Here is a 115343-nt window from a genome sequence, read left to right on the forward strand (position 1 = left end):
TCGTTGCCTTTTTTAGAAACCCTTCATAGTAATATGAAGGGTTTTTTTGTTTTCGATTTTCTCAGTTTTTTCTAATACAAAATAATGCCTGTCCCTTTTCCTATTGCATTTTAGTTGAATATTTTAGTCATAATCCTTGATCCCTGATCATGAGTAGAAGTTGTGTGTGAATAAAGATAGTTTTAGTTTTGAAGTCTTAAAATTATTGTATTGGAACTTACCATAGACCTATTAAAACTGTTTTTACCTGAATTCTTAATCGACAACTTCGATTTAGTGAAACATACTAAAACTAACGAAATTCTTCATTTGTATTTTCAAGAGAAAAAACCATTCCCAATGAGTTTGATAAGCAAATAGTCATTGCGCATGGTTTTTACAAAGAAATAACAGTACAAGATTTCCCCATTAGAGGAAACACAGTATACCTACATATAAAACGTAGAAGATGGCTCAATAAAAACAACCAACAAATTGTACAAAGAGACTGGAATCTAGTAGCTAAGGGAACTCGTATGACTAACGAATTCGCTGCTTTTTTAAAAGAAATTAGTAGATACTAAAGCTAATGATTGTCATACCATAGCGGAATTCTACAATCTTAATGGCAAAAAACTACAAAGGCAATATAGAGACTGTTTAAGTGAATTCAAACAATGGAAACAGAAGTCTCATGCTAAGTAATATCTCATCTATCCCCAAAACATAGGTAAATATCTTTCCATTGATGAAACAGCACTTTCCAAAGGAGAACTATACACCATTATAACCAACAAAAAAGCTAAAGGTAAAAAAGGCGCTATTGTAGCCATATGTGCAGGAACTAAAGTAGAACCTATTATTGAACAACTACTTAAAATCCCTTCTAAAACCAGAAATAAAGTCAAGGAAATAACACTAGATATGGCAAATTCTATGAAAACAATTGCCAGAGTTTGTTTTCCAAAAGCAACACAAGTAACCGATAGGTTCCATGTACAAAAACTGGCTCTTGAAGCTTTACAAGATATTAGAATTAAACATAGATGGGAAGCTATTGATCAAGAAAACAACTCGATAAAACTAGCTAAAGAAAAACAACATGAATTTTCTCCTGAAATATTTGATAATGGTGATACTAGAAAACAATTACTTGCCAGAAGTAGATACCTACTTTACAAAGCCCCTTCTGATTGGACTCAAAGTCAACACCTCAGAAACAAAATACTATTCCAACAATACCCTGATATTAAAAAAGCTTTTGAGCTAGTGCAAAACCTCAGAAATATATTCAACCAAGCTAAATCAATACAAATAGCCTACACAAAATTGGCGCAATGGTATTACCAAGTAGAAAATTCAGGTTTTAAAGCTTTCAATACTATAGCTAATACTATTACTCTTAATTATAAATCTATCCTGAACTACTTTATTAATAGAAGTACTAATGCTTCGGCTGAAGCTTTTAATGCTAAAATTAAAGCTTTCAGAAGTCAGTTTAGGGGTGTGAATAATCTAGAATTCTTTCTCTTTAGGTTAACTACAATTTTTGCATAAAACACAACTTTTGGTCATGATCCCTTTAATTGTTCCCAATGTTGTCCCCTTAGAAACAAAAAATCCCGTAAACATTGCTGTTTCGGGATTTTTTTGTGGTACCTCCAGGAATCGAACCAGGGACACAAGGATTTTCAGTCCTTTGCTCTACCAACTGAGCTAAGGTACCTCGCTAAAGCGGTTGCAAATATAAAATCATTTTTATTATTCGCCAAAATAAAAATAAAAAAAACATCATAATTTTAATTTTATTTTGGTATTCAATATTATAATTTAATTAAGAGTATAATCCTCAGTGTTTTGTAAATTTGCAACTTAATAAAAATTATGAATTTAATTATTGATGTAGGTAATTCTTTTGTTAAACTTGCTGTTTTTAAAAGAAATACTTTAAAACAAAAAATAGTTGTAACAAATCATGATTTAATTGAATCTGTTGTTTTAATATTAAAAAAATATAAATCAATTAAAAAAGGAATTATTTCATCGGTTGGTGAATTTGAGGTTGAACAATTTGATGAAATAAAAAAAATGTTAGACCTTTTTGTATTAGATTCTAAGACTAAGCTTCCATTTAAAAACAAATATAAAACCCCCAAAACATTAGGTGTAGATAGAATTGCACTAGTTAGTGCTTCTGTAAAACATTTCCCTAAAGAAGATGTTTTAATTATTGATGCAGGTACTTGTATTACTTACGATTTTATAAATAAAAAAAATGAATATTTAGGAGGAGCCATATCTCCAGGGTTGCGAGTAAGATATAAGTCTTTAAATAATTTAACGGCTAACTTACCGTTATTAGAAACAGAGAAACCAAAAAGTATTATTGGGCAGACTACTAAAGAATCTATACATTCTGGTGTTGTAAATGGTGTTTTAATTGAAATTGATGGAGTTATTAAGGCTTATAAACAAAAATATTCGGATTTAACAGTTATTTTAACAGGAGGTGATGCTAATTTCTTGTCTAAACAATTAAAAAGTAGCATATTTGCCCATTCTAATTTTCTTTTAGAAGGATTGAACTATATTTTACAAACTAATTTAAACGAATGATAAAAAAACTTGTAATAGTTTTTGTTGCTTTAATTGCATTTCAAATATATGGACAAGAGGGTACAGCATCTCCATATTCCTTTTACGGTTTAGGGAACCAAAAATTTAAAGGTACTGTTGAAAACCGAAGCATGGGAGGTATAAGTGTTTTTATTGACAGTATTCATGTTAATTTACGTAACCCAGCGTCTTATGCCACTAAAAACCTTCAAGCTTTTAATGGAGAAAGCAGACCAGTTAAATTTGCCATAGGAGGAAGTCATAATAGTATTAAGCTAAAAACCGATACTAGTACTGAAAGCACAAGTTCTACAACTTTTGATTATATAGCTTTAGCCATACCAATGGGGAGGTTTGGATTTGGATTTGGGTTATTACCTAATACATCGGTTGGGTATAAGCTTGAATCTTTAAACAATGATGGAGCTATACAAAACAGGTTTAGAGGAGAAGGAGGAGTAAACAAAGCTTTTTTAGGCTTAGGATATAGACTAGCAGATGGATTAAGCATTGGTGTAGATGCCCATTATAATTTTGGAAATATTCAAAATAGTATTGTAGAATACCAATATGATAACGGAGTGCCAACCATATACCAATCAAGAGAAAGTAATCGGTCTGACTTAAGTGGATTGAATTTTAATTTTGGTGTTTCGTATAATAGAAAGATAACTAATAAATTAGAGTTATCTGCTACTGCAACGTATTCACCAGAAAGTACTATAACTTCTAAAAACAATCGTTCTATAGAAACAATAAGTACTTCTACTACAGGACAAGAGTATGTGAATGATTCTGTTGAAATAGATTTAGAGTCTTTAGGTCAAGCTGAAACAGAATTAATTCTACCATCAATATTTACTGTTGGATTAGGTGTTGGAGCACCTAGAAAATGGTTTGTAGGGGCAGAATATTTATTTCAAAACACAAGTAATTTAAGAAGACCTATATCATCAAGTGCGCCTCCTAATAGGCCAACTCACAAAGATGCGTCTACCATTTCTGTTGGAGGATTTTTTATTCCAGATTACAGATCGTTAAATAATTATTTTAAAAGAACTGTATATAGGGCTGGTTTTAGGTATGAGGATACGGGGCTTAATATAAATTCAGAAGCAATTAAAGAGTTTGGCATATCTTTTGGAGTAGGATTACCATTAAGTGGAGGTATATCTAGTGCCAATGTAGGATTTGAAATAGGTAAACGCGGAACAACTAATAATAATTTAATACAAGAGAATTTTATTAATTTACAATTAAGTTTATCTTTGGGCGATAGATGGTTCCAGAAAAGAAAGTATAATTAAACACAGAACAATTTATATCATGAAGACGAGAATTACTTTATTATTAACATTATTCATGGCAGTAAGCTTTGGTTTTGCACAACAAGATGAAGAGTGCATGACTAAGCTATCAATTTTTCATGAGTATGTAAAAGCTAAAAACTACGATGCGGCATATGAGCCTTGGATGGCAGTAAGAAACAAATGCCCAAAATTTAATAATGCCATATACGTTGATGGCGAAAAGATTTTAGAGTATAAGATTGAAAACGCTACAGGAGCAGATAAAGTTGCCTTTATAAACGATTTAATTAAACTTTACGAACAAAGAGGTCAATATTTTGCAAGCAAAACACCTAAAGGAAAATATGGTGCTATGTCTTGCCAATTAATGTATGATAACAGAGAAGAGTTAGGAAAATCTGCTGAAGAATTATATAAATGTTTTGATGATGTTTATAATGCCGATAAAAAGAACTTTAAAAATGCTAAAAGTTTATACAGTTATTTTTCTTTAATGGTTGAATTATATGATGCTAAAGAAAAACCAGCAGAAGATTTATTCAACAAGTATGATGATGTAGTAGAAAAAGTTGAAGATGAAATTAAAATAGCTTCAGAAAACTTAAATAAGTTAGTAGCTAAAGAAGATGCGGGAACAGCATTAACAAAAAAAGAAGGACAATATAAAAGATATTATGGGCAAGTTTTAAATGCTTATGATAAAATTTTATCAGGTATTGATGGTAAATTAGGACCTCGTGCAAACTGTGAGAACTTAATTCCTTTATACCATAGAGATTTCGAAGAAAACAAAACAGATGGTGTTTGGTTAAAACGTGCAGTAAGTAGAATGTACTACAAAGATTGTACAGACGATCCATTATATGAAAAAATGGTAAAAGCCTATGATGAAGCTGCACCGTCAGCAGATACTAAATACTTTGTAGGAACCGTTTTATTTAAAAATGGAAAAGAAAACGAAGCAATTAGTTACTTTAAAGAATCTTATGATTTAGAAGAAGACACCTTTAAAAAAGCTAATTTGGCTAACAGAATTGGTTTAATTCTTAAAAAGAAAGGAAGATATGGTCAAGCAAGAACATATTTCAGAAACTCTTTAAAATTAAATCCATCAAATGGTCGTCCTCATTTATCAATTGCAGCCATGTATGCTGCAAGTGCAAATAGTTGTGGAGATACAACATTTAATAAAAGAGCTGTATATTGGTTAGCAGCTGAAGAAGCACAAAAAGCAGCAAGAGTAGATCCTACTCAAAAAAGTAATGCCGCTAAGTCTGTTGCCAATTATAGAGCTAAAGCACCTCAAAAAGCTGAAATTTTTAGTGCTGGTAACTCAGGACAAGTTATTAAAATTGGCTGTTGGATAAATGGACAAGTTACTGTACCAGCAATAAACTAATTATATTGCACGGTTTGAGTTAATTCTCAAAACAATAAATGAAACAAATAGTTAAATATTATATATTAAACATAGTCACAGTATTAACTGTGACTATGTTTTTTTCATGTAAAGACAACTATGCCGAAGTTCAGAAAATAGGAATATCTGAAAACGAACCTATTGGTGAGGCAGAAAACATTAATTTAAAATATACAGATTCTGGAAAGGTTACCAGACACTTAATTGGGAAAACAATGAAAGACTATTCTAACCGAGATTTTCCTTATTATGAATTTCCAGATGGCATCACACTTTACATTTATGATGATGCTAAAAAAAGTACTATTGTGTCAGACTATGCTATTATTTATGACGCAACAAGTATTATAGATTTACAAGGAAATGTGGTGATAACCACGCACGATAAAAGAATTTTAAAATCAGAACAACTTTATTTCGACAGAAAAAAAGAATGGTTGTTTACTAATGTACCTGTTACATTTGAGTCTGAACAGGATATTATTCATGGTAATGGGTTTGATTCTAATGGCAGTTTTACCAATGCAGAAGTACTAGAAGTTACAGGTATTATTGCTGTAGATGATTAAGCTTCTTATTCATTGCTTTCCTATTTTAACTATCTTTACACAAATTATATATAAATGAAATATCTAAGTATTTTTCAATACGTTTATTTGGTTTTTGCAGCATTGTTTTTATATGACGGTATCTCTAAATGGGGTAATGGAACTAACGGTGCCTACATATCGTTAGGATTTGCTGCTTTAGCAATTTTTATGTTTTTCTTCAGACGAAAGTTTAGTAAGAAGTTTCAAAACAGAAACAAGTAAAATTAAATGACACTGTATGTTGTAATAATTGTTGTGTCTTTAATGCTTTCGGCATTTTTTTCGGGTATGGAGATTGCCTATGTGTCTTCAAATAAAATACATATTGAAATAGAAAAAAAGCAAGAAGGCCTACTAGCAAAAGTTTTAAGTAAGCTTACTGTAAAACCATCAAAATTTATAACCACTATGCTTATTGGTAACAATATTGCATTGGTTATTTATGGTTTTTTTATGGGAGATTTATTGGTTAATTGGTTCCAAACGTTATTACCAAGCTCAAGTTCTTTTGTAAATTATTTATTAACAGATTTAAGTTTACTATCTCAAACAGTTATTTCAACGTTTATAATTTTAATTACTGCAGAATTTTTACCTAAAGTTTTCTTTCAAATTTATGCTAATACACTTGTTAAAGTATTGGCGGTACCTGCGTACATTTTTTATCTGTTATTTAGTTTAATATCCGGATTTATAATTTGGATTTCAGATTTTATACTCAAAACGTTTTTTAAAACCGAAGGCGATCAAATTCAATTAGCTTTCACAAAAGTAGAGCTTGGTAATTATATAAGTGAACAAATGGAATCTGTTGAAGAACATGATCAGGTAGATTCTGAAATTCAAATTTTTCAAAATGCATTAGAGTTTTCAGAAGTTAAAGCTCGTGAAGTAATGATTCCTAGAACCGAAATTATTGCTGTTGAAATCAATGAATCTATAAAAACACTAAGTACGCTTTTTACAGAAACAGGACGAACAAAAATTTTAGTATATAAAGATACTATTGATGATATTTTAGGCTATGTGCATTCTTTTGAGCTTTTTAAAAAACACAAGAACATAAAATCAATGATGTTGCCCGTAGAGTTTGTTCCAGAAACGGTTCTTATAAAAGATGTGCTAAATGTGCTTACAAAAAAACACCGCAGTATGGCTGTTGTAATAGATGAGTATGGTGGTACCTCGGGCATTATGACTGTTGAAGACATTGTAGAAGAATTATTTGGCGAAATTGAAGATGAACATGATACTATTGATTTAATAGAGGAAAGGATTGATGAAAATACATTTAAGTTTTCAGCTAGATTAGAAGTAGATTATATAAATGAAACTTACAAATTAAATTTGCCAGAAAGCGAAAACTACGAAACATTAGGAGGGCTAATAGTAAATCATACCGAAGAAATTCCAGAAAAGGATGATGTAGTATTAATTGAGGATTTCAAATTTATTATCAAAGAAGTATCAAACACAAAAATAGATTTAGTAACACTTAAGTTGTTAGAAGATAGTTAACTAGGGCGATAATTACTAAGATTTAAAGGCGTTTATTTAAATTTAATAGAAGTTACTCTCAACAATGGAGTAGTTTAATTCAATTATTGATAGTTTCGGCTTTTATTATTAAATAGAAAATGGTATTTTCGCGCACGATATTTTTGTCAATCAGTCTGTTTTGATTGATTTCTAATATTAAATAGAAAACGCCCTTAGGGTTTATAAAATCACACATAAAAAATGGCAATTTTAAATAAGATAAGACAAAAAACCATAGTATTAATAGTTGTAATAGCAATGGCTTTATTTGCATTTGTACTATCTGGTCTTTTTGATGGAAGCGCAAGCTTTTCTGGTAAATCTCAAAATGTAATTGGATCTATTAACGGTAAAGATATTTCTCGTGAAGAGTTTCAATTAAAAGTAGAAAATCTTCAAAGACAAATGGGTTCTAGCGCCACAACTACTCAAGTAATGAATAGAGTTTGGGATCAAGAAGTGAGACAAAACGTTTTAGAAACTCAATTTGAAGCTTTAGGAATTTCTGTAGAAAAAGATCAAATGAGAGATTTATTAAAAACAGCATTAGCTACTAATCCGCAGTTTTTAAATGAAGCCGGAATATTTGACGAAAATAAGTTAAATGAGTACATAGCAAACCTTAAAGATAATTCACCAACAGGTTATGCAAGTTGGATAGACTACGAACAATCTATTGCTACTAATGCCTTACAACAAAACTACTACAACCTAGTTAAAGCTGGTTTAACAGGTACTTTGGCAGAAGGAGAATTAGAACATAAACTAGAAGGAAATAAAGTAGATATAAAGTATGTGCAAGTACCATATTCATCTATACCAGATAGTATTGTAAAAGTATCAAAGTCTGATATTTCAAGTTATATTCAAGATAACGAAAAAGAATTTCAAGTAGAAGAATCTAGAGATATTAGATTTGTTGAGTTTGAAGAAGTGGCATCAGTTGCCGATGAAACAGCCATTATCAATGAACTTAAAACATTTTTAAACGGAAGATTGGTAGATGAAACCGGAAGAAAAGATACAATAGTAGCTTTTTCAAAAGTTAAAAATGATGCAGAATACATAAACCTAAACTCTGATATTAAGTTTAATGATCGTTTTGTTTTTAAATCTGGCTTAGCATCTCAAGTTGCAGATAGTTTAATGAAACTTAATGTAGGTGAAGTTTATGGCCCATATAAAGAGAATGGATATTTTAAGATTTCAAAATTAATTGCAGAAAAACAAATTCCAGACTCAGCCAAAGTAAGACACATTTTAATTCCTTTTATAGGAGCGCAAAGTGCTGGTACCGATGTTACCTTAACAGAAGATCAAGCCAAAGCACAAGCCGATAGTCTATTAACTGTAATTAAAAGAAACCGTTCTAAGTTCCCAGAATTGGTAAAAGAATTCTCATCAGACAAAGGAAGTGTTGATAACGGAGGACGTTATGATTGGCATCCATATAACTCTATGGTTCCTGAATTTAATGACTTTGAATTTGAAGGTAAAGTTGGAGATTTAGGAGTGGTTAAAACAGTTTTTGGTTTCCATATAATAGAAATAGAAGGACAAACAAGTAAAAAGAGAGCTGTAAAAGTAGGAAGTATTGCTAGAAAAATAGAACCATCAGAAGAAACAACATCTAAAATATTTAGAGAAGCTTCTAAATTTGAAATAGCTGCAGCTGATAAAGATTTTGAAACCTTAGCAGAAGAAAGTAGTTATACTGTAAGACCTGTAAATGGTATTAAAGCTTTAGATGAAAGTATTCCTGGTGTGGGTAACCAAAGACAAATAGTACGTTGGGCTTTTGAAGAAGAAGCAAATGTTGGAGATATTAAACGTTTTAATATTCCTGGAGGATACGTGGTTGCGCAATTGGTAGCTAAAAATAAAGCTGGTTTAATGTCTGTTGAAGATGCTACAGCTAAAGTATTACCAATAATTAGAAAGGAGAAAAAAGCAGAATTAATAAGAGAAAGAATATCTGCTACTACTTTAGAAGATTTAGCCGCTGCTGAAAATACTACGGTAAGAACAGCATCTGCTATAAACATGAAAAACCCAACCATTTCTGGTGCTGGTAGAGAGCCTCTAGTAGTGGGAACTGCTTTTGGTTTAAATGAAGGAGAAACTTCAGGATTAATTGATGGAGATAGGGGAGTATATATGGTACAAGTTACCAAAATAACACCAGCTGTAGAGTTAGATAATTATCAAGCTGCTGCTAATAGAGTAGAGCAACAAAAGTCAGTTACCGTAAATAGTAAATTATACAATGCTTTAAAAGCGGTAGCTGAAATTGAAGATAATAGAGCAGAATCTCAGATTCAGTAAAATAGTGTAATATAATGTTATAAGCCTCGTTTTTAACGGGGCTTTTTTTGTAGTCAATATTGCGTGGTCTTTAAAATAAGCTATAAAATAAGTTTCACTATAATTTATAAAACCATTTCTGAATACGGAATAATAGTATGGAATCCTTTATTTTTAAAATAATTTGTTGGGTTATTTTTTAAGCTTGCTAAAACAAAATCGCCTCCCCAAGCACCAAGGCTTTTTACACTTCCACTAAAATCATTAAAAAGAAGTTCTTTAACTGTTCTTTGCTTAGTAATGTTAGCAATTATAGACTCATGCTTAATAATTAAAGCGTCAAATTCCTCTAAAGAATTACATGTTATCATTTTAGAGGTTATGGAGTTAATATCAGAAATAACTTTTTGAATACTGTCTTTATTTTGTGCTTTATAATGTGCTATACCTTCTCTACTATTTTGTTTTTTGTTTAAATGAACAAAATATAGATAGTCTTTAAACGAAGGCTTAAAAGTAACCTGATTAACTAAAGGTGTTTTGTTTTCTAACTGGTAAGTAATTGGATGTTCACTCTGTGCGCAGGCAATATCATAACCACTACCGCCAAATGTAAGTTCTAGTAATTTAAAGGCATCAACATTTGCCCATTGTGCCATATTATTTATTAATGTTGAAGAAGTGCCTAATCCCCAATTTTTAGGGAAATCTAAAGATGTAGTAATTTTGTATCCGTTTTTAGAATTTAAAAATTTAGGATTTAATTGTTTACAAGTGTTAAGTATTTGTGTAATTCTTTCAGATACATCGTTACTTTGAAAGGGGTTTAGTAGCTTTTTATTATTAATTTCAAATTCACCTTTAAACCAAAGATTACCCTTTTCATCAAAACTTTCCCAAATAATCACAGGTTTTTCAATTAATTCTAAATTAAGAGATTGACCATATTTTGTGGGTATAGCTAAAGAAACAGCTCCATCAAGAACCACATACTCTCCGGTTAGTAAAAGTTTACCGTGGCTATAAAATTTTTGCATCTTAGTTTTTTGATCTTAGATTTTGAATGGCCTCAACAACCGCACTATGTGTTACAGTATTGTTTTTAAAATGTTCAGTTATAGTTTGCTTTTCAACATCTGTAGCTTTAAACTGATTTAAAATATTCATTAAGTGCATTTTCATATGTCCTTGCTGAATACCAGTTGTTGTAAGAGAACGTAAAGCTGCAAAATTTTGCGCTAAACCAGCCACCGCAATAATTTGCATGAGTTCTTTAGCCGATGGTTTGTGTAACAACTCTAAAGCTAGTTTAACCAAAGGGTGTAAGCTTGTAAGACCGCCAACAGTACCTATAGCCAGTGGAATTTCAATCCAAAATTTAAACGTATCATCTTCAATTTTAGCATGTGTTAAACTACTGTATTTGCCGTTTCTAGAGGCATAGGCATGAACACAAGCTTCAATAGCTCTAAAGTCGTTACCAGTAGCTAAAACAACGGCATCAATACCATTCATAATACCTTTGTTGTGGGTTACAGCTCTGTAGGGTTCTATTTCAGCAATATTGACTGCTTGAACAAATTTTTCAGCAAAGGCTTTACCAGTAATAGCTTTGTTCTCGGTTAAATCGTTTACATGGCAACTAACTTCGGCTCTAACTAAACAATCTGGAACATAGTTAGATAAAATGCTCATAACAATATCAATTTGCTTTTCTTCATCAGAAAATAGATTGAAGCTTTGAGCCTCATTTTTAAAAGTTTTAGCAAATTGCTCTAAGCAGGAGTTTATAAAATTGGCTCCCATAGCATCTAATGTTTCAAATGATGCATGCAGTTGATAATAGCCGTTTATGTCTTTAGTTTTATCTCGTAATTCAATATCTATAATGCCCCCACCACGTTTTTCCATATTACCCGTAATAGGTTTTGCATCATCAATAAGTTTAGGTTTAATAGAGTTGAAATACTGAGTTAATCTTTTAAAATCACCTTTATAAATAAAATGAACTTGCCCAATTTTTGTAGTAGAAATTACTGTGGTTTTAAAACCACCGCGCTCTAACCAAAATTTAGCAGCTTTACTTGCTGCAGCAACAACCGAACTTTCTTCAATAGCCATTGGAATGGTGTATAGTTTACCATTTATTAAAAAGTTAGGTGCAACACCAAGTGGTAAATAATAGTTAGTTATAGTGTTTTCTATAAACTCATCATGTAGTTGTTGTAGTTTTTCGTTGCTATTCCAATACTGTTTTAAAATACTTTTAGCACTTTGGGCATTGGTAAAGTAAGTTTCTACAATCCAATCAATTTTTTTAGACTTTGAAAGTTTAGAAAAACCAGCAATAGATTTACTCATAAAATGATAATTTGTTGAGCAAAGATACTACACTTGCTATGAATATTAGATATCTTAATTGTTAGGGCTTAATAAAGTGTTAATAATTGCTGTATTTTGAATAATTTTTATTAAAATTGACATCGTTTTACAAAAAAATCATTTCTTTTTAAGAAGCATCTGTTATTTTCAATTATAAATTGTAAGGATAGTTTTATAGGTGTTGTTCTTAAACTAATAGAAGTATATAATTACTAGATGAGATATCTTAATTTTTCCTTTTGCGTTTATTTTATTTTTACATCTCTTTTAAGCGCTCAAAATCAAGAAATTACTTTAGAAGAAATTTGGAGTGGAGCTTTCAGAACTGAAAGAATGGAAGTATTACACTCAATGTCTAATGGGCAGCAATATTCTGTTTTAAATTTTGATAGAAGTGTACCAGCAACTTCTATTGATATTTATGATTATAAAACGCTAAAAAAAGTAAAAACCTTAGTGTCTTCAACAGATATTGCTGAGCTATATTATTTTAGCGATTATTCTTTTAGCAAAGACGAACAAAAAGTTTTGTTAGCTACAGAGGTAGAACAACTTTACAGGCATTCTAGCAAAGGATTTTATTTTGTGTATGACATCAATGCTAAAAAAGTAATTAAGATTTATGATGAAAAAATTGAGCAACCTACCTTTTCTCCAGATGGAAATAAGGTAGCATTTGTTTATAAGAATAATTTATATGTTAAAAATTTACTGTCTGGAGAAATAATACAAATCACAACAGATGGTAAAAAGAACAGCATTATTAATGGTGTTACAGATTGGGTTTACGAAGAAGAATTTGCTTTTGTTAGAGCTTTTGATTGGAACACAGATAGTAATAAAATTGCGTTTATAAAATTTGATGAAACCAATGTTCCTGAATTTTCTATGGATGTTTATGGTACAGGTCTTTATCAAAAACAAGATGTTTTTAAATATCCTAAAGCTGGTGAAGAAAACTCTAAAGTTTCAATCTTTACCTATAATTTAAATACCAATAAAACCAAACAGGTAAAAGTTAATAACACCTTCAAAGATTTTTATATACCTAAACTTAAATGGACAAATAAGGCAGATGAGTTGTGTGCTATATACTTAAATAGGCATCAAAATGAAGCACATATTTGGTCTATTAATACTACTACAAATAATTCTAAAATAATTTTAGTAGAAAAAGATGAAGCTTATATTGAAGAAGGCTACCCAATTCATTTTTTAAAAGATAATAGTTTTATTTGGTTAAGTGAAAAAGATGGATACAATCATATTTATCACTATGATAAGGAAGGACAATTAATTAATCAAGTTACTATAGGGAATTGGGATGTAACCGAGTACTATGGCTACAGTGAAAAAACTAACCGAGTTTACTACCAATCTGTAGAAAATAGTTCTATTAATAGAGATGTGTATTCCATAAAATTAAATGGTAGAGGCAAGAGAAGGCTTACTAATAACAATGGTACAAATAATGCAGCTTTTAGTGCAGATTATTCATATTTTATAAATACCTTTTCTAACGCTACAACACCACCAAAATATACTTTAAATAGTGGAACTGGTAATTTAATTCAAAGTATTAAAAATAATGATGCTTTGGCTCAAAAACTTTCAAAATATAAAATGTCCAAAAAAGAATTTAGTACCATTAAAGTAAATGGAAACGATTTAAATATGTGGATGATTAAGCCTGCCAATTTTGATACTAATAAAAAATACCCTTTATTTATGTATCAGTATTCAGGACCAGGTTCTCAACAAGTAGCAAATAAATGGCATACTACTAACGATTATTGGTTTCAGTATTTAGCACAACAAGGTTATGTTATAGCTTGTGTTGATGGTAGAGGAACAGGTTTTAAAGGTGCTGCATTTAAAAAGGTGACTCAAAATCAATTAGGAAAATATGAAGTAGAAGACCAAATAGAAGCAGCAAAACAATTAGGTAATTTGCCTTATATTGATGCCTCTAGAATAGGAATTTGGGGTTGGAGTTATGGTGGTTTTACTAGTAGTAATGCCATTTTTAAAGGAAATGAAGTTTTTAAAATGGCTATAGCAGTAGCACCTGTAACAAGTTGGAGGTTTTACGATACTATTTATACAGAACGTTATATGGGAACACCTCAAGAAAACCCTAAAGGTTATGATGATAATTCTCCCTTAAACCATGTTGACAAATTAAAAGGTGATTTTCTATTAATTCACGGTTCTGCCGATGATAACGTACATTTGCAAAATACAATGCGTTTAACAGAGGCATTAATTCAAGCCAATAAACAGTTTGATTGGGCTATATACCCAGATAAAAATCACGGTATTTACGGCGGAAATACTAGATTGCATTTGTATAAAAAAATGACCAATTTTATTCATGAAAAATTAGGAGATAAACTAAAATCTGAAAATGATAAACTTTAAAAGTTAAGAATAATAACTAACTAACCAAAAAATATATGAGTAATACTTCTTTAAAACCACATCAAAAAGAACTTTTTGGGCAACCAATAGGTTTGTATATTTTATTTTTAACAGAAATGTGGGAGCGTTTTTCTTACTACGGGATGCGTGCATTATTAGTTCTTTACATGACGGCTTCAACCTTAGGAGATGATGCAAGAGGAGCTGGCTTAGGTTGGACAGATAAAGAAGCCTTAGCTCTTTATGGTTGGTACACAATGTTGGTCTACGTTATGTCAATTCCAGGAGGAATGATAGCAGACAAATTAATTGGGCAGAAAAAAGCAGTATTGCTAGGAGCCATAGTTTTATGTTTAGGTCATGGTGTTTTAGTGCTCACAGATATTTGGGCATTTTATACAGGTTTAGGCTTAGTTATTTTAGGTGTTGGATTGCTAAAACCTAATATATCAACAATGGTTGGAGGGCTTTACAAAGAAGGTGATATAAGAAGAGATAAAGGGTTTAGTATTTTCTACATAGGTATAAACTTAGGATCTTTATTGGCTACTCTAATTGTGGGGCTGGTTGTAGCAAAATGGGGATGGCACGCAGGTTTTGGTCTTGCTGGAGTTGTTATGTTATTAGGTTTGATTAACTACATTGCAGGACAAAAATATTTAAGTCAAGTAGGAAATTACAATCCTCCAAAAGAAAATGACGTAAATGAAATTTCATATGGCAAACTTTACGGAAAACTATTTTCTTCACCAAAACAATTAATTTTTACGAGCATTTTACTCCTAGCTTCTATTTACGGGTGGTATACTTTAGAGTGGGGTTATGGATTGCTATTTATTTTTCTAACAGCCATTGCAGCCCTTTTAATGATGATTTACAAAGAACTAGAAACACAAATATTTAAAGACAGGTTTCTAGTTTTATTATTATCATTTATTATGGTAATTGTTTTTTGGGGAGCCTTTGAGCAAGCAGGAGGATTGATGAATCTATACACCGATACAAAAACCGATAGAGTATTGTTTGGTTGGGAAATTCCAACAGTAATGTTTCAAAGTTTAAATGCAGGGTTCATTATACTACTTGCAACGTTAGTGGCGTCTATTTGGGCAAAGAGAAAACTAAAAGGAAAAGAAGGTTCATCATTATTTAAAATGGCAGTAGGTATTATTATCATGGGCTTCGGTTTTATATTTATGGTATTTGCAGCTATGGAGTTTGAAAAATCAGGAGCTTCTAGTATGGTTTGGTTGGTGTTAGCATATTTATTTCATACTATTGGAGAGTTATGTTTATCGCCAGTAGCACTATCTTTTATAACTAAACTTACACCAGTAAAATATGCATCATTAATGATGGGGGTTTATTTTGCAGCTACAGGCTTAGGAAGCAAAGTTGCAGGTATTGTGGGAGAAGCAGCAAGCGACTTTGGAGAGTACGCTATATTTTTAGGAATCTTCATTTTTACAATTATAATAGGCATGTTGTTTATATTGCTGTTGAAACCCTTAAAGCGATTAACCCATGGGGCAGAAGATAACGAACGCATAATGCATTATGATGAAACAGAAGGTTTTGAACTAGCCGATAATTAATATAACTAACTAACATAAAAATATGAGTACAGATATTGAAAGTCTATTTAAAGACAAAGTATTAGGGCATCCAGCAGGATTATTTGTGTTGTTCTTTACAGAAATGTGGGAGCGTTTTTCTTATTATGGCATGAGAGCTCTTTTAATTTTATTTTTTACAGCCTCTATTTTAGAAGAAGGTGGATGGGGATGGCCGGCAGAATGGGCTTATGCCATTTTTGGAACTTATACCTCTTTAGTATATTTATCAACTATGTTAGGTGGATATTTTGCCGATAATGTTATTGGTATTAGAAAAGCAGTCGTTGTTGGAGCTCTATTAATGACTTTAGGTCATGCTTGTATGGCTATAGAAACCTCGTTTTTTATCTACTTAGGTTTAACTCTTCTGGTGTTCGGTAGTGGCTTTTTTAAACCTAATATGACTTCCATAATATCTGAAATGTATAAAGAAAAACCAGAAAAGAAGGACGGCGCTTATACTATTTTTTATATGGGTGTTAATGCAGGAGCTTTTCTTGGTATTTTACTTTGTGGGTATTTAGGTGAAAAAGTTGGGTGGTCTTGGGGCTTTGGAATAGCTGGTGTTTTTATGCTTTTTGGGTTACTTCAATTTTGGTATGCTCAAGGTATTTTTGGTGATATAGCATTAAAACCCAAAAAGAAAAATGAAGATGTTATAGATATAGTAATGGATACTGTACCAGAAAACGATGAGTCTGAGGATAAAAGAAATCCATTTACAACCATTCAAAGAATAATGATAGTTGTTGCCGCTGTATTAGGTTTAGCTTGGATTTTGAATGACCCAATCTCAAAAATATCTGAGGGAGAAGTTAATTTGTTTAGGTTTGAATTATTTGGTTTATCAGGTCCAACGGTCGCTATTTTATTTGCACTATTCTTGTTTGTATTGTTACTCATAATAAGAATACCAAAATATGTTAAAACAACCCGTGAAAAAATGCTTGCAATTGTATTTTTTGCTTTTGTAACCATGTTCTTTTGGGCAATTTTTGAGCAATCTCCAAGTTCATTAACAGTTTTTGCTAGAGACTATACACAGCGTACTTTGGAAGGAGGAGCGGGATTAACTTTTAAAATAGTGAACTCGCTAATGACCATTGTTCCTTTAGGAGTAATAACATGGGTTTTAGTTATGTTGTTTAAAAAAACATTCGCAAAATATGCTTTATCAAACATTTTCCTGTCTTTAAGTTTTTTAATTGTTTGGGGAATAGCAATTTGGATGCTTAGTGCAGAATTTCAAAAAGATCAAGCAGAAGTTCCTGCATCATGGTTTTCAGTTTTAAACTCCTTATTTATTATAACTTTAGCACCATTATTTTCAAAATGGTGGGAGAGTAAATACAATCCAAATGCAAATATGAAATGGGCTATAGGTATGGGCTTATTAGGTTTAGGAATGGCGTGTATAGCCTTTGGAGCAGGAGGTATTGAACCAGGAGCTAAAACGGCATCTGTAAGTATGATTTGGTTAATTTTAGTTTATCTATTTCATACTATGGGAGAACTTTGTATTTCACCTGTAGGGTTATCATACGTTAGTAAATTAGTCCCCGCTAGAATGATTGCTACCATGTTCGGAATTTGGTATTTAGCCATAGCTATAGGAATGAAAATGGCTGGAATGTTTGCAGAATCATCAGAAGCCATAGCTCAGGAAAAAGGAATAAGTCAATTTTTCTGGATTTTAACAGGGGTGTCTTTTGCTTTAGCAGTATTATCCGCAATACTTTATCCTGTTATTAAAAAACTAATGCACGGTGTTCGTTAATCGAAAAAAAAGTTAAAAAATATTCAAAATGCTCCTTTTTAGGAGCATTTTTTGTAAGTTGGGCACAAGAATTGCAACAAATCGAACATGAAAAAACTACAATTTATATTATTATTAGTATTGCTTACTTCGGTTAGTGGTGTGGCACAAACCATTAATTGGGTAACGTTAGAAGAGGCTATTGAACTTCAAAAGAAAACTCCTAAAAAGATTATGATGGATGTTTACACCAACTGGTGTGGACCTTGTAAAATGTTGGATAGAAATACCTTTCACAACAAGGATGTAGTTGATTATGTAAATAAGCATTACTATGCTGTAAAGTTTAATGCAGAAGGAAACGAAGAGATAAATTATGAAGGAAAAACGTTTGCAAACCCTAACTATAATCCAGAATTAGCTAACAGACGTAATTCTCCTCATGAACTATCAAGATACTTCCAAATACAAGCATATCCAACAATTGTTTTTTTAGATGAAGAGGGTAAATTGATTTTCCCATTACGTGGTTATCAAACACCTCCACAGCTAGAATTATATTTAAAAATGTTTAAAGATGATAAACATAAGGAAATGGATACTCAAGAAAAGTTTAATGCTTACTATAAAGCTTTTAAACCAGAGTTTGAAGGCTAAAAGCAACTAATAATTAATAATAAAAGCTCCTTTTTTACTAGTTTGATGAAAAGGGAGTTTTCTTTTTTTACAGATAGCTTCCCAGTGTTCTATATAAGATTTGTAGTTGCTACCATCTGCAATAATATAATTTGGTTTAATAGAATCAATTAACCTGTTTAAATTTAATTTAGGAGATTGTCTTAATAAAACATAATTGGGTTGTACAGATTTTATGTTGTAAACCCCAAGACTATCAATTACTAAAATAGTTTTATTGTTTAGTAAATAAATGGATTGGATAGAGTCTGTTTCAATAGAATTAATATAATTTCCAACAGTATAATCTTTAATAATTTTGTTTTTTAATTGTGTGATACTATCAAAATCATGAGCTATGGTTATATTGTTTTTAGTTACATTTCCTATTAAACTATATCTACTTTTATGAAAAATAATAAATTGATTTTCTGGAGACTGAAATTTAATATATATAGCTGAAGCTTGGAAAATTAAAATAGTAATTAAAAAGAATCTAAGACTTTTATAATTCCTTTTAATGAATAATTTAATTAAGGCAATAATAATTAGATAAGAAGTAATAACGTATAAAATCCCAAAGGGAATATCTTTAAAAAGAAAAGCTTCTTGATTAGAAATCCAACCAACAACGCTATTCATGGCGCTAATAACATACCCAAAAATACTCGCTAAAAACTGAGGTAATATATTAACAGTTGCTAAAATAATTACTAGTATTCCAAAGCCTAAAATAATTCCTAAAAGCGGAATGATAGCAAGGTTAGAAATAAAAAACAACCCCGGGAACTGATGGAAATAATAAAGACTTACAGGAATAATTCCAAATTGAGCAGCAATAGTTATGGTAAGTGTATGCCAGTAAATATCTACTATTTTATATTTTGGTTTCCAAAGGTTATATAAAAGCGGATCTATAGAAACAATTGCAAAAACAGCTAAATAACTTAATTGAAAACCAACATCAAAAATAAATAAGGGTTTAAAGAGTAAAATAATAAGCATTGAGATTGCTAGTGTATTATAAACATTGGTAGGTCGTTTTAAATTCATAGCAATGGCTACAATACTAAACATGGTAACAGCCCTGGTTACCGATGCAGATAAACCAGCAATAACAGCAAAACTCCATAGTATAAAAACAATAATAAAGGTTTTAAAAAAATATCCATGTTTAAACCGTTCTATAGGTTTAAATACTAAATTTAAAATAAGTAAAATAATACCAACATGTAATCCAGAAACTGCTAAAATATGAATGGCTCCAGCATTGGTGTAGCTAGAATAAACCTCCCTACTAATATCTTGTCTTTGCCCTAAAAACAACGCGTTAATAATAGCTAATTCATCAGGTTTAAAATGGTAAGGTTTTAACTTGGTATTAATAAATTCTCTTAAATTATTGGCTATTCCAAATAAGGTATGTGTTTTAGAACTAACTTTTAAAAGCGATTGGTTTTTAATAAATAATTGATGATAGATATATTTCTTTTCTAAATAATTTTTATAGTCAAATTGATTAGGGTTTAAGGGATGAATTAAGTTTTTAAAATTGGTTTTGGTTATATATATATTATCAACTTTTAGGGCAGAATAAAGACTGTCTTTTTCAATGTTTAAAAGAGTTTTTCCATTTGTTTTTGTGTCTTCAACTTCTAAAACATCAACTATATATTTATTGTAGTAATTACCTGGTTTTAAAACTTCTCTTATTCTAAAAGAAATAGTTTGTGATGCGTCTTCATCTTTTAAGATATAATGAGAATAATGATTGGGAAAATTAATTTCATTATGGAGATTAGTGGTTAAAACACCAACAGAAATCATTGATAAAAAACTAATAATACCAAACCAAATGGTTTTAGTAAATTGGTTTTTAGCAATAATAAAAGAAACTACTAAAATTAAAAAAAGTGATAAGGTTAAGTATAAAGATATTTGTAAAGGTATGTACAAAAAATACCCAATAACAATACCTGTAATTAGGCAAACAGTTAACTTAATAATGGTGAAATTTAGTAGCTGCATACCGTTGTAAGATAAAAAATATCTTATAAAATACGACGTGCTTCAACAAAGGCTTTAAGCCAATAGTTTTCGTTAAGTCCAGAAACAATAACGCCTTTACTTGTAGTGGCGTGAATAAATTTAATGTCGTTGTTTTTTATTTCAACAATTAACCCAACGTGGTTAATGGCATTTCTCCTGTTTTTGGTTTTAAAAAAGAGTAAATCGCCTTTTTTAACATCTTTAAGATTTAGCTTTTTACCTTTTTTAGCCATATCTCTAGATATTCTAGGTAAGTAAATATCATGTGCTCTAAACGATTCAAAAACTAAACCAGAGCAATCCATTCCTGCTTTTGTGGTGCCACCCCATTTATACTTAACACCTTTAAATTGTTTAGCAAACTTTACAATACCATCAGCTTTAGAAACTGCAACTTTGTTATTTGAGTTTTCATGCTTAATACTGTTGTTAGTTTTGGTTGTTTTAGTAATGACTTTGGAAGTGGAAACCTTATTGTTTTTAGCCTTTTTTGAAGATTTACAACTACCAAAACTAAAAAGAACTAAAATAATTAAAACGAATTTTTTCATAGGTTAAGTTCTACTGTTTAATAGATTCATAAATCAATTTAGCAGTTTTTTTACTAGCACCTTTGCCTCCTAAAGCTTTTTCTAACTCATAATAATCCTCAAATATTTTTTTTCGTTTTTCACCTTCTAAAATCTTTTCAAGTTCTTGTTTTAGTTTTCTTTTGTTAAAATCGTGTTGAATAAGTTCTGTTACTACCTCTTTATCCATTACTAAATTAACTAAAGAAATAAATTTTAAAGTAATAATTCTTTTAGCAATGTGATATGAAATAACACTACCTTTATAACAAACTACTTGTGGTACTTTAAATAAAGCGGTTTCTAAAGTGGCGGTACCCGATGTAACCAATGCTGCAAAAGAAACACTTAACAAGTCATAAGTTTTGTTGGAGATAAATTTAACATTATCGGTTTTTATAAATTGTTGATAAAAGCTTAATTCTTGACTTGGTGCTCCTGCAATAACAAATTGATAGTCTTTAAAATCATCAACTAAACTTAACATTACCGAAAGCATTTTTGTTATTTCTTGTTTTCTGCTCCCAGGTAATAAAGCAATTATTGGTTTTTTATTCAGGTTATAAGTTTTTCTAAAATCAGATTCGCTAATGGGTTTTCTATCTGCAATAGCGTCAATTAGCGGATGTCCAACAAAATGGACTTTGTAGTTATACTTTTCGTAAAAAGGTTTTACAAAAGGAAGAATAACAAACATGTTATCAATATCGCGTTTAATTTTTTTTACTCTGCTAGCTCTAGATGCCCAAACTTGCGGTGAAATGTAATAATTAGTTCTAAATCCTTCGGCTTTAGCCCATTTCGCTATGCGTAAATTAAAACCAGAATTATCAATAAAAATAACAACATCTGGATTGAAATTTTTTATGTCCTCCTTACAAAATGAAATGAGTTTGAATATTTTAGAAAGATTCATAATAACTTCAGTAAACCCCATAAAAGCACGTTCTTTATAGTGTTTCACTAAAGTGCCTCCAGCGGCTTGCATAAGATCGCCTCCCCAAAACCTAATATTGGCATTGGTATCTTCTTTCTTTAATGCTTTAATTAGGTTAGAACCGTGTAAATCTCCCGATGCTTCTCCTGCAAGTAAATAGTACTTCATTTAGAAGAGTTTAAAAACAAACGTAAAAACAGCAATAAAAACGGTAATTAATAGTACGCCTCTTGCTCTGTAATCTTGTCTTTTCTTTATAAAAATAAAGAAAGCAATTAGGTTTAAAATAGCACCTAAACTAATAAGTTTTCCTAAAAAACCTTCTTGAGATGCTGCTTTAATAACAGTAGTAAAATCATCTCCTTTTCCAAGTAATGTTGCAGCAATAATTAATCCAATGCTATTGGCAATTAAACCAACAAATATACCTATAAATATTTCTTTTTTCATTCAGATTTATTTAAATTCCAAGAGTTTAATTCTTTAATAAATGGGTGTGCTGTTAAATCAAATTGAACAGGAACTACCGATATGTAACCATTCTCAAGCGCATGTTCATCAGTGTCTTCACCGCCATCTAAATTTACAAATTTACCAGAAAGCCAATAATAATTTTTACCAGAGGGGTTTTGTCGTTTGTCAAATTCTTCAACCCAATTACCTTTAGCTTGCCTACAAACTTTAACTCCCTTTATGTTGTTTTTTTGTAGGTTTGGAATGTTTACATTTAAAACAATACCATTAGGTAATTTGTTTTTTAAAACTTGTTCTGTTATATTTTTAACAAAGGTTTTAGCGGCTTTAAAATTAGCATTCCAAGAGTAATCTAATAATGAAAAACCAATAGCAGGAATCCCTTCAATACCAGCTTCTACAGCAGCACTCATAGTGCCAGAATAAATAACACTTATTGAAGAATTTGAGCCGTGGTTAATACCAGAAACACAAATATCGGGTGTTCTGTCTAATAATTCTCTAATGGCTAGTTTAACACAATCTGCGGGTGTGCCAGAACAACGGTATTCTGTTTGTGGGCCATCATCAATTTGTACTTTATCTACAAAAAGTGTGGTGTCTACTGTAATAGCATGCCCCATACCGCTTTGCGGACTGTCTGGTGCTACTACCACAACTTCTCCAATGGTGTTCATAATACTAATTAAGGTTCTAATTCCTGGGGCATTTATACCGTCATCATTGGTGACTAGAATAAGCGGTTTTTTTGTCATTCGTTTTGTAGTAAAATCATCGCTAAAATACATAATTTCATTTGTAAACACCCAATTTCTTTGGTTTAACAAAAAATTAGGGCTATTTACCATAGTTGGCATAGTTTTTTCTTTATTTTAGTGAAAAATTACTATTACTTTAATAGAACTATTAAACATTAACCGATGAGAAAAATTATGAAAAGGAATTATAAAGTTCTATCATTATTACTGTTGTTAGCGTTTGCATCTTGCAGTTTTACAACAAAATCATTTGATAACCCAGATAAGGATAAACTGTTAATTCAAATTATAACTTTTGTTTTAGAGCGTGGTCATTTTGATCCAATTGAATTAGATGACACTTTTTCAGAAGAATTATTTAATGATTATATAGAAACTCTAGATCCTTTTAAAAGATATTTTTATGAGTCTGATATCAAAGATTTTGAAAAATATAAGCTAGAGTTAGATGATCAACTTAAAGCCACTAATGTTACATTTTTTAATGTTACGCATGAACGTTTGTTAGAGCGCATAGCTGAAGCTAGAGAAATTTATAAAGAAGTATTATCGAAACCTTTTGATTATACCATTGACGAAACTTTTAATACAGACTATGATAAAGACAAGTTTGTTAAAAATAAAAAGGAATTGAAAGAACGTTGGAGAAAGCAACTAAAATTTTCAACACTTTCTAACTATGATGATCTTCATATTCAAGAAAAGCAATCAAAAGAAAATGACCCTTCTTATGTGATGAAAACAGAAGCTGAAATTGAAAGAGAAGCAAGAGAGGCAACCCTAAAATCTATTGAGATTTACTTTAATGATAATATTGATGATTTAGAGCGAGAAGATTGGTTTGGCATTTATATAAACACTATAGTTGAAGAGTTTGATCCGCACACTTATTATTTACCACCAAGAAGCAAAGAGGCTTTTGATATGGATATGTCTGGTAAATTAGAAGGTATAGGAGCAAGACTTCAAAAAAGAATGGATTACATTAAAATTGTAGAGCTTATTTCTGGTGGTCCTGCATGGAGAAGTGGAGAGCTAGATGTTGAAGATGTTATACTAAAAGTAAAACAAGAAAACGAAGAATATCCTATAGATATTGTAGGCATGCGCATAAATGATGCTATTAAATACATTAAGGGTCCAAAAGGAACCAAAGTAACATTAACAATAAAAAAGGTTGATGGTACAATTAAAGATGTAGAAATTGTTAGAGATGTTGTAGAGTTAGGTGAGACCTATGCAAAATCATCGGTGGTTGAGAAAGACGGAAGAACGTTTGGAGTTATTAATCTGCCTAAATTTTATGTTGATTTCAATGATTATAAAAACGTTAATGCAGCACAAGATGTTAAAAAAGAAATAGAACGTTTAAAAGCCGAAGGAATGGAAGGTCTAGTGTTAGATTTAAGAAACAATGGCGGTGGTTCTTTACCAACAGTTGTAGATATGGCAGGCTTGTTTATAGAAGAAGGACCTATTGTTCAGGTACGTACAACAGGGTCTCATAAAGAAGTGCTTAAAGATAGAGATAAATCTATAGCATGGGATGGCCCTTTGGTAATTTTGGTAAATGAATTATCAGCATCTGCCTCAGAAATTATGGCTGCTGCAATGCAAGATTATAAAAGAGCCATTATTATTGGAAGTAAGCAAACTTACGGCAAAGGTACTGTTCAAAATGTACAAAATTTAAATGATTTTGTTAGAAGTAGTACCAGTACCGATTTAGGAGCTTTAGCATTTACAACACAAAAATATTATAGAATAAACGGAGGTTCTGTACAGCTTGAAGGTGTACACAGTGATGTAACCGTACCGGGTCGTTTTAGTTTTATTGAGGTAGGAGAAAAAGAGAAGGAAAACCCTTTACCTTATGATGAAATTACTGCCGCAGATTATACACCATGGGAGTATTACTTTGATTATGATACTACAATACAAAAAAGTAATGAACGTATGAAAAATAATGAGCAGTTAAAGCTTATTGAAGAAAATGCTAAATGGGTTAAAAGTAAAATTGATGAAACGGTGGTATCATTAAACTATGAAGCTTATAAAGAAGACTATGAAAAAAATAACGAAGAGGCTAAAAAGTTTGATGCTATGTCTAATTATAAAACTAATTTAACATTTAGGTCTCACGCTTATGAAAAAGCACTTTTTACTCAAGATACAACAGACTTGAAAGAAAAACGAGAGCGTTGGCACGAAAGTTTAGCTAAAGATGTTTATATAGAAGAAGCATTAAATGTATTAGAAGATTTAAAAACATCATATCCATTAAAAAAAGTAGCTGCAGCAAAAACTAAAGCAGCAGCAACTGTAAAACAATAGAAATGAGTTTATGAGTCATAAGTCAAACTCATTAAAACAATTAGCGCTCCAAAAGTTTAAAAAGAACTTTTGGGGCGTTTTTAGTTTCTATTTTTTAGTATTTGTGGGGTGTATCTCTGTGTTTGCATATGTAATAGCACCAGATAATTCACAGCATGCAAATCAAATGCATTTATCTATTCATTCAAAAAAGCCAGGGTTTAAAGTAACTATACTTACAATACCTTCTCAATTTGAAACACAACAAAGTGTTTTGAGTAAATTGTTTTTTGGAAAGAAAAATACAGATACAGAAGTTCCTATTTCATATTATAATATTAAAGATGAAGTTTTAAGTTATAAAGAATATGCATCTGATGGTGTTGAAGGTGTAGAGAAAACAATTCCTTTAAAAACATTTCCAAATAAAGAGGTAAATAAGTTTATAAACGAAAAAACCTTCCTTTTTGGAACAGATAAATACGGAAGAGATTTATTGAGTAGAGTGTTAGTTGGGGCTAGAATTTCATTTTTTATTGGGTTTGTAGCTGTTTTTATTTCATTATTAATTGGACTTTTAATGGGGAGTTTAGCAGGTTATTTTGGTGGTAAAGTAGATGCTATAATTATGTGGCTTATTAATGTTACTTGGTCTATTCCAACCTTACTTTTAGTAATAGCTATTACGCTAGCTTTAGGGAAAGGTTTTTGGCAAGTTTTTATTGCAGTAGGGCTCACTATGTGGGTTGAAGTGGCAAGGGTAGTACGTGGGCAAATAATAAGCGCAAAAGAAATGCAATATGTTACGGCTGCAAGAGCTCTAGGCTTTGGTGATTTAAGAATTATTATTAAACACATTTTGCCAAATATTATGGCTCCGGTAATAGTAATATCTGCTGCTAATTTTGCTGCGGCTATTTTAATAGAAAGCGGACTGAGTTTTTTAGGCATTGGTGCCCAACCTCCTATGGCTAGTTGGGGAGCCATGATAAAAGATCATTACAATTACATAATTCTTGGTAAACCTTATTTAGCAATTATTCCAGGGCTTTGTATTATGAGTTTGGTAATGGCATTTATGCTTATAGGTAATGCTTTAAGAGATGCGTTAGATGTAAAGAGTTAGAGTCTTTTTTTAGTTAGTAATAGAACTATTTAAAGTATCAATGTATTCTAAAACATCATCTTTTCCAATGCCTTTTGATGAAGAAGTAATAAAGTAATTGGGCATTTCTTCCCAAGTTTCTAGAAGAATAGATTTGTAGTCTTCTATATGATTTTTAATAGCTTTAGGTTTTAGCTTATCTACTTTTGTAAAGATAATAGAGAACGGAATGCCATTTTCTCCCAACCATTGCATAAATTCTAAATCTATAGGTTGTGGTTTATGTCTAATGTCAACTAAAACAAATCCAGAAACTAATTGTTCTCGTAAACCAAAATATTGAGTAATAAACTTTTGAAATACTTTTTTTGAAGATTTTGAAACACGAGCATACCCATAGCCGGGTAAATCTACCAAGTGCCAGTTTTTATTAATTAAAAAATGATTAATAAGTTGTGTCTTTCCTGGTCTTCCAGAAGTTTTTGCTAAACTTTTTCTGCCAGTAAGCATGTTTATAAGAGAAGATTTTCCAACATTACTTCTGCCAATAAAGGCATACTCGGGCAGCATGCTCTTGGGGCATTTAGCAACATCAGAATTGCTCATTACAAATTCGGCAGATTTTATTATCATTATGTTATTTATTCCCTTAAAAGCGAAGGTTTTTTGTTTAGAACGATCGCTCATTTAACCATTTTTCCATAATGGCATTAAACTCATCAGGATGCTCCATCATGGCAGCGTGCCCACATTTATCAATCCAAAACAAGTCAGAATCGGGTAAAAGTGAGTGAAACTCTTCGGCTACTTCGGGTGGTGTAACATTGTCATTTTTACCCCATATAATACAAGTTGGAGTATGCATTTTAGGTAAATCTTTTGCCATATTATGTCTAATGGCACTTTTTGCAATGGCTAAAGTTTTAATAAGTTTATTTCTGTCGTTTACTGTGGCGTAAACATCATCAACAATCTCTTTAGTAGCAACTTCAGGGTTGTAAAAAACTTCTTGCGCTTTTTTCTTTATTACTTCGTAATCACTGCGTTTAGTGTAACCACCTCCCATAGCGCTTTCATAAAGCCCAGAGCTACCAGTAATTATTAGAGCTTTTACTTTTTCAGCATAAAGTTTGGTGTGGTATAAACCAATATGACCACCAAGAGAGTTTCCTAATAAAATTACTTGGTCAAAACCTTTAAACTCAATAAAATCATAAAGGTATTTTGCAAAACTTTTTACGTTGGTTTTAAGCAGAGACATACTGTAAATAGGGAGTTCTGGTATGATAACCTGATACCCTTTTTTACTAAAAAAATTTATAACAGAACTAAAGTTACTTAAACCTCCCATGAGTCCGTGCAAAACAATAATGGGGGTGCCTTCTCCTGCTTCTATATACTTGTAATTACCTTCTGTTTTTAAACTGTGCGTCATTAATCAGTTAATCATTTCGTTAAAAACAAATATAGTTATTTCATTCATATTTCATTCAATCATAAAATACAAATAAATAAAAAGTAGCTGTTAATAATATTTTAAGATGATGTCTAAAACTTTTAATCCTTTGATAGTCAGTATTAGGTGTTTTTTTATCGTTACTAAATACCTTTTTGGCGGTGTTTACTCTAAAATTTATTAACAATGTGGTAAATTGTGGTAAAAAGTGGTAAATTTTTCAATATATTTGAATTTGGAATGGTGTAACTAACAAACCGCGTTTGAGCTTTTTAACAGGAACATATGAATGTAAAGTAGATGCTAAGGGTAGGCTAATGATGCCAGCGCCCTTAAAAAAGCAAATGGCAGCTGTATTGGCAGAGGGTTTTGTGTTGCGTCGTTCTGTGTTTCAAAAATGTTTAGAGTTGTATCCAATTGCAGAGTGGCAAGCACTTATGCAAAAAATGAATAAGCTTAACAGGTTTAAAAAGAAGAATAACGATTTTATTAGAAGGTTTACGGCAGGTGTTAAAATGGTTGAGGTTGATGTAAATGGGCGTTTATTAATCCCTAAAGACTTAACGGTGTTCGCTAATATTTCAAAAAATATAGTGGTGGCTTCGGCTATCAATATTATTGAAATTTGGGATAAAGATTTATATGAACAAGCTATTGATGATGCGGCATTAGATTTTGCTGATTTAGCTGAAGAGGTAATGGGACAAGACGATGAGGATGGAATATCATAATCCGGTTTTATTAAAGGAAACCGTTGATGGTTTAAAAGTTGTGCCAAACGGTGTTTACGTAGATGTAACCTTTGGTGGAGGTGGTCACAGTAAAGAAATATTAAAAAGACTTGGTGAAAACGGAAAGTTATTTGCTTTTGATCAAGATGAAGATGCTCTTGAAAATGCTATTGATGATCCTAGATTTACGTTGATAAATGAAAATTTTAGGTATGTAAAACGCTTTTTAAGGCTGCATGGTGTAAGACAGGTTAATGGGGTTTTGGCAGATTTTGGAGTGTCGTCGCATCAGTTTGATGTTCCAGAACGTGGTTTTTCAACTCGTTTTGAAGCAAATTTAGATATGCGGATGAATCAGCAAAATAAATTATCTGCTTTTCATGTAGTTAATGAGTATGAGGAGGAGCAATTAAGACAAGTGTTTGCGCAATATGGAGAATTAAGGCCAGCGCCGGCTATGGCAAGATTAATTGTTGAATACCGAAAAAAAGAGCCTATTGTAACAAGTGAGCAATTAAAAATGGTGTTAAGAAAATTTTTGCCACCACGTCATGAAAATAAAGTGTTGGCTCAAATATATCAAGCTATAAGAATTGAGGTGAATCAAGAAATAGAAGTTCTAAAAGAGTTTTTATTGCAAACACCAGAAATTTTGGTAAAGGGAGGGCGATTAAGTTTTATTTCATATCACTCTCTAGAAGATAGGTTGGTAAAGCGTTTTATAAGAAATGGTTTGTTTGAGGGAGAGCCAGAACGTGATGTTTTTGGGAATTTTGAAGTGCCATTTAAAAAAGTTGGTAAGCTTATAGTGCCTTCGCAAGAAGAGATTAAAATGAATAATAGAGCTAGAAGTGCAAAACTGAGAATAGCAGAAAAAATATAAATGAAAAAGAACATTTATAACATATTAAAAGGAACGTTTTTAGTAAGCGATGATTCTTTTAAGAATTGGAAGTTTATTCTGTTCATTTCGTTTTTGTCAATAATAATGATTGCAAGTTCTCATAGTGCAGATAAAAAGGTTTATGAGATTGCAAGATTAAAAAATGAAGTGAAAGAAATTAGATCTACGTTTTTAGAAGGGCGCACCAAATTAATGCGTCTTAAAATGGAATCTAATGTTATCAAAATAATGAAAGATAAAGGAATTGCACCATCGGTAATTCCTCCAAAAAAAATAAAAGTAACATCTCAAAATAATTAGAAGCATTGGCAGTTAACGAAAAAAACATATTAAATAGACTCTACTTTGTATCTGGGTGTATGTTTGTCTTTGGGCTTGCTGTAGTGTTTAAGCTGCTTAGTATTCAGTTTATAGAAGGAGATAAATATAAAGCTTTAGCAGAAAAACGTGTTGTTAAAGATGTTGTTATTCCTGCTAATAGGGGTAATGTGTATTCGGCTAACGGAAATTTATTAGCTACATCTATTCCAAAATATGATATTAGAATTGATGCTGTTACGTCTTCTTCAAAAGATTTTAAAAAATATTTAAAACCGCTAGCAGATTCTTTAGCAAAGTTTACAGGTAAATCATCAGGTTATTATCAAAGAGAGTTAAGAAAGGCTAGGGCTAATAAAAATAGGTACTATTTGTTAGCAAGAAATATTGGGTATTCAGACTATATAAGAATACGGAATTTTCCTTTATTAAAACTTGGTGCTTTTAAAGGAGGTTTAATTGTAGAGCAAAGAACAAAACGAGAACATCCTATGGGGGGTATTGCTCAAAGAACTATTGGCTATGAACGTATTGATGAGCAAGGAAATATTACAAGACCAGGAATTGATGGTGCTTTTGGAATTAAATATTTAAGGGGGGTAGATGGTAAAAGAAAAAAACAGCGTATAGGTAAAGGACAATGGAAACCTTTAAGTGATGCTAATGAAATTGAACCTAAAGATGGGTATGATGTTTATACAACAATAGATGTAAATATTCAAGATATAGCGCATCATGCGCTTTTAGAACAATTAGAAAAATACAAGGCAGATCATGGGTGTGTTGTTGTAATGGAAACCAAAACCGGAGAGGTAAAAGCTATTTCTAATTTAGGAAGAAGTAGTAAAGGGTATTATTACGAAAAAAGAAATTATGCTGTTTGGGAATCTCATGAACCGGGTTCAACCTTTAAACTTATGGCTATTACAGCTGCTCTTGAAGATAAAGTAATTGATACTAGTGATGTAGTAGATACAGGAAAAGGTGTTTTAACATACTACGGAAAAAAGGTGCGGGATTCAAAATATGGTGGTTACGGAAAAATATCGGTTTCTAAGGCTTTTGAGGTGTCTTCAAATACAGGAATTGTAAAAGCAATACATAAAGCTTATGCTAAAAATCCTGAAAAGTTTGTAGATAGGTTGTATGCTATGAATTTAAATGATACGCTTCAAATACCAATAATAGGAGAGGGAAAACCTATTATTCCAGATCCAAGAATTAAAAATGGTCGTTGGAGTGGTATTGCATTGCAATGGATGGCTTATGGTTATGGGGTGTCTTTTACACCGTTGCAAACCTTAACATTTTACAATGCTATAGCTAATGGGGGCGAAATGGTAAAACCTCGATTTTTAAAGGAAGTTAGAGAATTTGATAAAGTTATTGTGCCTTTTGAAAAAGAAGTTATTAATGAACAAATTTGTTCTAAAGAAACCATTAAAAAGGTTCAACAGCTTTTGAAAAATGTGGTAGAGAAAGAGCATGGTACTGGTCATAGATTATATTCTGAAAATTTTTCTATGGCGGGTAAAACAGGAACTTGTCAAAAAGATTACAGAGATAAAGAAAAATTAAATTACATCTCGTCATTTGCGGGTTATTTTCCTGCCGAAAACCCCAAATATTCTTGTATTGTGGTAATACATGAGCCAGATAAAAGTGTAGGCTATTACGGAGCAGATGTTTCGGGGCCTGTATTCAAAAGAATTGCTCAAAAAATTTACACAGATACACCATTAGTTGATGAAGTTGAAACTTTGGAGGTTAAAAAGCCTTCGGTAGAAAAAGAATATGAAAGCTATTACAATTTAGCTCAAACATATAAAACCATTATGCCTAATGTAGTAGGGTTGCCTGTTATGGATGCGCTTTCGCTTTTAGAAAATATGGATGTAAAACTAAAAGTAAAATTGAAAGGTAATGGTGTGGTTAAAGAGCAATCTGTAAGTAAAAGTGTGAAATTAAAAAATAATCAAACTGTTGTTTTAAGCGCTTCATGAAAATTTTAAGAGACATATTGTATAGGGTTTCTATCAATGCGGTTGTGGGTGATACAGGTGTTTCTGTGCGCAACATTCATTTTGATTCTAGAAAAGTTAGTCAAGGCGATGTCTTTGTTGCAATTAAAGGGAGTTTAGTTGATGGACATGGCTATATAGAAAAAGCTATTGCCCAAAAAGCTATTGCTGTAGTATGTGAAAAATTACCACAGGTTTTAATTGATGGAATAACTTATGTAGAGGTTGATAATTCTAATAAAGCCCTAGCGGTTTTGGCTTCTAATTATTATGAGTCGCCATCAGAAAATTTAAAACTAGTTGGGGTTACTGGAACCAACGGAAAAACTACTGTTGCTAGTTTGTTGTATCAATTATTCAAAAAAGCAGGTTATAAAGTAGGCTTATTGTCAACTGTAAAAATTTTAGTTGATAATAAGGAGTATAAAGCAACTCATACAACACCAGATTCACTCACTATTAATAAGTATTTAAAAGAGATGAATGCTGAAGGTGTTGAATTTTGTTTTATGGAAGTAAGCTCCCACGGAATCCACCAAAGTAGAACAGAAGGTTTGCTTTTTGAAGGCGGTATTTTTACAAATTTATCACATGATCACTTAGATTATCATAACACTTTTGCAGAGTATAGAGATGTGAAGAAAGCATTTTTTGATAAGCTTCCAAGTAGTGCTTTTGCTTTAGTAAATGCAGATGATAAAAACGGCTCAGTTATGTTGCAAAATACCAGAGCCAAAAAGTTTACTTACGCTTTAAAAAGTTATGCAGATTATAAAGCACAAATTTTAGAAAATCAATTGGGAGGCCTGCTTTTAAAGGTTGATGATAATGAAGTTTGGACTAAACTCATAGGGAGTTTTAATGCTTATAATGTGTTGGCAATTTATGCTACAGCAGAATTGTTAGGACTTGAGAAGTTTGAAATTTTAAGATTGATTTCTGATTTAGAAAGCGTTAGTGGCCGATTTCAATATTTAATTTCAGATGAAAAAATAACAGCTGTGGTTGATTATGCTCATACACCAGATGCCCTTAAAAATGTGTTGGAAACAATTAACAGTATAAGAACAAAAAACGAAGAATTAATTACTGTTGTAGGGTGTGGCGGAGATAGAGATAAAACTAAGCGTCCTAAAATGGGGCACATAGCAACAGAGTTAAGTACAAAGGTCATTTTTACTAGTGATAATCCACGAAGTGAAAATCCTGAAGAAATATTAAAAGATATAGAAAAGGGGGTAGAGCCTTATAATTTCAAGAAATCATTAACCATTGCAGATAGGGCTCAAGCCATAAAAACAGCATGTCAGTTAGCGCAACCTAATGATATTATTTTAATAGCAGGTAAGGGGCATGAAACCTATCAAGAAATTAAAGGAGAGCGTTTTGAATTTGATGATTTTAAAACCGTTCAAAAATTTTTAAAACAATTACAAAAGTAATATGCTATACTATTTGTTTGAATATTTAGAAAAACAATTCCAATTTCCAGGAGCTACCCTTTTTGGTTTTATAACTTTTAGGGCAGCTTTAGCAATGATTCTCTCTTTGTTAATTTCTACAATATATGGTAAAAGAATCATTCGTTTTTTACAAAGAAAACAATTGGGCGAAACCATAAGAGATTTAGGATTAGAGGGTCAGTCTGAAAAGGCAGGAACACCAACTATGGGAGGTCTTATCATTATTTTGGCAACTTTAATTCCTGTGCTGTTATTATCAAAATTAGAGAATATATACATCATTCTATTAATAATTACTACACTTTGGATGGGGGTTATTGGTTTCATAGATGATTATATTAAAAAGTTTAAAAATAATAAGGAAGGTTTAAAAGGACGCTTTAAAGTTATAGGTCAGGTAGGTTTAGGATTAATAGTAGGATTAACCTTGTATTTTCATGAAGATGTGGTAATAAAAGAAAAATTACCAATAGCAGAACAACAACAAATTTTAAAAACTAATCCTGAAGCTACCGAATCTGCATTTTTTAAACCAGAAGAAAAATCAACAAAAACAACCATTCCGTTTGTTAAGAAAAATGAGTTTGACTATGCCGATTTAATAACATGGATTCATCCTGATTTACAAAAGTATTCGTGGGTAATATTCTTATTAATTACCATAATTATTATAACAGCAGTTTCAAATGGAGCAAATCTTACAGATGGAATTGATGGTTTAGCTGCAGGAACATCAGCAATAATAGTGCTAACATTAGGAATTTTCTCTTACGTTTCCAGTAATATTATCTTTTCGCAGTACCTAGATATTATGTATATCCCAAAGGTAGAAGAAATAACAATTTATATCACAGCTTTTGTTGGAGCTTTAATTGGGTTTTTATGGTATAATACATATCCAGCACAAGTGTTTATGGGAGATACAGGAAGTTTAACCATTGGGGGTATTATAGCAGTAATTGCTATTGCGGTGCGTAAAGAATGGCTTATCCCGGTCTTGTGTGGCATTTTTTTAGCAGAAAATTTATCGGTGATAATGCAGGTAAGTTGGTTTAAATATACTAAGAAAAAATATGGTGAAGGACGTAGAATTTTTAAAATGTCGCCTTTGCATCATCACTATCAAAAATTAGGATATCATGAAAGCAAAATTGTAACAAGATTTTGGATTGTTGGAATATTGCTAGCTATTTTATCAATTGTAACATTGAAAATTAGATAATGAAAAAGCTGGTTATTCTAGGAGGAGGAGAAAGTGGTGTGGGAACAGCACTTTTAGCACGTGAAAGAGGTTACCAAGTTTTTGTTTCAGATAAAGGAAAAATTAAAGATAATTATAAAAAAGTTCTTATACATAATGAGATTGAATGGGAAGAAGGAGCGCATTCTGAATTAAAAATTCTTGATGCTGATGTGGTAATGAAAAGCCCTGGTATTCCAGATAAAGTGCATTTGGTAAAAAAAATTAGAGAAAAAGGTATTCCTGTAATTTCAGAAATTGAATTTGCTGCAAAATTTACCAAAGCAAACATTGTAGGAATTACAGGTAGTAACGGTAAAACAACCACGGCAAGTTTAACACATCACATTTTAAAGCAAGAATTACAGGTGGGGTTAGCGGGTAATATTGGTGATAGTTTTGCTAAACAGGTTTTAGATGAAAATTATCCAAATTATGTTCTGGAAATTAGCAGTTTTCAGTTAGATGATATCATCAAATTTAAGCCACATATAGCAATAATTACCAACATTACGCCAGATCATTTAGATAGATATGACTATCAGTTTGAAAATTATATCAAATCTAAATTTAGAATAGCTGAAAATCAAACTAAAGAGGATTATTTAATATATGATGCCGATGATGAGGTTCTTGTAAATCACCTTAAAAATTCCCCAGTTCAATCAACATTATTACCATTTTCATTAGAAAAAAAAATTGAAAATGGTGCGTATTTAGATAACGATAATATAAAAATAATAATAGATAATAAACAGATTAATATGCCAACAAAAAATTTAACACTAGAAGGAAAACATAATATTAAAAATGCCATGGCTGCTTCAACAGTAGCGCATTTGTTAAATATTAGAAAGCAAACTATAAGAGAGAGTTTAGCAAATTTTCAAGGAGTAGAACATCGTTTAGAGCATGTTTTAAAAATTAATAAGGTTAACTATATAAACGATTCTAAAGCTACTAATGTAAATGCAACTTATTACGCATTAGAGAGTATGGATGCACCAACCGTATGGATTGTTGGAGGAGTAGATAAAGGGAATAATTATGAGGAGCTATTTCAGTTTGTGAACGAAAAAGTAAAAGCTATAATCTGCTTAGGTATAGATAACGAAAAACTTATGAAAACGTTTGAAGGAATGGTTGATGTTTTAGTTGAAACTCAATATATGAGTGAGGCTGTAAAAATAGCATATAAAGTTGCAGATATGGGAGATAACGTATTATTATCACCAGCCTGTGCAAGCTTTGATTTATTTGAAAACTATGAAGATAGAGGGCGTCAATTTAAAAATGCTGTACGTAATTTATAGGTAAATGCAGGCATTGTTTAAAAACATAAAAGGCGATAGATTAATTTGGGCAATAGTGGCTTTGTTGGCAATACTATCATTCTTGCCCGTTTACAGTGCTGCCAGTAATTTAGCTTACAAAGGTGGTGGCAGTAATACCTTTGCTTTTTTTGTAAAACATTTTGTGCATTTGTTTTTAGGCTTTGCTATTATGTATGGGGTTCACAAAATTCCGTATAGGTATTTTAAAGGACTTTCACTTATTATGATTCCGGTAGTGTTGGTTTTATTAGGAATCACATTGTTAAAAGGTACTGTTATAGAAGGAGCTAATGCTAGTAGATGGATTCAAATACCTATTGTAGGTGTGTCTTTTCAAACATCAACATTGGCATCGGTAGTTCTTATGGTTTATGTGGCACGATATATGTCTAAAATTAAAGATAAAATAGTAACTTTTAAAGAGTCTATTTTGCCCCTTTGGGTGCCAGTATTTTTAATAATAGCCTTGATTTTACCTTCTAACTTTTCAACCGCTGCCATTATTTTTTTTATGGTGTTTGTTTTGGTGTTTTTAGGAGGGTATCCTATTAGATATTTGGTGGTAATTTTGGGTTCCGGATTGGTTATGTTGGCAATGTTTATTTTAACAGCCAAAGCGTTTCCTGATGCAATGCCTAACAGGATTGATACATGGATGAGTAGGATAGAAAACTTTACTAACGGAGAAGATACAGAGGCCGATTATCAAATTGAAAAAGCTAAAATTGCTATTGCTTCAGGCGGTGTAAGTGGAGTGGGCCCAGGAAAAAGCAGACAGAAGAACTTTTTGCCACAGTCGTCATCAGATTTTATTTTCGCTATCATAATTGAAGAATATGGTTTGTTAGGAGGCTTAACAATCATGATTTTATATATGTGGTTACTGTTTAGAATTGTAATAGCGGCTCAAAAATCAGACACTATTTTTGGTAAGTTGTTGGTTTTAGGAGTGGGATTGCCTATAGTATTTCAGGCATTAATTAATATGGGAGTGGCAGTAGAATTGTTTCCTGTTACAGGGCAAACATTACCGTTAATTAGTAGTGGTGGTACATCAATTTGGATGACATGTTTGGCTATAGGAATTATACTTAGTGTAAGTGCTAAAAGAGAAGAGATTAAAGAAAAAGAGATTGAGGAAGAAAATCCATTAGAAATTTTATCTGAAACAATTTAATGAGTCATTATAAAATCATATTATCAGGCGGAGGTACAGGAGGTCATATCTATCCTGCAATAGCCATTGCTAATGAGTTGAAATCTCGTTATCCAGATGCTGAGTTCTTGTTTGTAGGAGCAAAAGATAGAATGGAAATGGAAAAAGTGCCACAAGCAGGTTATAAAATAATTGGGCTTTGGATTTCAGGAATCCAGCGTAGTTTAACCTTGAAAAACTTATCATTTCCGTTTAAAGTAATTAGCAGTCTTTGGAAGGCTAGAAAAATTATAAATTCTTTTAAGCCAAATGTAGTTATTGGTACGGGGGGGTACGCTAGTGGTCCGTTATTATATGTGGCTGCTTCTAAAAATATTCCTAGTTTAATACAGGAGCAGAATTCTTATCCAGGAATTACCAATAAATTATTGGCAAAAAAGGCTAAAAAAATATGTGTAGCTTATAATGATTTAGAGCGTTTCTTTCCTAAAGATAAAATTATAAAAACAGGAAATCCGGTTCGTAAAGGCTTGTTAAATATTGAAGAAAAAACAGCTGAGGCAAAAAAACAATTCAACTTAAAAGAGGGAAAACTTACCTTGTTAGTTTTAGGAGGAAGTTTAGGTGCAAGAAGGATTAATGAACTAATAGAAAAAGAGTTAGATTTTTTTGATACTCAAAACGTTCAAGTTATTTGGCAATGTGGTAGTTTGTATTATCAGCAATATAAAATCTATAATAACACAAAAAACGTACAAGTACATGAGTTTTTAAACAATATGGGTAGTGTTTATGCCGCAGCAGATATTGTTATTTCAAGAGCAGGGGCAAGTTCAGTGTCAGAATTGTGTATTGTAGGCAAGCCTGTAATTTTTGTGCCATCACCTAATGTGGCAGAAGACCATCAAACTAAAAATGCCATGGCTATAGTTAAAAATGATGCAGCCATGATAATAAAAGAAGAAGATTTAGATGTAGATTTTGAAAATAAATTTTCACAATTAATAGCGTCTCCAGAGAAACAAAAAGAATTAGGAAAGAATATTAAAAAACTAGCATTGGTTAATGCAACAAAACAAATAGTTGACGAAGTAGAAAAACTGCTAAACAAAGCATGAATTTAAAGAACATACATAACGTCTATTTTATAGGTATTGGTGGTATTGGTATGAGTGCCTTAGCAAGGTATTTTAATGCTAATAACAAACAAGTGGCAGGCTATGATAAAACACCAACAGAGATTACCGAAGCCTTAATAAATTTAGAGATTGATGTTCATTATGAAGATTCTGTAGCTAATATACCAACCTCATATTTAACACAAGAAAATACTTTGGTGGTATACACGCCTGCTATACCTAAAGATCATGAAGAATTAACTTATTTTAAAAACAACAAGTTTACAGTTTTAAAACGATCAGAAGTTTTGGGACTTATTACTGAAAATACATTTTGTTTGGCAGTTGCGGGCACACACGGAAAAACTACCACAACAAGTATATTAGGGCATCTATTACATGAATGTGATGTTGAAGTAACGGCATTTTTAGGAGGTGTAACAGAAAATTACAACTCTAATTTAATATTGAAAGGAGCCAAAGTTTCGGTTGTTGAAGCCGATGAGTTTGATAGATCATTTTTAACATTATCACCAAATATGGCTGGTATCACTTCTATGGATGCAGACCATTTAGATATTTATGGTGAAGCAGAGGCTTTAAGAGAATCGTTCGTTAAGTTCACAAAGCGTTTAAAGCCAGAAGGTAAACTATTTGTTAAAAACGGATTGCCCATACCGGGAATTACATATGGCATTGAGGATGATTCTGATTATTCCGTTCAAAATATAAAAATAGAAAACGGCTCTTATGTTTTTGATGTTAAAACGCCAAAAACAGTGCTTAAAAATATACAATTTAACCTACCAGGTAGACACAATTTGTCGAATGCATTAATAGCCTTGGCGATGGCTGTAGAGTATGGTTGCCCTCACCAGCAGCTCGTCAAGGCTTTGGCATCTTTTAAAGGAGTTAAAAGACGATTTACTTATCATATTAAAACTGATGAGTTGATTTTTATTGATGATTATGCACACCATCCAGAAGAAATAAATGCGGTGCATCAAGCAGTACGAGAAATGTATCCAAATAAAAGCATATTAGCTGTGTTTCAGCCTCATTTATTTAGCAGAACTCAAGACTTTGCTAATGAGTTTGCAGATAGTTTGTCTCAATTTGATGAGTTGATTTTATTAGATATTTATCCGGCTAGAGAATTACCAATTGAAGGTGTTACTTCTGCTTGGTTGCTAGATAAAATAGTTACAGAAAAAAAGCAGTTAACAAGTAAAGAAAATTTATTAGAAAAAATACAAGAAAGTAACGCCCAAATCATCCTAACTATTGGTGCGGGTGATATAGGTGAAGAAGTTAATAAAATAAAAAAAGGATTAAGTATTGCGAGTTAATTGGAACTACATAAAAATGTTTGTTTTATTTGGTGTGATAGTTTTTTTACACGCCTTTTCGTCGTATAAGAATAATACAAGAAAAGTATCTAAGCCAAATATTGAATTTATTGGTGAGAACAACCCATATATAACCAGTGAAAATGTTAGTAAATTGTTAATACAAAATTACAAAGGCTTTAAAAATGAGTCAAAAGAAACTTTAGATTTGAATGTATTAGAAAATGCCCTAAAATCTAATCCATTAATAAAATCTGCAGAGGTGTATATGTCTGTAAATGGGATGCTTAATGCCAAAATTGAACAAAAAACACCAATTGCCAGAGTAAGTACTAGCGAATCCTATTATATTGATGATGAAGGTTCATATATGCCATTGTCAAGTAATTATTCTGCAAGAGTACCATTAGTTACTGGTAGCGTAAAAAAAAGTAATCTAAAAAATGTCTATTTAGTTGCTAAAAAAATAAAAAATGATGAGTTTTTAAAAAAACACGTAATAGAAATTCATCAAAATAAAAATGAAGTAATTTTTTTAAAACTCAGACAATGTAAGTTTTTAGTTCAGTTAGGAGATGTAAAGTTATTAGATAAAAAAATAAATAATTTAAAAGCATTCTATCAAAAAAGTTTAAAAGAAAATACGCTCAATAATTATAAAAAAGTCAACTTACAATTTGACAACCAAGTTGTGTGTAGTAAATAAAAAACTATGGAACATAATTTAGCAGTAGGATTAGACATAGGAACCACCAAAATTGTGGCCATGATAGGTCGTAAGAATGAATATGGAAAACTTGAGATTTTAGGTATTGGTAAATCTAAAAGTTTAGGCGTTCACCGTGGTGTGGTAAATAATATTACCCAAACCATCCAGTCTATTCAACAAGCCGTACAAGAAGCCGAAGCAGCTGCTGAAATGAAGATTGCAGATGTAACAGTAGGTATTGCGGGGCAGCATATTCGTAGTTTACAACACAGTGATTACATTACCAGGCCCAACTCAGAAACTGTTATAGATGATGATGATATTGATAGGTTAATTAACCAAGTTCATAAATTGGTAATGCTACCCGGAGAAGAAATTATTCATGTGCTACCACAAGAATATAAAGTAGATGGGCAAGCCGAAATTAAAGAGCCTATAGGTATGTATGGTGGGCGTTTAGAAGCTAATTTTCACGTGGTTGTTGGGCAAGTATCATCTATCCGAAATATAGGCAGATGCGTTCAAAGTGCCGGATTAAATTTAGAAGGTATTACTCTAGAACCTTTAGCATCGGCAAATGCTGTTTTAAGTCAAGAAGAAAAAGAAGCAGGAGTAGCCTTAATTGATATAGGAGGCGGAACCACAGATTTAGCCATTTTTAGAGACGGCATTATTCGTCATACAGCAGTCATCCCTTTTGGAGGTAACGTTATTACTGAAGATATAAAAGAAGGATGCTCTATAATAGAAAAACAAGCAGAACTTCTAAAAATAAAATTTGGTTCTGCATGGCCTGGTGAAAATAAAGACAATGAAATTGTATCAATACCAGGGTTAAGAGGAAGAGAACCTAAAGAAATTACATTAAAAAATCTTTCTAAAATTATTCACGCACGTGTAGTTGAGATTGTAGAACAAGTTTATGCAGAAATTAAAAACTATGGGCATGAAGAACAAAAGAAAAAACTTATAGCAGGAATTGTTTTAACAGGTGGCGGTAGCCAATTAAAACACTTAAAGCAATTGGTAGAATATATTACAGGAATGGATACCAGAATAGGGTATCCTAACGAGCATTTAGCAGGAGATAGTGATGACGATGTTACAAGTCCGTTATTTGCTACTGCCGTTGGTTTGGTGTTAGATGGTTTAAAACGTCAAGAAAGAAAAAAGGTAGAAGAAGAAGTAGTAGCTCAAGAACAAGAAGAAGATGAAGAAACTAATGAAGAGGTAAAAGAAGAACCTAAAAAAGAACGCAAATCGTTCCTAGATAAATTAACAGAAAGAGTAAAAGATTTTCTAGACAACGCAGAATAGGAACTAGCAAGACAAGATGCTAGATAGCAAAAAATAATTCATTGAAAAAAAGATAAGTACAAAAACCCCAGAAAAAAAGAATTTATGAGCAGCGACAAAGAATTCGAAAGTATAGCATTTGATTTACCTAAGCACCAGTCAAATGTTATTAAAGTTATTGGTGTTGGTGGCGGTGGTAGTAATGCCATTAACCACATGTTTCAACAGGGCATTAAAGGCGTAGATTTTTACATCTGTAATACAGATGCACAAGCACTTCAAAACAGTGGTGTTCCTAATAAAATACAGTTAGGTGTTAATTTAACTGAAGGGTTAGGAGCAGGCGCAAACCCAGAAATAGGAGAGCAAGCCGCAGTAGAAAGTTTTGAGGAAATTTCTAGAATGTTAGATTCTAACACTAAAATGGTATTTATTACAGCCGGAATGGGAGGCGGTACAGGTACAGGAGCTGCACCAATAATTGCTAAAATGGCTAAAGATTTAGACATATTAACCGTTGGTATTGTTACCATGCCATTTCAGTTTGAAGGCAGAATGCGTATAGAACAATCTCAAAAAGGAATTGAAAAAATAAGAGATGTTGTAGACTCTTTAATTGTAATTAACAACAATAAACTAAGAGAAGTTTACGGGAACCTTGGCTTTAAAGCGGGATTCTCAAAAGCAGACGAAGTGCTATCAACCGCTGCTCGTGGTATAGCCGAAGTTATAACACATCACTATACACAAAATATAGATTTACGTGATGCTAAAACAGTATTAAGCAATAGTGGTACTGCTATAATGGGGTCTGCTACGGCAGCAGGTCAAAATCGTGCTCAAGACGCCATAAGAAAGGCTTTAGATTCTCCTCTATTAAATGATAATAAAATTACTGGTGCCAAAAACGTATTGTTGCTTATTGTTTCTGGTTCGCATGAAATCACTATTGATGAAATAGGTGAAATTAATGACCATATCCAGAATGAAGCCGGTCATGGAGCCAATATTATTATGGGGGTTGGTGAAGATGAAACCTTAGAAGAATCTATTGCTGTAACTATTATAGCTACGGGTTTTAATATAGAACAACAAGATGAGATTTCTAATACAGAAACCAAAAAAGTTATTCATTCATTAACATCTGAAGATCAAGATTTAGGCTCAGAAGAAAAAGAACCTGTAATTATTGCTCCAGCTATAGAATTAGAAAAGAAAGAAGAGCCTGCAATTGTGCGCCATACTTTAGATTTAGATAGTGAAGAAGAAGAGCAACCAAAAGCTAAAACTTCAATAAAAAAAGAACCTTCTAGTGCTCGTAGTTTAGACTTAATACCCACATCAGAAATTATTAAAAATATAGATGTGGTTTACAAAGAAGTAAAAGCAGTAGATGATGAAGACTTCATAATTAAGCCTGTTACAAAAATGTCGGCAGATGTAGAAGACACTAAAGATGTTGAAATAGCAGCTGATACAATTGAAGAAGAGCAACAAATAACTTTAACCTTTGATTTACCTCTTCCAAATAAAACAGAAGAGGAAAAAACCGAAGAAGATGTTGTTTCGTTTAATTTAAACGAAGACGTGAAAGATATTAAGGTTAATGATTATACAGAGCTTGTTACTGTAACAGAAACTAATGAAGATGGAGATATTCGTTATACTTTAGATGATTATATGGAGCTTGAGTCTTCAATGAATAAAAAGAAGACAACTGATGCTGTTGAAGAGGTTGATAACGACGTAGTTTTTGAAAAGAAAATTGTTCGTGAAAACGTTGTTGAAGAAGAAGTAGAAGAAGAAATAGACCCAATGAATACACCTATTTCAGAGCTACTAAAAGAAAGAGCAGCAGAAAGAAGGCGTAAAATGAAAGACTTTAACTATAAATTTAATAGCGCAAAAATTGATGATATAGAAAAAGTGCCAGCTTATAAACGTCAAGGAGTAGATTTAGATGAAACCAAACATTCATCAGAGACAAATATGTCTAGAACAAGCGTTGGTTTAGATGATAACGATGATATTAAATTAAGAAGTAATAATTCTTTTTTACATGATAATGTAGACTAGTTTTAACTAAATAACAATTATTTACAAAACCCGAAAAGATTCCTTTACCTTTTCGGGTTTTTAATTTCAAAAAGAAGTAGTTCTTTTTTATCTTCGCATACTAAATTTTTTAAGATGAGTTTACAACAAGAAGTTATGACGGCTTTAAAAGAAGCTATGAAAGCTAAAGATCAAACAGCATTAACTGCTTTAAGAGCTGTAAAATCTGCCATTTTACTAGCTAAAACTGAAAGCGGAGCAGGAGAAGAGTTAACAGAAGAACAAGAGCTTAAATTACTTCAAAAACAAGTTAAACAACGTAAAGATAGTGCTGCTGTTTATATAGAACAAGGACGCGAAGATTTAGCAGCGCCAGAATTAGCTGAAGCTGAGGTTATTAGTAAGTTTTTGCCAGAAGCGCTAACCGAAGAAGAAATAGAAAAAGTAGTAGTAGCTACCATAAATCAAGTAGGTGCAGAGGGGATGAAAGATATGGGGAAAGTTATGGGTATTGTTAGTAAAGAATTAGCAGGACAAGCCGATGGTAAAACAATATCTACCATAGTAAAAGCTAAATTGTCTTAATAAATAGTACTATTTTATAGATAGGAATACATGGCCCCGTGGCGCAACTGAATAGCGCATCAGATTTCGGCTCTGAGGGTTGGGGGTTTGAATCCCTCCGGGGTCACTATAACATTTTAAAGGCGGATTATATTAGCACAAAACCCTGTTAATAAAATTCGCCTTTTATTTTTAGTACTATTTATTTTATGCTTAGTTGTTGGTAATTACTTTCATGTTGTCTCATTCAATTGCTCCAAAAAAAAGTGATGGGCAACGTTAAAAAGAACCCTTCTACACTTAAATCTTGTTCGAATAGAGATAGTAGGTGTTTTTAATATTTAAATTAGATTGATAACAACTCTATATCTGCAGTCAACATTTATACCAAATCATACATTTTAACTCTAAGCACTCACTATAATACTTTTATTATTAACATTTAAACTGTTCTTAAAACTTATAATTTAACAAGAACCAATTTATCATTCAGCAAATTTTTTTTTATAAAAAATTAATGCCAAATAGTTTAAAATTACAATTAACATACCTATGGATACAATTATTCCTGAATGTATAACATTTAAAAATATAAAATTCTCACTTTGTCCTGTTAAAATTGAATACCATAGAAATGGACAAAATATGCCAATCAATGAAATTTTAGTTCCAGTTTTTATTCCGTTTCTAAACCTAAGAATTTTGTTGTTGCTTATTTGTCTTTTTACTTTAGTACCACTAATAGCGGAAAAACATTTTTTCCCTACCATTGAATAAGGACAAGCATTAATTAAGGACTTTATTACACCTGAAATTTTTTTCATAAATAATTCTTTAAAAGAAAAAATAAAAGATAAATCCACCTACAATAGCCATAGTTAATACAGAAATAATAAATGCCACAATAGCTTTAGGTTTTAGCATGGATGAAATGATTGCTATTTCTGGTAAACTAGCACCTGTTCCTCCTATAATTAAGGCCATTGCAGCTCCCATGCTCATACCCTTAACAATAAGTGCTTTTAATATAGGTATTGCCATTTCAATTCTTAGGTATAAAGGTATTCCAATGGTTGCTGCTATTGGTATAGCAATTGGACTATTGTTTCCTAAATATTTCTGAACCCATGCATCAGGAACAAAAATGGCAGAAACAGCACTAATTAAAGCACCAATTAAAACATAAGGAAAAATTCGTTTAAACAAAGCCCAACCAAAGTTGAAAGCTTCTTTAAGTTTAGAGTTAGAAGTATTGCTTTGGTTACAGCTGGTGCTAGAGGTTTCTGTACATTCAGGCACTTTTACCTGCTTTTCAGAGTCACAACTTGTTTGGTCAAAATTTGTTTCGGTACCACAGTTAGTAATGGGTTGAGGGCTACATTTTAAAGAAGACTTTCTTGAGTCTAGATTAATTCTTTTTACTTGATCTTTTAAAGATGTTTTACCAACAATGTTACCCATTAAAATAGCTCCAATAAAAACAATAAGAAAGTATACTAAAGCAACTTTCCAACCAAAAACACCAAAAATAAAGCCTACAACAACAAAATTTGCTAGAGGAGCAGAGAGTAAAAACGAAAAAACCATAGAAAATGGCGCTCCCATCTCAACCATACCCATAGAAACAGGAACCATAGAAGCGCTGCAGAATGGAGTAGGAATACCTAATATAGCACCCATTACACCACCATATTTATCTGTTTTTGATAATTTTTTTTGTAATTTTTTTTGCGGAATGTATGCTCGTATTAAACCTGTAAGTATTGATACTATTGCAATAATAATTACTAATACTACACCTACGTGTATAAATTCATTTAAAGCTAAATTTAATTTTTCGTTCATAATGTCATTTAAATTTTATTATATGCGTTATTTCGCATATGTTGTTTGAAAAAAATATTAATTACTGTTATTTAGATTATTGTATTTTACATTAATTGTTTTCTCTTATGTTAAGAAGTTTTCTACATTTAATCATTTCTGTAGTCATTTCTTTTTCAGGGATACAAGAGATTGCCTTTTGAATAAAATGATGAAATTCGTTTTTAATTGGGCAGAGATAATAAAAAACCCATTTTCCTTCCTTAGTCTCATCAATTAAACAAGCGTCTTTTAATATCTTTAAATGTCTAGATACATTATATTGATGTTCATCTAAAACTTCTACAATTTCCGAAACGCAAATTTTTTCATCAATGTTAGTAAGTAGCCAAATAATTTTTAGCCTTTTTATATCTGAAAGCGCTTTGAAAATTTTTTTATAATCATTCATCGTTTAGTATGTTTATATGTAAAAAAACGCATATGTTAATGAGGAGCAAAAATAATAATTTTTTAAAATCTAACAATAAATATTTTGAATTACTCTTGTTGAGTGTTTTTTATTAGTAAAATGGTTTACAGTTTTGTTGAAAAGGTATTATAAAAGCTAATGTAATTTTAAATGTTTTAATGGATATATTAAAACTTAGAGCTACTAGTGTTTTACATTTTATACTTCTTCCGTATTCGTGTTTTTAAAGCAACTTTCTCTTTAAATTCTTCCAACTTAGAAGCCTAATTTCATTATTAACCATATGATTTTAATCATTTTATATAAAGTAATGTTATTATAACTTTAAATGTTGAAATACGTATTATTTATGTTAAAATCAATTCAAATAAAATCGTTTTTTATAGAAATAGGAGAGCTCACATACTTTGCTAGACGTTTTTTTAAAGAACTTTTTAATAAACCTTTTGAGTTTAAAGAGTTACTAAAGCAATGTTATAATATTGGTAATAAATCACTTTTATTAGTTGGTGTTACAGGCTTTATAATAGGTTTAGTAATTACAATGCAAACCAGACCAACATTAGAGGAATTTGGTGCAGAATCATGGATGCCTTCTATGGTTAGTATTTCTATTATTAGAGAAATTGGGCCGGTTATAATAGCTTTAACTTTTGCAGGACGTATAGCCTCTGGCATTGGGGCAGAATTAGGCTCAATGCGTGTAACTGAGCAAATTGATGCTATGGAGGTTTCTGGTACAAACCCATTTAAATTTTTAGTAGTTACAAGAGTGTTGGCAGCAACATTAATGCTGCCTATTTTAGTGATTTTTGGTGATGCTATTGCACTTTACGGGTCATATATCATAGAAAATTTAAAGGGAGAAGTATCCTTTCAATTATACTTTAATAAGGTATTTAACTCATTAGGGTTTGGAGACATTATTCCTGCCACTATAAAAACTTATTTTTTTGGGTTTGCTATTGGTTTAGTAGGATGTTTTAAAGGATATTATTGTAATAAAGGAACTGTTGGCGTTGGGTTAGCAGCAAACTCTGCAGTGGTGTTTTCATCTATGCTATTATTTGTAATTGACTTTATAGCTGTATTTGTAACCAATATATTTTTTGAAATTTAAAATGAATAATTTACAAAACATACAAGAAATAACAGAAACTTTAAACATGAAAAAACCTATACTAGAAATTAAGGATTTAAAAAAATCATTTGGTAGTAATCATGTTTTAAACGGGTTTAATTTGCAGCTTTTTGAAGGTGAAAATTTGGTTATTATGGGTAAATCTGGATCAGGTAAATCGGTTATGATTAAATGTTTAGTAGGTTTAATGCAGCCAGATTCTGGTAGTATAGAAGTAATGGGTAAAGATATTAATACATTAAATCGTATAGATTTAGATAAGTTAAGAACCGAAATTGGTTTCCTTTTTCAAGGTAGTGCCTTATACGATTCTATGACAGTAAGAGAGAATTTAGAATTTCCTTTACGGCGGCATAAAGACAAGTTAAGAAATGTTACAGAAACCACAAATTTAGTTATTGAAGCTCTTGAAAGTGTTGGTTTAGTTAAAGCTATAGATTTAATGCCGGCAGAACTTTCTGGGGGTATGCAAAGGCGTGTGGCACTGGCTAGAACATTAATATTAAAACCAAAAATTATTTTATACGATGAACCCACTAGCGGATTAGACCCCATAACAGCTAAAGAAATTATTGAGCTTATGCAACGTGTTAAGCATCAATACAAAACATCTTCACTCATCATTACACATGATGTTGATTGTGCACGTGTTGTTTCAGAACGTATGATTTTACTTGTAAATGGTATTAATTATGCCGAAGGTACTTTTGAAACCTTAAAAGCATCAAATGATGATAAGGTTAAAGCGTTTTTTAAATAATTATATTTTAGGTCATGAGAAAAACAAATAATGAAAAATTAAGACTAGGCATTTTTGTTATCATAGGATTATTATTGTTTGTTGTTGCCATTTATCTAATTGGGAATCGCCAAAATATGTTTGTAAAAACATTTACCATTAGCGCCAATTTTAACAACGTAAATGGTTTAATTCAAGGCAATAATGTACGCTATTCAGGTATTAATATAGGAACAGTAAAAGCTATTACTATGGTAAATGATTCTACCATTAATGTGAGTATGGTTATTGAGGAAAAAATGGTTCAGCATATAAAAAGAAATGCCATTGCAACTATTGGTACAGATGGTTTGGTTGGTAATATGATTGTTAATATTATACCAGGAGAAGGAAATGCAGAAGCTATTTCGGAAGGTGATGTTATTAAAAGTTATACCAAAATTGGTACTGCAGATATATTAAATACATTAAGTGTAACCAATGAAAACGCAGCCTTATTAACAGCAAAGCTTCTTAATATAGCAGATGCCATGGCCGATAGTAAAGGTACTTTTGGAATGCTTATAAATGACACTATAGTGTCTAGTAATTTAAAGCAAACAGTCAATCAATTAAGAATTATGAGTGTTGAAGCCAATAGGTCTATGAAATCACTAAACGCTATTATAAATACAATTAATTTTAATGAAAGTGTTGCAGGTGTTTTACTAAATGATTCTATAGAAGCCCAAAAGATGAGAGCAGTAATAAGTAATTTGGAATCATCTAGTAAAGATGTTAAAGAAGTAATAGCTAATCTTAACGCAACAGTTACCGACTTTAAAAAAGGGGAAGGAGCGGTTGATTATCTTTTTAAAGATGAAGATTTTGTAAAAAATCTAGAACAGTCTATTAAAAATATTAATGAAGGTACTGATAAGTTTAACCAAAATATGGAAGCACTAAAGCACAATTTTTTAACCCGTAGATATTTTAGAAGATTAGAGCGTCAACAAAAAAAAGAAGTTAAAAACTAAAACAAATAATGAGTAATAGTTAGTGCAGTTACGTTTTTTATTATGTCTGCTTAGGTTTTTCAGAAATAAGTTTAAAAAAAGTAATTTCTGGACGCATACCCAGTCTACCAGGAAAACCAATCCAACCCAAACCTCTATTTACATATAAATATTGGTTTTTATGCCTATATAAACCAGCCCAATGTTTGTATTTATATTTAATAGGGCTCCATGTCATGTTTTTATAATTGAATCCTAATTGCATGCCATGTGTGTGTCCAGATAAGGTAAATGCAATATCAGTTTTATTAATTACTTCATCATTCCAATGGCTGGGGTCATGTGAGAGTAAAATTTTAAAAGGAATTTTTATAGCGTTTTTAATTGCAAATTGTAAATTACCATATTGTTTAAAAGGTGGTTTTCCCCAGTTTTCTACACCAATTATAGATATCTTTTCGTTGTTAATTTCAATAATTTCAGATTCGTTAAGCAATAATTTAAAGTCAATATTTTTATAGAATTGTTTTATTTTATTAAAATTATTTTGTTTTTCTTCTTCACTATTCCATTTTGAATAATCGCCATAGTCATGGTTTCCTAAAACAGCAAATTTTCCTTTTTTAGCAGATAGTTTTTTTAAAATTTTATCCCAACCTAATAATTCCCAAGCATAGTTGTTAACCAAATCTCCCGTAAAAAAAATAAAGTCAGGGTGTAAACTATTAATTTGTTCAACCGCTTTTTGTAAAATTTTATAGCGATTGTTAAAACTTCCTATATGCAAATCTGAAATTTGTACAATTTTTAAAGCATTAAAAGATTTTGGTAAATGACTGAAATGTAATTTATGTTTATAGATTTTAAAATTGTAAACAGCTTTGAAAATGGCATAAAGAATGACAAAAAAAGGTAGAATACCAGAAAGTAAACCTACTAACGGAACAACTATTACAGATTCTTTTTCTAAAAAAATATAATTTCCAAAAAACAATATTGATATAATTATTACAAATATAATTTTAGGGATAAATGATGAAACAGTAAGACCGTATAAAGACGAAATCAATAATTGTTTTCGTTTTGGGTTTATGTTATCTAAAGTAATTTTTAGTATAATTATAGCTGTTATTAATCCAATTGTAAATGTCCAAAACGCTATATAGATGGTGTTTTTAAGCCATAACCGACTTAATAATTGAGTTATGTTTTGTAACCAATAAAATGATAAAATATCAATAAATAATATAGCAAAACATAAAAGTAAAATAGTAAAAAGTGAGTAGCTACGCACGTTATAATTTTTGAGATTCATGTTTTTTTAGTCTTCTTCTATCTCTCAAAGCCCAGTAAATACCTTTTACATCTGCAGCCCAATTTTTATACATGAAAATAAGTGTAATTTCCTCAATTGTTTCTAAAATCCCAACAATAATCATGGTATAAAATAATACATATTCAGTATTAAAAAATAATGACCATAGAATAAAAACACCCTGTATTAAAGCTGATGATTTTGCTAAATATGTGTGAAATGCAGTGGCTTTACCATATTTTAAATAAGCTATTACCATTTGAATGATATAAGGTACAAAAGCTATAAGTATTAAAACAAGATTGGATTTTATAAAATAAGTTTCAAAATGAAACAGACCAATTAGCCCAATAATCATAGTTATTTGGTCGCCAAAAGAATCTAATTGAGAACCTCTTGGGCTTGTTATTTTTAATTTTCTGGCTAAATAACCATCAATAGCATCGGTTGAATAGCTTATTAAAAGAAACCAAGAAAAAACTAAACGTAAATCTAACCATATTAATGCCAGCAAAAATGGAGCCGCTGCTATTCTATAAAATGAAAACCAATCTGCAATATTATAGTTTTTAAAGGTTAGCATATCATTTATTATCTTGTTTAAGATTAATTTTAACCTCAGGAATTTTAATGAGTTCTAAAGTGGTTGATGCAAGGGTTACTCTGCCTTTAGTTTTTTTAATTTCGTTATGAATTTCATCGTTTAACATATGCTTAGTAAATCGTCGTTTTTTATAATCTACAATATATCTTAAGTTAAATTGAATCCAATTGTCGGTTAGTGTTATAGCAAGGGTAGGATCTACCAAAGCATCTTCAATATAGTATTTGTTAACAACCTCTTTCCATTGAGATTTAGAGTTTGTAGTATATTCTGAAAGGGTATTAGAAGCAATTTTAATAACAATAGATTTTGCTAACTCTACATCTGAGCCATATTTAATGGGTAAATTAAATTCATCCCATATAAAAGGAAAGTCTTGTGAATAGTTATAAATAGGACCTTTAAAAACAAAGGCGTTGCTTAATTTTACAATACGGCCGCTATAATTATCACTGCTTACCCATTGGCCAATTTCCATCATAGTGGTATAGATACTATCAACATCTATCACATCACCTTTAATACCGTTAATTTCAATTCTATCACCAGGTTTGTAAACTTTTACAATAAAAATATATAATGATCCAGCAATACTTAAAATGAGTTCTTGAAGTGTAAAAGCAATACCAGCACTAAACAAGCCTATGGCAAGGGTGAAGTCTTTAATATTACCTGTAAAATAAGAAAATGATAATAAAATTAAAATAATATAGCCAATAATTTCAATACCTTTTTGAGATTTGTATCTGGCTGCAGTATCAGAAACTTGTTTTTTCAAAAACCGTCTTATTAATTGTATTAGGGTAAGAACAAATGCAACTAATATTATATACTTAATAATGTTAAGTAGTGTGGGGTTTTCAGCAATCCAATGTTTTATTTGGTTCATTTTTTTGTTTAATAATCTTCATATATACACAATCTATTATTCAAAATTTCTTATTTCAATTTTCCGTAAGCTTATTTTTTTAATTCTAAATCTAATTTGGCCAACATAATTAATTCTGCTTTGTTTATACCAGAAAAGGCATTAGCAACCGCATGGGCTGTTTTCATAATTAATTTTTTTATACTCGTAGTAAATAAATGCTTTTGCTCATTTTTGTAATTTATAAAATCATCAAAACAAGAATTAGCACTTAAATTTCCTTTTTGACTTAACCAATCAAAAACAATTTCTATTTGGTAGGCAGCATCTTTATTGTAATCATCTTCAAAAGAATTTATATTTAACCATTGTTTTTTTACAACCTCTTTAAGTTTATTAAATTCTAATTCATGCACCTGTTTATCTGAAGCTGCAATAGCATAAAAAAGTTTACCAAAGTTTAGATAAAACTTAAGTGTTGATTCTTTTTTAGGCTTCATTTTAGTTGAAATTTTGTTTAATAAAGATAATTAGATGTAGCCGTTTTAATAATGATATAAATCAGTCTTGTATAGATAAAAAATGAAGATTTTTTCGTATTTTAGGATACTATCCTTAACATAGGGGTTTATGTTTCAACAAGACCAAGAGATATTTAATATTCTTTTAGAAACAATTTCTGAAGGTGTTGTTATTGTTGATAGTCATCAACACATTATGGAGGTAAATAAGTCTGCTAAAGCTACTTTTGGTTATACAAAAAAAGAACTTATTGGTAAGGAGCTAAGTTTACTTATTCCATTAAATTACCATAATACTCATTCTAAATATTTTGATGAATTTATAAAAAAAGGCAAGCGGCGTAAAATGGGTGAAGCTTCAGATGTTTTTGCCATAAAAAAGGATGGAACTATTTTTTCTGTTGAAGTAGAATTAAACCCTTTTAAAATATATAACAAAACCTATGTAATGGCATTGATTAAAGATGTTTCTGAAAAAAAAGAAATTGAAAAAAATCTTATGCTTCGTACCAAAGCACTACAATCTGCCAACAATGGTATTGTTATTACAGATGCCCTACAGCCAGATAACCCAATTATATATTACAACGTAGCTTTTAAAGAACTTACCGGTTACTCTGATGAAGAAATATTAAATCATAATTGTAGGTTTTTACAAGGCAACAATAGAGACCAAAAACAACTTAAAAAACTTAGAGAAGCCATTAAAAAAGGAGAAAGTTGTCAAGCCAGATTGTGTAATTACAAAAAAGACGGCACCATGTTTTGGAATGATTTATATGTGTTCCCAATAATTAATGATAAAGGTGTTGTTACAAATTTTATAGGCATACAAAATGATGTAACCTTAAGAGTAAAAGCAGAAGAAGAGCGGCTCCATTTAGCTTCAATTTTTGATAAATCTTTAAATGAAATTTATGTTTTTGATTCTAAAACACTAAAATTTACCAACGTTAACTATGGGGCACAAAAAAATATAGGCTTTAGTTTAGAAGAATTAAAACATATGACGCCTCTTGATATAAAGCCAAACAAGAATCTAGTTAAATTTAGAAAAGCAATAAATGTTTTATTAAAAGATAATGTTGGTAAAATAGAATTTGAGAGTGTTTTTACTCGAAGAAACGGAACAACCTACCCAGTAGAAGTGCATTTGCAATTATCAAATTTAGGAGATAAAGAAGTTTTTGTGGCCATTATTTTAGATATTACAGAACGAAAAAATTACACTACAGAACTAGAAAATAAAGTAGAAGAAAGAACGCACCAACTTAAGAAAGCACTTAATAAAGAAAAGGAGCTTAACGAATTAAAAACCAATTTTTTATTACTAGTTTCACATGAATTTAAAACCCCTCTTAGTGCTATTTTAACATCTAGTGAGTTACTTAGTAAATACCAACAAGAAGCACACAAAGAAAAACGCATTAAACACATAAAAACTATTATTGATAAAGTACATTTTTTAAATAATATAATAAATGATTTCTTATCGGTAGAAAAACTAGAAACAGGTAAAGTTAATTATAGGTTTAATACTTTTAAATTAAGCAAAGTTGTTAATGAGGCGGTTTATGATGCCAATATGCTTTTAAAAGAAGGTCAGCAAATAAAATATCCAGAAAATATAGACGATTTATCTGTATATCAAGACGAAAAAAATATCCAGTTAATACTCTCCAATCTATTATATAATGCTATAAAATATTCTCCAGAAGGCTCCATTATAGACTTGCAAATTAAACAAGATGAAACAAATACCACCGTAGCAATAAAAGATCAAGGTATAGGTATTCCAGAGAAAGATCAAAAACATATTTTTGAGCGTTATTTTAGAGCTCAAAATGTACTTAATACACAAGGAACAGGTATTGGTTTAAACATTGTTAAAAGTCACTTAGAAAATTTAGGAGGCAGCATTTATTTTAAAAGTAAAGAGCACAAAGGAACCACATTTGTAATAACATTTCCAAATACTGCAAAACAATGAAAACCGTATTACTTATAGAAGATGATGTTGTTTTAAAAGAAAATACTGCAGAACTTTTAGAGCTATCTAATTATAAAGTAATAACAGCATCTAATGGTAAAGTTGGAGTAGAGTTAGCTAAAAAATATATACCTAATATTATTATTTGTGATATTATGATGCCAGAGCTAGATGGTTACGGCGCTTTAGAAGCACTTTCAAAAAGTAAAGCCACCAAACATATTCCTTTTGTGTTTCTTTCGGCCAAAACAGAACGAAGCGATGTTAGAAAAGGAATGAATCTAGGAGCAGATGACTACATTACTAAACCTTTTACAGAAGATGATATTATTAGTGCTATTGAAAGTCGTTTAGCAAAGGTCTCCATTTTAAAAGAACTAAGAAAAAGTGACATTATAGAACCAGAGAAAAATGAAATAAAAACACTAAACGATTTAAAAAACTTTTTTGATGATTATGGTGTTGAGTTTAACTTTAAAAAAGAAGATGTTATTTATTATGAAGGAGACCATTCTAACTATATTTATTTAGTTAATAACGGTGCCGTAAAATGTTTTAGAATTGATGAACAAGGTAAGGAGTTGGTAACATCTTTGTATAAAGAAGATGATTTATTTGGTTACACATCATTTACAACTAACACCCCACACCAAGAAACAGCTACAGCTATTGAAAACACTAAGCTTTTGGGGGTTTCTGTTTTAGAGTTTAATGAGTTGCTAGAAAAAAACCATAAAATTTTAATAGAGTTAATTGAACTTTTAACAGATGATTTATCCTCAGTTAAAAAGCAACTTTTACAAATGGCTTATGGTACTGTTAATAAAAAAACAGCAGCAACCATTTTAAAATTTGCTGAAAAAATAAATAGAAAACCAGAAGACCCTATTAAAATTTCTAGAAACGATTTAGCAAGTGTAGCAGGAATAGCAACAGAAACTTTAATTAGAGCATTAACAGAGTTTAAAAAATTAGGGATTATAAAAGCAGAAGGCAGGAATATTAAAGTTATAGATATTCAAAAGCTAAAAAGTATCAGCTAATTTTAGAGACATTTTTTAAAATGATTAATATCATTTTATCTAAAACTACTTCAAAGTAACTTAGTGGGAGTAAAGAAGCTGTTAGATGAAAAATATACTTTTGCCCACAGATTTTTCAGAAAATTCTTGGAATGCCATTAAATATGCCATTCATTTTTTTGAGAAAGAAACCTGTAATTTTTATTTATTATATGTTAACAGGTTAAACAACCATGTAATTGATGATGATTCATCGTTAATTAATTCAGAAGATATTTTAGAAGATGTTTATATAAAACCTTCAAAACAAAAATTACGCACAGTATTAAAGCGCATTGCAAACAACTTTGCACCTAATAAAAACCATAGGTTTTATTCGCTTTCAGATTATGATTTTTTTATTGAATCTATTAGAAAGCACGTAGAAGAAAAAAACATAGATATTATTGTTATGGGTACTAAAGGTGTATCTGGTTTAAGAAAGATTATTGTAGGAAGTAATACTGGCGATGTTATAACCAAAGTAAAGTGTACCACTTTAGTTGTACCAGAAAAAGCAGAATTTACTAAACTAAAAGAAATAGTATTTCCAACAGATTTTTCGTTGAGTTATGATATACAAATATTACAACCACTTTCTGATATTTTAGAAAATCATAAAGCATCATTACAAATTCTACATATTAGTAAAAAGAAAGCAAACTTAAATATTGATCAAAAAAGAAACAGTGAACTTTTAGGTGATTATTTTAACCATACACCCCATAACTTTTATTATTTAACAAACACAAAAATTGAAGCTGCCATTCAATGTTTTATAGAAAGTAGAAATGCTGAGATGATATGTATGGTAGCAAAAAACCTGAACTATTTTCAGCAAATTTTATTTCATTCTAAAATTGAAGAAATAAGCTATCATACAGAAATACCCTTTTTAGTATTACACGAAAAAAATTAAAATATTATGGATAATTCAATTTTTTTAGCAAAATTTTGGGGCTGGTACCTTATTATATTTTTCTTGATTTTAAGTTTTAATCCCAAACGCATCAAACAAATTTTTGCAGATTTAAAAGATGAAAAATTTCTAATTATTTCATCACTTATAGCCATTATTATTGGATTAATTAATATTCTGTTTCATAATATTTGGGAACCTAATTGGAAGTTTATAATAACACTTATTGGCTGGATTTCACTTTACATTGGATTATCTCTTTTTATTTTTCCCAAAAAAACTGTTGCGTTATTAGAGTTTATTAATATAAAATTAGTACAGATTATTTATATGTTGTTGTTTTTTATAGGTTTGTTTTTGTTAAATATTGTTTATGGCATAGTGCCAATATAATTTTTTTAAAACTGATATATATCATTGTAGAATAGGTTAATGTAAAGTATATTAGCAGCATAATTAAGAGTTCTTTATACATAATTTATAAAAGTAATAGGTGTTGTTATTAAAGAATAATGATACCAAAAACAGAGTGTTTGGAGCTATTATTTAGCAGGAAAACACATAAATGTAGCTTTTAGAAATAAAAGAGATATTTAAAGAAAACCGAACGTTAGATAATAACATTAAATACTTTGGAGAAACAGGAAGTTAGGGCTTCCTGTTTCTTAATTTATAAAAGGGCTATTAATCACTTTACATAATTAAATTTGTGATAAAAAAGGGAGTATTTTTAAAAAATATTCCCTTTTTTGTTTTTGTACATATTTCTCATAAATAGTTTGGTGTAAGGTTTTAATCTGATGAATATCATTGTTTTAACAAGGATTGGTGTTTAACTTTAGAGAAACACTTAAGACCATGCGAAAAATTTTAATTCCTACCGATTTTTCTGAAAACGCAATGAATGCACTTAAATATGCTGTTGAATTATTTAAGTATGAGATAAGTGAGTTTTATATAATGCATACTTATCAAGATGATATATATGCAGATGAGTCTAAATTAAGTCAAGACAATTTAAAAACTGTTACCGCTACCGCAAGAAAAAAATCTCATAAAAAATTAGAAAAAACAGTAGAAACTATAAAGAGTATTTCTCCTAATCCTAGACATAATTTCAATATTATCTCTTCAAATAATTTACTAGTAGATGAAGCAGATAAAATTGTAGATGAACAGAATATAGATGTTATTGTTATGGGAACCAAAGGAGAAACAGATGATAAAATATTAACTTTTGGAAGCCATACACTACAAGTTTTAAAATATGTGCAATGTCCTGTTTTAGCTATTCCAGCACATTATAAATATAACCAGCCAAAGCATATTCTTTTTCCAACTAATTACATGATTCCTTACAAAAGACGCGAGTTAAAATTATTTTGCGAAATGGCGTCTCCATACAGAGCTGTAATAGATGTGCTATACATATCTAAAACCAAAAAGTTATCTATGAGGCAAAAGGATAATCAGAATTTTTTAAAAGAAGAACTAGGTAAAAATACAATTAATTTTAAAATAGAAAATAGCAACCAAGTAAGTAATAAGCATATAGTTAGTATTATATATAAGTATATCAAAGAAAATCAAGTTGATATGTTGGTTATGGTAAATACAAGGCATTCTTTTTTAGAGAATATTTTATTTAAATCAACTATTAATGAATTGAGTTTACATCTAGATATTCCTTTTTTGACATTACAGAACATGAAACGTAATTAGTAAAATTTAAACTAGATAGCCATGAAAAATATCCTTCTTCCTACCGATTTTTCAGAAAATTCTTGGAACGCAATAACATACGCCATACAGCTTTTTAAAAATGAAACTTGTACATTTTATTTGTTAAACACATATACACCTGCAATTTATCATGTAGAATATGTGTTGGTAGAGCCAGCACAATTTGGTATTGCAAATACTGCTAAAGAAAACGCTGTGAATGAATTACATAATTTTAAAACACGTATAAAAAAGGAGTTTTATAACCCAAAACACACCATAGAAACCATGGCGGTTTTTAACACTTTAATTTCAGAAATGAAAGATATTGTTAAAAGCAAGTTAATTGATTATGTGATTATGGGAACCAAAGGAGCTACAGGAGCAAAAGAAATCTTGTTTGGATCTAATACTGTGCATGTGTTTAAAAATGTTAAGTGCCCAATAATTGCAGTGCCAGATGGATTTGATTTTGAAAAACCTTATGAAATTTTATTTCCAACAGATTATCAGATAAGTTATAAATCTCATCATATTGAGCCATTAATTGATGTTATTTCACTTTATAACTCCAGAGTTAACATATTACATGTTTCTTATGGCTATGATTTATCTGAACAACAAGAAGAAAATAAAAAAAATCTAGAAGAATACTTAAAAAAAGTAGCCCATTTATTTCATGATGTAAGTAACCAAACTGTAGAGGAAGGCATTACAAACTTTCAATTAAAAGCCCGAATTAATTTATTGGTTATGATTAATAATAAACATTCGTTTTTTGAAAATCTGTTTTTTAAATCTACTATAAATCAAATAGGGTTTCATTTAAATGTTCCATTTTTAGTTATTCCATCAATACCTTATAAAACATAAATCATGCGACGAAAAATTTTATTACCCACAGACTTTTCAGATAATTCATGGAGCGCAGTAGTTTATGCTTTAAAACTCTTTAAAAATGAGTTTTGTACGTTTTATTTTATAAACTCTACCACCATTAAAGTATCAACATTATCTAACCTTTCCAATAAGCTAATAAAAGCTATGGAAGAGATGCCATGAGGGAATTACTAGAATTAAAAGAACTAGCAGAAGCATGTGAAGTTGGTGCAAATCATAATTTTCAAATTATTTTAAGCTCAGAAGATTTAAAAACTGCCATTAAAAAATCGGTTAATAAATTGAATATAGACATGGTTATAATGGGTACCAAAGGAGCCACAGGAGCTAAAGAGTTTTTCTTTGGTAGCAATACTATACGCATTATAAAAAAATTAAAACTCTGTCCTGTTTTAATTATACCAGAAGAATATGATTTTGTCACTCCAACTCAAATAGCATTCCCCACAGATTACAATCGTTATTACAGTAATAAAGAGTTGAAACCTTTAAGAGAATTAGCAAATTTATATGACTCTAAAATTAGAATTATGCATATTAACACCGAAGAGGAACTCAATGATACTCAAGAATATAATTTAGAAGCTTTAAAGAGCTATTTAAACAATTATGAGTATACACTTCATTGGATGCCAGATTATGCAAATAAAACAACAGAAATAAATGATTTTGTTGAAGAATTGAAAATAGACATGCTTGCTATGGTAAATTATAAGCACAGTTTTATTGAAAAAATTATTAACGAACCTGTAATTAAAAAAATAGGATTTCAACCAAATGTTCCCTTTTTAGTTATACCAGAATGAACTGATATTTATCATTGCTGTCTAGATTTTTTAAGTCTAAATTTATTTAATAACCTAAACAAAAACGCTCATGAAACGGAAAATATTATTGCCAACAGATTTTTCTAAAAATGCGTGGCATGCTATAAGTTATGCGTTAAAATTATATAAAAAAGACCAATGTGATTTCTATATTTTAAATGTGTTTTCTGCTACAAGTAATATTATAGACAGTTTAATAAATATGGAACCAGGAAGCGAGCTATATGAAACAGCAAAATTAGATTCTGAAAATGGTTTAGCTAAAATTTTAGACATGCTTGCTTTTAAAGATAATGATAACCCTAAACATCATTTTAACACCATTTCAACATTTAATAATGTTGTAGAGGCTATTAAAAATATAGTAGAAGAAAAAGATATAGAAATGATTATTATGGGCACTAAAGGTAAAACTGCATCAAGAACTAGAGTTTTTGGTAGTGTAGCCATTGATGTAATGGAAAAAGTTAGAAATTGCCCAGTCATTGTAGTTCCAGAGACAGCAAAACATAATTTGCCAAAAGAAATTGTTTTTCCTACCAGTTATAAAACTCATTTAAAACGTAGAGAACTCAATCATTTAGTAGATTTAGCTAAAAATTGTCAGGCAGCCATAAGGGTGTTGCACATATCAACAGAAGATAAATTAAGTGAAAAGCAGCTTAATAATAAAAAACTTATAGAAGAATATTTTGAAGGTGTTGAATATACCTATCACTCACTAAGCCATATGGATGTTCCAACAGCAATTAATTGTTTTGTTGAAAGTAGAGGTAGCGATATGGTAGCATTTATTAATAAAAAACATGCCTTTTTTGGAAGCATTTTAACACATCCGCTTGTTAAAGAAATTGGTTACGACTCTAAAGTACCGCTTTTAGTAATGCATGATTTAAGAAATTAAAAAACTATGTTAAAACAAGACAATTTAATACAAATGAAAATAGGTGTATGGTTAGATAAGAGAAAAGCTATAGTTGTAACAATTTATAACGGAGAGGTAAGTTTAAATACCATACAGTCTAATGTAGAAGATTTTCATGTTCATGGAGGTTCAGGTACGCGTTTAAAAGGTGGGCCACAAGATGTTGTTCAAGATAGCAAGTATTTAGAACGAGAAAAACATCAGTTAAAAAAATATTTTAATGATGTAATTTCTGAAATTAAAGAGGCAAACGCCATAGTACTTTTTGGACCCGCAGAAACAGCTAAAAAATTACATAAAGAAATTACTAAGTATCATAAAAATTTAGAAGTTAAAATTAAAGATGTTGTAAAAGCAGATAGTATGACCAAACAACAAGTAAACGCATGGGTAAAAGCCTTTTTTAAAGAAAAACCATTGTAGTTAATCTTTAAATATAATTTCATTTGGTTTAATTATACAATTCTAATTATGGAAACCAAAGCAATTGATATCATTAAATCATCAGGAGAAAAAGTAAAATTCTCATTAGATAAACTAAAAGCATCTTTAAACGGTATTGGAGCAGATAAACAAACGGTAAATCAAATTATAGATAAGGTAAGAGATGAGCTTTATCAAGGCATATCTACCAAAGAAATTTACAATAGAGCATTTGCCTTACTTAAAAAAAAGAAAAGCTATTTAGCGTCAAAATATAAGCTTAAAAAAGCTATTTATGAGTTAGGACCAACGGGTTTTCCTTTTGAGCGTTTTGTAAGTGCTATTTTAGAATACTCAGGCTATAAAACCGAAGTTAACAAAACGTTACAAGGTAAATGTGTTACACATGAAATAGATATTATTGCACATAAAAATAAAGAAACCAGTGTAATAGAGTGTAAATTTCATAGCGAAGAAGGGCTTAATTGTAACGTTAAGATTCCTCTTTACATAAATTCAAGGTATAATGATGTAAAAGCATTTTGGAATGCAAACTCTAAAAACGGCTCTACACTTACAAAAGGTTGGGTAGTTACCAATACTAGGTTTACAGAAGATGCCATAAAATATGGCAAATGTATAAACTTATATCTTTTGAGTTGGGATTACCCCAAAAATGATGGTTTAAAAGATAGAATAGACCGTTTAGGATTATACCCAATAACAGTTTCTACATTACTTACCAACCGAGAAAAACAGTTTTTATTAAGTAGAGATGTAGTGCTTTGTAGAGAATTAATTGGAGATGGCTTTTATTTAGACCATTTAGGAGTTTCAGAAATAAGAAAAGATAAAATCTTGAATGAAATAAAAATGTTATGCAATAAATAAAGCTATGGATAACTTTGTGAGATTAAATTTTTTAGGTGCTTCTGGAGTAGTTACAGGTTCTAAGTTTTTTGTAGAAACCTCAGAGAAAAACATACTTATAGACTGTGGTATGTTTCAAGGTTTAAAAGAACTAAGAGAACTTAATTGGGTTAATTTACCAATTAATGTAGGCACTATAGATGTAGTGTTGCTAACACACGGACATTTAGACCATGTTGGGTATTTGCCACGATTATTAAAACAAGGTTTTACAGGTAAAATTATTGGTACAGCGCCAACTTTGTCCATTGCAGAAATTATTTTAATTGATAGCGCAAAAATTCATGAAGAAGAAGCCAAAAAAGCAAATAAAGAAAAATACTCAAAGCATAATCCTGCATTACCATTTTATACAAAAATTGAAGCAGAAGAAACTATAAAACAATTTCAAGTTGAAATACCTGATAAATGGATTGTATTATCAGAGCATATATCATATAGATTTCAGTATAACGGACATATAATTGGGGCTACTTTTATAGAGTTAGATATAAACGGAAAACGGTTTGTGTTTTCTGGAGATATTGGCAGACAAAATGATTATTTATTAGATGATCCTAAAAAACCAGAATGGGCAGATTATTTGTTTATTGAAAGTACCTACGGAAATAAGTTACACCCCAATGAAGATGTAGAAGATATTTTATCTACACTTATTAAAGAAACCATTCATAAAAAAGGCAATTTAATCATTCCTAGTTTTGCGGTAGAGCGTTTACAAACACTCATGTATTTACTTTGGAAACTTTATAAAAAAAATAAAATTCCAAACATACCCATTTTTGTAGATAGCCCTATGGGTAATAATGTTTTAGAAGTTTTTAAACGTTTCCCAAAATGGCATAAATTATCAGATTCAGATTATAATGCCATGTGCAATCATATCAATATTATCCAATCTTACAAAGAAACTTGGGAAACCATTGATAATAAACGCTCTAAAATAGTAATTGCCGGTAGTGGTATGGTAACTGGTGGGCGAGTGCTTACTTATTTACAACAACTTATTGATGAGCCTTCTACAACCGTTTTATTAGTTGGTTTTCAGGCCGAAGGAACAAGAGGTAGGCTATTACAAGAAGGTGCTCATGAAATACGGTTTTTTGGTAAATATTATCCTGTTAAAGCCCAAATTAAAACTATTGAAAGCCTATCAGCTCATGCAGATCAAAATGATTTATTAAACTGGATGAGCAGTATTAAAAATATTCCAGAAAAAGTGTTTTTAATTCATGGAGAGCCAACAGCTTTAGATGCGTTTAGAGTTAAAATAAAAGATACTTTTAATTGGAGTGTAACCATACCTAAGTTAACAGATATTGAAAAACTACTATTATAAATTATAAAAACTTCAATACAAAAAGCCTGTTGAAGAGCTGCAGTACAATATTTCAAAAGATATTACTATAATAGAAAATTTAAAATTAGAGTTAGAATTTTATTTAATGTTAATAAATAAGCCAAAATAGAACGTGGAGATGTAGCTTGCAATGCTTATTTTATCAATCAGCATAATAATATAGAATTAAAAATCTTCAATTTTCATAAAAGCGTTTCAAGTTTTAAATTCAAGTTATTTCAATACCTCGAAAGCGTTTTTTCATAAACTAAATATAATTTTAAAACCTTATTTAATACATTATCAGACTGATATATATCATTGTGAAAACAGGTATCTGTAAATACATTAGTGTAACAAAATAGAAGTATAACTTAAAATAATAATATTATGACAACATTAATGAAACGCAGAAAACGCAATAGGTTATCTCCACTTGATAACAGATTGATGACTCCTTGGGGCAATAGTTTGTTAGCACCATGGCGTAATAGATTATTTCCTTCTAATTTTGCTGATTTCACCAATTTAACAAGATTTGATGATATTTTTAAAGATGATTTCTTTGAAGATGATAGCCTTTTACCAGCAATGAATGTAAAAGAACATAAAGAAGACTTTGAAATTGAATTTGCAGCCCCAGGCTTTAATAAAAAAGATTTTGAGGTTACTATTGAAGATAACGTACTTCATGTTTTTGGTGAAAAAGAAGTTGAAGAAGAAGACACTGAAAAAGAGTACTCTCGTAAAGAATTTAATTACAGATCTTTTAAAAGATCAATAATGCTTCCTCCATCTGTTGATTTAGATCAAGATATAAAAGCAATATATAAGAGTGGCATTTTAAAAGTTAAATTACTAAAAAACAAGGAAGCAATAGCACAAGAGCCTCCTAAAAAAGTAATTGAAGTTAATTAATTTCTTTTAAGCAGAAAGTAGTATTACTCAAATATTACTTTCTGTTTCTTTTTAAATTTAAAAATAACAAACAATGAGCACAAAAAATTTAAAAGTAAAATATGAACCTTGGTTAAGCGCAGAAACAATGCACAATAATTCTCGCAAATGGTTATCTGAATTGAAATTTACAAAAGATGAGGAACTGTTTTTTGCTGATTTAGTAAAATCATATACCCTTCAGCTTATTGATTCAAAACACTTTACAGAAAGTAAAAAAATAATAGATAAATTAAGTGATTTACAAAAAGAGACAGAAACCTTAATTAAAACGATAAAACATCACGAAAAAGAACTAAAGGTAATGGTAGATGGTATAAATGAAATTGAAAAAGAAAATGCTTATAAAGATGAACACACAAAACTTAGTACTGTAGTTAACAATTTTTTAGAAAAATATAAAACCTTAAAAATCCAGTTATTTTCACTTATAAAGGATATTTTAAAAGAAGGAAAACAAAAACGTTTACTTCAATAAGTAATTAAAATTAAGAACTCATAACTAAATTTAGTTATCTAAAAAATAATTAAATAGTATTTACATGTAGCCAATAACATTAAATGTATTCACATGAAACTATTAAAACACATAGGGGTGTGCTTTTTAGCCTTTAGTTGTTCAACAACAGAGCTTGTTGATTATTGGAAAAACCCTGATATTAATTCTTATAGTCCTAATAAAGTTTTAATAGTTGGCATAACCTCTAACATAGATTCAAGACAAAAATTTGAAAAGCAATTAAAACAAGAATATGAATCTAGAGGTATACAAGCTATTATGAGTTATGAGTTTTTAAATTCATCTTTTACATCAGAAAAGAAAACCGAAGAAGAATTAGAAGTACTAGAAAATAAGCTAGTAAATGAAGGGTTTGATACCATTTTATTAACTAAAATTGTAGGTGTAGAAGACAAAATTGCTTACAAAACAAATTATGATGGATTTGATAGTACACACAAAAAATTTAAAGAAGATTATCTAAAATATCAAGATGCTTTTTACAACCCAGATTATTACAATGAATATACCATTTATCATACAGAAACTTCTATGTATTGTATATGTCCTGGTGAAAATCGAGAACTTATCTGGAAAGGATATATAGATATTACAAATCCAGAATTGGTAAATGAAACTATTAATGACTACGTTCGATTAATTATAATTGTTTTAGAAGAACAACAACTTATTAACTCAATTACTACTCAAAATTTAACTTTATAAGAATGACCGGAAATATTTTTATAAGTGTTTAAAAACTAATTAAAAACACAAAAGTGTTAATGAAATACCTGCCTATTTTTATATTACTTTCTCTTATAGCAGAAATAATTGGCACTGTAGGCGGATTTGGCTCTTCTGTGTTTTTTGTTCCAATTGCTAATTTTTTCTTTGACTTTCAATCAGTTCTCGGTATTACTGCACTGTATCATTTATCAAGTAACCTGTCAAAAATAGTATTGTTCAAAAAGGGAATTGAAAAAAAAATAATTATCACTTTGGGCGTACCGGCTATCATATTTGTGTCTTTAGGAGCTTATCTTAGTCAATATTTCAACCCTAAAATACTTACTTACATTCTTGGATTTTTCTTAATAGCGTTGAGTTTATTATTTCTAATTTTTAAGCAGTTAAAAGTGCTTCCAAAAACAAGTAATGCCATAATAGGAGGGGCTCTTTCTGGGTTAAGTGCAGGTCTTTTAGGAACAGGTGGTGCTATTAGGGGTATTACATTGGCTGCTTTTAAAATGAATAAAGATAAGTTTATTGCAACTTCGGCAGTTATTGATTTAGGTGTAGATTTTAGTAGAACTATTGTTTACTATTTTAATGGTTATATGCATAAACATGATTTATATTTAGTTCCTATTTTAATTTTGGTAAGCATTATAGGTACATGGATAGGGAAGATAATTTTGAATAAAGTATCTCAAGAACAATTTAGAAACGGTGTACTTGTTTTAATTTTAATTGTAGGCATTGTAAGTGTGCTTGCAAATTTTTGATTATGTCTTTTCTTTACAAAGTAAGGTTATACAAGTGAAATTAATAAATTATCTATTTTCTGTTTTTCCAAAAATCTACGTTAAATTAACTTTCTTAAAGTTTTTACAGCTTGTTCTGCAGTTATATCTCGTTGAGGTGTTCCAAACATTTCATAACCCACCATAAATTTTTTAACGGTGGCACTTCTTAGTAGTGGTGGGTAAAAACTCATATGCCAATGCCAGTGGTTATTGTCTTGTCCATTTGTTGGAGCTTGGTGTATACCACTCGAGTAAGGAAACGACGTGTTAAACAGCTTATCATATGCTTTGGTTATTGCTGAAATAGCTTCGGCATACAAATAAGTGTCTTCATTGTTCATTTCCAATATATTGCTCTGATGTTTTTTGGGTACAATCATAGTCTCATAAGGCCATACAGCCCAAAAAGGAACTAATACTACAAAGGCATCATTCTGAAAAATAATACGTTCATTTTTTTCTAATTCTTGAGCTAAATAATCGCCTAATAAACTGCTTTTCTTTTTATTATAGTAATTTAACTGCTGTGTGTTTTTTTTTATTACTTCATTGGGTAATGAAGATTGGCTCCATATTTGTCCATGTGGATGAGGATTACTACAACCCATTACAGCACCTTTGTTTTCAAATATCTGTACATAGTTTATTAGATCATTGTCACCCAATTCTTTGTATTGGTTTTGCCATGCAAAAACAACTTTTTGAATTTCACTAGGAGTCATATCTGCCAAACTTTTAGAGTGGTCTGGACTAAAACAAATCACTTTACAAATGCCTTTTTCGCTTTGTGCCATTAATAAACCATCTTCAACCGAAAAATCTGGTGAATCTTTTTGTAGTGCTGCAAAATCGTTAGTGAATATAAAAACATCTTCATATTTAGGGTTTACTTCACCATTTATCCTTGTGTTTCCTGCACACAAATAACAGTTCTCGTCATAAGTTGGTCTCTTTTTATTAGAGATGTCTTCATTTTGACCTTGCCATGGTCGTTTAGCTCTATGAGGCGATACTAAAACCCATTCACCTGTTAAAATATTGTAACGTTTATGTGAAAAATCTTGAAGATTAGAATTCATTATCTATAATTTATAAAATACTTATTTTACAAGGTGAGTACCATCTGAAAGGTTTACAAAATAAACTGAGCACTCTTTATTAAATTTTTCTTTATATGCTTTAGAAACTGATTCTTTAAATATTTTGGCTTTCTCCTTTTCAATTAAATTAATGGTGCAACCGCCAAAGCCACCACCCATCATTCTAGCACCAATAACATAACCGCTTTCTTTGGCCTTTTCAACAAGAAAATCGAGCTCTTCACAACTAACCTTGTATTGTTTTGAAAGCCCTTTGTGAGAGCCATAAATTAATTCACCAAGTTTTTCAATATCATTTTCTTCCATAGCTTTAGAAGCTTTTCTGGCTCTGTCGTTTTCTTGAATAACATAAAGTGCTTTTTGATAATTAGTAGGAGTTACTGCGTCTTTAATTGTTTCTAAATCATCTTCAGTAGCGTCACGTAGAGCCTTTACATGTAAAAGTTTAGCAATGTGTTCACAAGCCGAACGCCTATCATTATATGCACTATCAGATAAACTGTGTTTTACATTAGTATTTATTAGTAGTAATTGATGGTTTTTAAAATCAATTTTATAAGGTTTTGCTTTTATGGTTCTACAATCTAATAACAAAGCATGGTCTTTAATACCAAACATGCTGGCATATTGGTCCATAATACCACAATTTACACCAACGTAATTATGTTCTGCTTTTTGCGAAATAAAAATCATTTCTTCTTTTGTAAAACCTAAATTGAATAATTCATTTAGACCAAAAACTACACTGTTTTCTAATGCTGCCGAAGATGACATACCTGCACCACTAGGAATATTGCCTTTAAAAACAATATTGAAGTTACCAAGAACTTTATTTCTGTTTTGAATTTCTGCCACAACCCCAAAAACGTAATTTTCCCAACTTCCTTCTTTTAAAGGTTTTAAGGTGTCTAGTTTAAATTCTACCTTACTATTCATATCTAAAGCATAGGCAGTTGAAACACCAGAATTACTTTTTTGTATAGCTGCAGCTATACCTTTATCTACTGCTGCTGGAAAGACGAAACCTTCGTTATAATCGGTGTGTTCTCCTATAATATTAATTCTTCCAGGAGAGAATATTAAAATGGGCTCTGTGTTAAATTCTTTAATATAAGCCTCTTTTACGTCATCTATTAGTGCTGTGTTCATTGATGATTTTAGTCTATTTTTAAATGCCATGTTATGTTGTATGAGTCATTTGCTTTTAAAACTTGCAACCCTATTTTATTGTTAAAACTATCAGAAACTCCTGTAGTTGGTTCTATGGCAATAGTGTTTACTTTTGGGGGTGTATATATTTGTAGAAAATTATTATCACCTGTAGCATTAAATGTTAAGTTGTATTTTGGAGTTTTAAAAACTACTTCATCAGAATCTAAAATCCAGCAATCGTCAAATTGTTGACCAGCTATTTTAATTTCTTGAGAGGTGTTTGTATCTGTTATTCCGGTAGTAATACACCGTTTATCTAGTACAATTTTTTTAGAGCTATTAAACTTAATTGAACTCTCAAATAAGTTACTACTTTGAAAATATGGATGCCACCCTAAAGTAAAAGGAAATGCTTTTTCATCGGTGTTTTTTACTGTTACTTTTAAATCGAAATTTTCTTTACTAAAAGTGTATTCTAACTGAATATTATAGGTGAACGGAAACGCATTACATGTGTTTGTTTCATTATATGCTAATATAATTAACGCAGTATCTTCAGTCACTTTTTTATCGATAATTTCAAAAGTTTTATTGAAAACTAAACCGTGTAAGGCATTGTTATTATCGGGTTCGTTTATTTCAAATTGATACGTTTTATTATCAAAATTATATTTACCATCTTTTATTCTATTAGCAAAAGGAAATAAGATAGATGAAGCATAAGTAGTTGTATAGCTTAGAGGTGATAAATCTTTTATAATAGCATGACCGCTTAGTGTAAGTTCTTGTAAACAAGCGCCTTTATCTAAACAAATTTTAGCGTATAATTGATGATTAGAGTTTTCAATTTCTAAAATATTTAAATCTTTATTATGATTAATACTATACATTTATAATGAGTTTCTAATAATTAAATTATTTGGATTTTCAATCTGGATGCTTTCCTTATTTAAAATCATTTCTGCAAGACGTTTTCCCATAGCATTAAAATCTGTAGAAATTGTAGTGATACCACCTTCAACAATTTCTTTAAGCAAGGTGTCATTGTATGATATTACACCTATATCTTTGCCAAGAAAGAGCTTAGATTCTTTTATTTTTTTAATTATCCTCAAAAGGTTTTTATCATCTGGAATAATATATAAATCGCCTATTTCTGGAATTTTATCTTTTAAAGTGTTTAAAATTGAAAACTCAAAATCATAATTTTTGCAAAATTCAGTAAAACCATCTAGCATTCCTTGAGGTTGCTTATTACCAGTGTTAACTAAAATTAAATGCTTATATTTTTTTATAAGATGTTTAACTTCATTTAAGTTGTTAAAAAGTGCTTTTTTGAAATTTTGATATATAGCTGGGTAATCTAGCAAGTCATCATGAATTTGGTCTAAAATAAAGACTTTATCAGGAGGAAGATTTTTAATGTCATTATTAGCTTGTTCTAAATTAGCAGGCATAATAACATAGTAATTGTAATCTCCAATGTTTTCTTGTATTAGTTTACTAAAACTATTTCTATTAAAATGATGGAAATAAATATCTACTTGTATATCATTACCAAGATTTTCTAAAAAGGAGTTATACAAATCTTCTTTAAAAGAATTAAGTTCATCAAATAGTAAGAAAATCTTTTGTGCAACACTAACGTTTTCACTAGAAACGTAATATCCTTTTCCAACTATAGATTGAATAATACCTCTGTTTTTAAGTTCATTAAAAGCCATTAAAACGGTGTCTCTTGAGAGTTTATGCTCGTTTTTTACTTGGTTTATAGAGGGAATTTGGTCTCCTTTTTTAAGCTTACCTGAAATTATTAATTCTTCAATAGACTTAATAATCTGTTTGTATTTTGGTGTGCCAATCTTGTTTTTAATCTTTATCATAGTTGTATTTGCAAATATATAAAATTAATAACTAAAACCTACTAGACCCTACTGGTTTGTTTTTTTCGTTAAAATATGATGTAATATATTATTAAATTTCTATATTTGATTCCTTTAAAACCAACAAATAACTAAATATTTTATTATGACTGCTGGATTTGATACATGGGATTATGTAGTTTTTATTGCTTATGCTATTCTTATTTTAGGGGTAGGCCTGTGGGTGTCTAGAGATAAAGAAGGACATCAAAAAAATGCTGAAGATTATTTTTTAGCAAGTAAATCGTTACCATGGTGGGCTATAGGTGCGTCTTTAATTGCTGCTAACATTTCAGCAGAACAGTTTATAGGTATGTCTGGTTCTGGTTTTGCTATTGGATTAGCTATAGCATCTTATGAATGGATGGCAGCACTAACATTAATTATAGTTGGAAAATATTTTTTACCAATTTTTATTGAAAAGGGGCTATATACCATTCCAGAATTTGTAGAAAAACGTTTTTCTACAAATCTAAAAACCATTTTAGCAGTATTCTGGTTAGGCTTGTACATATTTGTAAATCTTACATCTGTATTGTATTTAGGTGGTTTGGCAATAGAAACCATTATGGGGGTAGATATGATGTATGCTATAATAGGTTTGGCTTTATTTGCAGCAGCATATTCGCTTTACGGTGGCTTATCTGCCGTAGCATGGACAGATGTTATTCAAGTAGTGTTTTTGGTATTAGGAGGTTTGGTAACAACCTATTTAGCTTTAAATACTGTGTCTGGTGGCGAGGGTGTTATGGCTGGTTTTTACAAGGTATGGGATGCGGCTCCAGAAAAATTTCATATGGTTTTAGAAGAATTTAATAATGATGGAAGTGCAAATAGCAACTATATAGACTTACCAGGTATTTGGGTGTTAGTAGGTGGTTTGTGGGTAGCTAATTTATATTATTGGGGTTTTAATCAGTATATCATCCAAAGAACTTTAGCGGCTAAGTCGTTAAAAGAATCTCAAAAGGGAATTCTATTGGCTGCATTTTTAAAATTACTTATTCCATTAATTGTTGTTGTTCCTGGTATTGCTGCTTATGTAATGGTTAACGATCCTGAGATTATGGCAAGTTTAGGGGAGGTAGGAATGTTAAATACACCATCATTAAATCAGGCAGATAGAGCATATCCTTGGTTACTTCAATTTTTACCAACCGGACTTAAAGGTGTTGCTTTTGCAGCATTAGCCGCTGCTATTGTATCGTCTTTAGCATCTATGTTAAATTCTACGTCAACCATATTTACTATGGATATTTATAAACAGTATTTTAATAAAGAAGCTGGAGATAAAAAAACAGTAAATGTAGGAAGGTTAACGGCTGCAGTGGCTTTATTAATAGCAGTATTAGTTGCGCCACTTTTAGATGGTTTAGATCAGGCATTTCAGTATATTCAAGAATATACAGGTTTAGTAAGCCCAGGAATTTTAGCCGTATTTTTATTAGGCCTTTTCTGGAAGAAAACCACAAACAAAGCGGCAATTTGGGGAGCTATTTTATCAATTCCGGTAGCTTTAGCGCTTAAAGTTTTACCAAAGCACGTGGAAACTTTTGAATGGTTAGCACCTTGGATGCATCAAATGGGACTCACAACATTACTTTCAATGGCAATTATCATGATTTTAAGTAATATTGAAACCAAAGGAGCTGATGACCCTAAAGGAATTCCTTTAACTAAAGGATTGTTTAAAACTACCCCTTTATTTAATGTAGGGTCTTTTGTTGTAATGATTATTTTAGCTGTATTATACGCTATTTTTTGGTAAAAGTATTCGTGTAACTTCTTTTTTTAAGAGAAAACCACTTCTTTGCTGGTTTGAGATGAAGTGGTTTTTTCTTTATTTTTATTATGTAACAAATGTTACTTTAAGGGCTTTTTTAAATAGTAAATTTATTGTGTAAAGTTTCTGTTTTGAAAACTCTTATTTCGTTACTATTTATATTCGTTTTTCTAGTTGGTTGCCAGCAAAAAACAAAAACATTTTATTCTGTTAAAGCTAATGTTTCTAATGAAGTGCACCCAGGTAAAAAGCTAATAGAAACCCAATGTGTTATCTGTCATAGCGCAACAGCAAGTCATGATAACCGATTAGCCCCACCAATGATTGCTGTTAAAAAAAGGTATGCTTCTTCTAATACTACAAAAAAACAATTTATTAAAGACATCCAAAATTGGTTTGATAACCCAGTAGAAGATAATGCAAAAATGTATGGTGCTGTTAAAAGATTTGGTGTAATGCCTAAACTAGCAATTACTAAAGAAAATTTAAACCTCATTTCAGATTATTTATATGATAATGATATAGACCAACCTGAATGGTTTGAAAAACATTATAATGAAGAAAAAAGAAAAGGGTTTCCAATGCACAAACTCAAACAAAGTTAAAACCAAAACTAAATTTAAACTATTATAATAGTATTAATTAAGACGTTTCGTCTTTATGTTGACAGTCAAAAGCGCTTAATTTTTAAGTGCTTTTTTCTTTAATAATGAAGAAAGTTTCTTTGGTGCCCAAATATGAGAGTAACCTATGTTACAAACATCTGCACTAAGCTAGTTTAAATTTGCATCAAACAAATAATACTAATGAAACAACGCATCTATTATATTATTACAGTATTGCTACTAACAACAGTATTCACTTTAAACGCTCAAGAAGTAATTCCTATTTCAAAAGAAGAAGTGTTACATATTGTTTCAGAAAAAAATATAGATTTAAAAATTTCTGAAGAAGAATTTAAACAAGCAAGAGCAGATTACAGGCAAACCAATGCAGTTTTTCTGCCCAACATTACAGTGAGTCATACAGGTATGGCTACTACTAACCCTTTAATGGCTTTTGGTTCTAAATTAAATCAGGAAATTTTAACCCAAAACGATTTTAATCCAGATTTATTAAATGACCCTTCACAAATAGAAAATTTTGCAACCAAACTAGAAATACAACAACCATTATTAAATCTAGATGGTTTTTATCAGCGTAAAGCAGCAAAATCTAAAATGGAAGCAACCGCTTTAAAGAAAGAAAGAACGTCTGAGTATTTAGAGTTTGAAGTAGAAAAAGCATACATGCAATTACAGTTAGCTTACAAAGCTGTAGAAGTTTTAGAAAAAGCGTTGAAAGCAGCAAATGCAAATAAGAAATTAGCTGATGATAATTTTAAACAAGGTTATTTACAAAGAGCCGATGTTTTAAAAGTGGAGGTTAGAGTTACCGAGGTTAAAAACCAATTGCAAACAGCCAAAAGTAATGTTAAAAATGCTTCAGATTATTTGTCGTTTTTATTGAATGATGCCTCCTATGTGGTTTACTTACCATCAGATAGTTTAACGGTAACTAATTTTCAAATGGCTAAAGAATCTATATCAGAAAGCAGACCAGATATAAAAGCCATGGCTTTAGCAACTAATGCTTATAAAGCGGTAAATAAGGCCGATAAAATGTCTTTTTTACCAAAATTAAATGCCTTTGGAAGCTATGAATTATACGATGATGAAATTTTTCAAACGGGAGCTAAAGGTTATTTGTTTGGAGCTCAATTAAGTTGGGACATTTTTCAAGGCTCTAAACGATTTGCTAAAGCTCAAAAAAGCAAAGCAGAATATGAAAAATCTAAATTACAATACACACAATATGTAGCAAAAAGTAACCTAGAATTAAATAAAGCTAAGCGACTATTTATTGATGCTAAAAACAAGTTAGATTTAACAACACTTGCATTACAACAATATCAGGAGTCTTTAAGAATTATTACTAATAGATTTAAAGAAGGATTAGAAAAAACATCAGATTTATTGTTAGCAGAAACAAATTATGCGCAAAAACAATTAGAATATTATCAAACCATTTTTGAGTACAATTATGCTCAATCATACCTTAAATTTTTAACTAAAGAATAATGAATCAAATGAAAAAAATACTATTTCTATACACGCTTATTTTTACTTTTTCACTAGCTACAAGTTGTGGTAGTGATAAAAAAAATATAGTAGAAAATGATGCGCCAGCAATAAAAGTTAAGGTAGAACAAGCTAGTACAAATGGCAATAATCCTTTTTTAGCAGTTAGCGGAAAAGTTCAAACAGTTAACAGTTCTAATTTAAGCACTAGAATGATGGGCTATGTTAGCAAAATTTATGTTAAAGTAGGAGATAAAGTAAAAAAAGGACAGTTGCTACTTAGTGTAAATAATACAGACTTATCTGCAAAATTAGCGCAAGTAAATGCTAAAGTAACAGAGGCCGAAGCAGCTTTTAATAATGCTGAAAAAGATTATAACCGCTATAAAAACTTATTTAATGAGAACAGCGCTTCTCAAAAAGAACTAGATGATATTACTGCTAATTATAACATGGCAAAAGCAAGGCTAAAGGCGGCTAATGAGATGAAAAAAGAAGTGCAAGCTCAATTTAGTTACGCTAATATTAGAGCGCCTTTTAGTGGGGTAGTAAGCAATAAATTTATTAATGAAGGTGATATGGCAAACCCTGGAATGCCATTAATGGAAGTAGAATCTCCAGGAGAGTTTCAAGTTATGGCTATGGTGCCAGAAACAGAGATTACTCAAATTAAAAATGGGGCTAAAGTAGCAGTTCAAATAAAATCTTTAAGTCAAACGGTAAATGGTGTCGTTACAGAAGTTAGTTCTTCTGCTAAAAATACAGGTGGACAATATTTAGTAAAAATACTACTAGAAAAGTCTAATGTTAAATTGCTTTCGGGCATGTTTGCAACAGTACAATTTCCTGTAGAAAAATCTAATCTTTCTAGTCCTGTATTAATTCCTATATCTGCATTAGTTACCAAAGGCGAGTTGTCTGGTGTTTATACTGTTAGCCAAACAAATACAGCGTTATTGCGTTGGTTAAGGTTAGGAAGAACACAAGGCGATAAAGTAGAAGTACTTTCCGGATTAAATGCCAACGAAAGCTATATCATTAATTCTGATACTAAACTGTTTAATGGTGCTAAAGTAACTGTTCAATAACTAAAATTATGAAAGAAGGATTAGCAGGAAAAATAGCCAAAGGCTTTATAGGATCTAAACTTACGGTATTACTCATGATTGTATTTATGGTCATTGGGGTATACAGTTCGTTTTTAATTCCTAGAGAAGAAGAACCTCAAATTGATGTGCCAATGGCAGATATATTTGTAGGTTACCCAGGGGCAAGCCCAACAGAAGTAGAGAGCAGAGTTATTAAGCCTTTAGAGAAACTTTTATCTAATATTAAAGGTGTTGAATATGTCTATTCTACTTCTATGAAAGAACAAGGGATGGTAATTGTTCAATTTTATGTAGGTGAAGATATTGAACGTTCTTTTGTGAAACTTTACAATGAAATTAATCGCCATATGGACATAATGCCAGATGGTGTAACCATGCCTTTAATAAAAACCCGAGCCATTGATGATGTACCCATGCTAGGCTTAACTTTATGGAGCGAAAACTATGATGATTTCCAGTTAAAACAAATTGCTAATGAGTTAAATAACGAAATAAAAAAGATTAATGATGTTTCTGTAACTCAAAAAATTGGAGGTAGAGACCGAGAATTACGTGTTGTTTTAGATAAAGACAAATTAGCTGCTAGTGGTTTAGACTTTTTATCTGTTTCAAAAATGATAAAAGCTAATAACCAACAATTAAGCGCAGGAACATTCAATAGCAATGATACCGAGTTTTTGGTAAATACAGGTAGATTTTTAGCAACTACCAAAGATGTTGAAAACCTAGTAGTAGGGGTTCAGCAAAAACAACCCATTTATTTAAAACAAGTGGCTAGCATAGTTAATGGTCCAGAGTTACCAAAAAACTATGTGTCTCTTGGTTTTGGAAAAGCTAGCGAAAAATCTGCTATTTATCAATCAGAATATCCAGCAGTTACTTTATCAATAGCAAAGCGAAAAGGCGCCGATGCTATGAAAATATCAGACATCATTCTAGAAAAAGTAGAACATTTAAAAGCTACTTTAATTCCTAATGATGTACATGTTGAGGTTACCAGAAATTATGGAGAAACCGCTTCACAAAAAGTATCAGAACTCTTAATGCACCTTATAGGAGCTATTATTGCAGTAACTTTTGTTGTAATGCTAGCCATGGGGTGGCGTGGTGGTTTGGTAGTATTTTTATCAGTACCAATCACATTTGCTTTAACACTGTTAAGTTATTATATGCTAGATTATACACTTAACAGAATTACATTATTTGCTTTAGTGTTTGTAACAGGAATTGTTGTTGATGATTCCATAATTATTGCAGAAAACATGCATAGGCATTTTAAAATGAAAAAATTGCCTTTTAAAGATGCTGCTTTATATGCTATAAATGAAGTAGGTAACCCAACTATACTAGCAACATTTACCGTAATAGCTTCCGTATTACCAATGGCATTTGTATCTGGTTTAATGGGGCCTTATATGAGTCCAATGCCAATTGGAGCCTCTATAGCCATGTTATTATCGTTGTTTGTAGCTCTAACTATTACTCCGTATTTAGGTTTTTTATTCTTAAGAGAGAAGGATAAAAAGGGGAAAGTGAAAAAAGAAAAAAATATGGAAGATACTTTCATATACAAAATGTATGAAAAGTTTGAGCGTCCATTAATTGAGAATAAGAAGAAGCGTTGGCTGTTTTTAGGTGTAACTATTGTGTTGCTTTTAGGGTCATTATCTATGTTTTTTACCAAATCGGTAGCGGTAAAAATGTTGCCTTTTGATAATAAAAACGAATTTCAGGTGGTTATTGATATGCCAGAAGGAACCACGCTAGAACGTACAGCGGTTGTTACTAAAGAAATAGCACAATATCTGTCTACGCGCCCAGAAGTAGTTAATTATCAAAGCTATGTAGGTGCTTCGGCTCCCATTACATTTAACGGGTTAGTACGTCATTATGATTTGAGAGGTGGTAGCAATATGGCAGATATTCAAGTAAACTTAACCGATAAACATGATAGGTCTGAACAAAGTCATGACATTGCAAAATTGCTAAGACCAGACATTCAAAAAATTGCTTCACAATTTAATGCCAATGTAAAAATTGTTGAAGTACCACCAGGACCACCTGTATTATCAACTATTGTTGCTGAGGTTTACGGACCTAATTATGATAAACAAATTGAGGTTGCAAATGAAGTTCAGAATATATTAAAAAACACACAAGATGTAGTTGATATTGACTGGATGGTTGAAGACAATCAAACTGAATATGAGTTTGTAATTGATAAAGAAAAAGCCATGTTGTATGGTGTGGCACCACAGCAAATTGTTTATACAATGAATTTAGCAATGGCAGAAAATGCTATTTCTACTTTGTATGACGAAGACGCCTCAGAGCAAGTAGGTATTGTATTGGCTTTAGACGAAAAAGAGAAATCTACACTTAGTGATATTTCACAACTACAAGTAAAATCAAGTAACGGAAATATGGTGAGCGTTGGTGATTTAACTAATATAATAGAACATACCAGAGCCAAAAGTATTTATCGTAAAAACCAGAAACGAGTAGTATATGTTATGGCAGACATGGCTGGTAAGCTAGAAAGTCCTGCTTATGCTATTCTAGGAATGTCTGATAAATTAAAAGAGATTAACCTACCCGAAGGTTATAAAATGGATGAGTTATACATAAAACAACCCGATTTTGAAGATGATTATACGGTGAAGTGGGATGGTGAATGGCAAATTACACTAGAGGTATTTAGAGATTTGGGCGTAGCCTTTTTAGGGGTAATTGTAATAATATATATGCTTATTGTAGGATGGTTTCAAAACTTTAAAGCTCCTATTGTAATGATGGTAGCTATACCGCTTTCTATGGTTGGAATTATATTGGGTCACTGGATGCTAGGAGCATTTTTTACAGCAACATCGTTTATAGGAATGATTGCCCTAGCAGGAATTATGGTTAGGAACTCTGTATTGCTCATAGACTTTGTAAACCTAAGGCTAAAAGACGGAATACCAATAAAACAAGCTGTAATTGAGGCCGGAGCTGTAAGAACCACACCAATATTATTAACCGCAGGAACAGTGGTTATTGGTGCATTTGTAATATTATTTGATCCTATTTTTCAAGGTTTAGCTATATCCTTAATGGGAGGAACCATAACGGCAACTATACTAACTTTATTAGTTGTACCGCTTGTATATTACTTAATTGAACGTAAAAATTATAAATAATGAAACTAGTAATTGTAACAGTAGTTGATGCTTATAAAAAAGATGTAATAAATCTATTTAAACAAGCTGAAATTAAAAATTTTAGTAATTCTGATATAGAAGGATTTAAAACCGCTGTTTCAGGAAAAATAGCATCAAATTGGTTTGCTAGTAATAGTAGTGGAGCAGATTCTGAAATGTTCTTTTCATTTGCTAAAGAAGAGAAAATAGATGAATTATTTAAGCTAATAGAAACTTTTAATGAAGGTTTAAATACCAACAACCCGCTTAGAGCTGTTGTTGTACCAATAGAGAGATATATTTAAAAAAATAACATTATGAAAAATAGATTAATTAGAGCTATAGCTGGAACTTTTGTGTTAATTAGTTTAGTATTAGCTGTAAAAGTTAATATAAATTGGTTATGGTTTACAGCATTTGTGGGCGCAAATTTATTGCAGTCTTCAATTACAAAATGGTGTTTAATGGAAACCATTTTAGAAAAAGTGTTTAAGGTAAAAGATTGATTTTCTTTTTTTGATTTTAGGTTGGTTAGTGATTTTCTAATCACCAAGAAAGCAAGTTAGCAATAGCTTGCTTTTTTGTTTTAAAATAGTGATTAAAACTCAATCTAAAGCATTTTTGGTAACATACCATCTCCAACCAATTATGGCTAACTGTATCTTGTTGGCATTTGCTAAATCTAAACCTTTTTTAGAGTAGCTAGGTAAAATTGCTTTATTAATTTTAGCTAAAACTTTAAATACTTGCTTTTGCATTTTTTAAATCTTCTTTCAGAGATTAAAAATAGTAAAACTTATTCTAGAACTAAGTTTTACTTTTTTAAGAATTAAAAGAATAATATAATTATTATAATTACATCAACTACAATTTTGGCAAGTGTCATCATATATTCCAAAGGTTTTAAGGGTTAGTAAATAGTTTTTATATCAATGTTTTTTTAAGATATATATTTTGGAATATGACTGTCAAGTGTTTTTATAAAAATTGATGAAATTGAATGCGAAATTGTAATCAATAAAATTAAATTGATTTTAATATTTAGGTGACTGTCTTTGATTAATTTGAAAAATGTAATCTTTTAGCGTTGTTTTTGTTTTTATTTGAAACAATTATAGGTGTTTTTTGATGGTTGATTTAAGAACCAAGGGGCATTTCATTTAAAAAATACAATTTTTATGATATTTTATCTTTTTAAATAATAGTTAGAAACAAAAAGCACTCCTTTTGGGAGTGCTTTCATAATTATTAAAGTTTAGCTGTTTATTTCTCTTTTTTAGTAGTAATGATTATAACCCCATTTTTACCTCTATTGCCATATTTATTTATAGCAGATTCGTCTTTTAAAACATTAATAGACTCTATATCTTCTGGATTTAAATCTTTTATAGGGTTTTTTTCTACTTCTTTTCCGTCAATAATGAATAAAGCGTTTTTGTCATCACTTTGTTTTTTTACTATAAATATTCTTTCCTCTTTATTTTCTGAGTCGTCATCACTTTCAATAATTACTTCAATATGTTTTTCATGATCATCGCCAGAAATAACTTCAACATTTTTATTTTTTTTAATAATAATGTTTTTGGCTTCTTTACCATTTGTTTTCCATTTTAAAGAATCAGCTTTTATAATATGAATTTCTTTATGTGTTTCATGAGCGCCATCATCATCAGATAAGAAGAATACATTTTCATTCTCATCAATTTCATGATTACCATTTTTAGAAATAAAATAGGCTTTATGATGAGAAGCAGTTCCAATAGAAATACTTTTGCCGTCATCTTCAATAGAAATTTTAATTGGTTTAATTGGGGCATCAGCACTTATATTGTAATTAGCGTTAGATTGTTTAGAACTTAAATTAATTTTAATAGCTATTATTTGGCCTTCGCTATTGCGTTTTATGCCTTTAAACTTAGCAGTAATACCTTTGTTTTTTAATTTTTCGGTCAGCTCTTTAAAATTGGTATCTGTAAATTCATTGCTTATTAAAAACATTTCTATGTCTTTGTTTTCAAAAGGTTTTTCAACTATAAATTCAGTGTTCCAATTGGTTTTAATTGAGTCTGTATTTGTTTGTGAATTTTTATTCTGAAGGTTGTCCTGTAACAGACTTTTAGTATCAATAAAAACTTCTTTAGTGTTAAAGCTCATTAAAAAAATGGCTAAGGCAGGAATTACTAAAACGTACTTTAATAAGTTTAATTTTTTTGATTTTGATTTGTGTAACATAACTATTCGTTTTTTGATTAATGAATTATAAAAATTATTTGTTAAAGCCAATTGATGAGTTGGCATACTTGTTTTTAATAATGTGTATTGGTAGCTCTTTTTACAGCTAGATGTACGTTGTGCATTTTGGTCTGCAATAAATTCTAAGTTTTGCTTTAAGTCTTTGTTATATAACCATATAAACGGATTAAACCACAGTACAATACTAGCCAATTGCGTTAATAGAATATCAATAGAGTGGTGCTGGCGTGCATGTACTTTTTCATGAGTTAAAATTAGTTTTAATTCGGTTTTACTAAATAAGTTAGGGTTGTAAACTATCCAATTAAAAAATGAAAAAGGAGATACTTTTCTTTGGGTTTTAACATACCAATACCTTCCTGTTTTTGTGCTTTCACTCTTAATTAAAAGATGTATTAATGAAGCCAACTGAATCAAAAATTTAATTAAAAAGAATGTAGCTCCAGCAAAATATAAGTAAACACCCAAGTCAATAAAACTAAAAGAATCTTCAATGGGTTCATTGCCAGTAACAGCGTTTGTAAATAAAGCATTATCTATTAATAACGGAGTTTTTTCAATGTAAACAGGTATTACTATTAACGGAATTAAAAACGCCGAAAATAACCCAATTAAAAGAAACCCTCTATGCTGTTCAAAAAAGGTGTCACGCTGTAAGAATAATTTATAGCACAAATAAAAAATGGTAACAACAGCACTGGCTTTTAATAAGTATTCCATAGCTAGTTATTTTTTTCAATAAGTTCAATAATTTCTTTTAACTCTTCAACGCTAATCTTTTCTTCCTTAGCAAAAAAAGATACCATATTTTTATAAGAATCGTTAAAATAATTACTAATAGCGGTGTTAATAAAGCGTTTTCTATAAGCTTCTTTTGTAACAATAGGAAAATACTGGTGTGTTTTTCCGTAAGCATTATAACCTACATACCCCTTATCTACTAAGTTTCTAATTATTGTAGAAAGCGTATTGTAATGAGGTTTTTCACCTTCCATTTCAGCTAAAACATCTTTAACAAAAGCTTTTTCAAGCCTCCATAAAACATGCATTATTTCTTCTTCTTTATTTGTTAATTTTTCCATTTTAATATGTTTTTTGGGCGTTACCACGCTTTTTGGCGTGGTCGGGCTTTACGTTACAAGTCCTCGCTCGTACCTCGCTGTGGGCTTTCCACTGCAATCCCTAACGCAAGTGTGTTTGCTAATTATGTCTTATTTTTTAATCGGCATTATCTATTAAAAATCAATTTAGAAACAAATATAACTATTTTTATAGTTATAAAACTATTTTAATAGTTATTTAACGAAATTTTTAGTTTTTGTAAGCATACATTTATTGCAATAGTTGTTTTTAATTAGAGGTTTATAAAATTTTTTAACTTTTAACATCTAGCTTTTAACTTTAATTTATCTTCGTAAAAAATAAATTTTATGAGTGTACTTTGGGTAATCCTTGGTTTTATTTTGTTAGTTGTTGGTGGAGAGTATTTAGTACGTTCTTCAGTAGCGCTTTCGTTTAAATTCAACATTTCTAAAATGGTTATAGGCATGACGGTAGTGTCATTTGCAACGTCTGCGCCAGAGTTGTTAGTTAGTTTAAATGCGGCATTAACAGGTTCGCCAGCAATAGCAATTAATAATGTAGTGGGGTCAAATATTGCTAATATAGGTTTGGTTTTGGGTATTACAGCAATGGTAGGGGCTATATCTGTAGATAAATCATTCTATAAACTCAACTGGCCCGTTATGATGATTTTTTCTATGGTACTTTATTTCTTTTTAAAGAATGACAGCATACTATCAAACATAGAAGGGGCTATCTTATTTGCAGGTCTTGTATTGTTCTTGTTTATTTTAATTAAAACCGCCAAAAAAGACATAGTAGTAGAGGAGGTAGATGAAACTTTATCTATAGTGTCTAATTTTAAAATTATACTTTGGTTAATTATTGGTGCTGTAGCACTTTATTTTGGAAGTGAGTGGTTGGTTAACGGTGCTACTCAAATAGCAGAAACCGTAGGTGTTAGTAAAGGTGTTATTGGGCTTTCTTTAATTGCAATAGGTACCAGTGTGCCAGAGTTGGCGGCATCTGTAATTGCAGCTGCTAAACAAGAAAAAGCTATATCATTGGGTAACTTAATAGGCTCTAATATATTTAATATAGCATCGGTGTTAGGGTTAACGTCTATGATTAAACCAATTCCTGTAACAGAACCTAGTATACTTACTAACGATATTTTTTGGATGTTAGGTTTCTCTGCGGTGCTTATACCTTTAATACTTTTACCTCAAAGGCTTCAAATTAGCAGACTTAAAGGTATGTTTTTAGTAGCGGGTTATGGGGTGTTAATGTTCTTAATTTTTACAAGAAACTAGAATTATTGTTTAGTTCTATTTTAAAATACAGTTTACCTTTTAATGTTGTAAGTACTTAGGCAGAACCAAAAAGTATACAAGATTCGAAAAATTGTGTAAAACCTAAGCAGGACTCCCATACTACCTTTGTATCATAATTTAAAAACTTAAAATATTAGGTTATGAGTACAACTAAATTTGGAAAAAAAGGGTGGACACCCAACAGAATAAAAAACTTAAACGGTAAAACATTTGTTATAACGGGTACTACAAGCGGTACTGGTTTTGAAGCCGCAAAAATTTTGTTAGCAAAGGGCGCTAAAGTGGTGATGCTTAATCGTAATCCAAAAAAATCTAAAGCCACTATAGCAACATTAAAACAAGAACTTGGTAATACAATTGATGTTATAAATATCAGTATGGATTTAGCATCGCAAGCATCAGTAAAAGAAGCCGCCGAAGAAGTGCTTAAAACTGTACCACAAATAGATGCTTTAATGCTAAATGCTGCCATTGCACAAGTGCCTAAACAAACCTTTACAGTTGATGGTGTAGAAAGCCAAATGGGTGTAAACCATTATAGTAATTTTTTATTACAAGCATTACTTTTTCCTAGAATTGAAGCCTCAAACGGGCGCATTGTAACTGTTGGGAGTATGGGTTATAACTTAGGAATAAAAACCATTCAGTTCGACGATTTAAACTGGGATAAAAACTACAATCCAAACGGTGTATATAGCCAAAGTAAATTAACGCAAATAATGACGGCTTACGAACTACAAGATAAATTAAAACAAGCAGGAAAAACCAATGTAAAAACGTATGCTTGTCACCCAGGAGCTTCGAGCACATCGTTAATTAAAACCAGCGGTAGTTTATTAACTCGTTTTATTTGGCAAATTATGAAGTTAACACCTATGGTACAATCAGCAGAAAAAGGTGCGTATCCAGAATTAATGTGTGCTACAGAACCTGATTTAGATCAAGCAGGGTTTTACGGGCCAACAGGAAAAAATTACTGGACAGGACCAGTTGGTGAGTGCAAATTAGAACCACACGCCAAAGACAAAGCTGTAATGCAAAAACTTTGGAGTGTTTCTGAGGATGCTGTGGGAATAAAATGGAATATATAAACCAGTAAAATATTTAAAAATGAAATACCTAAGCATAATTGTAATAATTCTAACTTCATTTATGGGTTTCTCTCAAGATAGAAATTGGACAATAGAAACATCTAACGATGGAAAAAGCACTGTAAAATATGAATTAATTAAAGAAAAAAATGGTACTCATTTTTATTATATAGCACAAACCACCGTTTATGTATCTTTAGAAAAATTGGATGCTTATTTTTCTGATTCATCTAATCATAGAAAATTTTTAGAAAGAACACCTGAGAGTACAGAAATAAAAAAACTCTCCAATAACGAATGGCTAACATATTATTACTTTGATGCGCCTTGGCCCATGAGAGATAGTGATGTTGTAGCAAGAATAAATAGAATAAAAACAGATAATAAATTAATTTTCAATGCTGAGGCTATATCAAATAGCCACAAACAAGGAGATGTTGATAGGGTAACCGATTATAAATTTATTTATGAATTTGAAAAAATAAACGATACATCCACTAAAATTACAATAAACGCAGATTACGTTCCGATAGGCTCTGTTCCAAATTTTTTAATAAAAGCTTGGTTTCCAGAAGGACCTGCAAAAATTGTTCGTAATTTAGGTACGATGAAATAAACATTTAATAAACCATGGATATTTTAAAAATAGCTACCGATTGGGCTAAAGCCGAAGTGTTCTCAACCCGATTTTTTATAATTTTCGCCATTTTATTTCTAATTGCAAGTGTTGGTTTTTGGCAATTAGGAAAAACCGAAATAGCTAAAGCTTACATGATACCAACCTTAGTTACTGGTGCCTTACTTTTAATTATTGGTCTTGGGTTATTTTACACCAACAAATCTAGAATAAAACAATTTGAAGAAGCCTATAATAACAACGCTATTACTTTTGTTGAAGCAGAGCTTGAGCGTGCAGAAAGTACATTAAAAGAATATAAAAACGTAGTGTTTACTGCCATACCAATAATTATAGCAACATGTGCCTTGTTAATTATATTTTTAAACACACCTATTTGGCGCGCGAGTATGATTACAACAATTGCAATGCTTGTAGTTATTTTATTAATTGATGGCACCGCACATGGTAGAATTGATGCCTACAACAAGCAATTATTAGTGGCTATAAAAGAATTGAAAAATTAATATGCAACATTTTAAAACACTTTCCGATTATTTAAACTATCTGGAATTACCACAACCAGAACACCCAATGTTTAGCGTATTTACGGCATCGGGAGATGGGTTTTTACCTTGCCCAAAAGAAAGTTCGCCACCCATTACAAACGATTGCTATTCCATTAGTTTAAAAAAAATTATAAAAGGCGATTTAAATTATGGCCGAACCAAATACGATTTTACCAACGGTGCTTTAATTTTTATTGCACCAAGGCAAGTTATGCAATGGGACGACAGTGTGGTTTACAACCAAAAAGGGTTTTCAATAAATTTCCATGAAGATTTTTTAAAAGGCACCGAATTAGCCCATCAAATTAAAAAATATGGTTTTTTTTCATATGCTGCAAACGAGGCGCTTCACTTATCACCAAAGGAAGAAAAACAAATAGAATCTATTGTAGAAAATATTGATATTGAATACCAAAACAATCAAGACGAATTTAGTAAAGACATTATTATTTCTCAGTTAAGCACGCTTTTAAAATATGCCAATCGTTTTTACGAAAGGCAGTTTTTAAACCGCAAAGAACTATCAAACGACTTATTAGAACAGTTTAATAAGCAATTATCTATTTATTTTGATTCGGGTGAAATTCAAGAAAACGGTATTCCAAGTATAGAACAAATTGCGCACAAACTATCGGTTTCACAGCGTTATTTAAGCGATACATTAAAAAAAGAAACTGGTAAAACTACTACAGAACATTTACAATTGTACCTTATTGATGAAGCTAAAAACATGTTACTAAACCCTACTAAAACCATATCTGAGGTGGCTTATGAGTTAGGTTTTGAATATCCTCATTATTTCTCAAGACTATTTAAAAAGAAAGAGGGTGTTAGTCCTACAGAATACCGAGAAAAATATAATATGAATTAAATTAAAAAAGCGCTTACATTAAAATATAAGCGCTTTTTTTATGAACAAAATCTATAACTAAATTAAATTTTAGCAGATTTAACAGTTTTAATAATTCTTCCTGCAATTTTGTATGGGTCACCATTAGCTGCTGGTCTTCTATCTTCTAACCAACCTTTCCAACCGCTTTCTACAGTTGCAACAGGGATACGGATTGACGCACCTCTATCAGAAATACCATAAGAGAATTCATCAATAGATTGTGTTTCGTGCTCACCAGTTAAACGTTGGTCATTAAACTCACCGTAAACAGCAATGTGCTCTTTTACAACAGGACGGAAAGCTTCACAAATAGCTTCATAAGTTGCTTTATCTCCACAAGTTCTTAATGTAGAGTTAGAGAAGTTTGCGTGCATACCAGAACCATTCCAATCCATATCTTTACCTAGTGGTTTTGGGTGGTATTCAATATAATAACCATATTTTTCAGTTAATCTATCTAGTAAATATCTAGCAATCCAAATTTCATCACCAGCTTTTTTAGCACCTTTAGCAAATAATTGGAATTCCCACTGTCCGCAAGCAACCTCTTGGTTAATACCTTCAAAGTTTAAACCTGCTTCAATACATAAATCTGCATGTTCTTCAACTAAATCTCTACCGTGTGTATTTTTACCTCCAACAGAACAGTAATACATTCCTTGTGGAGCAGGGTATCCACCAACAGGGAAACCTAAAGGTAATTGAGTGTGAGTGTCCATTATGAAATACTCTTGCTCAAAACCAAACCAGAAATCATTATCATCATCATCAATAGTAGCTCTACCATTAGATTCATGAGGTGTTCCATCAGCATTTAATACTTCAGTCATTACTAAGTAACCGTTTTTACGTTCTGGATCAGGGTAAATAGCTACAGGTTTTAAGATACAATCTGAAGATCCACCTTCGGCTTGTCTTGTTGAAGACCCGTCAAAAGACCAATTACCAATTTCTTCTAATGTTCCTTTAAAGTTCTCATGCTCCTCTACTTTGGTCTTACTTCTCATATTCTGAGTAGGCTTATAACCATCTAACCAAATGTACTCTAATTTAATTTTTGCCATAATGAATATTATATTAATGTAATCTAAATGTTATTAGCACAAATATATATTTTTATATAAATACTTCATGTTTTTAAGGGGTGTTTTAGTATTTTGCTGTGTTATTTTTATTTATCCCCCATTTTTTTAGGGTATCTATTAAAAAAAGTATAGTTTTTTATATAAATACTGAAAAATTGTTAACACCTTATTTTGTAGTTTAACCACTATAATTAATTTTGTAATCTAAAATAAATTAAACTAATAAGTCAATGCCTACATTACGTTTTCACGCAATAAAAGAATCTCTTATACACAAGCCTATTGATGTTATTGAAACAGAAAAACGCTCTGATATTTTTGGTAAAAATGTGTTTAATGTAAATACTATGCGTCAGTATTTAACTAAAGATGCTTTAGACGGTGTTATGAATGCTATTCAGCACGGTACAAAAATTAAACGCAATATAGCAGACCAAGTAGCGGCTTCAATGAAAGATTGGGCATTATCTAAAGGGGTTACGCATTACACGCATTGGTTTCAGCCATTAACAGGAGCTACTGCAGAAAAGCACGATGCTTTTTTTGAAACAATTAGCGAAGGTGTTGCTATTGAAAAATTTGATGGTGGTCAATTAGTACAGCAAGAACCAGATGCATCAAGTTTTCCAAGTGGAGGTATTAGAAATACGTTTGAAGCTAGAGGGTACACTGCATGGGATCCTACATCTCCTGCGTTTATATATGGTACAACACTTTGTATTCCAACTATTTTTGTAGCGTATACAGGAGAGGCATTAGATTATAAAACACCGCTTTTAAGAGCTTTACATGCTGTTGATGCAGCAGCAACTGATGTATGCAGATATTTCGATAAAAACGTAAAAAAAGTATCATCATCATTAGGGTGGGAACAAGAATACTTCTTAATAGATAAACTATTGGCTGCTAGTAGACCAGATATTACTTTAACGGGTAGAACATTATTGGGACATTCTTCGGCAAAGGGGCAACAGTTAGATGATCATTATTTTGGGGCTATACCCAATAGAGCCTTAAACTTTATGCGCGATTTAGAAAACGAATGTATGCTGTTAGGTATTCCTGTTAAAACAAGGCATAACGAGGTGGCACCAAACCAATTTGAATTAGCACCTATTTTTGAAGAAGCTAATTTAGCGGTAGATCATAATGCACTTTTAATGGACGTTATGGGGCGTGTGGCATCACGTCATAATTTTAAAGTACTATTTCATGAAAAGCCATTTGCAGGAATGAATGGCTCAGGAAAACATAACAATTGGTCTTTATCTACAGATACAGGAGTTAATTTGTTGGCACCAGGAAAAACCCCTATGAGTAATCTTCAATTTTTAACATTTTTTGTTAATACCATAAAAGCAGTATATACTTATGAAGAGCTGTTAAGAGCTTCAATCGCATCTGCAGGGAATGATCATAGGTTAGGAGCTAATGAGGCGCCACCAGCTATTATTTCTGTATTTATTGGAGAACAATTAACTAAAGTTTTAAATGAATTAGAAGGAGTTACAAAAGGAAAACTATCACCAGAAGAAAAAACAGAGTTAAAACTTAATGTGGTTGGTAAAATACCAGATGTGTTATTAGATAATACCGATAGAAACCGTACCTCGCCATTTGCTTTTACAGGTAATAAATTTGAATTTAGAGCAGTGGGGTCTACCACAAATTGTAGTAATCCTATGACGGTTTTAAATACCATTGTAGCTAAACAATTAATAGAGTTTAAAAAAGAAGTAGATAAGCTAATTGATGGTAAGGGTTTAAAAAAAGACGAAGCCGTTTTTAATGTGTTAAGAGAATATATAAAATCGTGCAAGCCTATTTTATTTGAAGGAAATGGTTATGGTGAAGCTTGGGAAAAGGAAGCAAAAAAACGCGGGCTAAGTAATAATAAAACAACACCTGAAGCCTTAAAAATAAAAGTAGCTAAAGAATCAATCGATTTGTTTGAGGAAATGAACGTGTTAAGTGAAATAGAAACCAAAGCGCGTTACGAAATTGAAGTTGAGGCTTACATTATGCACATACAGATAGAAGCAAGAGTGTTAGGTGATATAGCAAGAAACCATATAGTGCCAACGGCGGTTAAGTATCAAAATATTTTGATTGAAAATGTAAAAGGGTTAAAAGAAATTTTTGATACCGATTTTGAAAAAATATCTAAAGAACAAATCATTTTAATAAGAGAAATTTCAAGTCATATAGAAGCTATAAACACCAAAGTAACCGTCTTAATAAATGAGCGTAAAAAAGCCAATAAGTTAGATGATATTGAAAAGAAAGCTGCTGCTTATTGTAATCTAGTTAAGCCTTTATTTGAAGATATACGTTACCATTGTGATAAACTAGAATTGCTAGTAGATGACGAAATTTGGCCATTAACCAAATACAGAGAAATGTTATTTACAAGGTAGTTTTTCTTATGGTGTTGCACCAACATATGTTGGTGACGGTTTTTATGTTGTAACTTTTGTTTTAAACTAAACTAATGCGCCATTAGCACCAATTACTTGCCCTGAAATCCATTTAGAATCATCACTGGCTAAAAACAATACAATTTTGGCAATGTCAATTGGTTGAGCTAATCTTCCAAAAGCGTTCATAGAACTCATTTTATCGATTGTTTCTTGAGATTTTCCATTCAAAAACAATTCGGTAGCCGTTGCGCCTGGAGCAATTGAATTTACCGAAATTCCTCTTCCTATTTCTTTCGAAAAAACTCTTGTCATTTGTTCTACTGCTGCTTTAGAAGCCGAATAAAGCGAGTAGGTTGGGAACATCAATTTAGAAGTACTAGACGAAAAATTAATTATATTTCCATTATCTGCTAACTTGCTATCAGCCTCTTGAAGCGTGTTAAAAATGCCTCTTACGTTTACATCAAAAAGTTTGGTGAATTCTTCTTGGGTATTGTCTTTTAAAAATTTATTAAACATAATACCTGCATTGTTAACCAATACGTTAACCTTTCCAAATTTTTCAATTGTTTTGTCAAATAATAGAGCTACTTCATTTCTTTTACTAACATCCGCTTTTATAGCCAATGCGGTTCCACCATTTTGTGTAATGATTTCTACTGTTTGGTTAGCTTCGGTTTCGCTATTAGAGTGGTTTACAACTACTGTTGCGCCATTTTTGGCTAATAAAATGGCAACCTCTTTACCAATTCCTTTCGAAGAGCCTGTTACAATAATTACTTTATTTTGTAGTTTCATTTTGTTTTATTTTTTGAGTGTCATTTGTAAAATAGAGTAGTAAAAATAAAAAACCTATATAGGTAGCTTGTAATCCTACAAGATTCCATTTTTGGGCAAATGAACTTCCAATTATCAATATATTCATAAGAATAAAAGTAGTTATTATGGTTTCTCGTGTGAACTTATTCAACAGTAAAAAGATACCAATGGTAAGTTCTGCAAAAGGAATGATGTAGGCTAATGGTGTTACCAAAACCTCGGGTAATAAAGTGTCTTTAAATGTGTTTTGCATTCCTGTCACAAATTTTTCCAAATTCGGCATTCTAACTAAGCCGTGGAAAAAGAAGTTTATACCAAAGGATAGACGGAATAAATGAATTGCAAGCGTTTTGTTATTTAAATTAGTTAACATTATTTGGTTATTTTAGTGCAATTAATTTTTTTGCTGTTAATGCTAGGTCGCTTTCATTTATTTCTGGTTTTGGAGCAAGTGGATATAATTGAGCTCCAGGTCTGCTAATAAAAGCACCTCTCCAACCTGCCCAAATTGCCCCTGCTATATCCCAACCATGTGCTGCAACTAATAAGCATTCTGATGGTTTAACATTCATTTTTCTTGCCGCCCAATCGTAGGCATCTGTATGTGGTTTAAATTTTCCTATATCTTCAATGCTTAATCTTTCTTCAAAATATTCAATTAATCCTGCATTTTCAAATTGTGTTTGCACACCTTTGTTTGATGAGTTGGTGAACGAAACTAATTTATATCCAGCATCTTTTAAAGCTTGTAGTGAAGCTTTTACTTCTGGGTGAGCAGGTAACGAACGAATTGGTTTTAAAATAGCTTCTTGCGCTTCTTTTTCTGTTATTTTAATTCCGTTATTTGCCGCTACCATTTGAAGAGCAGCAGAGCCAATAACTCCAAAATCATTGTATTGCCTTCCTACAGTAGAAACTAAGGAGTATTGAAGCATGGTAGTAAACCAAAGTGGTAATAAATCGGTTCTGCCACCCAATACATTGCCTACACTTGTTTTCATTGCGGTTAAGTCTAGAAGCGTTTCGTTTACATCAAAAAATAAGACTTTAGGTCTTGTTGTTAATAGTTTTTCTTCTTTTGTGCTAGTTGCTCCAAATCCTATAGTTGGCAATGCAGTTCCAGTAACTCCAAGTATTGCTGTTTTTTTTATAAAGTTTCTTCGGTTATTTTTCATGTTTATAGTATTTTAAAAACATTCTAAATGGTATGTTTTTGTTAAAAAAAATTATGATTTTAATTGATTAATATATAAAGACAAACCCAAAATATATTGATCGATTATAATATCTTCCCCATATATTTTTCTGATTCCTCTAATTCCTTCAAAAGCGCTTATTAAGTAAATAGCTACAGATTCACTAGGGATTTCATTTTTAATATTACCTTGTTTTTTCCCTTTTTCTATTAATGCAACTAAGGCAGATTTCCATTTTTCAATAATACTTTTTAAAGCTAACTGGTAACTTGTTTCGTAATTTCCAATTTCATTAATGAAGTTATTCAGTGGGCAACCATTTTGTTTGTCATGTAAAGGAAATGACTTTATTCTGTTTAAAAACGTGTCTTCTAAAATTTCAATTGCATTTCCAGTTTTTTGAAGCGGAGCTATCATACCATCATATACACGTTTTTGTATTTTTAGTTTAATAACTTCTATTCCAAGTTGTTCTTTGTTTTTGTAATGATGATAAAATGCGCCTTTTGTCATTTTTGTGGCCTTCATTACATCATTAATACTCGTAGATTTAAAGCCATTTTCGTAAAACAGCTTAAATGCTTCATGTATAATGTGCTGTTTTGTTATTTCAGATTTTAATTCTTGTTGCATGTTGCAAATATAATAAAAAAATACCAATTAGTATGTTTTTAAATCTATTTTTAATAAACAAAGGGTAGTAGACTATAATTCTGTAAGTGGTAAGAAATTGTGATTTGTTAGAAATAATATTTTTGAAAGTTAAGGTTTAAGCTAACGGGTAACTTTAAGAACATCCGTTGCTGAAAGAATGTGGCAGAAAGGTTTTATAATATCAAGTAATTAGCTGGTTGAAAAAACTGTTAGTAAAACAAGTTTAAAACCTATATAATTTTACTTTAAACAATTACCTTTGCACCACATTATATTATTATGAGTCAAGAAGTTTCTAAGCGCTACGCACAGCGTGGGGTTTCGGCATCAAAAGAAGATGTTCACAACGCTATAAAAAATATTGATAAAGGTTTGTTTCCAAACGCCTTTTGTAAAATAGTACCAGATTACCTAACTAATGATGATGATTATTGTTTAATCATGCATGCCGATGGGGCAGGGACAAAGTCCTCTTTAGCCTATATGTATTGGAAAGAAACTGGAGATGTTTCGGTTTGGAAAGGCATTGCCCAAGATGCACTTATAATGAATATTGATGATTTGTTATGTGTTGGTGCTACAGATAATATTATGCTGTCATCTACCATTGGTAGAAACAAAAACTTAATACCTGGAGAGGTTATTTCGGCCATAATAAATGGAACCGAAGAGCTGTTAGAAGATTTAAAATCGTTTGGAGTAACCATTCATTCCACCGGTGGTGAAACTGCAGATGTAGGTGATTTAGTAAGAACTATTATTGTAGATTCTACGGTAACTGCAAGAATGAAACGTAGTGATGTTATTGATAATGAAAATATAAAACCTGGCGATGTTATAGTTGGTTTGGCTTCTTTTGGGCAAGCAACTTATGAAAAGGAATACAATGGAGGTATGGGAAGTAACGGGTTAACTTCTGCGCGTCATGATGTATTTAATAAATACCTAGCTGAAAAATTTCCTGAAAGTTTTGATGCTTCAGTGCCAAAAGATTTAGTGTATTCTGGTAATGTGAAATTAACTGATGCTGTTGAAGATTCGCCTATAGATGCCGGTAAATTAGTATTATCTCCAACAAGAACCTATGCACCAATAATAAAGAAAATACTCTCAAAATATGAAAGCAATACTATCCACGGAATGGTACATTGCTCGGGTGGAGCGCAAACAAAAATTCTTCATTTTATAGATGAGAATCATATAGTGAAAGATAATTTATTTCCAATACCACCGCTTTTTAAATTAATTCAAGAGCAATCAAAAACCGATTGGAAAGAAATGTATCAAGTGTTTAATTGTGGGCATAGAATGGAGTTGTATGTAGCTCCAGAAATTGCAAATGATGTTATTGATATATCAAAATCTTTTAATGTTGATGCTCAGGTAATTGGTAGGGTAGAAACATCAAAAGAAAAGAAGCTTACAATAAAAAGTGAGTTTGGAGAGTTTAGCTATTAGAATTTTTCCATTTACGGTTAAAATGGAATGATTGTTGATAAGAAAAATTATTTAATTAACCTAACAAATAACCATGCGTTACATTCTATTTGCTCTAGTGTGCTTCTCGTTTCTATTTTCTCATGCGCAACCAGATTCTCTTTATTTAAAAGTGAATAAAGAAAAGTCTAATAAACAAAAGTCTAACAATAATAATGACATACCTAATCCCCAATGGGTTAAAAAAAACGAAGCTTCTATAGATTTAAGTGAGGTAGCTTTTGTAAACTGGAGTTCAGGTGGTTCTAATTCAATTTCAGGGCTTCTAGGTTTTAAATCATCTAGAAATTATACCGATAAATATTTTTCATGGCGTAATGATTTGAAAATGAGTTATGGTGTTAATAAACAAGAGTCAAGAGAATTAAGAAAAACAACAGATTTACTTGAAATAAATTCAAATTTAGGATATAAACCAGATAGTCTGTCAAATTGGTATTATTCTGCAAAACTTAATTTTAGTACGCAATTTACAAATGGTTATTCGTATCCAGATACAGATAATCCTATTTCAAGATTAATGGCTCCTGGTTATTTGTTCTTTGGTGGCGGAATGGAATACGGGAAAGATATAGAAAAAATATCGGTTTATTTCTCTCCTTTAACTTTAAAAGCAACTTTTGTTTTAGATCAAGATTTAGCAGATGCAGGTTCATTTGGTGTAGATCCCGCGATTTTAGATGATGATGGAAATGTAGTTGTGCCGGGTAAGAAGGTTAGAAGAGAGTTAGGTATTTTGGTGACCAATAGCTATGAAATGGAAGTGGCTGAAAACATAAATGTGCAGCATAAAGTAAGTCTTTATACAGATTATATCAACAATTTTGGTAATGTAGATTTAGATTGGAGTCTAGATTTTGATTTTAAAGTAAATAACTATGTACGTGCTAAATTTGGGTCACAAATTAAGTATGATGACGATGTTAAAACTACCAAAGAAACTGATGCTGATGGCGATGGCGAGTATGATGAAGCTGGAGCTAAAGTTCAATGGAAACAGTTTTTAGGTGTTGGTTTTGCTGTAGATTTTTAAAAATTTTTCATTTTATTTTTTTAAAAAATTTGTTAACTTTTTTATGTTGATAAATTTTTAAATAACTGAAAATAAGTTATTTAGGCTGTTTTTCTTGTTAACTTCATGATTTATATCATGTTTTAAATTGTAAAGATTGAGTATATTCGTAATACGAATTTGTTAATCTATATTTGAACTAAATCTTTACTAATCAATGAAACAAAACCTCACCAAAACGCTACCAAAAACCTATACACAAGACCAAGCCTTTAACGCCTCTCTAGAATATTTTAAAAATGATGATTTAGCTGCGCGCGTTTGGCTTAATAAATATGCCTTAAAAGATTCTGAAGGTAATATTTATGAACTTACTCCTAACGATATGCACCGTCGTATTGCAAAAGAGATTGCACGTGTTGAAAAAAAATATAAAAACTCTTTAAATGAAGATGAGATTTTTGATTTAATTAAAGACTTTAAATACATTGTCCCTCAAGGAAGTCCTATGGCGGGTATTGGTAACCCGTATCAAATAGCATCTTTGTCAAATTGTTTTGTTATTGGTAACTCTGGAGAATCTGACTCTTATGGGGGTATCATGAAAATAGATCAAGAACAAGTACAACTTATGAAACGCCGTGGAGGTGTTGGTCATGATTTATCGCACATTCGTCCAAAAGGGTCGGGAGTAAAAAATTCAGCATTAACATCTACTGGTATTGTACCATTTATGGAGCGCTATTCAAACTCAACTAGAGAAGTTGCTCAAGATGGTCGCCGAGGAGCTTTAATGCTTTCAGTATCTATTAATCATCCAGATTCTGAAGATTTTATCAATGCAAAATTAGAGCAAGGAAAAGTAACAGGCGCAAATGTATCTGTTAGAATTGATGATGAGTTTATGAAAGCTGTTAAAAACGAAACAGAGTATACTCAAAAATATCCTATTTTCAGTTCAAATCCTAAGGTTTCAAAAACTATTCAAGCAAAAGATTTATGGTCTAAAATTGTTCATAATGCATGGAAATCAGCAGAACCAGGAATTTTATTTTGGGATACCATTATCAATGAATCGGTACCAGATTGTTATGCCGATTTAGGATATAAAACTGTATCTACAAATCCTTGTGGTGAAATTCCGTTATGTCCTTATGATTCTTGTAGACTGTTAGCAATAAACCTGTTTTCTTACGTTGAAAATCCATTCACAGATAAAGCGTCTTTCAATTTCGATTTATTTAAAAAGCATATAGCTTATGCACAAAGAATAATGGATGATATTATTGATTTAGAACTTGAAAAAATTGATGCTATTCTAGAAAAAATTGATTCAGACCCAGAACTAGATGAGGTTAAATCTGTAGAGCGTAATCTGTGGATAAATATAAAAAGAAAAGCAGAAGAAGGAAGAAGAACCGGTATTGGTATTACGGCAGAGGGCGATATGTTGGCGGCTTTAGGAATACAATATGGTAGTGAAGAAGGAAATGCGTTTTCTATAAAAGTACATAAAACTATTGCTGTTGAAGCCTACAGAGCATCGGTACATTTAGCTAAAGAGCGTGGTGCTTTTAGTATTTTTGATGCAGACCGAGAAAAAGATAATCCGTTTATAAATAGATTAAAAGAAGCAGATAGTAAGTTGTACTATGAAATGTTAGAGTATGGTAGACGCAATATTGCGCTTTTAACCATTGCTCCAACAGGTACTACTAGTTTAATGACTCAAACTACTTCTGGTATTGAGCCCGTATTTTTACCAGTTTATAAGCGCAGAAGAAAGGTAAATCCTAATGATAAAGATGTGCGAGTAGATTTTGTTGATGAGGTAGGAGATTCTTGGGAAGAATATGTGGTTTTCCATCATCGTTTTAAACAATGGATGGAAGTAAATGGTATTGATACCAATAAAAATTTTACTCAAGAAGAATTAGATGAATTGGTAAAAAAATCACCTTATTACGGAGCAACATCTAATGATGTAGATTGGTTAAGTAAAGTAAGTATGCAAGGGGCTATTCAAAAATGGGTAGACCATTCTATAAGTGTAACCATTAATTTACCAAGTGATGTTTCTGAAGATTTAGTTGGAGAACTTTACTTAAAAGCATGGGATGCAGGTTGTAAAGGTGTTACAGTTTATAGAGATGGATCACGTTCTGGAGTGTTAATTTCTAATGAAGAAAAGAAGGAAGAAGACAATACCTTAACTACGTTTCCAATTAAACGTCCGCAAGTGTTAAATGCAGACGTAGTACGTTTTCAAAATAACAAAGAAAAATGGATTGCCTTTATAGGATTAATTGAAGATAAACCGTATGAAATTTTTACAGGATTGGTTGATGATGAAGACGGTATTTTAATTCCGCGTTGGGTAAATGATGGTCTTATTATTAAAAATAAAAGTGAAGATGGTACAACCCGCTATGATTTTCAATATAAAGATAAACGAGGTTATAAGATAACTATCGAAGGTTTATCGCATAAATTTAATCCAGAATTCTGGAATTATGCTAAGCTCATTTCAAGTACTTTACGCCACGGTATGCCTATTGAAAAAATTGTTGATTTAATTAACAGTTTACAATTAGATACAGAATCTATAAACACATGGAAAAATGGTGTAGGTAGAGCTTTAAAACGTTATGTAGCAGATGGCACTAAAGCAAAAGGGCAAACATGTTCTAATTGTAATTCAACCAACTTAATTTATCAAGAGGGTTGTTTAACTTGTCAAGACTGTGGTTCCTCAAAATGTGGATAAAAAATAAAACGCCTAATATGAAAAGGGAAGTGTTACACTTCCCTTTTTTTATGTTAAAGTACCAGAATTAAGATACTTGTAATCTTCTAGTTCTGTTAAATTATTTATCAGTTTTGTGCATCCATTTTTAATAAGGTAAAGCTTGTTGCAAACGTCAATGACATCAGAATACCTATGGTCAGTCAAAATGATACACTTTTGGTTTTTTTCCAGTTTAATTAAGTTTTTAATTTTTTCAACATGTAATGGAGCTACACCGTTAAATGGTTCATCTAGTAAAACAATGTGTCCTGATGTTTTTAGTATTAAGTATATTTCAATAATTCTTTGTTCACCTCCAGAAAGTAGCCCAAATTTTGTGTTTTTATATATTGAAAGCGTTTCAAAATGTTTTGTAAACACTTCCCAATTAACCTTGTAAAGTTTAAAAGCTGTTTTTAATTTAATATATTTAGATATAAAATTATACTGTGGTAAATATGAAACCAATTTGGTTTTATATAAAGGTTCTAAAATAGGTTTAGAATTAATTCTAACAAGTTTATATTTTGGTTTTAAATTGCCAAAAATTATATTGAGTAGGCAACTTTTTCCACAACCGTTACTCCCTAAAATACCAGTAATTTCACCAGTTTCAATTTTTAAATAAATACCATTTAATATTAGTTTCTTTTTAAAATAAAGTTCAATATTATCAATTTCTAAAATCATATAAACTCTCTAAGAATTAAAAGAAAAGGAATGCTTAGAAACAAGTCTATAAGATACAGTATTGAAAATAGTTTAAAGGTAGAAATACCCAAGTTTTTGTAAAAAGTGAGTTTGCGTTTTGCAGTTGTTTCATTAGTTATATACCACAAAAAAAACACTAAAAAAACTTTAACTATAAGAATAATTACAGGCTCAATTTTAAAAAATAAAAGCATAGTATTTATTCCTAAAGACCATAAAACTAGTGGTCTGTAAAAAATTAATATAGATAATAATTGCTGCATGGTAATCACAGAAACGTAAAATAGTTTAAAATATTCTGCAATATTAAGAATAGGCTTAATGAGAATAACCTAAAATTCATAAATTATCGTATTTTTGGAGACCAATTAAAAGAGGCAGATGTTAGAGAAATTACAAATAGTAAAACAGCGTTTTGATGAAGTGAGTGATTTAATCATTCAACCCGATATTATATCAGATCAGAAACGGTATGTTGAGCTAAACAGAGAATACAAAGATTTAAGAATTTTAATGGATAAGCGTGAAGCTTACATTGAATTAACTAATAATTTGGCTGAAGCCGAAGAAATTATTGCAGATGGTAGTGATGCAGAAATGGTAGAAATGGCCAAAATGCAATATGACGAAGCCAAAGAAGGTATTCCTAAACTAGAAGAAGAAATAAGAGTACTCTTAATACCAAAAGATCCTGAAGATGCTAAAAATGCGGTGGTAGAATTGCGTGCTGGAACCGGAGGTGATGAAGCTAGTATTTTTGCAGGTGATTTGTATAGAATGTATACGAAATATTGCGAAAGCAAAGGTTGGAAAGTAAGTACGGTAGATTTTAGCGAAGGTACCAATGGTGGTTTTAAAGAAATTCAATTTGAAGTTACAGGAGAAGATGTTTACGGTACTTTAAAATTTGAGGCCGGTGTACACCGCGTACAGCGTGTGCCGCAAACCGAAACACAAGGACGTGTACATACTAGTGCAGCTACCGTGATGGTATTTCCTGAGGCCGAGGAATTTGATGTAGAAATAGATCCAAAAGATGTTAGAATAGATTATTTCTGTTCTTCTGGTCCGGGAGGGCAATCTGTAAATACAACTTATTCTGCAGTGCGTTTAACACATGAACCAACCGGGTTAGTAGCACAATGTCAAGATCAAAAATCGCAACATAAAAACAAAGAAAAAGCCTTTAAGGTACTACGCTCGCGTTTATATGATTTAGAGTTAGCCAAAAAACAAGAAGAAGATGCAGCTAAACGTGGTAGCATGGTAAGTTCTGGTGATAGAAGTGCTAAAATTAGAACCTATAACTACCCACAAGGGCGCGTAACAGATCATAGAATTGGTTTAACCCTGTATGATTTGCAAAATATTGTAAACGGAGATATTCAAAAAATAATTGATGAACTTATGTTAGCTGAAAATACTGAAAAACTTAAAGCTAACGACGAAACAATTTAACTAAACAGGTGACAACAAGCCAACTCGTTTCAGAAATTAAAAAAAAGCAATCCTTTTTATGCATAGGGTTAGATGTAGATTTAGATAAAATTCCGCAACATCTTTTAAAAGAAGAAGATCCTATTTTCGCTTTCAATAAAGTCATTATTGACGCAACACATCACTTATGTGTGGCCTATAAACCAAATACAGCGTTTTATGAGGCTTATGGTCTAAAAGGCTGGAGAGCTTTAGAAAAAACCATCAATTATTTAAATGATAAGCATCCAGAAATATTTACTATTGCAGATGCTAAGCGTGGTGATATTGGTAACACAAGTACCATGTATGCCAAAGCTTTTTTTGAAGATTTAGCTTTTGATTCTGTTACTGTAGCACCTTATATGGGTAAAGATTCTGTAGAACCCTTTTTAGCTTTTAAAAATAAGCACACTATTCTATTAGCGTTAACATCAAATCAAGGGGCATTTGATTTTCAAACAAAGACTGTTGATGATAAAGAGTTATACAAACAAGTTTTAGAGATCTCTAAAACATGGAATAATTCTGAAAACTTAATGTATGTTGTTGGAGCTACCAAAGCCGAATATTTAGCTGATATTAGAAAAATAATACCCAATAGTTTTTTATTAGTACCAGGTGTGGGTGCTCAAGGCGGAAACTTACAAGATGTTTGTAAATATGGTATGAGTGATAATGTAGGTCTGCTTATAAATTCATCAAGAGGTATTATTTACGCTTCAAATAATAACAATTTTGCTCAAGCCGCTGCCCTTAAAGCCGAAGAACTTCAACAGCAAATGAAAGTTGAATTGATGCATCATCATTTCTAGAATGACGACGTGAGAATCTGTTTTTTTAATAAATAGATTATTACTAGAAAACTTTAAATTTTCTTCGTTATGACAAATTTAAAAGATCAAATTAATAGAGTCATTTCGTTTGAAAAAATACCAAAACGAATTGTTTCATTAGTACCAAGTCAAACAGAATTGTTATGTGATTTGGGTTTAGAACCTTCAATAGTTGGGGTTACAAAATTTTGTATGCATCCTAATTATATAAAGACTAAAGTAACAGTAGTAGGAGGTACAAAGGAAATAAACCTTGAAAAAATAAAAGCTTTAAAACCAGATATCATTCTGTGTAATAAAGAAGAAAACACCAAAGAAATTGTTGAGGCTTGTGAATCTATTTGCATAGTACATGTTTCTGATATTTATACACTTGATGATAGTTTGCAACTCATAAAACAATATGGGTGTTTATTTAATGTTGAAGAAAAAGCATTGCATATTTGTAATGAAATAGAATGGCAATGTAAAGATTTTAAACGTTTTATTCAGAATAAAAAACAACTTAAAGTAGCATATTTTATTTGGAAGAACCCTTGGATGGTAGCAGCTAATAATACATTTATAAATTATTTGCTAACGCTTAATAGTTTTGATAACTATTACAAAAGCCAAAATAGATACCCAGAAATAAATTTAGAGGTTAAACCAGAAATAGGTTTAGTAATGCTCTCTAGTGAGCCTTATCCGTTTAAAGAAAAGCATAAAAAAGACTTAGAAGCATTTTACCCCAACGCAAAAATAGTTCTGGTTGATGGCGAAATGTTTTCTTGGTACGGTTCTAGATTAACAAAAGCATTTGCTTATTTTAAAGCGCTTCGTTTAAATCTTTGTTGAATTCTACCTTGCTAATATCATCAACAAAATTAGCAATAGTTCTTTCTATTTCTTTTAGACTAATAACCTTGTTTAAATTAGGTTTAATCTTGCCAACTCTACAAAAATGGGTGTTCATAACATTTCTTTTTTATACTATAAAGTACGAGAAAAGATGTGATTTGGATGTAAGAAAAAAGTTAAAAAATTGCTAACGTTTAAGAAACTAATTGAACAGAATCTCTAGATAAATAATTTAGCTTATTTATTTTATGTAGTAGTTTGATAGCTCTATACTCAGAAATATCACTTAAAGCAGAATCTGTCTGCCTAAAGTTATAGGCTTGCTCTATAAGTTCTTTATAACGTTTGTTTAAAACGCTTTTTTGATGTTTTATGAGTAAGAGTTTTTCCATAAAAATCGTAATGTCAAGAACTTAAATATACGTTTTTTATTTTGTTATTCAAATTTTTTTCTGTTCAGTTTGTGTGTTAGTAATTGTTTTTATTATAAATGAAAAAGCCGAATAGTTTAAGTATTCGGCTTTATATATAATGGTGTTAGTAATGTATATTAATCTTGTAGAGCAAATACTTTTTTAAGTAAATCTGTTGTTCTAGATGAAACTTTGTTTCTTATTTCTTGTTCTTCAACAGCAATCATGGTGTAAACTCCTTTAAGAGCTTCTTTTGTAACATAATCTGTTAAATCTGGGTTTACATCATTTGTTAACGGTATACTATTGTACTTAGTTATTAAGTTATTCCAAATATCGTCTGCTCCAACTTTAGAAAAAGAGTTTTTAATTACAGGATTAAATTTAGCATATAAAGCTGTTTCTGTTTTACCTGTTAAATACTGAGTTGCTGCGTTATCACTTCCTAATAAAATATTTTTAGCATCATCAAATGTAATGCCTTTTACAGCGTCAACAAAAATAGGTGTAGCCTCTTTAACAGCATCTTCGGCGGCTCTATTTAGTACTTTTAAGCCTTCATCTGCTAATTTACTTAAGCCAATATCACGCAGTGTTTTATCAACTTTTTGAAGTTCTTCGGGCAATAAAATTTTTACCAATTCATTTTTATAGAAGCCATCTTCTTGGGTAAGTTTAGTTACTTGTTTTTCAATTCCTAAGTCCAATGCTTGCCTTAAACCAGAAGCAATTTCTGCATTGCCAATGGTGCTACTTTGAGGTAATTCGTTTATAACTTGTTGTAACTCTGCGCATGCAGTAAGATTGAAAATTAACAATAAGGTTAAGAGTTTTCGGGTCATAATATTTTTTGTTTAAATATATAAATTAAATAGTAATATATAGATAAAAAGAAAGATGTATTAAGTGGCTATATAGTTACGTTTTAATTATTCTCTTTTGTTTTATGACACAAAATAAAAATTAAGGTCACTTTGAAATTAAATTATCGTATGGTTTAGAGGTGCAAATAATTTTTAGCATAATATTTGTTATACTTGTATTAAATGTAAAACAAAGTGAGGTTTAAAATAATTGTTTTAATATTATTTAGCATCAATATATCAATTGGGCAAGTGCATGTTTCAGAATTTATTCAAGAATCTAACATAGCTAAAGATGAATACAATAAACTTTATTTTGTAGATTTTTGGGCTACTTGGTGTGCGCCATGTATTCATGTTTCAAAATATTTAGAAACACTTCAAAGTCAGTATCCTGAAGACTTTTATATAGTTTCTTTAAGTCAAGAAAACCCAGATTTAGTAAAACAATTTATTAAGCGGCATAAGGTGAATCTTGCGGTCGCTATAGATTTTGAAGGAGAAACATTTCAAAAAAATCAAATTAACAGTTTGCCCTATGGTATTTTATATAATGCTTCAGGAAAAAAACTTTGGGAAGGCCACCCAGCAGAACTAAAAGATTATCATATAGCTAAATTTTTAAAACAGAATACTAAAAAAGCTAGTGTTAGCAATATGTTTGTTGTTAATAAAGTAAATTATACTCAAACCAATAACGTTTATAAACCTATTAATGATTTTGAATATTTAGAATTAGAAAGTGTTGCTGTTGATGGTTTGCAAATAATAAATAAGCAAGATTATATAGAGTTGTTAGGAAGTTTGAAAGATATCTTAGCTTATTCAAATAAAGTGAATAAGAATCAAATTAAGATAGGGTTAGATTTGAATAAGAATTATAAAATGTACTTTAAGTATCATTCAAATGCTTTTAAAAATATGGAAAAAACCATTTTAAAAAGTTTGAATTTGACTAAAGAAGAAGCTGTTGGAAATGGTAATGTTTTGGCATTTAATTTCAATAATGCAATGCTGTGGGATAAGCATCAAATTAATTGGGGTATAAATAATGAAAAGTATCTTATAGGAGATACAGAGATTAAAGCAGATAATGTTTCAATAGAAGACATGATGTATAAACTGTCTAGTATTCTAGAAACTCCTATTATTTATAACAAAAACGGTTTAAACCATGGGTTACATGATTGGCAAATACACTATAAATACTATAATTTAATGGTTTCTAACTTAAATGATACTTATGGTATAAGAGTAGAAAAACAAATAAGTAGTTATCCAGAATACATAATTAAAAAGGCACCCTAAGGTGCCTTTTAAACAAACTAAACTTATCTATATAATTAGTTACTTAAAACTCTAAATTCAGTACGTCTATTTTTTTGGTGTTCAGCTTCAGAACATTCAACACCATTAGAACAACGGTTTACTAATCTTGTTTCACCATATCCTTTTGCAGATAGTCTACTTCTAGAAATTCCTTTAGAAACTAGGTAGTTTACAACAGAATTAGCACGTTGTTGAGATAAAGACATGTTATAGTCATCATTTCCTCTAGAATCAGTATGAGACATTAATTCTATACTTACTGGTTTGCTTTTTAATAAAGGCAATAATGTTTCGTCTATCACTTTTTTAGAAGCAGGTGTAATACGTGCACTAGCTAATTCGTAAAATATAGGTAATACGTTAGCATCTAATAAGCCACAATCTACTTCTTCCCAAGTAGTAATACCACCTTTTTTAGCTAAAACAGTTCTTGTTACAGTTTTTGTTTTTGCAGGTACCGTTACACTTTTAGTTGTAGCAGGAGTTTCTACAACTTGTCTTTTAATAACAGCATATTTTGCAGGAATTTCTCTTTCCTCCATACGTGCTGGCGTTTTAATTACCTGTTTTTTATAAGTTGTTGTAATTTCAGGTACTGGAATATTATTGGTAGTAGCATCATTTGCTAAAGTTGTAAAACTTACATCTTTATATTGAGCAGGGTACTCAACAAAACAAGCTACAACACAATCTTCTTTGTTTGGAGACCCACAAGCAGTTTCTTTGTATTCCCAACCAGAAGTTTTTGGGTATACTTCAAAAGTTTTAGAGTCAGTACCAAAAGTAGCAGGATTTACAGTTAAATCATTTCTACCTTCTTTTTTAATATAAGATACTTCAACAGTTTCGTAAACAGCAGGTATATAAACTAATTCTTTAGTTGCTTCTTTAACTAATACACGTTCTTCAACAGTTTTGTAAGTTGCAGGTACTACTTCTAATTTAGTGTATGCAGGATATACTTCAATAGTTTCTGTTACTTCCTTAAATTCGTCTTTAGTGATACATTTTACGTAACACTTTCCGGGTTCTGGGTTTTCAGGTAAATTTTGAGCCTGAGCGTACCCAATGCCTAATAAAAAAGTTAGGCATAAAAATAAATTTGTTTTCATAAAAAATTAAAATTTAGTTAATGGTTATATTTTCCACGGTTTTAGGACACCGAAAAAAAATATAAGTCACATTTCTATTTATGAAAACAAACAAAAGAGCCGCTTCAGTATAAGTGATAGTCCTTATAAACACTGTAAGGTTCAGCTAATTAAAAAATAATTTATTATTGTAAGATTAAGAGAATATTACAGTCTTGTTATTATAAACCATTACCTTTCTTTCGGCATGTAATTTAACGGCGTTTGCTAAAACTATCTTTTCTAAATCACGACCTTTAGCAATAAGATCTGGAATGGAATGAGCATGTGTTACTCTGGTAACATCTTGCTCTATAATAGGGCCAGCATCTAATTCTTCAGTAACATAATGGCTTGTAGCACCAATAATTTTAACACCGCGTTTATATGCAGAATGGTATGGTTTAGCACCAACAAAAGCAGGTAAGAAAGAATGATGAATATTTATAATTTTATTTGGAAATTTATCAATAAGCTTAGGAGATACAATTTGCATGTAACGTGCTAAAACAATAAAATCTATACCATGTTCTTCAAGCAGTTTTAACTGCTCATCTTCAGCCTTAGATTTGGTGTCTTTGGTTACTGGTATATGATAAAAGGGAATATTGAAATTATCTGCTATATATTTTAAATCGTTATGATTACTTATTATAAATGGAATCTCTAAATTAAGTTCTCCAGAGTTGTAACGCCCTAAAAGATCATATAAACAATGGTCGTATTTTGAAATAAACAATGCCATTTTAGGCTTTACTTCAGATGAATAAATGCGCCATTTCATCTCAAACTTGTCTGCCAATACCGCCTTAAATGTTGCTTTAAACACCTCTGTTGAAAAGATTTCTGAAGTAAATTCACTTTCCAAACGCATAAAAAAGATATTTTGCTCTCTATCAACATGTTGGTCTATGTAAACAATATTTCCGTTTTGTTGGGCAATAAAGTTAGTTACAGAGGCTATAATGTTGGGTTGATCGTTACAATTAATTAAAATAGTAATCTTATTCATAATAGAATTCATTATTTCACATTGTAAAATTAGCCTAAAAAAGGAGTTTTGCTAAGTCTGTGTTTAAATTTTGAAAATATTCTATAATTCATAGTTTTTTTTGAATATTTCGTAAATTGCATGTGTAAAAATGCATTCTTTTTAAAAATGAAACAAAATAAACTCTATAAACCTAAACATAATATTAGAATTGTAACTGCAGCATCTTTATTTGATGGTCATGATGCTTCTATAAATATTATGCGCAGAATAATTCAGGCTACTGGTGTAGAAGTTATTCATTTAGGACACGATAGAAGTGTTGAAGAGGTGGTTAACACCGCAATTCAAGAAGATGTAAATGCCATTTGTATAACATCATATCAAGGCGGTCATAATGAGTATTTTAAATATATGTATGATTTGCTGAAGGAAAAAGAAGCTAGCCACATCAAAATTTTTGGAGGTGGCGGAGGTGTTATTTTACCTAGTGAAATTAAGGATTTAATGCATTATGGTATTGCCAGAATTTATTCGCCCGATGATGGTAGAAAAATGGGATTGCAAGGGATGATTAATGATTTGGTTGAAGCATCAGACTTTGCTATTGGAAATTCATTAACTAATGAAGTAGACTTGTTAAAAAAACAAAATCATGGTGCCATTGCTCGATTAATTTCGGCTATCGAAAATTTTCCTGATGTTGCAAAAAAACAGCTTCAAATTATAAATAAAGAAAATTCAAATACCCCTGTTTTAGGAATTACAGGAACAGGCGGTGCCGGAAAATCATCATTAGTTGATGAATTAGTGAGACGCTTTTTAATAGATTTCCCAGAGAAAACTGTTGGGATTATTTCTGTTGATCCTTCAAAACGAAAAACAGGTGGTGCTCTTTTAGGAGATAGAATTAGAATGAACGCTATTAATAACTCTAGGGTTTATATGCGTAGTTTAGCAACGCGTCAATCAAACTTATCACTATCAAAACATATTGATGAAGTTATACAGGTTTTAAAAGCTTCAAATTTTGATGTAATTATTTTAGAAACTTCAGGCATTGGGCAATCGGGTTCAGAAATTGTAGAACATTGCGATTTACCAATGTATGTTATGACGCCCGAGTTTGGAGCTGCTACCCAGCTAGAAAAAATAGATATGCTAGATTTTGCAGATATTGTTGCTGTAAATAAGTTTGATAAACAAGGCGCTTTAGATGCGCTGCGCGATGTAAAAAAACAATACATGCGCAACCATAATTTATGGGATGCTAAAGAAGATGAATTACCAGTTTATGGTACCATAGCATCACAGTTTAATGATCCCGGAATGAGCCAATTATACAAAGCGGTTATGGATGCTTTGGCTGAAAAAACTCAGGCAGATTTCAAGTCGTCTTTTACATTAACGCATGATTCAAGTGAAAAGCTTTTTATTATTCCGCCGTCAAGAACACGTTACCTTTCTGAAATTTCAGAAAACAACCGTAATTATGATAGAAAAGCTAACAAACAAACAGAAGTAGCTCAACAATTGTACAGTATTTATAACACAATTTGTTCTATAGCCAGATTTTCAAGTAAAGACCCATTATTATTAAATAAAACAGGATTGAATGTTGATGAAATATTAAAACAAATTAAAAATAACAAAGCACATAATATTTCAACAGAAGATGATGATAATGAGGCACAATTTCAACTTTTAAAACTACTGTTTAAAGAGTTTGACCGCATTAAAATGAACTTGTTACCAGAAAATTGGGAACACATAATTAATTGGACCTTAAAAGTTCAACAATATAAAGCGTCAATATATTCCTTTAAAGTTAGAGATAAAGAAATTAATATAGAAACGCATACAGAATCGTTGTCAGACCTTCAAATTCCAAAAGTAGCGTTGCCAAAATACAGCGCTTGGGGTGATTTATTACAATGGATTTTACAAGAAAACGTACCAGGAGAATTTCCCTTTACATCGGGCATATACCCGTTTAAAAGAGAAGGCGAAGACCCTGCAAGAATGTTTGCTGGTGAGGGTGGGCCAGAGCGAACCAATAGAAGGTTTCACTACCTAAGTAAAGGTATGCCGGCTAAAAGATTATCAACAGCTTTTGATAGCGTTACACTTTATGGCAATGACCCCGATGAAAGACCAGATATTTATGGTAAAGTTGGTAACGCTGGCGTAAGTATTTGTTGTTTAGATGATGCTAAAAAACTCTATTCGGGTTTTAATTTAGCAGATGTTAAAACATCGGTAAGCATGACCATTAATGGACCTGCACCAATGTTACTTGGTTTTTTTATGAATGCAGCTATAGATCAGCAATGTGAAATTTACATTAAAGAAAATAATTTAGAAGCTGAAGTTGAAGCCAAAATAGCTAAAATTTATAAGGATAAAGAGCGCCCAAAATACAACGGAGAATTGCCCGAAGGTAATGATGGGTTAGGGTTAATGTTACTTGGGGTTACAGGAGACCAAGTGTTACCAAAAGAGGTATATGAAAACATAAGGCAAGATACTATTGCACAAGTGCGTGGCACCGTACAAGCAGATATTTTAAAAGAAGACCAAGCACAAAATACCTGTATTTTTTCAACCGAGTTTGCATTGCGTTTAATGGGTGATGTGCAAGAGTATTTCATTCAAAATAATGTGCGTAATTTCTATTCGGTATCTATTTCGGGTTATCATATTGCCGAAGCTGGTGCCAACCCAATCACCCAATTGGCATTAACTTTATCAAATGGTTTTACCTATGTAGAATATTATCTTTCAAGAGGAATGGATATAAATAAATTTGGACCTAATTTATCCTTTTTCTTCTCAAACGGATTAGATCCAGAATATGCCGTTATTGGTCGTGTTGCTAGACGTATTTGGGCCAAGGCTATGAAATATAAATACGGTGCTAATGAGCGAGCTCAAAAGTTAAAATATCATATTCAAACATCTGGAAGAAGCCTGCATGCTCAAGAAATAGATTTTAATGATATTAGAACCACATTACAAGCTTTATATGCCATTTATGATAATTGTAACTCCCTTCATACCAACGCTTATGATGAAGCCATAACTACACCAACCGAAGAATCGGTGCGTCGTGCTATGGCTATTCAACTTATAATCAATAAAGAATTGGGGTTGGCTAAAAATGAAAACCCTACACAAGGCGCTTTTATAATTGAAGAATTAACAGATTTGGTGGAGGAAGCCGTATTACTTGAATTTGATAGACTTACCGAACGAGGTGGTGTTTTAGGAGCTATGGAAACTATGTATCAGCGCAGTAAAATTCAAGAAGAAAGTTTGTACTACGAAACTTTAAAACACAGAGGTTCATTTCCTATAATTGGGGTAAATACATTTTTAAGTAGTAAAGGCTCTCCAACAATTATACCAACAGAAGTTATTAGAGCCACCGAAGAAGAAAAACAGCTTCAAATTAAAACATTAAAAAACCTTCATAAAAATAATCAAACAGATGATTTATTAAGCAAATTTAAAAAGGCAGCTATAAACAATAAAAATATATTTGAAGTACTCATGGAGGTAACTAAAGTATGCTCACTAGGGCAAATAACAAAGGCTCTTTTTGAAGTTGGTGGTCAGTATAGACGTAATATGTAAACTAAAACCCAAAAAGCCAACGCAACCATAATAGGTCTTTAGCATCTTCAGAGTAAAAAACAACTATGGTCAATAAATTATGTGTGTTACTTGTTTGTATTATTATGTTTTCTTGTAGTGATGATGGTGTTTCTGGCGAAAAATATGAGTACCATTTTTTTTCAAATAGTGAATTAACTATAAATACTATTAAAAATTCTTACATGAAATATGGTGTTGTATCAGAAGGCGATAAATTAGTTTTTAAGTATTATTACAAGGCTAAAGATGAAGAACGAATTGCTGATGATGAATATTCCGAATTTATTTATTTTGAAATAGATTCTAGCTTAAATAATTTTGAAATTACAGATGAAGCATTAACTACAGCAAAAGTTGTACTTACAAAGTCATGTTTTTGTTTCTTTCAAGATACACCAGAAAAAAACGTAGCACCAACAGGAATTATTTCTGGAGAAAAACTATCAGATAATCAATGGAAAATCACACTCAATGTTACGTTTTACGGTGATGAAAACAGACAATTTGATAAAGTATTTAAGTTGCAATAAATTCATTTAAAAAAATATAATTTTTTTGCATCTTTTTATAAACATGTACGTCTATTATATGAACTTAAAAAAATAGATATCATGAAAAATAATAATTGTACATGCAACTGTGAAGGTTGCAAAAGTGGAAACTGCAAAAACTGTACATGTACTAACTGTACTTGCTCTAATTGTAACTGTTAACCATTATTTAAAATTGAAATAAACTGCGCTAATTTTAGTAAATTTATACTAAAATTAGCGCAGTTTATCAATAGTGATTTATGAAGACTAAAGATGTTTGGAATACCTATGCCGAAGATGTTAAACACTTTATTTTAAGTAAGGTTAAAGATGAAGTGGTTACAGATGATTTGCTACAAGAAACATTTATTAAGGTACACACAAAACTCAATACTTTAAACAACGAAGATAAGTTGAAATCTTGGATATTCTCTATAGCTAGATATACGGTTTTAGATTATTTTAGAAGTAAAAAAATAGTTTATCAAACCACAGATGAAGATTTTATTTTTGAAGACCAAAAATTAGAACATACTAAAGCCGATTGTTTACGTGGCATTATTAAAAGTTTACCAAAAAAATATAGAGATCCACTGTTTTTAAGTGACATAAAGGGACTTAAACAAACACAAATTTCAGAGCAATTACAGCTGCCATTACCCACGGTTAAATCTCAAATACAACGTGGTAGAAAGCTAATTGCCCAAGGATTTATAGATTGTTGTGATTTTAAAGTAAACGACCAAGGTTTTCTTGTGGGGGAACTAAAAGAAAAAGCAGATTGTAAAATTTGCAACCATAGCTAAAGACTTAACATCCAACTGCGTTGTAACTTTTTAAATTTTCGCAATTCACGCCTTAAAATAGGTAAAAAATCTTTGCCGTTACTGTTAGACTTTTCTAAACGATAAGAATTTTTATAAAGTAAGTTTGTTAAGCGTCTTAATGAAGCAATATGTTTATGTTTTCTTTCAGAATGACGCTGCAATTCAGCATTAGCAATTTCAGGAGCTAAGTTTACAGATTGTTGTACGATATCACCAGAGAAATAAATGTTTGAATTTTCAGATCCATCTTCATTAAGAGGCGCTAAATCATATTGAAGGTAAGTAGAAATGCTTTGAGAAAGCGCAAAAATTTCTAGTGCCTTTTTATAAATAGGTAATTCCGATAGGCTTGGTGGGGTATTATGTAACATCTTTCTTTTTTCACTACAATTTTATCAAAATTACTCACAAGAAATTATATTCAGATTTAATATTTAAAGTAAATTTGTATTTTTACTTTAAAATTTAATTTTTTAAAGCTATTTATCTTTAAATGAAAACAGATGAGCTTAATAAGAAGATTTTGAAGTGTTTACAAAAAAATGCTAGACTTTCTAATGCCGAAATTGGTAGACAGGTTGGAATAAGTTCTCCTGCTGTTTCAGAGCGTATCAAAAAAATGGAAGATTTAGGTATTATTGAAGGTTATAAAGCCTTGGTTTCTCCGTTTGAAATAGGTTATCAATTTAAAGCTATAATAACACTACGTGCTTTTATGGGGAAATTAAAACCATTTTTAGAAAAAGTAAAAACTTTTGATGAGGTAGTTAATTGTTACCGTATAACAGGTGATGAAAATATTGTTATGGAAGTGGTTTTAAAAAACCAAAAACACCTTGAAACATTTATAGATCAGCTTATTGTTTATGGTGAAAGTAAAACACAAATTGTACTTTCTAGAGTTATAAAGCAAAGTGAAATTAAGCCTATATAAATAATTAGTCTTTATAAAATCAACCTCATAATTTAATTTATGTAGTTTTTTATAAGTTAGAAAATACTCTTTTCTTCAATATGTTTAGCAATACGTTTTGCGTGAATTCTAGAGTTTTCTATAAACCATTTATGGGTTTCTTTTCCGCCACAAATTACACCGGCTAAGTATAGATTTTTTATGTTAGATTCCATAGTTTCACTATTGTATGTTGGTATACTTTTGTCATCATCAGAAAGTGTAATGCCACTGTTTTTTAATAGTTTAAAGTTAGGAAGATACCCTGTTAATGCAATTACATAATCATTAGGTAATGTAACCAAGCCTTTAGGTGTTTTTACAACTACAGAATTTGGTGTTATTTCTTCAATTTCAGAGTTAAAATAGGCTTTTATACTACCTTCTTCAATACGATTAATTATATCTGGACGTACCCAATATTTTACGCGTTCTCCAATTTTTTCACCTCTTATAACCATAGTTACTCGTCCACCTTTGCGCCAAATTTCTAAAGCAGCATCAACAGCAGAATTGCTTGCGCCAACTACCACAATATCTTGCAAGGTGTAGTTGTGAGCTTCTTTGTAGTAATGCGTTACTTTGTCTAAATTTTCACCTGGAACATTTAGTAATTTGGGGATGTCATAAAAACCAGTGCTAATAATTACATGTTTAGTGGTGTAATTACACTTAGTTGTTTTTACTTCAAATACATTTGCTGTTTTGGTTACGGCTTTTACAGTTTCGTATAAATTAACGTTTAAATTATTTGATGTAGTAACTCGCCTGTAATACTCTAAAGCTTCGTCTCTGTTAGGTTTTGGGTTGTTGCTTATAAAAGGGATACTGTCTATTTCTAATTTTTCAGATGTTGAAAAAAACGTCATGTTTTTAGGGTAATTAAAAAGTGAATTTGTTAAAGTACCTTTTTCAATAACCACGTAATTCCAGTTTCTTTTTTTGCATTCTAAAGCGCAGGCAATACCAATAGGGCCGCCTCCAATAATTATAATATCTTTTTCTGTTTGCAATGGTTCTTTTGTCATGTAAATAGAATTAATTTATGCGCCACGGCGGATTTTTTCGGTTTTCTCCAGCGTGGTATAAAATAATTTTGTTGCCATCTAAATCGTTTAAATGGGCTTCACGCCAAAGCCATGATTTGGTTTTGGGTAATTGTGTAAAATTAATACCTTTTTGTTGAAGGCTTTTAACCAATTCATCTAAATTTTTATCTTCAAAATAAATTGTAATGCCTTCGCCTTTAGGTAATGTTTCAACCTTATGGATTGAAAAGGTGCTATTTCCTTTAGGGCATTCAAATCTTACATACCTTGGGTGTGCATCTACAATAAGACGCAATCCCAAGGTTTTGTAAAATTTGGTTGCTTTTACAACATCTTTTGATGGTATTGTAATTTGGTTTAAATCCATAGCATTTCTTCTTCTTCAACTTCGGTTTCAATTAGTTTTATGCGTGCCTTTTTTTTAGCATTTAGGTATTGTTTTAAAAAGAATAATAAGAAAACGCATAATGCAGCTATAGTTGTTATAATAAACCAGGTATTATCAAAACCTAATTTTCCAATCATTTGTAGCCCCATATTATGCCCAAAAATATGAGCAATAGAAAAGGCTATAGCGTAAAGAGCCATATATTCTCCTTGGTTTCCCTTTTTTGCTCTATCTAAAGCAAAAGCATTAGAAAAAGGAAAGGCTATCATTTCACCAAAAGTCATTAAAAGCATGCCAATTACTAATATACCAACCCAATTAGTAAGGTTAAGAATAATAAAACTTAATCCTGTTAAAATGGCTCCAAAAAGCATTAAGCTTGTTTTTTTGAAAGCTGTGTTTTCTAGCCATTTTATTAGTGGCATTTCAAATACAAAAATGATAAACCCATTCATACCCAATAATAATCCAATTTCCATTTCGCTTAAAGTATGGACATCTTTGTAATAAATAGGCATTGTTGAGAAATATTGTAAAAATACCACTCCAAAAAGTACCATAGCAACTAGGAAAATAATAAAAGCTTTATCATTGTAAGCAGACTTTGGATTTTTAGTTTTTACTTCATCTAAAGTTTTGGTTGATTTTGGATTAAGTACATTAATTAA

General features: G+C 30.9%; 110 protein-coding genes and 2 tRNA genes (1 of these 112 running past the window's edge). 73 read left to right on the top strand and 39 right to left on the bottom strand.

Features of this window, described 5'->3' with window-relative positions:
- The first annotated feature begins 362 nt into the window (after positions 1-362).
- Together J1D01_RS12515 and J1D01_RS12520 are read left to right on the top strand one after the other, a co-directional pair.
- Positions 363-563: an ISAon1 family transposase N-terminal region protein gene (locus J1D01_RS12515; protein ID WP_421151145.1), complete on the top strand. Its 201-nt coding sequence runs from the start codon at positions 363-365 to the stop codon at positions 561-563.
- Between the two features lie 160 nt (positions 564-723).
- Positions 724-1536 carry an ISAon1 family transposase gene (locus J1D01_RS12520; RefSeq protein ID WP_421151146.1) on the top strand — a complete coding sequence of 271 codons (813 nt, stop codon included), beginning with the start codon at positions 724-726 and terminating at the stop codon, positions 1534-1536.
- A 96-nt stretch (positions 1537-1632) separates the two neighbouring features.
- Here J1D01_RS12520 and J1D01_RS12525 read toward each other — a convergent pair.
- Positions 1633-1705, bottom strand: a tRNA-Phe gene (locus J1D01_RS12525).
- Positions 1706-1863: 158 nt separating this feature from the next.
- Here J1D01_RS12525 and J1D01_RS12530 point away from each other — a divergent pair.
- From J1D01_RS12530 to J1D01_RS12560, 7 genes are all read left to right on the top strand, one after another.
- Positions 1864-2595, top strand: coding sequence for a type III pantothenate kinase (locus J1D01_RS12530; RefSeq protein WP_372937755.1), 732 nt, complete (start codon positions 1864-1866; stop codon positions 2593-2595).
- Positions 2592-3902 (top strand): hypothetical protein, encoded by a 1311-nt coding sequence (locus J1D01_RS12535; protein ID WP_421151060.1) that lies wholly within the window; start codon positions 2592-2594, stop codon positions 3900-3902. The genes J1D01_RS12530 and J1D01_RS12535 overlap by 4 nt, the downstream gene beginning before the upstream one ends.
- A gap of 19 nt (positions 3903-3921) precedes the next feature.
- Positions 3922-5304: a tetratricopeptide repeat protein gene (locus tag J1D01_RS12540; protein WP_372937757.1), complete on the top strand. Its 1383-nt coding sequence runs from the start codon at positions 3922-3924 to the stop codon at positions 5302-5304.
- 38 nt (positions 5305-5342) lie between these two features.
- On the top strand, positions 5343-5894 hold the full coding sequence (lptC, locus tag J1D01_RS12545; RefSeq protein WP_372937758.1) for an LPS export ABC transporter periplasmic protein LptC: 552 nt from the start codon (positions 5343-5345) through the stop codon (positions 5892-5894).
- A 54-nt stretch (positions 5895-5948) separates the two neighbouring features.
- On the top strand, positions 5949-6137 hold the full coding sequence (locus tag J1D01_RS12550; protein WP_372937759.1) for a hypothetical protein: 189 nt from the start codon (positions 5949-5951) through the stop codon (positions 6135-6137).
- 6 nt (positions 6138-6143) lie between these two features.
- Complete coding sequence (locus tag J1D01_RS12555) at positions 6144-7433, top strand: hemolysin family protein (protein ID WP_372937760.1); 1290 nt, start codon at positions 6144-6146, stop codon at positions 7431-7433.
- A gap of 222 nt (positions 7434-7655) precedes the next feature.
- Positions 7656-9779, top strand: coding sequence for a peptidylprolyl isomerase (locus tag J1D01_RS12560; RefSeq protein WP_421151061.1), 2124 nt, complete (start codon positions 7656-7658; stop codon positions 9777-9779).
- A gap of 104 nt (positions 9780-9883) precedes the next feature.
- Here J1D01_RS12560 and J1D01_RS12565 read toward each other — a convergent pair whose 3' ends face one another.
- Both J1D01_RS12565 and J1D01_RS12570 read right to left on the bottom strand, forming a co-directional pair.
- On the bottom strand, positions 9884-10795 hold the full coding sequence (locus J1D01_RS12565; RefSeq protein WP_421151062.1) for a GYDIA family GHMP kinase: 912 nt from the start codon (positions 10793-10795) through the stop codon (positions 9884-9886).
- A gap of 1 nt (position 10796) precedes the next feature.
- On the bottom strand, positions 10797-12119 hold the full coding sequence (locus J1D01_RS12570) for a hydroxymethylglutaryl-CoA reductase, degradative (protein WP_421151063.1): 1323 nt from the start codon (positions 12117-12119) through the stop codon (positions 10797-10799).
- Positions 12120-12356: 237 nt separating this feature from the next.
- Here J1D01_RS12570 and J1D01_RS12575 point away from each other — a divergent pair, with 237 nt between their 5' ends.
- The 4 genes from J1D01_RS12575 (at position 12357) to J1D01_RS12590 (ending at position 18590) form a co-directional block, all read left to right on the top strand.
- Positions 12357-14561, top strand: a complete 2205-nt coding sequence (locus J1D01_RS12575; RefSeq protein WP_421151064.1) for a S9 family peptidase — start codon at positions 12357-12359, stop codon at positions 14559-14561.
- Between the two features lie 35 nt (positions 14562-14596).
- Positions 14597-16156 carry a peptide MFS transporter gene (locus J1D01_RS12580; RefSeq protein ID WP_421151065.1) on the top strand — a complete coding sequence of 520 codons (1560 nt, stop codon included), beginning with the start codon at positions 14597-14599 and terminating at the stop codon, positions 16154-16156.
- A gap of 22 nt (positions 16157-16178) precedes the next feature.
- Entirely contained in the window at positions 16179-17954 is a 1776-nt protein-coding gene (locus tag J1D01_RS12585) for a peptide MFS transporter (RefSeq protein ID WP_421151066.1), read from the top strand.
- 87 nt (positions 17955-18041) lie between these two features.
- Positions 18042-18590, top strand: coding sequence for a thioredoxin family protein (locus J1D01_RS12590; protein ID WP_372936450.1), 549 nt, complete (start codon positions 18042-18044; stop codon positions 18588-18590).
- Between the two features lie 6 nt (positions 18591-18596).
- On the opposite strand, the gene J1D01_RS12595 is transcribed toward J1D01_RS12590, so the two are convergent.
- From J1D01_RS12595 to surE, 5 genes are read right to left on the bottom strand one after another with little or no spacing between them, the layout of a single operon-like run.
- Positions 18597-20636, bottom strand: a complete 2040-nt coding sequence (locus tag J1D01_RS12595) for a ComEC/Rec2 family competence protein (protein ID WP_421151067.1) — start codon at positions 20634-20636, stop codon at positions 18597-18599.
- 23 nt (positions 20637-20659) lie between these two features.
- Entirely contained in the window at positions 20660-21208 is a 549-nt protein-coding gene (locus J1D01_RS12600) for a C40 family peptidase (protein WP_421151068.1), read from the bottom strand.
- A gap of 10 nt (positions 21209-21218) precedes the next feature.
- Complete coding sequence (gene lpxB, locus J1D01_RS12605; RefSeq protein WP_421151069.1) at positions 21219-22331, bottom strand: lipid-A-disaccharide synthase; 1113 nt, start codon at positions 22329-22331, stop codon at positions 21219-21221.
- Positions 22332-22613: a hypothetical protein gene (locus J1D01_RS12610; protein WP_372936458.1), complete on the bottom strand. Its 282-nt coding sequence runs from the start codon at positions 22611-22613 to the stop codon at positions 22332-22334. It lies immediately after the preceding gene.
- Complete coding sequence (gene surE / locus J1D01_RS12615; RefSeq protein ID WP_421151147.1) at positions 22610-23392, bottom strand: 5'/3'-nucleotidase SurE; 783 nt, start codon at positions 23390-23392, stop codon at positions 22610-22612. The genes J1D01_RS12610 and surE overlap by 4 nt, the downstream gene beginning before the upstream one ends.
- 177 nt (positions 23393-23569) lie before the next feature.
- Between surE and J1D01_RS12620 the strand changes: the two genes are divergently transcribed.
- Entirely contained in the window at positions 23570-25729 is a 2160-nt protein-coding gene (locus J1D01_RS12620) for a carboxy terminal-processing peptidase (protein ID WP_372936460.1), read from the top strand.
- Between the two features lie 10 nt (positions 25730-25739).
- Positions 25740-26834, top strand: coding sequence for an ABC transporter permease (locus tag J1D01_RS12625; protein WP_372936462.1), 1095 nt, complete (start codon positions 25740-25742; stop codon positions 26832-26834).
- A gap of 9 nt (positions 26835-26843) precedes the next feature.
- Here the strand turns inward: J1D01_RS12625 and yihA are convergent, their stop codons facing one another.
- Together yihA and J1D01_RS12635 are read right to left on the bottom strand one after the other, a co-directional pair.
- Entirely contained in the window at positions 26844-27446 is a 603-nt protein-coding gene (gene yihA, locus J1D01_RS12630; RefSeq protein ID WP_421151148.1) for a ribosome biogenesis GTP-binding protein YihA/YsxC, read from the bottom strand.
- 37 nt (positions 27447-27483) lie between these two features.
- Complete coding sequence (locus J1D01_RS12635) at positions 27484-28248, bottom strand: alpha/beta fold hydrolase (protein WP_372936464.1); 765 nt, start codon at positions 28246-28248, stop codon at positions 27484-27486.
- 284 nt (positions 28249-28532) lie between these two features.
- Between J1D01_RS12635 and mraZ the strand changes: the two genes are divergently transcribed.
- The 15 genes from mraZ to J1D01_RS12710 all read left to right on the top strand — a co-directional run bounded on the left by mraZ (position 28533) and on the right by J1D01_RS12710 (position 44654).
- Positions 28533-29000, top strand: a complete 468-nt coding sequence (mraZ, locus tag J1D01_RS12640; RefSeq protein WP_372936466.1) for a division/cell wall cluster transcriptional repressor MraZ — start codon at positions 28533-28535, stop codon at positions 28998-29000.
- A complete protein-coding gene (rsmH, locus tag J1D01_RS12645) occupies positions 28987-29883 on the top strand; it encodes a 16S rRNA (cytosine(1402)-N(4))-methyltransferase RsmH (RefSeq protein ID WP_421151070.1) in 897 nt (298 codons plus the stop codon). Before mraZ ends, rsmH begins: the two co-directional genes overlap by 14 nt.
- A complete protein-coding gene (locus tag J1D01_RS12650; RefSeq protein ID WP_372936470.1) occupies positions 29884-30204 on the top strand; it encodes an FtsL-like putative cell division protein in 321 nt (106 codons plus the stop codon).
- A gap of 59 nt (positions 30205-30263) precedes the next feature.
- A complete protein-coding gene (locus tag J1D01_RS12655) occupies positions 30264-32225 on the top strand; it encodes a penicillin-binding protein (protein ID WP_421151149.1) in 1962 nt (653 codons plus the stop codon).
- Complete coding sequence (locus J1D01_RS12660; RefSeq protein WP_421151071.1) at positions 32222-33685, top strand: UDP-N-acetylmuramoyl-L-alanyl-D-glutamate--2,6-diaminopimelate ligase; 1464 nt, start codon at positions 32222-32224, stop codon at positions 33683-33685. Before J1D01_RS12655 ends, J1D01_RS12660 begins: the two co-directional genes overlap by 4 nt.
- Position 33686: 1 nt before the next feature.
- Positions 33687-34928, top strand: a complete 1242-nt coding sequence (gene mraY / locus J1D01_RS12665) for a phospho-N-acetylmuramoyl-pentapeptide-transferase (RefSeq protein ID WP_421151072.1) — start codon at positions 33687-33689, stop codon at positions 34926-34928.
- Complete coding sequence (murD, locus tag J1D01_RS12670; protein ID WP_421151073.1) at positions 34928-36259, top strand: UDP-N-acetylmuramoyl-L-alanine--D-glutamate ligase; 1332 nt, start codon at positions 34928-34930, stop codon at positions 36257-36259. The genes mraY and murD overlap by 1 nt, the downstream gene beginning before the upstream one ends.
- 4 nt (positions 36260-36263) lie before the next feature.
- Positions 36264-37457 (top strand): FtsW/RodA/SpoVE family cell cycle protein, encoded by a 1194-nt coding sequence (locus J1D01_RS12675; protein ID WP_421151074.1) that lies wholly within the window; start codon positions 36264-36266, stop codon positions 37455-37457.
- Positions 37457-38554, top strand: a complete 1098-nt coding sequence (gene murG, locus J1D01_RS12680; RefSeq protein ID WP_372935758.1) for an undecaprenyldiphospho-muramoylpentapeptide beta-N-acetylglucosaminyltransferase — start codon at positions 37457-37459, stop codon at positions 38552-38554. Before J1D01_RS12675 ends, murG begins: the two co-directional genes overlap by 1 nt.
- Complete coding sequence (gene murC / locus J1D01_RS12685; protein ID WP_372935760.1) at positions 38551-39903, top strand: UDP-N-acetylmuramate--L-alanine ligase; 1353 nt, start codon at positions 38551-38553, stop codon at positions 39901-39903. Before murG ends, murC begins: the two co-directional genes overlap by 4 nt.
- Before the next feature lie 16 nt (positions 39904-39919).
- The gene (locus J1D01_RS12690; protein ID WP_372935762.1) at positions 39920-40609 is read left to right on the top strand and encodes a cell division protein FtsQ/DivIB; all 690 of its coding nucleotides are present in this window, start codon (positions 39920-39922) and stop codon (positions 40607-40609) included.
- 6 nt (positions 40610-40615) lie between these two features.
- On the top strand, positions 40616-41929 hold the full coding sequence (gene ftsA / locus J1D01_RS12695; RefSeq protein WP_372935764.1) for a cell division protein FtsA: 1314 nt from the start codon (positions 40616-40618) through the stop codon (positions 41927-41929).
- Between the two features lie 84 nt (positions 41930-42013).
- Positions 42014-43984: a cell division protein FtsZ gene (gene ftsZ / locus J1D01_RS12700; protein WP_421151075.1), complete on the top strand. Its 1971-nt coding sequence runs from the start codon at positions 42014-42016 to the stop codon at positions 43982-43984.
- A gap of 114 nt (positions 43985-44098) precedes the next feature.
- The gene (locus tag J1D01_RS12705; protein WP_372935768.1) at positions 44099-44548 is read left to right on the top strand and encodes a GatB/YqeY domain-containing protein; all 450 of its coding nucleotides are present in this window, start codon (positions 44099-44101) and stop codon (positions 44546-44548) included.
- 32 nt (positions 44549-44580) lie between these two features.
- Positions 44581-44654, top strand: a tRNA-Arg gene (locus J1D01_RS12710).
- 358 nt (positions 44655-45012) lie between these two features.
- Here the strand turns inward: J1D01_RS12710 and J1D01_RS12715 are convergent.
- The 3 genes from J1D01_RS12715 to J1D01_RS12725 all read right to left on the bottom strand — a co-directional run bounded on the left by J1D01_RS12715 (position 45013) and on the right by J1D01_RS12725 (position 46802).
- Complete coding sequence (locus J1D01_RS12715) at positions 45013-45351, bottom strand: hypothetical protein (RefSeq protein WP_372935770.1); 339 nt, start codon at positions 45349-45351, stop codon at positions 45013-45015.
- Between the two features lie 10 nt (positions 45352-45361).
- The gene (locus J1D01_RS12720) at positions 45362-46372 is read right to left on the bottom strand and encodes a permease (protein WP_421151076.1); all 1011 of its coding nucleotides are present in this window, start codon (positions 46370-46372) and stop codon (positions 45362-45364) included.
- 91 nt (positions 46373-46463) lie between these two features.
- A complete protein-coding gene (locus J1D01_RS12725; RefSeq protein ID WP_372935774.1) occupies positions 46464-46802 on the bottom strand; it encodes an ArsR/SmtB family transcription factor in 339 nt (112 codons plus the stop codon).
- 370 nt (positions 46803-47172) lie between these two features.
- Here J1D01_RS12725 and J1D01_RS12730 point away from each other — a divergent pair, with 370 nt between their 5' ends.
- The 3 genes from J1D01_RS12730 to J1D01_RS12740 are packed head-to-tail and all read left to right on the top strand — an operon-like array spanning position 47173 to position 49719.
- A complete protein-coding gene (locus tag J1D01_RS12730) occupies positions 47173-47943 on the top strand; it encodes an MlaE family ABC transporter permease (RefSeq protein WP_372935776.1) in 771 nt (256 codons plus the stop codon).
- A gap of 46 nt (positions 47944-47989) precedes the next feature.
- On the top strand, positions 47990-48724 hold the full coding sequence (locus J1D01_RS12735; protein ID WP_372935798.1) for an ABC transporter ATP-binding protein: 735 nt from the start codon (positions 47990-47992) through the stop codon (positions 48722-48724).
- A gap of 14 nt (positions 48725-48738) precedes the next feature.
- Positions 48739-49719, top strand: a complete 981-nt coding sequence (locus J1D01_RS12740; RefSeq protein WP_372935778.1) for an MlaD family protein — start codon at positions 48739-48741, stop codon at positions 49717-49719.
- A 40-nt stretch (positions 49720-49759) separates the two neighbouring features.
- On the opposite strand, the gene J1D01_RS12745 is transcribed toward J1D01_RS12740, so the two are convergent.
- The 4 genes from J1D01_RS12745 to J1D01_RS12760 all read right to left on the bottom strand — a co-directional run bounded on the left by J1D01_RS12745 (position 49760) and on the right by J1D01_RS12760 (position 52985).
- The gene (locus J1D01_RS12745) at positions 49760-51013 is read right to left on the bottom strand and encodes a metallophosphoesterase (RefSeq protein ID WP_421151077.1); all 1254 of its coding nucleotides are present in this window, start codon (positions 51011-51013) and stop codon (positions 49760-49762) included.
- Positions 50994-51596: a CDP-alcohol phosphatidyltransferase family protein gene (locus tag J1D01_RS12750; RefSeq protein WP_372935782.1), complete on the bottom strand. Its 603-nt coding sequence runs from the start codon at positions 51594-51596 to the stop codon at positions 50994-50996. Before J1D01_RS12750 ends, J1D01_RS12745 begins: the two co-directional genes overlap by 20 nt.
- A gap of 1 nt (position 51597) precedes the next feature.
- The gene (locus J1D01_RS12755) at positions 51598-52506 is read right to left on the bottom strand and encodes a mechanosensitive ion channel family protein (protein ID WP_421151078.1); all 909 of its coding nucleotides are present in this window, start codon (positions 52504-52506) and stop codon (positions 51598-51600) included.
- Between the two features lie 71 nt (positions 52507-52577).
- Positions 52578-52985: a hypothetical protein gene (locus tag J1D01_RS12760; protein ID WP_372935786.1), complete on the bottom strand. Its 408-nt coding sequence runs from the start codon at positions 52983-52985 to the stop codon at positions 52578-52580.
- A gap of 130 nt (positions 52986-53115) precedes the next feature.
- Between J1D01_RS12760 and J1D01_RS12765 the strand changes: the two genes are divergently transcribed.
- From J1D01_RS12765 to J1D01_RS12840, 16 genes are all read left to right on the top strand, one after another.
- On the top strand, positions 53116-54996 hold the full coding sequence (locus J1D01_RS12765) for a PAS domain S-box protein (protein ID WP_421151079.1): 1881 nt from the start codon (positions 53116-53118) through the stop codon (positions 54994-54996).
- Positions 54993-56039 carry a response regulator gene (locus J1D01_RS12770; protein WP_421151080.1) on the top strand — a complete coding sequence of 349 codons (1047 nt, stop codon included), beginning with the start codon at positions 54993-54995 and terminating at the stop codon, positions 56037-56039. The genes J1D01_RS12765 and J1D01_RS12770 overlap by 4 nt, the downstream gene beginning before the upstream one ends.
- A gap of 85 nt (positions 56040-56124) precedes the next feature.
- Positions 56125-56976, top strand: coding sequence for a universal stress protein (locus J1D01_RS12775; RefSeq protein ID WP_372935792.1), 852 nt, complete (start codon positions 56125-56127; stop codon positions 56974-56976).
- Between the two features lie 6 nt (positions 56977-56982).
- Positions 56983-57369: a hypothetical protein gene (locus tag J1D01_RS12780; RefSeq protein ID WP_421151081.1), complete on the top strand. Its 387-nt coding sequence runs from the start codon at positions 56983-56985 to the stop codon at positions 57367-57369.
- 465 nt (positions 57370-57834) lie between these two features.
- On the top strand, positions 57835-58698 hold the full coding sequence (locus J1D01_RS12785; protein WP_421151082.1) for a universal stress protein: 864 nt from the start codon (positions 57835-57837) through the stop codon (positions 58696-58698).
- Positions 58699-58719: 21 nt separating this feature from the next.
- Positions 58720-59571, top strand: coding sequence for a universal stress protein (locus J1D01_RS12790; RefSeq protein ID WP_421151083.1), 852 nt, complete (start codon positions 58720-58722; stop codon positions 59569-59571).
- Positions 59572-59574: 3 nt separating this feature from the next.
- Positions 59575-59760 carry a hypothetical protein gene (locus tag J1D01_RS12795; protein WP_421151084.1) on the top strand — a complete coding sequence of 62 codons (186 nt, stop codon included), beginning with the start codon at positions 59575-59577 and terminating at the stop codon, positions 59758-59760.
- The gene (locus tag J1D01_RS12800; RefSeq protein WP_421151085.1) at positions 59757-60404 is read left to right on the top strand and encodes a universal stress protein; all 648 of its coding nucleotides are present in this window, start codon (positions 59757-59759) and stop codon (positions 60402-60404) included. The genes J1D01_RS12795 and J1D01_RS12800 overlap by 4 nt, the downstream gene beginning before the upstream one ends.
- A gap of 70 nt (positions 60405-60474) precedes the next feature.
- Positions 60475-61329, top strand: a complete 855-nt coding sequence (locus tag J1D01_RS12805; protein WP_372937261.1) for a universal stress protein — start codon at positions 60475-60477, stop codon at positions 61327-61329.
- A 6-nt stretch (positions 61330-61335) separates the two neighbouring features.
- Positions 61336-61773 carry a hypothetical protein gene (locus J1D01_RS12810; RefSeq protein ID WP_372937262.1) on the top strand — a complete coding sequence of 146 codons (438 nt, stop codon included), beginning with the start codon at positions 61336-61338 and terminating at the stop codon, positions 61771-61773.
- Between the two features lie 48 nt (positions 61774-61821).
- Positions 61822-62664 (top strand): restriction endonuclease, encoded by an 843-nt coding sequence (locus J1D01_RS12815; RefSeq protein ID WP_421151086.1) that lies wholly within the window; start codon positions 61822-61824, stop codon positions 62662-62664.
- A 4-nt stretch (positions 62665-62668) separates the two neighbouring features.
- Positions 62669-64042, top strand: a complete 1374-nt coding sequence (locus J1D01_RS12820; protein WP_421151087.1) for an MBL fold metallo-hydrolase RNA specificity domain-containing protein — start codon at positions 62669-62671, stop codon at positions 64040-64042.
- Between the two features lie 390 nt (positions 64043-64432).
- Positions 64433-64960: an Hsp20/alpha crystallin family protein gene (locus J1D01_RS12825; RefSeq protein WP_372937265.1), complete on the top strand. Its 528-nt coding sequence runs from the start codon at positions 64433-64435 to the stop codon at positions 64958-64960.
- A 73-nt stretch (positions 64961-65033) separates the two neighbouring features.
- Positions 65034-65477 carry a hypothetical protein gene (locus tag J1D01_RS12830; RefSeq protein WP_421151088.1) on the top strand — a complete coding sequence of 148 codons (444 nt, stop codon included), beginning with the start codon at positions 65034-65036 and terminating at the stop codon, positions 65475-65477.
- A gap of 93 nt (positions 65478-65570) precedes the next feature.
- A complete protein-coding gene (locus J1D01_RS12835; RefSeq protein WP_372937267.1) occupies positions 65571-66224 on the top strand; it encodes a hypothetical protein in 654 nt (217 codons plus the stop codon).
- Positions 66225-66283: 59 nt separating this feature from the next.
- Positions 66284-67006, top strand: coding sequence for a sulfite exporter TauE/SafE family protein (locus J1D01_RS12840; RefSeq protein WP_421151089.1), 723 nt, complete (start codon positions 66284-66286; stop codon positions 67004-67006).
- An 80-nt stretch (positions 67007-67086) separates the two neighbouring features.
- On the opposite strand, the gene J1D01_RS12845 is transcribed toward J1D01_RS12840, so the two are convergent.
- From J1D01_RS12845 to J1D01_RS12860, 4 genes are read right to left on the bottom strand one after another with little or no spacing between them, the layout of a single operon-like run.
- Positions 67087-68106, bottom strand: coding sequence for a UDP-glucose--hexose-1-phosphate uridylyltransferase (locus J1D01_RS12845; RefSeq protein ID WP_421151090.1), 1020 nt, complete (start codon positions 68104-68106; stop codon positions 67087-67089).
- Between the two features lie 21 nt (positions 68107-68127).
- On the bottom strand, positions 68128-69276 hold the full coding sequence (gene galK, locus J1D01_RS12850) for a galactokinase (protein ID WP_421151091.1): 1149 nt from the start codon (positions 69274-69276) through the stop codon (positions 68128-68130).
- Positions 69277-69284: 8 nt separating this feature from the next.
- A complete protein-coding gene (locus J1D01_RS12855) occupies positions 69285-70169 on the bottom strand; it encodes an aldose 1-epimerase (RefSeq protein ID WP_421151092.1) in 885 nt (294 codons plus the stop codon).
- Complete coding sequence (locus J1D01_RS12860; RefSeq protein WP_421151093.1) at positions 70170-71162, bottom strand: GntR family transcriptional regulator; 993 nt, start codon at positions 71160-71162, stop codon at positions 70170-70172. It abuts the gene before it with no gap.
- 145 nt (positions 71163-71307) lie between these two features.
- Between J1D01_RS12860 and J1D01_RS12865 the strand changes: the two genes are divergently transcribed.
- The 7 genes from J1D01_RS12865 to J1D01_RS12895 all read left to right on the top strand — a co-directional run bounded on the left by J1D01_RS12865 (position 71308) and on the right by J1D01_RS12895 (position 79898).
- Positions 71308-72969: a sodium/sugar symporter gene (locus J1D01_RS12865; protein WP_421151094.1), complete on the top strand. Its 1662-nt coding sequence runs from the start codon at positions 71308-71310 to the stop codon at positions 72967-72969.
- Between the two features lie 146 nt (positions 72970-73115).
- The gene (locus J1D01_RS12870; protein WP_421151095.1) at positions 73116-73589 is read left to right on the top strand and encodes a c-type cytochrome; all 474 of its coding nucleotides are present in this window, start codon (positions 73116-73118) and stop codon (positions 73587-73589) included.
- 201 nt (positions 73590-73790) lie between these two features.
- Positions 73791-75104 (top strand): TolC family protein, encoded by a 1314-nt coding sequence (locus tag J1D01_RS12875; protein WP_421151096.1) that lies wholly within the window; start codon positions 73791-73793, stop codon positions 75102-75104.
- Positions 75105-75112: 8 nt separating this feature from the next.
- Complete coding sequence (locus tag J1D01_RS12880; protein ID WP_421151097.1) at positions 75113-76192, top strand: efflux RND transporter periplasmic adaptor subunit; 1080 nt, start codon at positions 75113-75115, stop codon at positions 76190-76192.
- 8 nt (positions 76193-76200) lie between these two features.
- Positions 76201-79392: an efflux RND transporter permease subunit gene (locus J1D01_RS12885; RefSeq protein ID WP_372937204.1), complete on the top strand. Its 3192-nt coding sequence runs from the start codon at positions 76201-76203 to the stop codon at positions 79390-79392.
- Positions 79392-79697 (top strand): hypothetical protein, encoded by a 306-nt coding sequence (locus J1D01_RS12890; RefSeq protein WP_372937205.1) that lies wholly within the window; start codon positions 79392-79394, stop codon positions 79695-79697. The genes J1D01_RS12885 and J1D01_RS12890 overlap by 1 nt, the downstream gene beginning before the upstream one ends.
- A gap of 12 nt (positions 79698-79709) precedes the next feature.
- Positions 79710-79898 (top strand): YgaP family membrane protein, encoded by a 189-nt coding sequence (locus J1D01_RS12895; protein ID WP_076697796.1) that lies wholly within the window; start codon positions 79710-79712, stop codon positions 79896-79898.
- Between the two features lie 99 nt (positions 79899-79997).
- On the opposite strand, the gene J1D01_RS12900 is transcribed toward J1D01_RS12895, so the two are convergent.
- The 3 genes from J1D01_RS12900 to J1D01_RS12910 form a co-directional block, all read right to left on the bottom strand.
- Positions 79998-80150 carry an SsrA-binding protein gene (locus tag J1D01_RS12900; RefSeq protein ID WP_372937206.1) on the bottom strand — a complete coding sequence of 51 codons (153 nt, stop codon included), beginning with the start codon at positions 80148-80150 and terminating at the stop codon, positions 79998-80000.
- A gap of 505 nt (positions 80151-80655) precedes the next feature.
- Positions 80656-82365: a M56 family metallopeptidase gene (locus J1D01_RS12905; RefSeq protein ID WP_421151098.1), complete on the bottom strand. Its 1710-nt coding sequence runs from the start codon at positions 82363-82365 to the stop codon at positions 80656-80658.
- A gap of 2 nt (positions 82366-82367) precedes the next feature.
- The gene (locus tag J1D01_RS12910) at positions 82368-82727 is read right to left on the bottom strand and encodes a BlaI/MecI/CopY family transcriptional regulator (protein WP_372937208.1); all 360 of its coding nucleotides are present in this window, start codon (positions 82725-82727) and stop codon (positions 82368-82370) included.
- A gap of 348 nt (positions 82728-83075) precedes the next feature.
- On the opposite strand from J1D01_RS12910, the gene J1D01_RS12915 reads away from it, so the two are divergent.
- The 5 genes from J1D01_RS12915 (at position 83076) to J1D01_RS12935 (ending at position 87188) form a co-directional block, all read left to right on the top strand.
- The gene (locus J1D01_RS12915) at positions 83076-84020 is read left to right on the top strand and encodes a calcium/sodium antiporter (RefSeq protein ID WP_421151099.1); all 945 of its coding nucleotides are present in this window, start codon (positions 83076-83078) and stop codon (positions 84018-84020) included.
- Between the two features lie 161 nt (positions 84021-84181).
- Positions 84182-85132 (top strand): SDR family oxidoreductase, encoded by a 951-nt coding sequence (locus tag J1D01_RS12920; RefSeq protein ID WP_421151100.1) that lies wholly within the window; start codon positions 84182-84184, stop codon positions 85130-85132.
- A 19-nt stretch (positions 85133-85151) separates the two neighbouring features.
- The gene (locus tag J1D01_RS12925; protein WP_372937211.1) at positions 85152-85748 is read left to right on the top strand and encodes a hypothetical protein; all 597 of its coding nucleotides are present in this window, start codon (positions 85152-85154) and stop codon (positions 85746-85748) included.
- A gap of 14 nt (positions 85749-85762) precedes the next feature.
- Positions 85763-86275, top strand: coding sequence for a hypothetical protein (locus J1D01_RS12930; RefSeq protein ID WP_421151101.1), 513 nt, complete (start codon positions 85763-85765; stop codon positions 86273-86275).
- A gap of 1 nt (position 86276) precedes the next feature.
- Positions 86277-87188, top strand: a complete 912-nt coding sequence (locus J1D01_RS12935; RefSeq protein ID WP_372937213.1) for a helix-turn-helix domain-containing protein — start codon at positions 86277-86279, stop codon at positions 87186-87188.
- 62 nt (positions 87189-87250) lie between these two features.
- On the opposite strand, the gene J1D01_RS12940 is transcribed toward J1D01_RS12935, so the two are convergent.
- Positions 87251-88273, bottom strand: coding sequence for a glutamine synthetase beta-grasp domain-containing protein (locus tag J1D01_RS12940; RefSeq protein WP_421151102.1), 1023 nt, complete (start codon positions 88271-88273; stop codon positions 87251-87253).
- 251 nt (positions 88274-88524) lie between these two features.
- Between J1D01_RS12940 and J1D01_RS12945 the strand changes: the two genes are divergently transcribed.
- On the top strand, positions 88525-90711 hold the full coding sequence (locus J1D01_RS12945) for a glutamine synthetase III (protein ID WP_372937120.1): 2187 nt from the start codon (positions 88525-88527) through the stop codon (positions 90709-90711).
- Positions 90712-90777: 66 nt separating this feature from the next.
- Here the strand turns inward: J1D01_RS12945 and J1D01_RS12950 are convergent, their stop codons facing one another.
- The 4 genes from J1D01_RS12950 to J1D01_RS12965 are packed head-to-tail and all read right to left on the bottom strand — an operon-like array spanning position 90778 to position 93362.
- Positions 90778-91512 carry an SDR family oxidoreductase gene (locus tag J1D01_RS12950; protein ID WP_372937119.1) on the bottom strand — a complete coding sequence of 245 codons (735 nt, stop codon included), beginning with the start codon at positions 91510-91512 and terminating at the stop codon, positions 90778-90780.
- Positions 91496-91906: a MauE/DoxX family redox-associated membrane protein gene (locus J1D01_RS12955; RefSeq protein WP_421151103.1), complete on the bottom strand. Its 411-nt coding sequence runs from the start codon at positions 91904-91906 to the stop codon at positions 91496-91498. Before J1D01_RS12955 ends, J1D01_RS12950 begins: the two co-directional genes overlap by 17 nt.
- A 7-nt stretch (positions 91907-91913) precedes the next feature.
- Positions 91914-92708: a haloacid dehalogenase type II gene (locus J1D01_RS12960; protein ID WP_372937117.1), complete on the bottom strand. Its 795-nt coding sequence runs from the start codon at positions 92706-92708 to the stop codon at positions 91914-91916.
- 51 nt (positions 92709-92759) lie between these two features.
- Complete coding sequence (locus J1D01_RS12965; RefSeq protein ID WP_372937116.1) at positions 92760-93362, bottom strand: TetR/AcrR family transcriptional regulator; 603 nt, start codon at positions 93360-93362, stop codon at positions 92760-92762.
- Positions 93363-93662: 300 nt separating this feature from the next.
- Between J1D01_RS12965 and J1D01_RS12970 the strand changes: the two genes are divergently transcribed.
- The 3 genes from J1D01_RS12970 to J1D01_RS12980 all read left to right on the top strand — a co-directional run bounded on the left by J1D01_RS12970 (position 93663) and on the right by J1D01_RS12980 (position 98659).
- Positions 93663-94841 carry an AIR synthase related protein gene (locus J1D01_RS12970; protein WP_421151104.1) on the top strand — a complete coding sequence of 393 codons (1179 nt, stop codon included), beginning with the start codon at positions 93663-93665 and terminating at the stop codon, positions 94839-94841.
- 151 nt (positions 94842-94992) lie between these two features.
- Positions 94993-95913, top strand: coding sequence for a DUF3078 domain-containing protein (locus J1D01_RS12975; protein WP_421151105.1), 921 nt, complete (start codon positions 94993-94995; stop codon positions 95911-95913).
- 196 nt (positions 95914-96109) lie between these two features.
- Positions 96110-98659, top strand: a complete 2550-nt coding sequence (locus J1D01_RS12980; RefSeq protein WP_372937113.1) for an adenosylcobalamin-dependent ribonucleoside-diphosphate reductase — start codon at positions 96110-96112, stop codon at positions 98657-98659.
- Between the two features lie 48 nt (positions 98660-98707).
- Here J1D01_RS12980 and J1D01_RS12985 read toward each other — a convergent pair whose 3' ends face one another.
- Positions 98708-99370 (bottom strand): ATP-binding cassette domain-containing protein, encoded by a 663-nt coding sequence (locus J1D01_RS12985; protein ID WP_421151106.1) that lies wholly within the window; start codon positions 99368-99370, stop codon positions 98708-98710.
- Between the two features lie 402 nt (positions 99371-99772).
- Here J1D01_RS12985 and prfA point away from each other — a divergent pair, with 402 nt between their 5' ends.
- The 3 genes from prfA to J1D01_RS13000 all read left to right on the top strand — a co-directional run bounded on the left by prfA (position 99773) and on the right by J1D01_RS13000 (position 102540).
- Entirely contained in the window at positions 99773-100849 is a 1077-nt protein-coding gene (prfA, locus tag J1D01_RS12990) for a peptide chain release factor 1 (RefSeq protein ID WP_372937111.1), read from the top strand.
- A gap of 8 nt (positions 100850-100857) precedes the next feature.
- A complete protein-coding gene (gene pyrF, locus J1D01_RS12995) occupies positions 100858-101682 on the top strand; it encodes an orotidine-5'-phosphate decarboxylase (RefSeq protein WP_421151107.1) in 825 nt (274 codons plus the stop codon).
- Between the two features lie 69 nt (positions 101683-101751).
- A complete protein-coding gene (locus J1D01_RS13000) occupies positions 101752-102540 on the top strand; it encodes an ABC transporter substrate-binding protein (RefSeq protein ID WP_421151108.1) in 789 nt (262 codons plus the stop codon).
- Here J1D01_RS13000 and J1D01_RS13005 read toward each other — a convergent pair.
- The 3 genes from J1D01_RS13005 to J1D01_RS13015 form a co-directional block, all read right to left on the bottom strand.
- Complete coding sequence (locus tag J1D01_RS13005) at positions 102512-102658, bottom strand: hypothetical protein (protein ID WP_421151109.1); 147 nt, start codon at positions 102656-102658, stop codon at positions 102512-102514. The genes J1D01_RS13000 and J1D01_RS13005 overlap by 29 nt on opposite strands.
- A gap of 79 nt (positions 102659-102737) precedes the next feature.
- Positions 102738-102935, bottom strand: a complete 198-nt coding sequence (locus J1D01_RS13010) for a Lacal_2735 family protein (RefSeq protein ID WP_372937719.1) — start codon at positions 102933-102935, stop codon at positions 102738-102740.
- Positions 102936-103093: 158 nt separating this feature from the next.
- Positions 103094-103798: a DUF4197 domain-containing protein gene (locus J1D01_RS13015; protein WP_372937720.1), complete on the bottom strand. Its 705-nt coding sequence runs from the start codon at positions 103796-103798 to the stop codon at positions 103094-103096.
- Positions 103799-104014: 216 nt separating this feature from the next.
- Between J1D01_RS13015 and J1D01_RS13020 the strand changes: the two genes are divergently transcribed.
- Positions 104015-105127 (top strand): TlpA family protein disulfide reductase, encoded by a 1113-nt coding sequence (locus J1D01_RS13020; protein ID WP_421151110.1) that lies wholly within the window; start codon positions 104015-104017, stop codon positions 105125-105127.
- Positions 105128-105162: 35 nt separating this feature from the next.
- Here the strand turns inward: J1D01_RS13020 and J1D01_RS13025 are convergent, their stop codons facing one another.
- Positions 105163-106260, bottom strand: coding sequence for an OmpA family protein (locus J1D01_RS13025; RefSeq protein ID WP_421151111.1), 1098 nt, complete (start codon positions 106258-106260; stop codon positions 105163-105165).
- 175 nt (positions 106261-106435) lie between these two features.
- Positions 106436-107290, bottom strand: a complete 855-nt coding sequence (purU, locus tag J1D01_RS13030) for a formyltetrahydrofolate deformylase (protein WP_372937723.1) — start codon at positions 107288-107290, stop codon at positions 106436-106438.
- A gap of 147 nt (positions 107291-107437) precedes the next feature.
- On the opposite strand from purU, the gene J1D01_RS13035 reads away from it, so the two are divergent.
- From J1D01_RS13035 to J1D01_RS13045, 3 genes are all read left to right on the top strand, one after another.
- The gene (locus J1D01_RS13035) at positions 107438-110905 is read left to right on the top strand and encodes a methylmalonyl-CoA mutase family protein (RefSeq protein ID WP_421151112.1); all 3468 of its coding nucleotides are present in this window, start codon (positions 107438-107440) and stop codon (positions 110903-110905) included.
- 65 nt (positions 110906-110970) lie between these two features.
- Positions 110971-111456, top strand: a complete 486-nt coding sequence (locus tag J1D01_RS13040) for a hypothetical protein (protein WP_421151113.1) — start codon at positions 110971-110973, stop codon at positions 111454-111456.
- A gap of 263 nt (positions 111457-111719) precedes the next feature.
- Positions 111720-112265 carry a sigma-70 family RNA polymerase sigma factor gene (locus tag J1D01_RS13045; RefSeq protein WP_372937627.1) on the top strand — a complete coding sequence of 182 codons (546 nt, stop codon included), beginning with the start codon at positions 111720-111722 and terminating at the stop codon, positions 112263-112265.
- Here J1D01_RS13045 and J1D01_RS13050 read toward each other — a convergent pair.
- Positions 112262-112657, bottom strand: a complete 396-nt coding sequence (locus J1D01_RS13050; protein ID WP_372937626.1) for a hypothetical protein — start codon at positions 112655-112657, stop codon at positions 112262-112264. The genes J1D01_RS13045 and J1D01_RS13050 overlap by 4 nt on opposite strands.
- A 122-nt stretch (positions 112658-112779) precedes the next feature.
- Here J1D01_RS13050 and J1D01_RS13055 point away from each other — a divergent pair, with 122 nt between their 5' ends.
- Positions 112780-113220, top strand: a complete 441-nt coding sequence (locus J1D01_RS13055) for an Lrp/AsnC family transcriptional regulator (RefSeq protein WP_372937625.1) — start codon at positions 112780-112782, stop codon at positions 113218-113220.
- Between the two features lie 56 nt (positions 113221-113276).
- On the opposite strand, the gene J1D01_RS13060 is transcribed toward J1D01_RS13055, so the two are convergent.
- The 3 genes in view from J1D01_RS13060 to J1D01_RS13070 are tightly spaced (at most 10 nt apart) and all read right to left on the bottom strand, a layout consistent with a single transcriptional unit that may run on beyond the window.
- Positions 113277-114266, bottom strand: coding sequence for a YpdA family putative bacillithiol disulfide reductase (locus tag J1D01_RS13060; RefSeq protein ID WP_421151114.1), 990 nt, complete (start codon positions 114264-114266; stop codon positions 113277-113279).
- A 10-nt stretch (positions 114267-114276) separates the two neighbouring features.
- The gene (locus J1D01_RS13065) at positions 114277-114654 is read right to left on the bottom strand and encodes a VOC family protein (protein WP_421151115.1); all 378 of its coding nucleotides are present in this window, start codon (positions 114652-114654) and stop codon (positions 114277-114279) included.
- Positions 114645-115343 carry the 3' portion of an MDR family MFS transporter gene (locus J1D01_RS13070; protein WP_372937622.1) on the bottom strand. It continues 561 nt past the right edge of the window, so 699 of the gene's 1260 nt are visible here — the last part of the coding sequence; its start codon lies beyond the right edge, outside the window; it ends in the stop codon at positions 114645-114647. Before J1D01_RS13070 ends, J1D01_RS13065 begins: the two co-directional genes overlap by 10 nt.

Origin of the sequence: Seonamhaeicola sp. NFXS20 (assembly GCF_049132085.1) — a bacterium.
Classification (GTDB): domain Bacteria; phylum Bacteroidota; class Bacteroidia; order Flavobacteriales; family Flavobacteriaceae; genus Seonamhaeicola.

Excerpts from the sequence above, each read along its gene's own strand:
- J1D01_RS12560 (WP_421151061.1), top strand. The coding sequence starts at position 7,656 with ATGGCAATTTTAAATAAGATAAGACAAAAAACCATAGTATTAATAGTT.
- J1D01_RS12885 (WP_372937204.1), top strand. The coding sequence starts at position 76,201 with ATGAAAGAAGGATTAGCAGGAAAAATAGCCAAAGGCTTTATAGGATCT.
- J1D01_RS12800 (WP_421151085.1), top strand. The coding sequence starts at position 59,757 with ATGAGGGAATTACTAGAATTAAAAGAACTAGCAGAAGCATGTGAAGTT.
- J1D01_RS13060 (WP_421151114.1), bottom strand. The coding sequence starts at position 114,266 with ATGACAAAAGAACCATTGCAAACAGAAAAAGATATTATAATTATTGGA.
- J1D01_RS12785 (WP_421151082.1), top strand. The coding sequence starts at position 57,835 with ATGCGAAAAATTTTAATTCCTACCGATTTTTCTGAAAACGCAATGAAT.
- J1D01_RS12770 (WP_421151080.1), top strand. The coding sequence starts at position 54,993 with ATGAAAACCGTATTACTTATAGAAGATGATGTTGTTTTAAAAGAAAAT.
- J1D01_RS13055 (WP_372937625.1), top strand. The coding sequence starts at position 112,780 with ATGAAAACAGATGAGCTTAATAAGAAGATTTTGAAGTGTTTACAAAAA.
- J1D01_RS13015 (WP_372937720.1), bottom strand. The coding sequence starts at position 103,798 with ATGACCCGAAAACTCTTAACCTTATTGTTAATTTTCAATCTTACTGCA.
- surE (WP_421151147.1), bottom strand. The coding sequence starts at position 23,392 with ATGACAAAAAAACCGCTTATTCTAGTCACCAATGATGACGGTATAAAT.
- J1D01_RS12815 (WP_421151086.1), top strand. The coding sequence starts at position 61,822 with ATGGAAACCAAAGCAATTGATATCATTAAATCATCAGGAGAAAAAGTA.
- J1D01_RS13040 (WP_421151113.1), top strand. The coding sequence starts at position 110,971 with ATGGTCAATAAATTATGTGTGTTACTTGTTTGTATTATTATGTTTTCT.
- J1D01_RS12530 (WP_372937755.1), top strand. The coding sequence starts at position 1,864 with ATGAATTTAATTATTGATGTAGGTAATTCTTTTGTTAAACTTGCTGTT.
- J1D01_RS12610 (WP_372936458.1), bottom strand. The coding sequence starts at position 22,613 with ATGAAAAAAGAAATATTTATAGGTATATTTGTTGGTTTAATTGCCAAT.
- J1D01_RS12955 (WP_421151103.1), bottom strand. The coding sequence starts at position 91,906 with ATGTTAACTAATTTAAATAACAAAACGCTTGCAATTCATTTATTCCGT.
- J1D01_RS12725 (WP_372935774.1), bottom strand. The coding sequence starts at position 46,802 with ATGAATGATTATAAAAAAATTTTCAAAGCGCTTTCAGATATAAAAAGG.
- J1D01_RS12925 (WP_372937211.1), top strand. The coding sequence starts at position 85,152 with ATGAAATACCTAAGCATAATTGTAATAATTCTAACTTCATTTATGGGT.
- J1D01_RS13065 (WP_421151115.1), bottom strand. The coding sequence starts at position 114,654 with ATGGATTTAAACCAAATTACAATACCATCAAAAGATGTTGTAAAAGCA.
- J1D01_RS12810 (WP_372937262.1), top strand. The coding sequence starts at position 61,336 with ATGTTAAAACAAGACAATTTAATACAAATGAAAATAGGTGTATGGTTA.
- J1D01_RS12555 (WP_372937760.1), top strand. The coding sequence starts at position 6,144 with ATGACACTGTATGTTGTAATAATTGTTGTGTCTTTAATGCTTTCGGCA.
- mraY (WP_421151072.1), top strand. The coding sequence starts at position 33,687 with ATGCTATACTATTTGTTTGAATATTTAGAAAAACAATTCCAATTTCCA.
- J1D01_RS12705 (WP_372935768.1), top strand. The coding sequence starts at position 44,099 with ATGAGTTTACAACAAGAAGTTATGACGGCTTTAAAAGAAGCTATGAAA.
- J1D01_RS12825 (WP_372937265.1), top strand. The coding sequence starts at position 64,433 with ATGACAACATTAATGAAACGCAGAAAACGCAATAGGTTATCTCCACTT.
- J1D01_RS12585 (WP_421151066.1), top strand. The coding sequence starts at position 16,179 with ATGAGTACAGATATTGAAAGTCTATTTAAAGACAAAGTATTAGGGCAT.
- J1D01_RS12980 (WP_372937113.1), top strand. The coding sequence starts at position 96,110 with ATGAAACAAAACCTCACCAAAACGCTACCAAAAACCTATACACAAGAC.
- J1D01_RS12845 (WP_421151090.1), bottom strand. The coding sequence starts at position 68,106 with ATGAATTCTAATCTTCAAGATTTTTCACATAAACGTTACAATATTTTA.
- galK (WP_421151091.1), bottom strand. The coding sequence starts at position 69,276 with ATGAACACAGCACTAATAGATGACGTAAAAGAGGCTTATATTAAAGAA.
- J1D01_RS12675 (WP_421151074.1), top strand. The coding sequence starts at position 36,264 with ATGCAGGCATTGTTTAAAAACATAAAAGGCGATAGATTAATTTGGGCA.
- lpxB (WP_421151069.1), bottom strand. The coding sequence starts at position 22,331 with ATGAAGTACTATTTACTTGCAGGAGAAGCATCGGGAGATTTACACGGT.
- J1D01_RS12730 (WP_372935776.1), top strand. The coding sequence starts at position 47,173 with ATGTTAAAATCAATTCAAATAAAATCGTTTTTTATAGAAATAGGAGAG.
- rsmH (WP_421151070.1), top strand. The coding sequence starts at position 28,987 with ATGGAATATCATAATCCGGTTTTATTAAAGGAAACCGTTGATGGTTTA.
- J1D01_RS12655 (WP_421151149.1), top strand. The coding sequence starts at position 30,264 with ATGTTTGTCTTTGGGCTTGCTGTAGTGTTTAAGCTGCTTAGTATTCAG.
- J1D01_RS12660 (WP_421151071.1), top strand. The coding sequence starts at position 32,222 with ATGAAAATTTTAAGAGACATATTGTATAGGGTTTCTATCAATGCGGTT.
- J1D01_RS13000 (WP_421151108.1), top strand. The coding sequence starts at position 101,752 with ATGACAAATTTAAAAGATCAAATTAATAGAGTCATTTCGTTTGAAAAA.
- J1D01_RS12760 (WP_372935786.1), bottom strand. The coding sequence starts at position 52,985 with ATGAAGCCTAAAAAAGAATCAACACTTAAGTTTTATCTAAACTTTGGT.
- J1D01_RS12965 (WP_372937116.1), bottom strand. The coding sequence starts at position 93,362 with ATGCAACAAGAATTAAAATCTGAAATAACAAAACAGCACATTATACAT.
- J1D01_RS12740 (WP_372935778.1), top strand. The coding sequence starts at position 48,739 with ATGAGAAAAACAAATAATGAAAAATTAAGACTAGGCATTTTTGTTATC.
- J1D01_RS12820 (WP_421151087.1), top strand. The coding sequence starts at position 62,669 with ATGGATAACTTTGTGAGATTAAATTTTTTAGGTGCTTCTGGAGTAGTT.
- J1D01_RS12880 (WP_421151097.1), top strand. The coding sequence starts at position 75,113 with ATGAAAAAAATACTATTTCTATACACGCTTATTTTTACTTTTTCACTA.
- J1D01_RS12550 (WP_372937759.1), top strand. The coding sequence starts at position 5,949 with ATGAAATATCTAAGTATTTTTCAATACGTTTATTTGGTTTTTGCAGCA.
- J1D01_RS12940 (WP_421151102.1), bottom strand. The coding sequence starts at position 88,273 with ATGGCAAAAATTAAATTAGAGTACATTTGGTTAGATGGTTATAAGCCT.
- J1D01_RS12930 (WP_421151101.1), top strand. The coding sequence starts at position 85,763 with ATGGATATTTTAAAAATAGCTACCGATTGGGCTAAAGCCGAAGTGTTC.
- J1D01_RS12635 (WP_372936464.1), bottom strand. The coding sequence starts at position 28,248 with ATGACGCACAGTTTAAAAACAGAAGGTAATTACAAGTATATAGAAGCA.
- J1D01_RS12790 (WP_421151083.1), top strand. The coding sequence starts at position 58,720 with ATGAAAAATATCCTTCTTCCTACCGATTTTTCAGAAAATTCTTGGAAC.
- J1D01_RS12905 (WP_421151098.1), bottom strand. The coding sequence starts at position 82,365 with ATGGAATACTTATTAAAAGCCAGTGCTGTTGTTACCATTTTTTATTTG.
- yihA (WP_421151148.1), bottom strand. The coding sequence starts at position 27,446 with ATGATAATAAAATCTGCCGAATTTGTAATGAGCAATTCTGATGTTGCT.
- J1D01_RS12745 (WP_421151077.1), bottom strand. The coding sequence starts at position 51,013 with ATGAATCTCAAAAATTATAACGTGCGTAGCTACTCACTTTTTACTATT.
- J1D01_RS13045 (WP_372937627.1), top strand. The coding sequence starts at position 111,720 with ATGAAGACTAAAGATGTTTGGAATACCTATGCCGAAGATGTTAAACAC.
- ftsA (WP_372935764.1), top strand. The coding sequence starts at position 40,616 with ATGGAACATAATTTAGCAGTAGGATTAGACATAGGAACCACCAAAATT.
- J1D01_RS12755 (WP_421151078.1), bottom strand. The coding sequence starts at position 52,506 with ATGAACCAAATAAAACATTGGATTGCTGAAAACCCCACACTACTTAAC.
- J1D01_RS12890 (WP_372937205.1), top strand. The coding sequence starts at position 79,392 with ATGAAACTAGTAATTGTAACAGTAGTTGATGCTTATAAAAAAGATGTA.
- J1D01_RS12595 (WP_421151067.1), bottom strand. The coding sequence starts at position 20,636 with ATGCAGCTACTAAATTTCACCATTATTAAGTTAACTGTTTGCCTAATT.
- purU (WP_372937723.1), bottom strand. The coding sequence starts at position 107,290 with ATGAATAAGATTACTATTTTAATTAATTGTAACGATCAACCCAACATT.
- J1D01_RS13035 (WP_421151112.1), top strand. The coding sequence starts at position 107,438 with ATGAAACAAAATAAACTCTATAAACCTAAACATAATATTAGAATTGTA.
- J1D01_RS13005 (WP_421151109.1), bottom strand. The coding sequence starts at position 102,658 with ATGAACACCCATTTTTGTAGAGTTGGCAAGATTAAACCTAATTTAAAC.
- J1D01_RS12875 (WP_421151096.1), top strand. The coding sequence starts at position 73,791 with ATGAAACAACGCATCTATTATATTATTACAGTATTGCTACTAACAACA.
- J1D01_RS12935 (WP_372937213.1), top strand. The coding sequence starts at position 86,277 with ATGCAACATTTTAAAACACTTTCCGATTATTTAAACTATCTGGAATTA.
- J1D01_RS12720 (WP_421151076.1), bottom strand. The coding sequence starts at position 46,372 with ATGAACGAAAAATTAAATTTAGCTTTAAATGAATTTATACACGTAGGT.
- J1D01_RS12920 (WP_421151100.1), top strand. The coding sequence starts at position 84,182 with ATGAGTACAACTAAATTTGGAAAAAAAGGGTGGACACCCAACAGAATA.
- J1D01_RS12715 (WP_372935770.1), bottom strand. The coding sequence starts at position 45,351 with ATGAAAAAAATTTCAGGTGTAATAAAGTCCTTAATTAATGCTTGTCCT.
- J1D01_RS12910 (WP_372937208.1), bottom strand. The coding sequence starts at position 82,727 with ATGGAAAAATTAACAAATAAAGAAGAAGAAATAATGCATGTTTTATGG.
- J1D01_RS12570 (WP_421151063.1), bottom strand. The coding sequence starts at position 12,119 with ATGAGTAAATCTATTGCTGGTTTTTCTAAACTTTCAAAGTCTAAAAAA.
- J1D01_RS12600 (WP_421151068.1), bottom strand. The coding sequence starts at position 21,208 with ATGAAAAAATTCGTTTTAATTATTTTAGTTCTTTTTAGTTTTGGTAGT.
- J1D01_RS12580 (WP_421151065.1), top strand. The coding sequence starts at position 14,597 with ATGAGTAATACTTCTTTAAAACCACATCAAAAAGAACTTTTTGGGCAA.
- J1D01_RS12575 (WP_421151064.1), top strand. The coding sequence starts at position 12,357 with ATGAGATATCTTAATTTTTCCTTTTGCGTTTATTTTATTTTTACATCT.
- J1D01_RS12650 (WP_372936470.1), top strand. The coding sequence starts at position 29,884 with ATGAAAAAGAACATTTATAACATATTAAAAGGAACGTTTTTAGTAAGC.
- prfA (WP_372937111.1), top strand. The coding sequence starts at position 99,773 with ATGTTAGAGAAATTACAAATAGTAAAACAGCGTTTTGATGAAGTGAGT.
- J1D01_RS12750 (WP_372935782.1), bottom strand. The coding sequence starts at position 51,596 with ATGCTAACCTTTAAAAACTATAATATTGCAGATTGGTTTTCATTTTAT.
- J1D01_RS12565 (WP_421151062.1), bottom strand. The coding sequence starts at position 10,795 with ATGCAAAAATTTTATAGCCACGGTAAACTTTTACTAACCGGAGAGTAT.
- murC (WP_372935760.1), top strand. The coding sequence starts at position 38,551 with ATGAATTTAAAGAACATACATAACGTCTATTTTATAGGTATTGGTGGT.
- J1D01_RS12945 (WP_372937120.1), top strand. The coding sequence starts at position 88,525 with ATGCCTACATTACGTTTTCACGCAATAAAAGAATCTCTTATACACAAG.
- J1D01_RS12835 (WP_372937267.1), top strand. The coding sequence starts at position 65,571 with ATGAAACTATTAAAACACATAGGGGTGTGCTTTTTAGCCTTTAGTTGT.
- J1D01_RS12625 (WP_372936462.1), top strand. The coding sequence starts at position 25,740 with ATGAGTCATAAGTCAAACTCATTAAAACAATTAGCGCTCCAAAAGTTT.
- J1D01_RS12735 (WP_372935798.1), top strand. The coding sequence starts at position 47,990 with ATGAAAAAACCTATACTAGAAATTAAGGATTTAAAAAAATCATTTGGT.
- J1D01_RS13010 (WP_372937719.1), bottom strand. The coding sequence starts at position 102,935 with ATGGAAAAACTCTTACTCATAAAACATCAAAAAAGCGTTTTAAACAAA.
- J1D01_RS12795 (WP_421151084.1), top strand. The coding sequence starts at position 59,575 with ATGCGACGAAAAATTTTATTACCCACAGACTTTTCAGATAATTCATGG.
- J1D01_RS12900 (WP_372937206.1), bottom strand. The coding sequence starts at position 80,150 with ATGCAAAAGCAAGTATTTAAAGTTTTAGCTAAAATTAATAAAGCAATT.
- J1D01_RS12970 (WP_421151104.1), top strand. The coding sequence starts at position 93,663 with ATGAGTCAAGAAGTTTCTAAGCGCTACGCACAGCGTGGGGTTTCGGCA.
- J1D01_RS12690 (WP_372935762.1), top strand. The coding sequence starts at position 39,920 with ATGTTTGTTTTATTTGGTGTGATAGTTTTTTTACACGCCTTTTCGTCG.
- J1D01_RS12775 (WP_372935792.1), top strand. The coding sequence starts at position 56,125 with ATGAAAAATATACTTTTGCCCACAGATTTTTCAGAAAATTCTTGGAAT.
- ftsZ (WP_421151075.1), top strand. The coding sequence starts at position 42,014 with ATGAGCAGCGACAAAGAATTCGAAAGTATAGCATTTGATTTACCTAAG.
- J1D01_RS12865 (WP_421151094.1), top strand. The coding sequence starts at position 71,308 with ATGACTGCTGGATTTGATACATGGGATTATGTAGTTTTTATTGCTTAT.
- J1D01_RS12535 (WP_421151060.1), top strand. The coding sequence starts at position 2,592 with ATGATAAAAAAACTTGTAATAGTTTTTGTTGCTTTAATTGCATTTCAA.
- J1D01_RS12620 (WP_372936460.1), top strand. The coding sequence starts at position 23,570 with ATGAAAAGGAATTATAAAGTTCTATCATTATTACTGTTGTTAGCGTTT.
- J1D01_RS12855 (WP_421151092.1), bottom strand. The coding sequence starts at position 70,169 with ATGTATAGTATTAATCATAATAAAGATTTAAATATTTTAGAAATTGAA.
- J1D01_RS12860 (WP_421151093.1), bottom strand. The coding sequence starts at position 71,162 with ATGATAAAGATTAAAAACAAGATTGGCACACCAAAATACAAACAGATT.
- J1D01_RS13025 (WP_421151111.1), bottom strand. The coding sequence starts at position 106,260 with ATGAAAACAAATTTATTTTTATGCCTAACTTTTTTATTAGGCATTGGG.
- J1D01_RS12960 (WP_372937117.1), bottom strand. The coding sequence starts at position 92,708 with ATGAAAAATAACCGAAGAAACTTTATAAAAAAAACAGCAATACTTGGA.
- J1D01_RS13050 (WP_372937626.1), bottom strand. The coding sequence starts at position 112,657 with ATGTTACATAATACCCCACCAAGCCTATCGGAATTACCTATTTATAAA.
- murD (WP_421151073.1), top strand. The coding sequence starts at position 34,928 with ATGAAAAAGCTGGTTATTCTAGGAGGAGGAGAAAGTGGTGTGGGAACA.
- J1D01_RS12895 (WP_076697796.1), top strand. The coding sequence starts at position 79,710 with ATGAAAAATAGATTAATTAGAGCTATAGCTGGAACTTTTGTGTTAATT.
- J1D01_RS12950 (WP_372937119.1), bottom strand. The coding sequence starts at position 91,512 with ATGAAACTACAAAATAAAGTAATTATTGTAACAGGCTCTTCGAAAGGA.
- J1D01_RS12915 (WP_421151099.1), top strand. The coding sequence starts at position 83,076 with ATGAGTGTACTTTGGGTAATCCTTGGTTTTATTTTGTTAGTTGTTGGT.
- J1D01_RS12805 (WP_372937261.1), top strand. The coding sequence starts at position 60,475 with ATGAAACGGAAAATATTATTGCCAACAGATTTTTCTAAAAATGCGTGG.
- J1D01_RS12765 (WP_421151079.1), top strand. The coding sequence starts at position 53,116 with ATGTTTCAACAAGACCAAGAGATATTTAATATTCTTTTAGAAACAATT.
- murG (WP_372935758.1), top strand. The coding sequence starts at position 37,457 with ATGAGTCATTATAAAATCATATTATCAGGCGGAGGTACAGGAGGTCAT.
- J1D01_RS12985 (WP_421151106.1), bottom strand. The coding sequence starts at position 99,370 with ATGATTTTAGAAATTGATAATATTGAACTTTATTTTAAAAAGAAACTA.
- lptC (WP_372937758.1), top strand. The coding sequence starts at position 5,343 with ATGAAACAAATAGTTAAATATTATATATTAAACATAGTCACAGTATTA.
- J1D01_RS12780 (WP_421151081.1), top strand. The coding sequence starts at position 56,983 with ATGGATAATTCAATTTTTTTAGCAAAATTTTGGGGCTGGTACCTTATT.
- J1D01_RS12840 (WP_421151089.1), top strand. The coding sequence starts at position 66,284 with ATGAAATACCTGCCTATTTTTATATTACTTTCTCTTATAGCAGAAATA.
- J1D01_RS12540 (WP_372937757.1), top strand. The coding sequence starts at position 3,922 with ATGAAGACGAGAATTACTTTATTATTAACATTATTCATGGCAGTAAGC.
- J1D01_RS12590 (WP_372936450.1), top strand. The coding sequence starts at position 18,042 with ATGAAAAAACTACAATTTATATTATTATTAGTATTGCTTACTTCGGTT.
- J1D01_RS12830 (WP_421151088.1), top strand. The coding sequence starts at position 65,034 with ATGAGCACAAAAAATTTAAAAGTAAAATATGAACCTTGGTTAAGCGCA.